The 87,497-nt window shown below is 44.7% G+C and carries 89 protein-coding genes and 1 other annotated feature (1 of these 90 cut by a window edge); of the genes, 12 read left to right on the top strand and 77 right to left on the bottom strand.

Features of this window, described 5'->3' with window-relative positions; translation table 11 throughout:
* Positions 1–270 precede the first annotated feature (270 nt).
* From M3636_RS24690 to M3636_RS24605, 18 genes are all read right to left on the bottom strand, one after another.
* Complete coding sequence (locus tag M3636_RS24690) at positions 271–717, bottom strand: maleylpyruvate isomerase N-terminal domain-containing protein (RefSeq protein WP_251384330.1); 447 nt, start codon at positions 715–717, stop codon at positions 271–273.
* Between the two features lie 203 nt (positions 718–920).
* The gene (locus M3636_RS24685) at positions 921–1,478 is read right to left on the bottom strand and encodes an SMI1/KNR4 family protein (protein WP_251384329.1); all 558 of its coding nucleotides are present in this window, start codon (positions 1,476–1,478) and stop codon (positions 921–923) included.
* Positions 1,479–1,674: 196 nt separating this feature from the next.
* Positions 1,675–2,058, bottom strand: coding sequence for a group-specific protein (locus M3636_RS24680; RefSeq protein ID WP_128101512.1), 384 nt, complete (start codon positions 2,056–2,058; stop codon positions 1,675–1,677).
* An 89-nt stretch (positions 2,059–2,147) separates the two neighbouring features.
* The gene (locus M3636_RS24675) at positions 2,148–2,531 is read right to left on the bottom strand and encodes a hypothetical protein (RefSeq protein WP_251384328.1); all 384 of its coding nucleotides are present in this window, start codon (positions 2,529–2,531) and stop codon (positions 2,148–2,150) included.
* A 294-nt stretch (positions 2,532–2,825) separates the two neighbouring features.
* Positions 2,826–3,404: an ATP-binding protein gene (locus M3636_RS24670; RefSeq protein WP_251384327.1), complete on the bottom strand. Its 579-nt coding sequence runs from the start codon at positions 3,402–3,404 to the stop codon at positions 2,826–2,828.
* A 185-nt stretch (positions 3,405–3,589) separates the two neighbouring features.
* The gene (locus M3636_RS24665) at positions 3,590–4,006 is read right to left on the bottom strand and encodes a DUF7674 family protein (protein ID WP_251384326.1); all 417 of its coding nucleotides are present in this window, start codon (positions 4,004–4,006) and stop codon (positions 3,590–3,592) included.
* Between the two features lie 176 nt (positions 4,007–4,182).
* Positions 4,183–4,689, bottom strand: a complete 507-nt coding sequence (locus tag M3636_RS24660) for a hypothetical protein (protein ID WP_251384325.1) — start codon at positions 4,687–4,689, stop codon at positions 4,183–4,185.
* Between the two features lie 321 nt (positions 4,690–5,010).
* Positions 5,011–5,271 carry a type II toxin-antitoxin system death-on-curing family toxin gene (locus tag M3636_RS24655; RefSeq protein WP_251384324.1) on the bottom strand — a complete coding sequence of 87 codons (261 nt, stop codon included), beginning with the start codon at positions 5,269–5,271 and terminating at the stop codon, positions 5,011–5,013.
* A complete protein-coding gene (locus M3636_RS24650; RefSeq protein ID WP_251384323.1) occupies positions 5,268–5,441 on the bottom strand; it encodes a DUF2281 domain-containing protein in 174 nt (57 codons plus the stop codon). Before M3636_RS24650 ends, M3636_RS24655 begins: the two co-directional genes overlap by 4 nt.
* 228 nt (positions 5,442–5,669) lie before the next feature.
* Positions 5,670–6,503, bottom strand: coding sequence for a metallophosphoesterase family protein (locus M3636_RS24645; protein WP_251384322.1), 834 nt, complete (start codon positions 6,501–6,503; stop codon positions 5,670–5,672).
* A 129-nt stretch (positions 6,504–6,632) separates the two neighbouring features.
* Positions 6,633–7,163: a hypothetical protein gene (locus M3636_RS24640; RefSeq protein WP_251384321.1), complete on the bottom strand. Its 531-nt coding sequence runs from the start codon at positions 7,161–7,163 to the stop codon at positions 6,633–6,635.
* Between the two features lie 198 nt (positions 7,164–7,361).
* Positions 7,362–7,994, bottom strand: coding sequence for a DUF4407 domain-containing protein (locus tag M3636_RS24635; protein ID WP_251384320.1), 633 nt, complete (start codon positions 7,992–7,994; stop codon positions 7,362–7,364).
* 228 nt (positions 7,995–8,222) lie between these two features.
* Positions 8,223–9,305, bottom strand: a complete 1,083-nt coding sequence (locus M3636_RS24630; protein WP_285859220.1) for a Gfo/Idh/MocA family protein — start codon at positions 9,303–9,305, stop codon at positions 8,223–8,225.
* A gap of 72 nt (positions 9,306–9,377) precedes the next feature.
* A complete protein-coding gene (locus tag M3636_RS24625; protein ID WP_251384318.1) occupies positions 9,378–10,550 on the bottom strand; it encodes a Gfo/Idh/MocA family protein in 1,173 nt (390 codons plus the stop codon).
* Entirely contained in the window at positions 10,547–11,461 is a 915-nt protein-coding gene (locus M3636_RS24620) for a sugar phosphate isomerase/epimerase family protein (RefSeq protein WP_251384316.1), read from the bottom strand. The genes M3636_RS24625 and M3636_RS24620 overlap by 4 nt, the downstream gene beginning before the upstream one ends.
* A gap of 303 nt (positions 11,462–11,764) precedes the next feature.
* Positions 11,765–12,262: a metallophosphoesterase family protein gene (locus M3636_RS24615; protein ID WP_251384315.1), complete on the bottom strand. Its 498-nt coding sequence runs from the start codon at positions 12,260–12,262 to the stop codon at positions 11,765–11,767.
* 46 nt (positions 12,263–12,308) lie between these two features.
* Entirely contained in the window at positions 12,309–12,743 is a 435-nt protein-coding gene (locus M3636_RS24610; protein WP_145408769.1) for an Rrf2 family transcriptional regulator, read from the bottom strand.
* A 314-nt stretch (positions 12,744–13,057) separates the two neighbouring features.
* The gene (locus tag M3636_RS24605; protein WP_251384314.1) at positions 13,058–13,435 is read right to left on the bottom strand and encodes a DivIVA domain-containing protein; all 378 of its coding nucleotides are present in this window, start codon (positions 13,433–13,435) and stop codon (positions 13,058–13,060) included.
* 206 nt (positions 13,436–13,641) lie between these two features.
* Between M3636_RS24605 and M3636_RS24600 the strand changes: the two genes are divergently transcribed.
* Entirely contained in the window at positions 13,642–14,208 is a 567-nt protein-coding gene (locus M3636_RS24600) for a TraR/DksA C4-type zinc finger protein (protein ID WP_251384313.1), read from the top strand.
* A 227-nt stretch (positions 14,209–14,435) separates the two neighbouring features.
* Here the strand turns inward: M3636_RS24600 and M3636_RS24595 are convergent, their stop codons facing one another.
* From M3636_RS24595 to M3636_RS24575, 5 genes are all read right to left on the bottom strand, one after another.
* Positions 14,436–15,062 (bottom strand): ArsR/SmtB family transcription factor, encoded by a 627-nt coding sequence (locus M3636_RS24595; protein WP_251384312.1) that lies wholly within the window; start codon positions 15,060–15,062, stop codon positions 14,436–14,438.
* Between the two features lie 162 nt (positions 15,063–15,224).
* A complete protein-coding gene (locus tag M3636_RS24590; protein WP_251384311.1) occupies positions 15,225–16,517 on the bottom strand; it encodes an MFS transporter in 1,293 nt (430 codons plus the stop codon).
* Positions 16,518–16,798: 281 nt separating this feature from the next.
* Positions 16,799–17,809 (bottom strand): Gfo/Idh/MocA family protein, encoded by a 1,011-nt coding sequence (locus M3636_RS24585; RefSeq protein ID WP_145408773.1) that lies wholly within the window; start codon positions 17,807–17,809, stop codon positions 16,799–16,801.
* A gap of 2 nt (positions 17,810–17,811) precedes the next feature.
* A complete protein-coding gene (locus tag M3636_RS24580; protein ID WP_128101493.1) occupies positions 17,812–18,186 on the bottom strand; it encodes a replication termination protein in 375 nt (124 codons plus the stop codon).
* Between the two features lie 306 nt (positions 18,187–18,492).
* A complete protein-coding gene (locus M3636_RS24575) occupies positions 18,493–19,668 on the bottom strand; it encodes an acyltransferase (protein WP_251384310.1) in 1,176 nt (391 codons plus the stop codon).
* An 83-nt stretch (positions 19,669–19,751) separates the two neighbouring features.
* On the opposite strand from M3636_RS24575, the gene M3636_RS29840 reads away from it, so the two are divergent.
* A complete protein-coding gene (locus M3636_RS29840; RefSeq protein ID WP_483311542.1) occupies positions 19,752–20,132 on the top strand; it encodes a YidH family protein in 381 nt (126 codons plus the stop codon).
* A 44-nt stretch (positions 20,133–20,176) separates the two neighbouring features.
* On the opposite strand, the gene M3636_RS24570 is transcribed toward M3636_RS29840, so the two are convergent.
* From M3636_RS24570 to M3636_RS24520, 11 genes are all read right to left on the bottom strand, one after another.
* Positions 20,177–20,779, bottom strand: a complete 603-nt coding sequence (locus M3636_RS24570) for a general stress protein (protein WP_251384309.1) — start codon at positions 20,777–20,779, stop codon at positions 20,177–20,179.
* A gap of 145 nt (positions 20,780–20,924) precedes the next feature.
* Positions 20,925–23,444, bottom strand: a complete 2,520-nt coding sequence (gene hrpB, locus M3636_RS24565) for an ATP-dependent helicase HrpB (protein WP_251384308.1) — start codon at positions 23,442–23,444, stop codon at positions 20,925–20,927.
* 285 nt (positions 23,445–23,729) lie between these two features.
* The gene (locus tag M3636_RS24560) at positions 23,730–24,536 is read right to left on the bottom strand and encodes an SDR family oxidoreductase (RefSeq protein WP_251384306.1); all 807 of its coding nucleotides are present in this window, start codon (positions 24,534–24,536) and stop codon (positions 23,730–23,732) included.
* Positions 24,537–24,729: 193 nt separating this feature from the next.
* A complete protein-coding gene (locus M3636_RS24555) occupies positions 24,730–25,563 on the bottom strand; it encodes a protein phosphatase 2C domain-containing protein (protein WP_251384336.1) in 834 nt (277 codons plus the stop codon).
* Positions 25,564–25,585: 22 nt separating this feature from the next.
* The gene (locus M3636_RS24550; protein WP_056700796.1) at positions 25,586–26,338 is read right to left on the bottom strand and encodes a vWA domain-containing protein; all 753 of its coding nucleotides are present in this window, start codon (positions 26,336–26,338) and stop codon (positions 25,586–25,588) included.
* A gap of 39 nt (positions 26,339–26,377) precedes the next feature.
* The gene (locus M3636_RS24545) at positions 26,378–28,459 is read right to left on the bottom strand and encodes a protein kinase family protein (protein ID WP_251384305.1); all 2,082 of its coding nucleotides are present in this window, start codon (positions 28,457–28,459) and stop codon (positions 26,378–26,380) included.
* Positions 28,460–28,614: 155 nt separating this feature from the next.
* Complete coding sequence (locus tag M3636_RS24540) at positions 28,615–28,890, bottom strand: WXG100 family type VII secretion target (RefSeq protein WP_056700792.1); 276 nt, start codon at positions 28,888–28,890, stop codon at positions 28,615–28,617.
* A 197-nt stretch (positions 28,891–29,087) separates the two neighbouring features.
* Positions 29,088–29,636, bottom strand: coding sequence for a WXG100 family type VII secretion target (locus M3636_RS24535; RefSeq protein WP_251384304.1), 549 nt, complete (start codon positions 29,634–29,636; stop codon positions 29,088–29,090).
* 6 nt (positions 29,637–29,642) lie between these two features.
* Positions 29,643–30,473 carry a hypothetical protein gene (locus M3636_RS24530; protein WP_128101487.1) on the bottom strand — a complete coding sequence of 277 codons (831 nt, stop codon included), beginning with the start codon at positions 30,471–30,473 and terminating at the stop codon, positions 29,643–29,645.
* Between the two features lie 16 nt (positions 30,474–30,489).
* Positions 30,490–34,491, bottom strand: coding sequence for a type VII secretion protein EssC (essC, locus tag M3636_RS24525; protein ID WP_251384303.1), 4,002 nt, complete (start codon positions 34,489–34,491; stop codon positions 30,490–30,492).
* A 100-nt stretch (positions 34,492–34,591) separates the two neighbouring features.
* Complete coding sequence (locus M3636_RS24520) at positions 34,592–34,912, bottom strand: hypothetical protein (protein WP_128101485.1); 321 nt, start codon at positions 34,910–34,912, stop codon at positions 34,592–34,594.
* Positions 34,913–35,332: 420 nt separating this feature from the next.
* On the opposite strand from M3636_RS24520, the gene M3636_RS24515 reads away from it, so the two are divergent.
* Positions 35,333–35,572 (top strand): hypothetical protein, encoded by a 240-nt coding sequence (locus M3636_RS24515; RefSeq protein WP_128101484.1) that lies wholly within the window; start codon positions 35,333–35,335, stop codon positions 35,570–35,572.
* 131 nt (positions 35,573–35,703) lie between these two features.
* Here M3636_RS24515 and M3636_RS24510 read toward each other — a convergent pair whose 3' ends face one another.
* From M3636_RS24510 to M3636_RS24485, 6 genes are all read right to left on the bottom strand, one after another.
* Positions 35,704–35,856 carry a hypothetical protein gene (locus tag M3636_RS24510; protein ID WP_164848677.1) on the bottom strand — a complete coding sequence of 51 codons (153 nt, stop codon included), beginning with the start codon at positions 35,854–35,856 and terminating at the stop codon, positions 35,704–35,706.
* 234 nt (positions 35,857–36,090) lie between these two features.
* Positions 36,091–37,572: an aldehyde dehydrogenase family protein gene (locus tag M3636_RS24505; RefSeq protein WP_251384302.1), complete on the bottom strand. Its 1,482-nt coding sequence runs from the start codon at positions 37,570–37,572 to the stop codon at positions 36,091–36,093.
* A 164-nt stretch (positions 37,573–37,736) separates the two neighbouring features.
* Positions 37,737–38,129: a GNAT family N-acetyltransferase gene (locus tag M3636_RS24500; RefSeq protein WP_251384301.1), complete on the bottom strand. Its 393-nt coding sequence runs from the start codon at positions 38,127–38,129 to the stop codon at positions 37,737–37,739.
* Positions 38,130–38,425: 296 nt separating this feature from the next.
* Positions 38,426–38,764: a L,D-transpeptidase gene (locus M3636_RS24495; protein WP_128101481.1), complete on the bottom strand. Its 339-nt coding sequence runs from the start codon at positions 38,762–38,764 to the stop codon at positions 38,426–38,428.
* Between the two features lie 57 nt (positions 38,765–38,821).
* Positions 38,822–39,913, bottom strand: a complete 1,092-nt coding sequence (gene rsgA, locus M3636_RS24490) for a ribosome small subunit-dependent GTPase A (protein WP_251384300.1) — start codon at positions 39,911–39,913, stop codon at positions 38,822–38,824.
* 492 nt (positions 39,914–40,405) lie between these two features.
* The gene (locus tag M3636_RS24485) at positions 40,406–40,999 is read right to left on the bottom strand and encodes a DUF2087 domain-containing protein (RefSeq protein WP_251384299.1); all 594 of its coding nucleotides are present in this window, start codon (positions 40,997–40,999) and stop codon (positions 40,406–40,408) included.
* Between the two features lie 187 nt (positions 41,000–41,186).
* Here M3636_RS24485 and M3636_RS24480 point away from each other — a divergent pair, with 187 nt between their 5' ends.
* The 3 genes from M3636_RS24480 to M3636_RS24470 all read left to right on the top strand — a co-directional run bounded on the left by M3636_RS24480 (position 41,187) and on the right by M3636_RS24470 (position 43,301).
* Complete coding sequence (locus M3636_RS24480; RefSeq protein WP_128101479.1) at positions 41,187–42,185, top strand: YpdA family putative bacillithiol disulfide reductase; 999 nt, start codon at positions 41,187–41,189, stop codon at positions 42,183–42,185.
* A gap of 5 nt (positions 42,186–42,190) precedes the next feature.
* Positions 42,191–42,634: a DUF441 domain-containing protein gene (locus M3636_RS24475; RefSeq protein WP_128101478.1), complete on the top strand. Its 444-nt coding sequence runs from the start codon at positions 42,191–42,193 to the stop codon at positions 42,632–42,634.
* Between the two features lie 175 nt (positions 42,635–42,809).
* Positions 42,810–43,301 (top strand): ADP-heptose synthase, encoded by a 492-nt coding sequence (locus M3636_RS24470; protein WP_251384298.1) that lies wholly within the window; start codon positions 42,810–42,812, stop codon positions 43,299–43,301.
* Between the two features lie 126 nt (positions 43,302–43,427).
* Here M3636_RS24470 and M3636_RS24465 read toward each other — a convergent pair whose 3' ends face one another.
* Together M3636_RS24465 and M3636_RS24460 are read right to left on the bottom strand one after the other, a co-directional pair.
* The gene (locus tag M3636_RS24465) at positions 43,428–43,880 is read right to left on the bottom strand and encodes an NUDIX domain-containing protein (protein WP_164848676.1); all 453 of its coding nucleotides are present in this window, start codon (positions 43,878–43,880) and stop codon (positions 43,428–43,430) included.
* Between the two features lie 118 nt (positions 43,881–43,998).
* On the bottom strand, positions 43,999–44,295 hold the full coding sequence (locus M3636_RS24460; RefSeq protein ID WP_128101475.1) for a HesB/YadR/YfhF family protein: 297 nt from the start codon (positions 44,293–44,295) through the stop codon (positions 43,999–44,001).
* 827 nt (positions 44,296–45,122) lie between these two features.
* On the opposite strand from M3636_RS24460, the gene M3636_RS24455 reads away from it, so the two are divergent.
* The 5 genes from M3636_RS24455 (at position 45,123) to M3636_RS24435 (ending at position 50,840) form a co-directional block, all read left to right on the top strand.
* A complete protein-coding gene (locus M3636_RS24455) occupies positions 45,123–46,868 on the top strand; it encodes an ABC transporter ATP-binding protein (protein WP_251384297.1) in 1,746 nt (581 codons plus the stop codon).
* Positions 46,869–46,880: 12 nt separating this feature from the next.
* Positions 46,881–48,959 (top strand): ABC transporter ATP-binding protein, encoded by a 2,079-nt coding sequence (locus M3636_RS24450; RefSeq protein WP_251384296.1) that lies wholly within the window; start codon positions 46,881–46,883, stop codon positions 48,957–48,959.
* A 207-nt stretch (positions 48,960–49,166) separates the two neighbouring features.
* A complete protein-coding gene (locus tag M3636_RS24445) occupies positions 49,167–49,868 on the top strand; it encodes a TetR/AcrR family transcriptional regulator (RefSeq protein WP_128101472.1) in 702 nt (233 codons plus the stop codon).
* Positions 49,858–50,652, top strand: a complete 795-nt coding sequence (locus tag M3636_RS24440; protein ID WP_251384295.1) for a DUF4097 family beta strand repeat-containing protein — start codon at positions 49,858–49,860, stop codon at positions 50,650–50,652. Before M3636_RS24445 ends, M3636_RS24440 begins: the two co-directional genes overlap by 11 nt.
* Positions 50,653–50,666: 14 nt before the next feature.
* Positions 50,667–50,840, top strand: coding sequence for a hypothetical protein (locus M3636_RS24435; RefSeq protein ID WP_164848674.1), 174 nt, complete (start codon positions 50,667–50,669; stop codon positions 50,838–50,840).
* 68 nt (positions 50,841–50,908) lie between these two features.
* Here the strand turns inward: M3636_RS24435 and M3636_RS24430 are convergent, their stop codons facing one another.
* The 7 genes from M3636_RS24430 to M3636_RS24400 all read right to left on the bottom strand — a co-directional run bounded on the left by M3636_RS24430 (position 50,909) and on the right by M3636_RS24400 (position 57,718).
* On the bottom strand, positions 50,909–51,508 hold the full coding sequence (locus M3636_RS24430) for a YdcF family protein (protein WP_251384335.1): 600 nt from the start codon (positions 51,506–51,508) through the stop codon (positions 50,909–50,911).
* Between the two features lie 41 nt (positions 51,509–51,549).
* Entirely contained in the window at positions 51,550–52,101 is a 552-nt protein-coding gene (locus M3636_RS24425) for a hypothetical protein (protein ID WP_128101469.1), read from the bottom strand.
* Positions 52,102–52,202: 101 nt separating this feature from the next.
* A complete protein-coding gene (locus M3636_RS24420) occupies positions 52,203–52,913 on the bottom strand; it encodes a hypothetical protein (protein WP_251384294.1) in 711 nt (236 codons plus the stop codon).
* Positions 52,910–53,998 (bottom strand): ATP-binding cassette domain-containing protein, encoded by a 1,089-nt coding sequence (locus M3636_RS24415; protein ID WP_164848672.1) that lies wholly within the window; start codon positions 53,996–53,998, stop codon positions 52,910–52,912. The genes M3636_RS24420 and M3636_RS24415 overlap by 4 nt, the downstream gene beginning before the upstream one ends.
* Before the next feature lie 7 nt (positions 53,999–54,005).
* Positions 54,006–55,733: an arginine--tRNA ligase gene (gene argS / locus M3636_RS24410; RefSeq protein WP_251384293.1), complete on the bottom strand. Its 1,728-nt coding sequence runs from the start codon at positions 55,731–55,733 to the stop codon at positions 54,006–54,008.
* Between the two features lie 67 nt (positions 55,734–55,800).
* Positions 55,801–56,085 (bottom strand) — a binding site (T-box leader).
* A gap of 66 nt (positions 56,086–56,151) precedes the next feature.
* Positions 56,152–56,490, bottom strand: coding sequence for a four-helix bundle copper-binding protein (locus tag M3636_RS24405; protein ID WP_251384292.1), 339 nt, complete (start codon positions 56,488–56,490; stop codon positions 56,152–56,154).
* A gap of 67 nt (positions 56,491–56,557) precedes the next feature.
* Complete coding sequence (locus M3636_RS24400) at positions 56,558–57,718, bottom strand: CobW family GTP-binding protein (RefSeq protein WP_251384291.1); 1,161 nt, start codon at positions 57,716–57,718, stop codon at positions 56,558–56,560.
* 228 nt (positions 57,719–57,946) lie between these two features.
* Between M3636_RS24400 and M3636_RS24395 the strand changes: the two genes are divergently transcribed.
* Entirely contained in the window at positions 57,947–58,465 is a 519-nt protein-coding gene (locus tag M3636_RS24395) for a MogA/MoaB family molybdenum cofactor biosynthesis protein (RefSeq protein WP_251384290.1), read from the top strand.
* 87 nt (positions 58,466–58,552) lie between these two features.
* On the opposite strand, the gene M3636_RS24390 is transcribed toward M3636_RS24395, so the two are convergent.
* The 28 genes from M3636_RS24390 to M3636_RS24255 all read right to left on the bottom strand — a co-directional run.
* The gene (locus tag M3636_RS24390) at positions 58,553–59,107 is read right to left on the bottom strand and encodes a hypothetical protein (RefSeq protein ID WP_145408792.1); all 555 of its coding nucleotides are present in this window, start codon (positions 59,105–59,107) and stop codon (positions 58,553–58,555) included.
* An 82-nt stretch (positions 59,108–59,189) separates the two neighbouring features.
* Positions 59,190–60,203, bottom strand: coding sequence for an acrylyl-CoA reductase family protein (locus M3636_RS24385; protein ID WP_251384289.1), 1,014 nt, complete (start codon positions 60,201–60,203; stop codon positions 59,190–59,192).
* 144 nt (positions 60,204–60,347) lie between these two features.
* Positions 60,348–61,010 carry a hypothetical protein gene (locus tag M3636_RS24380; protein ID WP_251384288.1) on the bottom strand — a complete coding sequence of 221 codons (663 nt, stop codon included), beginning with the start codon at positions 61,008–61,010 and terminating at the stop codon, positions 60,348–60,350.
* Positions 61,011–61,398: 388 nt separating this feature from the next.
* Complete coding sequence (locus tag M3636_RS24375; protein ID WP_128101459.1) at positions 61,399–62,856, bottom strand: nicotinate phosphoribosyltransferase; 1,458 nt, start codon at positions 62,854–62,856, stop codon at positions 61,399–61,401.
* Positions 62,857–63,055: 199 nt separating this feature from the next.
* On the bottom strand, positions 63,056–63,613 hold the full coding sequence (locus tag M3636_RS24370) for a cysteine hydrolase family protein (RefSeq protein WP_251384287.1): 558 nt from the start codon (positions 63,611–63,613) through the stop codon (positions 63,056–63,058).
* A gap of 66 nt (positions 63,614–63,679) precedes the next feature.
* A complete protein-coding gene (locus M3636_RS24365) occupies positions 63,680–64,483 on the bottom strand; it encodes an NUDIX hydrolase (protein WP_128101457.1) in 804 nt (267 codons plus the stop codon).
* Between the two features lie 58 nt (positions 64,484–64,541).
* A complete protein-coding gene (locus M3636_RS24360; protein ID WP_128101456.1) occupies positions 64,542–64,967 on the bottom strand; it encodes a PaaI family thioesterase in 426 nt (141 codons plus the stop codon).
* Positions 64,968–65,202: 235 nt separating this feature from the next.
* Positions 65,203–65,616, bottom strand: a complete 414-nt coding sequence (locus M3636_RS24355; protein WP_285859217.1) for a YlbF/YmcA family competence regulator — start codon at positions 65,614–65,616, stop codon at positions 65,203–65,205.
* A 315-nt stretch (positions 65,617–65,931) separates the two neighbouring features.
* Positions 65,932–67,488, bottom strand: coding sequence for a tRNA (N6-isopentenyl adenosine(37)-C2)-methylthiotransferase MiaB (gene miaB, locus M3636_RS24350; protein WP_251384286.1), 1,557 nt, complete (start codon positions 67,486–67,488; stop codon positions 65,932–65,934).
* Positions 67,489–67,795: 307 nt separating this feature from the next.
* Complete coding sequence (pduL, locus tag M3636_RS24345; protein ID WP_017689107.1) at positions 67,796–68,368, bottom strand: phosphate propanoyltransferase; 573 nt, start codon at positions 68,366–68,368, stop codon at positions 67,796–67,798.
* Positions 68,369–68,649: 281 nt separating this feature from the next.
* Complete coding sequence (locus tag M3636_RS24340; RefSeq protein ID WP_251384285.1) at positions 68,650–69,627, bottom strand: dipeptidase; 978 nt, start codon at positions 69,625–69,627, stop codon at positions 68,650–68,652.
* Between the two features lie 90 nt (positions 69,628–69,717).
* Positions 69,718–69,978, bottom strand: coding sequence for a stage V sporulation protein S (locus M3636_RS24335; RefSeq protein WP_019005392.1), 261 nt, complete (start codon positions 69,976–69,978; stop codon positions 69,718–69,720).
* 117 nt (positions 69,979–70,095) lie between these two features.
* Positions 70,096–70,890, bottom strand: coding sequence for a TIGR00282 family metallophosphoesterase (locus tag M3636_RS24330; RefSeq protein WP_251384284.1), 795 nt, complete (start codon positions 70,888–70,890; stop codon positions 70,096–70,098).
* A gap of 108 nt (positions 70,891–70,998) precedes the next feature.
* The gene (rny, locus tag M3636_RS24325; RefSeq protein WP_056700714.1) at positions 70,999–72,540 is read right to left on the bottom strand and encodes a ribonuclease Y; all 1,542 of its coding nucleotides are present in this window, start codon (positions 72,538–72,540) and stop codon (positions 70,999–71,001) included.
* Between the two features lie 307 nt (positions 72,541–72,847).
* On the bottom strand, positions 72,848–73,588 hold the full coding sequence (locus M3636_RS24320; protein ID WP_251384283.1) for a regulatory protein RecX: 741 nt from the start codon (positions 73,586–73,588) through the stop codon (positions 72,848–72,850).
* Positions 73,589–73,840: 252 nt separating this feature from the next.
* Entirely contained in the window at positions 73,841–74,905 is a 1,065-nt protein-coding gene (recA, locus tag M3636_RS24315; RefSeq protein WP_145046399.1) for a recombinase RecA, read from the bottom strand.
* A 240-nt stretch (positions 74,906–75,145) separates the two neighbouring features.
* On the bottom strand, positions 75,146–76,402 hold the full coding sequence (locus M3636_RS24310) for a competence/damage-inducible protein A (protein ID WP_128101450.1): 1,257 nt from the start codon (positions 76,400–76,402) through the stop codon (positions 75,146–75,148).
* Positions 76,403–76,508: 106 nt separating this feature from the next.
* Positions 76,509–77,096 carry a CDP-diacylglycerol--glycerol-3-phosphate 3-phosphatidyltransferase gene (pgsA, locus tag M3636_RS24305; protein ID WP_128101449.1) on the bottom strand — a complete coding sequence of 196 codons (588 nt, stop codon included), beginning with the start codon at positions 77,094–77,096 and terminating at the stop codon, positions 76,509–76,511.
* A gap of 320 nt (positions 77,097–77,416) precedes the next feature.
* Positions 77,417–77,908: a YajQ family cyclic di-GMP-binding protein gene (locus M3636_RS24300; protein ID WP_251384282.1), complete on the bottom strand. Its 492-nt coding sequence runs from the start codon at positions 77,906–77,908 to the stop codon at positions 77,417–77,419.
* Between the two features lie 159 nt (positions 77,909–78,067).
* Positions 78,068–78,232: a hypothetical protein gene (locus M3636_RS24295; protein WP_164848671.1), complete on the bottom strand. Its 165-nt coding sequence runs from the start codon at positions 78,230–78,232 to the stop codon at positions 78,068–78,070.
* A gap of 74 nt (positions 78,233–78,306) precedes the next feature.
* A complete protein-coding gene (locus M3636_RS24290) occupies positions 78,307–79,341 on the bottom strand; it encodes a helix-turn-helix domain-containing protein (protein ID WP_251384281.1) in 1,035 nt (344 codons plus the stop codon).
* Between the two features lie 194 nt (positions 79,342–79,535).
* On the bottom strand, positions 79,536–80,303 hold the full coding sequence (locus M3636_RS24285; RefSeq protein ID WP_056700702.1) for a DUF3388 domain-containing protein: 768 nt from the start codon (positions 80,301–80,303) through the stop codon (positions 79,536–79,538).
* A 198-nt stretch (positions 80,304–80,501) separates the two neighbouring features.
* Positions 80,502–80,765 (bottom strand): DUF3243 domain-containing protein, encoded by a 264-nt coding sequence (locus M3636_RS24280; RefSeq protein ID WP_145046389.1) that lies wholly within the window; start codon positions 80,763–80,765, stop codon positions 80,502–80,504.
* Positions 80,766–80,885: 120 nt separating this feature from the next.
* Positions 80,886–81,659 carry an elongation factor P 5-aminopentanone reductase gene (gene ymfI / locus M3636_RS24275; protein WP_128101445.1) on the bottom strand — a complete coding sequence of 258 codons (774 nt, stop codon included), beginning with the start codon at positions 81,657–81,659 and terminating at the stop codon, positions 80,886–80,888.
* 1 nt (position 81,660) lies between these two features.
* Positions 81,661–82,941 carry an EF-P 5-aminopentanol modification-associated protein YfmH gene (gene yfmH, locus M3636_RS24270; RefSeq protein ID WP_251384280.1) on the bottom strand — a complete coding sequence of 427 codons (1,281 nt, stop codon included), beginning with the start codon at positions 82,939–82,941 and terminating at the stop codon, positions 81,661–81,663.
* Between the two features lie 3 nt (positions 82,942–82,944).
* Positions 82,945–84,225: an EF-P 5-aminopentanol modification-associated protein YfmF gene (gene yfmF / locus M3636_RS24265; RefSeq protein WP_251384279.1), complete on the bottom strand. Its 1,281-nt coding sequence runs from the start codon at positions 84,223–84,225 to the stop codon at positions 82,945–82,947.
* Between the two features lie 188 nt (positions 84,226–84,413).
* Positions 84,414–85,241 (bottom strand): spore cortex-lytic enzyme, encoded by an 828-nt coding sequence (gene sleB / locus M3636_RS24260; protein WP_145408805.1) that lies wholly within the window; start codon positions 85,239–85,241, stop codon positions 84,414–84,416.
* Between the two features lie 192 nt (positions 85,242–85,433).
* A protein-coding gene (locus M3636_RS24255) for an FtsK/SpoIIIE family DNA translocase (protein ID WP_251384278.1) crosses the window boundary here: on the bottom strand, positions 85,434–87,497 show its 3' portion. The gene runs 663 nt beyond the window's last position; the window shows 2,064 of its 2,727 coding nt (coding positions 664–2,727); its start codon lies off the right edge, out of view — the gene reads right to left on this strand; it ends in the stop codon at positions 85,434–85,436.

Below are 87,497 nucleotides of genomic sequence, written 5' to 3'. Positions count from 1 at the left end.
ACATTGAGTTCTATTACAACCGCAAGCGAATGCATGGTGCGCTAGGTTATCTTTCCCCTGCTCGTTTTGCGAAGAAATTTACGGACAAATCCGTCGCGTAAGTGTCTACTTTCTTGACATAGGTCCACTAAAGCTTTAGTGGACTTAATATCCATTTCCATAAGGGGCTGTCTGCTAAAATTCCGCTCCGAAATCCTTCCCGCAGACCAAGACTCCGTTAGGATTCGCAACTTGAGTACTATGTTATAGGATATCCATGACATCTATTAATCACCCTAGTACGCTTTCTATTTGTTTCTTATGGTGTTCATCATGATTTATGAATATTTTTAGGTATCTTTGATATGTATAAGGTCGTTTATCATCTCCTATAAAAAATCGAATTTCTGAATGATCTACCTTACGGAATTGGTTTACTAAATGAGTTCGAGTTTCAATAAAGGTTTTAATCATACTTTCTCTGTCTGTAAATTCCTTAGCCTTCTCTATTGCTTTTAAATTATGAGTATCATGATCGACGAACTCTGGCAGCATCGCTTGATCTTTTATGTGTGGGAGCATCGTATTTAAAGTAAATGTATCCCAATTCCAAAGGTGAGCCACGACTTCCTTCACCGTCCACTTTCCAGGGGCGATCGGCTTTTGCCAACTCCGATCATCAATTACTTTTACAAATTCATTAAAATTTTCAAATTGGTCTAATAGTTTCTTGTTCATTTTCTTTAACCCCTCCTAAATTAACTTCACATGATTTCCTGTAACGTTTGGAATTCGAAACCGAGAGGCTTAAGATTCGCTAGGATCGGTTGGATTCACAGGCTTGTTCGCTGAATCAACTTCTTTGCTTACCGCTTCTTGCAAACCAAGAGCGAATCCCGCTACGTAGATACTTTGTTAAACGATGTGCTCTCTTATTCGAATCATGTCACTATTTCAGACCAGAACGTTATATATTTGATCTTTTCATAATTCATTTTGTTATATGATTTATCTTTAAACTCTACCTTGAAATATTCCTCTATGTTCTCACCATAATATATTATGTCTGTTTGGTGCACTGAGAAGATTGGATTTCCGCATTCAAGTGGATTAGCTGGAACATATCTGTGTGAGTAAATCGGTATGAGTGTTGGAACTTCAAGGTATTTAAATTTACATAATTCTTTTGCTTCATTTAAATCGATGGGTCTAACACCCCAGCCATCATACCAGAATGAATTATGTTCTATATCAAACAGCATACCTTCCAATGGCCAATTTAATCTATCGAATATTGAATTAACATTTCCCTCTGTGCTATCTCTCCAATTAATGAACCCTTTACTTATAGGAAGAACACTTCGAAGCAGTTCACTCAGATCTGGTGGAAATTGTATATTGAACGTGTTTTCGATCTTTGCAATTTCGTATTGAGATAATCCGGAATCGAGTAATATATTATGTTTTTTAAGTCTTTCAACTATATTTTTAATATTCATTTTTATCTCCTTAAAGCATTTCATCTAACGTTCCTGTATTCATGAACCCCAACGGGGTTGTCTGCTGAAATTCCTCTTTGAAATGCATCCAGCAGACCAAGGCTCCATAGAAGCCGCTGCTTGAATATTATGTTATGGGTTTTAGCGCCTTCTCGAATTACTTATAAATCCCCTTAATTTCTTTAATATTCAGTATTTATTCTAAATTTATTGTTTTAATGAGTTCATCCATTGTTCCAATAATCCTTTTTACTTCGTCCAGCTGATAAAAGGTACTTGTAGTCTCAATTTCATTCATCTCGTTGGTTTCAGAATATAAATAAATCTCTTTCATTGCCCCAAGTGCTATCCCGAGTTCAATATGGGCACCTTTACCAGCTGGCAACATTATAATAAAAATGTCTGAATTCAAAATTGCATTCTTCTCTAGGTAACCAATCTCTCGTAGATCTTTTAGTGAATTAACATTTTGGTTTTCTATCCAGTCATAGGTTTGGATAAATCCATTTAATTTCAATTGATTTGCAACAGTTCGGACAGCTGTAGTATTACTAAAACTTGAAGCTATATAAAATTTCATATTCGCCTCCACATTGTTCTCTAAATTTCAATTATCATTTTTATTTATTTGTTTGCGGTTTTTATGTGATGTACCCTTCCTTAATAAAATTACTTCAGTTCTCTTACTTGAATTTCTTTGATTTTGTTTCCTTCAATTTCAATTCCTGCCCCTAAATCAAACAAAAAGTATTTAATCTCATCATATTTGCGGCTCTTTCTCATCGTTCTAAAATCAAAAATAAGCCTTTTATCTATGTATTGAAATTCGAGCAGTTCAAAGGCTTTTATTCGACGATCTTCCCCCCATGTCCATGACTGTCCAAACGATTTCAAAATAGACAATTCTGGCTCTTCAATGTTCTCTGCAATTAATACATCTATTCTAAAAGTAGTGCCTTTCTTATTTGGAAATTCTGAACCGAGGTATAGGTTCAAAACCCCAGTCCATTCAAAATCTTTATCTGTGTAGTATTCAAAATCATCCGAGGTCATCGGTTTTTTATCCCTCAATTTATGTTTCTGAATTTAGGTATTTCACATAACGTTCCTGTATTCACGACCCGACACATGTCGGGTGTCCGTCGAATGCCGAACAAAGGACGAATGTCCACTGCGTGAATATATTGTTATAGGATGTCAACGACTTCTTTGTAACTGCTACATGCTCTAAGATTTCATTTCATTTATTATGCTTTGAAGACCTGAACGATGTCCTCTACCTAGTGTTGAATAATTTACATGTCTTTGTGACGCTTCTATAATTGATTGATTCACCTACAGATTCATTCAAGTGGTAGTATAACTATAAAAATCATCTTCTCTCACATCAATTTTATTAGTTCTTGATGGCACATGCTTTTCCAACACTTTCAATATTTCTTGAAATGTAGTTTCTACATCACTACTTGAATTTATTATTCGATATTCATTCGGGAGTTTGTTCCTTCCCCTAATGAGGGAGTTCATTTTTATAGAAGTTTCCCAATCAGTGTAACTATTCCCGTTATCTCTATTTAGAATTCTATATTTAATCACTTCATCTTGATCACTACAAAGTGTCAAAATAGTATAGTTATACCCTTCAAATTCTTTAGGAATATCCAACATTCTAATATCATTAAGATCTGTAATAATAATATGCTTAAACCCATGACGATTATAGTTTTTTACGACCAACATCAAATTTTCAAATGCTAATTGTTCTTCTTCTTTTTGAGTGATCTGAACTGAAGGTGCTAGAGCGCGAAATTCTGGAATCCAACCAAATTCAAAATATGGAGTCCTAAAGTATTCATGTAATCTCTGGGACAATGTTGTCTTTCCATTCCCAGGCGAACCGTGGAGAATAATAAAATCAATGTTCAAAGTCTTCACCTGCTTACTAAAGAATTTTCGTCTTTATGCTCTAACGCTGATTTCCTATAACGTTTCTGTATTCACAACTCGACGCATGTCGAGTATCCGGCGAATGCAGAACCAGGACGTATACCCGCAGCGTGAATATTATGTTAGATGATGACACCGACTTCTTGAATTACATTCAAAATTCTTTATTGTTCTTTAATGGGACCTCCAACGTATTCTGTCTTCCCGTTCCAAAAATCAATTAAATTATTCCACCAGATTTTAGATTCAGATCTTAAATACTTTTCAAATTCACCATACTCTACATTCTTATGTTCTAATTTGTTCTGAAGAGTTTCTAATCCCCCAATTGTTGCTAACTCTTTAACAAACGAATTCCCATTGATATGCAATTCTTCTATGGCCTCAAATACTTTATCAAATTCATTGGTCTGTTTATTCTGATAGCATTCAATTACATGTTCGAGAAAGTCACTTATGTCTAAATAGATAAGTTTATCTTCATCTGTTGTATAGTTTTCTTTTACATATTTTTCATATCTCTTATTATAAGATGGACATGCGTTTAATAGCATGTCCATGACTTGTTCTTTATCAATCATTTTGAGATTTATCTTTCATTTGTAGAGTCTTGAATCCTGTTCACGGTGATTTCATCTAACGTTCCCGTTTTCACGACCCAGCATATGCTGGGTGTCCGCCGAATGCCTGACCTAGGGCGTATGCCCGCAGCGTCAATATTATGTTATACGTAGTTACCGCTCTTCCTGAATTACTTTCATTGTTGTTCTATGTAAGGTTCCCATCCCATATGGTTATAATATTTTTTTAGAGCCTCATTGTAATTTATCGCATGGATCTCCCAAAGTTTTTTATACGAGTTACCCACCAGCTCTCCTTTAATCAATTCATTAATTGTTCGTTCAGAAGCAAAAAAACGGTTTTGTCCTTTTTCTTGTACTTTTATATACATGTATCGTTCTAATTTATTTTTTCTAGCAGGTTTTAATGGTGGTAGTTTATATCGTTTTCTTTCTTCACCTTGTTTCCACCAAAAATTACTATGACCCCAGTAATAAGTCTTAGCCCATACTTCAGGTACGTCATGATAATAAATTTCGTCCTCAGCAAATCTTTCACGGAAGTATCCGTTATGTACGATTGTTTGTACAGATTCACTTACCGAAATGGTAAATCGAGAAGTCATTTCTAGAACGATTTCAAGAAAACATCTATATTGTTTCTTTGATGATTGTGTTTTTAAACGTTCTTTTAAGATCCTCATGACTTGCTCCTTTTACAGTAATTACGTATAACGTTCCTGTATTCATGAACCCCGAAGGGGTTGCCTGCTGAAGTGCCTCTTCGAAATCCTTCCCGCAGACCAGGGCTCCGGAAGGAACCGTTGCTTGAATATAATGTTAGATGGTGTAGACGTCTACTTTGAAATACCTTCAGTTGTTCTTACAAAAAAAGAACATCAAGCCAATTTACACTTGATGCACTTCTATCCACTTTTGTATGTTCTCTTCTATGAATTCACCTTCTGCGGTCTTGAATCCCAATTCAACTAATTCTTCTTGCTCGTACTTTACAGAAATCTCATTTAAACGTATAAAAGCAGCATAGTTGCTACCCCTATACGTTTGTTCCCGTCAATAAATCCATGATCCTTTATTGGAGCAAATGTAGTAACAGATATTTTCTTTATATTTCCTTCGTAAAGTTCCTGTCCATCAAAAGTTGCTTCCGCTTTCTTAAGAGCACTTTCAATTAGCCCAAGATCTCTAACTCCATCGGAGCCGCCTGTTGACTTAATAATCTTAGTATGGAATTGAAGAATCTGTTCCAGACTAAGATACTTCATTTCGATAATTCCCTAAGTGCCTCAATATTCTCGTTTATAATATCGTCCATGAGCGAATCCATTTGCTTATTATTACGATTCTTTAGAAATTCAACAAAATCAATCACTTCAATTTTCTTGTCACCAGGCAATGTCAAAAAGTCTTGAATAAGTTTCTCTTCAATACTCACTCTGCATACCTCCTACACTTCTTTGTTTTTATTATACACTAAAGTTTGAGTGGACTTAACATCCATTTCCAATGTTTGTTTGGTTTTGCGGCTATCTCATCTAACGTTCCTGTATTCACGAACCCCAAGGGGGGTGTCTGCTGAAATGCCTTTTCGAAATCCTTCCAGCAGACCCAGGCTCCAAAGGAGTCGCAGCTTGAATATTATGTTAGGTGATTGTATTACTCTTCAATGAGTTACCTTCATAATCTTCTTCGGTATACCATCATTCTCATCCGGATACCCCAAAGAGGCATTTATGAGTCTACATCCTTCATTTATGTAATCTTCTCTTCTATGAATATGACCAAAACACCAGATCTTTCTATTTAGATTATATAATAACTCCCTACCGTTAAAATAATAAAAGCTGTTGCTAATATCATTTATTTTATCTAATGGAACCTTAGTCCAATCGGGTGAGATATGAGTAACCACCACATCTGAAGTATCAAGTATCTTCTTGAGTTTTGTTAACTCTTGCACATACATTGCTTCCACCAATCGCGGTAATCCCTCTATTAAAACAGAATCATTTGATATCGACTTCCAACTGTCATAGATTTTATTTACTTCTATGTTTAGTTGATATATTCCATATTGAAAGTCATACCACATTCCAGCACCACCAAAATTAGTTCCACCAATTTCAATTGTATTTCCATCTAAAAATAATACTCCAGGTATGTTTTCTGCCATTATTTTCATTTCTTCAAATCTATGTATTGAGTTACGTTTGTATTTATTTTTTATTGATTTAGTAACTAAATAGTAGTCGTGATTACCTGCTACCAGCAGAATATACTTATAATGTTTCCTGAGTTTTTCGAGAAATATGAAATTTTGTTTGTTATAGTGACCTAGATCACCAGCTATTGCCAAAACTTCTGCAGGCTCTTCAGGAAGAATTATTTGCACAAACTTATCTAATCTTTGATTTTGCTTTTTATGATTGCTTGAATATTCCACCCAAAAATCTAAATGAATATCAGATATGAGATCAAATTGAATTATTGTCTTCACCTCGTTCTAGTCATATTTCACCTAACGTTCCTGTATTCACGAACCAGCCCATGCTGGGTGTCCGGCGAATGCCGGACCAAGGACGTATGTCCGCAGCGTGAATATATTGTTAAGTGATGTTCCTCTGAATTACCTATCAAATACGTCTTGAAAATATTTATCCATTAATCCTTTATTCTTAAATCTGTCTTTAATATGTTCTTTTGCTCTTAAACAAGCATTTTTATAACCTTCACTTTTCATACTATCCGCAAGAAAAACCATTTCAATTATTGGATCACTTGGTTCCAACTCGTATGCTTTTGACAGCATGTTTTTCCCTATGCTTTCCCAATGCTCATAGTCTCCAAAATGTTGAGGAAACAACGTAATCATATAACCGAAAATCAATAAAAACTGCGTTTCTGTAGAGAAATTATGTATCCCTTTCTCTGTAACTTCGTTTAATGTCACTTCAATCATCTCATAATCGTTTTCATTAAGCCCCTCAGTAACAAACGTATTGCCAGATTCGACACTCAAATACCAGGATAAAAAACCTAAATTCAAGCATATACTCAAATTACGCTTCCCTTTGTCCCACTCTCTTCTCATCGACAGAAAGGCTTCTTGATAATTTTTTGCAGTCTCAAATTCATTGAACTGATCTCCATCAAACATCACTTACCTTCCTTTCAATTTCGCCTCGGAATTTCACCTAACGTTCTTGTATCTACGAACCCGAGAGGCTTAAGGCGCAACGCGCCGGGTCCAACGGACTTAGCCTCGCAGGGTTGTGAGCTGATTCAACCACTCCGCTTATCACTTCTTGCGAACCAAGGGCAAAGCCCGCTGCGTAGATACATTGTTAGTTGAAGGTCAGGCCTTCTTCGATATATCCTGCAACTTTAATTTATCTCTAATGATCAATTCAATAACTTCTATCTCTACTTCTTCCGTATATTGAATTAATGGATCTTGTATAGATATAAATTTCTTAAAGACGATGAGTAATACTATGGGAAGAAAAGAAATCAATAAGCTTATTGAAAAAACGAGAGTACCTCGGAAAAGAGCTACAAATAGATTATCGTTAACACTACTAATCAATAAACCAAATTTGCTTATGTTATTAACAAAGAGCCCGGTAAGTATACCAGTTGCAACAGCAATACCTACATTAGCTAGATAATTGCTCTGGTTTTTAATTTCCTTTCGTCTTAATAAAAGTTGCTCTAAATAGTTCAAATTCATGTTTCGGATTAAATCTTCAGCATTTTCAAAATAAAACTGTCTAATTTTATTAAGGTAAACCTCATGTTCGAAAACAAATACATCATTTTGCTTAACATAAGATTCCTTTCTAAATTGTTTAATATTTGTACCTATAACTGTCGAAGATTTTGCATACATCCGTTCATGTAGACCTATAAAAGATTCAATAGCTTTATTGCTAAATTTTTTAATTTTTCTCGTTATTTTTTCTTTTAGATTTTCTAGAAAATTCTTCATTGTACTCTCCCAATATAATTATCATTACCTGACTTTCATCTAACTTCAAATTTACGAACTTCGTACATACTACAAATTTCTGAACTATTTCCGACTAAATCTAGTTTAAACCATATTGTTCCATTTGCAAGTTACAATCACATATCAAAGAGCAGCCTTTACATCCGGCTGCCCCTCGATTTTGCCAACATATTAATCTAACTATCTTATTCAAACGAACAATAGCTTCTATTTCGCTCCACCGCTCCAGATGACTCGTTCACTCATCGCTTTGTGCTGGGCAATCAGGCAGATCTCAGCTGCCTTAAAGGCATGCTCTTGGGTCATCGCATTCTCTGTCCGAGCCAAGCAATCGCGAATCAGATCGCCGAAGAAGGGATACCCCACCTGCCCTTTCACACTATAATGGTACTCACCTTCGTGATTGACTAGATAAACTTGATCCCCTTGAGATTCACGACCTACATCAATATATTTCCGCAATTCAATGTAACCATCTGTCCCGAGGATTACGGTACGACCATCGCCCCAGGTGCTGAGTCCATCTGGTGTAAACCAGTCTACGCGGAAGTAGCCTGACGCTCCATTGTTACCAATCAGAGACGCTTCTCCGAAATCCTCCAACTCAGGGTATTGCGGATGGTTGAAATTATGCACCCGGCTGAATGCCACTTCTGCATCTGTACAGGAGGCAAACGTCAGGAATTGTTCGATCTGATGGCTACCGATGTCGCAGAGGATACCACCATACTGTTCATGACGGAAGAACCAGTCTGGCCGAGCTGGCGCATTTAATCGATGTGGCCCGGTGCCCATGACCTGAACCACTTTTCCAATCGCACCTTCATCAATTAATTGACCAGCATAGATCGCACTCTCCACATGCAGACGCTCACTATAATAGACCATGTATTTCTTCCCGGTACGCTTGACCTCTTCACGCGCACGAGCCAGTTGATCCAATGTTGTAAATGGTGCCTTATCCGTAAAATAATCTTTGCCTGACGCCAAAACTCTCATACCGAGTGGTGCACGTTCGGAAGTAATTGCCGCACTAGCTACCAGCTTGACTTCATCATCAGCGAACACTTGCTCTTCAGATTGCGCTATCTGAGCCTGGGGAAACTGTTTACGAAATGCCTCAACCTTGAGCGGATCCGGGTCATATACCCATTTAAGAGTCGCTCCCGCCTCAACTAATCCACCAACCATACCGTAGATATGTCCATGATCCAACGCTACAGCAGCAATGGTGAACTCGCCTTCGCCACATACGACCTCTTTTTTTACACTTTTGGGTGCATAGAACATTCCGTCTTTTGCCACGTGATTCCCTTCTTTCCGCTTTTATTTTGAATATAGTTAATTAGCTTCTATCCCATTTCACTTAAACGTTTGTGTCAGGTCTGCTGGTTGATTCTTGCTATAACCCGGATCCTTCTTCATGACGGATTGTGAGATCCGCTCTTGTAAATGTTCGTAGAACAGCTCTTCATCCATCGGCAAATCAACCCAGTGATCCGTCCATGTCGAGAGTAGCATCGCATTAGACAGTGTAAGTCCGTGAATGCCCTCTTCACCTGGAGCGATGAGAGGTACACCTGTCCGGATTGCATCGACCCAGTTCCGAATTAATCCTGGGTGACCTGATTCGACCCCGGTAATCGGAACATCACATTTCCAACATTCCGGCTGTCCAAAACCACCGGTGAAACGTTGATTAAACTCAGGCTCGGATTCACGCAGACGCCAGAACGTTAATTTTCCATCCTCAATTACGATTTTCCCACGATCACCATTCACTTCGAATCGATTCGTACCCGGTGCTTCGCCTGTTGTAGTTACAAAAACCCCAGTTGCGCCGTTAGCATATTCCACATATGCGGTCACATCATCTTCGACTTCAATATTCCGGTATTTCCCAAAAGAACAGAACGCCCGCATACGAACAGGCATCATCCCGATCGTCCATTGCCACAGATCCAATTGGTGAGGGTCTTGATTAATCAGAACCCCCCCACCTTCGCCCGCCCAAGTCGCACGCCAGCCACCAGAGTCGTAGTAGCTCTGAGATCGATACCAATTCGTAATGATCCAGTTCGTCCGTCTGATCTCGCCCAGTTCGCCTGAAGCGATGAGATCTCTAAGCTTGATATATAACGGATTGGTCCGTTGGTTGTACATAATGGAGAAGCATTTTCCGCTGGCACTGGCTGCCTCATTCATCTCCCGTACCTGCTTCGTATACACACCTGCTGGCTTCTCAATCATGACATGTAAGCCATGACGAAATGCCTGGATGGCCTGCTCCGGATGGTCGTAGTGAGGTGTTGCGATAATTACTGCATCAATGGTGCCTGAACCCATCATCTGCTCTGCATCCTGCCAATACACAACGGATGCAGGAAAGTTATCCGATACCCACTTGGCCATCTCCTGTCTCACATCACACACCGCTACAAGTTCTGCACCGGGCACCTCTCCAGCGATTAACGTTCTGGCATGTGCTGCTCCCATGTTTCCGATTCCAATGACTGCTACCCGAACTACACTCATACGCTGACCTCCTCCTCAAGTTGTTCCTTAATAGCCTGAAAAACATCTGTAAAATGCTGTAACATCTTAGCGGAGCTAAAAGCACCACTGAAATCCTCAATACCGTAATAACCATCGTATCCAACCGCTCGTAAATCCCTTACAACCTGTACCCAATCCACCACACCTTCTGTCAAAGAAAGCCATGGACAATTCCATTTCGTTGTTAATGAGGATCTCTGATCTTCACCCCGTCGTTCAGACGAAAACGTCGCAACAGCCTCCTCCTGAAACCATCCTGCATTTTTAACATGCACATGTGCGAGATAAGGACCTAGTAACTCTAGACCCATCCGATGATTTTCGTACCCCTCATGCACCAGGTTGCCCGGATCATATAACACACCCACATGCTCTGCATCCAATGATTGAACCAGTCGATAGGCCAAAGAAGCACTTGGTGCAATCGTCTGATGGTGTGTCTCTACTAAGGCCTTCACCTTGTATTGCTTAGCCATCTCCTGAACTTCACTCAGATAACGCACGGCCTCCCGATATAACTCAGGATAACTTGTGGTGCGATTATATCCCGGCACACCGACACGCATCATGGATGCACCGAGCGAATGAGCAGCCTGAAATGCCTGTTCGGTTGCTGGCAAGTCACCACAGCTCAGATAAGGTACAAGCGCAATGGATTTTCTTCCATGCTTGTGTGCTGCTTCACGGAATATCGGAGTTTGTTCCTCCCATGAGGCGGGATCTATGGAGCACCGATTGTTCCGCCAATAGGACGGCTCTTCCTGCATAGCATCTTCCGGTATTCCGCGAAATCTCCATTCAATCCCATTTATTCCGGCTGAAGCTACTGCTGCTGCTAACTCTTCCGCATTGAGATCAGGAGTTGCCACCGTAAATACTGACCATTTCAAAACCATCAGCTCCTTATGTAAACGTATTCATTTTATGGTTGTAAGCGCATTGTATCACTCCCGGAACTGAGTCAACAGGGCTTTTCGTTAACAGATGAATGAGAGATAACAGTTAGACCATTTTCCCCATTCAGAGATAACACTTTGTCATCAAGAAAGAAGTAAGCGTGGGTTTCTCATGTAAGATCACATTATAAAAAACAAAAAAAGTGCCAATACTCTCTGCTCAAGAGAATATCGGCACTTGGTCTAATCACAAAATGAATAGCATTAGAATATAAACTAGCTAATCTCACAGCCCTCTTACTTCCGATCAAAAAACACATGCTCTGCCTGTAGCTTGCCAAGATGTGTTTTCATGATGCCGAACGAATACTGTTTCTGAAAACGTCGATCCGTCGGAGAGCCGGGATTGAATACTAACACGTCATCAACCGTATGCATAACCGGAATATGTGAGTGTCCGTATACAATGGCGTCTACTTGCTGTCCCGCAAAGGTCTGAATGGCATTTTGTTCTGTCGATTTCGAGCCCTGATGACCGTGCACCAGCCCAATCCGAAGTCCATCTGCTTCGACAATACGAGAAAAACCCAGCTTATCCGCAATTTCTGCCGGGTCCGTATTGCCTGTCACGCCAGCTACTGGCGCATAGGTGCTCAGCAGCTTGTACACATTCCAGTCAGACCAATCACCTGCATGCAAAATAAGATCAGCATCGGACAGCTCTTGTACAAGCGGCTCAGGCAATTCACGTGCTTTTCGGGGTAAATGCGTATCCGAGATCACGATAATTTTCATGTTACAGCACACCTTCCTATCTCTGTACCTCGAATGGGTTCTTCCATCACTGCGCGGGCGTCGACACCTCGTCCATGTCTAAACAAGAGCGTTCCATATCTTCTAGAGTAATCGATGCAAAAAACTGATGCACCTTCTCTTCTGCTACCTTATATAGATTGTTAAGCAAACCGTCGATCCGTACACCCACATTACAATCTGGGTTGCAATTGCCGTGAATCGGAAACAGAGGCCCTTCATCCTTCGCAGCGTCGTAGATCATGGCTAGCGTAATTTCGCTGGAAGGTTTCGCTAGATAGAATCCTCTGGTACCTGGGGAAGAATCAACAAGACCTGCCTTTTTCAGCCCACCTAGAATCCGTCTAACAACGACAGGGTTCGTATTAATACTACCTGCAATCTCTGCAGAAGTGATTCGTTCAGGGGCATCCAGGGACAATAGTAACAAGCAATGCACACTGACCGAAAAATGAGTACTCATGATTAACCACCTTTTAGAGGTTGTTCAAAAAAAACGCTTTTGATTACGAAGGATGCCTGTTGGCATCTCAGCGTCAAATATGGAACTCAGCCGAACTAAGTTGGATGCTTACGAAGCTTGTTTCTGTAGGAAACATGTAGTTGCTCACGTAGTTTATCCTACGCTCCGCTACTCCATTTCTAGCTTCATCCCATCTTCTTGGTACTGAAAACCGTCCTTTTTGAACACGCACTTTTATTATTAACATTTCCACACATTTAGTTTCAGATGCTCATTCAATTCACAACAATTTAGAAGTTCAGCTTGCTGTTTAGTTATTCGGGAAAAAGGTTCTGTTCAGGACGTGCCCTGATTTTGAGTTGCCGAACACTATATTCAAGTTGCTTCACGATATCATCCAGTTGTTTACGGTCAATCTTGGTAGGATCATCTATGGGCTTGGCTGTCGACTTCAGATCCCGGATGACAATCTGCTGCTCCTGCCATTTATCCATCAAATCCGCTATGTTGGCATAAAACCGCTCATAATCCTTAATAACCAAGTCAAGGTAAGCATCTACCTCGTCAGGGTCATATCCGCGAAGTTTATAGTTAAATTGTTTCTCATGAATTGACAATGCATCGAGCTGCACGCCAAGTTGCTTGAACAATTGTCTTTGTTTATCCAATCTTCGTTTCATATGTTCATCCATAATGACAACCTCCATTATATCAAATGCGCAGCAACTTCCATATTATTTTTATGGGTCTGCGGCATTTCTCTCTCTATTTTTTATAACACATTATCGTTCAGATATGAAACCAGCGCATCCTCTATTTCAAGCGAAACATGATTGCTTCTCGTTAAAATCGGGTAAGGACTGACTACACACCCATTACGGGAAAGGAGCAAGTCGATATGAGTACACTAACGAAAGATCAACTTCACCAATTAAAAGATGCTCTTATAGAGCAACGTGAAAATTTACAGCGTCATTTCGAATCCAGCATGGAAGATGGAGCTCCAGCAGAATCTCTCAAAGATTCAACCGGTGAGCTGTCATCATACGATAATCATCCAGCAGATGCAGGTACAGAAACGTTTGAGCGTAGCCGGGATCTCGCCGTAGACGACACCTTGAAGGATGAATTCGATCAGGTGAGCGAGGCGTTGGAACGAATGGAAGATGGTTCTTACGGAACCTGTATCACCTGTGGTAAGGATATTCCGTTTGAACGACTGGAGGCCATCCCATACACCGCTTATTGTATTGACGATACCCCGCAGCGTGATCTACGCAACGACCGCCCTGTCGAGGAAGAAGTGATGACCATGCCTCCAACTGGCGCTGGTGAGGTCAGACAGCGCAACGCAGGTAAATTCGATCATGCGGACGCTTGGGAAGCGGTCAGCGAGTATGGTACGTCCAACTCCCCGGCAACAGCAGCCAAACGCGAAGTGAGAGATTATGACGAGAACATGTAGTTCTCAACTCCAATGAACGAGATAAATTGATTAACCGGTCTGTTGATCAGCAATCAATTCCTAACGTTCAGTGTCGTTCTGAACACGCATGAAAAAGCCGCCAATGGCGGCTTTTTTCTACGTTCACATCACTTGTGTCAATATATCCCCCGCTTATCTTAAAATAACGTTAGAATAAGTTAGTCGGTAGGCTTAGATCATTCCGCTCCCTCTAAGGCTGAACCAAATCATCGCTTCGGTTTAGAATTAGAATTGGACTTCTTTCTCTTAGGTGATTTCACTTCAGTCTCTGAATCCAGCTTATCCTCCATTTGTTTCGACAGGCTAGAGAATAAACGAAATTCTTCTTGACCAACTTGTTTCTTGTTATCTGTAAAATAAGGCTCGCATAACTTCGTAATCTCCTTAAAGAGCTGCTCTGCTTCTTCATTCGTTGCATATAAGGTCATATCAGAGATAAACATCCGATCCCCTTGACTGGCCTGTTTCATGAACCTCTCACGACTCTGCTCATACATTTCATTTAATAATTTCAGCGTTTCCGATTGAAAAACCTGCTTGAGTGGTGAATCCTCCTCACCTTCATGACGAAGATGAATCTCGCCTTCAAAAGGGTCGTAGTATTTAGCAATGATGCCATTAATTTCGCGTGTGGAGACGAGGGTAAGCAATCCGATCTTCTCCAGCTTCTTCACATGATAGTGTACCTTGGCAGGTACTTCTCCCATCAAATCAGCTATTTCTTTTACGGTAGAGGGTCTCCCCTGTTTACGAAATGTGTTCATGATCTGTATACGATACGGATCGGAATATACTTTAATCTCTTCAATTGTTGATAGTACGATGTGCTGCATCCCTTATATCCTCATTTCCGGGCTTATCTCTACATTATACCGTTCCAACAGGACTTTGGTCAAAATGCTCCGGAATATAAAAGGATCGAACATTCATTAGTATTGCTAAGTAGACGAATACGAACTTTCACAACATAGACTTTGGGAATCGATGTCGTTCTTTCACGTCATCTGCCGAAAACTTTTGCTGAATAGGATCATAATAACGGACATCGCGAGCAGCAACCCAAATACGATAAACAGCACAGGCAATGCAATCCACTCTGCCAACGCGCCTGCAGCCAAACTGCCAAGTGGAACTACACTGAGACATAACATACTTTGAAGAGCAGATACTCTGCCGAGCATCTCAGAAGGGGTAACCTCCATCAGATAAGAGGCAAGGGGCGTAGTCGCGAGTGGAATCCCGAATCCCATCAGTAAACAGCAAGCGGCGGCGGCGGGCAGTTGAAAGTCCGACATGTAGGCAGGAATTGCAGTTAATGCATAACTGAGACCCAGCATGACAATGCCACTAACGACCAGCATACTTTTACGATAATTCGCTCCTGCATGTGACATCCACACTCCACTAAGCACCATTCCCGCTACCATCAGTCCACTAAGCAGACTCAATCCACCCGCTCCTGCCTGAAGTGTCTCCATGACATACGGCGTTCGTAGAACATTGAAGGGCATAAGACAGAAATTTACGAAGGCAAACAAAATGGAGACGATGAGTAGAAGAACATGTTTACGAACAAAATGAAAGGCTTCCATCATTTCAGCAAATATACTTGTGGCCTTAACAGATGGATTCACCGAATCATCATGTATAGCTATATTATCTTGGGTAGATGATGTATTGCTGGTTGGATACACAACACGGCTCATACATATTGCGCTTAAGGCGAACAATACCGCATCGATAAAAATAGTCCATGCAATTCCTGCTGTTGCAATGAGCGCCCCGGCCACCGCAAGTCCTGCAAGCTCCGCTACCCTTGATGCTGAAGAAGACATCGCATTACCAGATAGCAACATGGATTGGGGTAATAGTCTTGGTACACTGGATACCTCTGCAGGCGAAGTGAAGCACTCTAGAAGTGAGATCAGAATTGTCACAACGAATAGATGCCATACTTGCAATTGTCCCAAACCGAATAACAACGCTGTAATACCAACGAGTAATCCCCGCCCCACATTGGTAAGTACAATCACTTTTTTGGGCGACATTCGGTCAACCAGCGCTCCAGCAAACAGCCCCAGCACAATATTAGGTAAGAAATTAACCGCGAGCAGTGTGCCCATGAGTAGCTTCGAACCCGTTAACATATACACCATCCAACTATAAGCGATTGAATCAATCGAATCACCAAACCTTGCAATCACCTTGCCCAGCATGAACTGCACATACGGCCTAATACGTAACAATTCTCCTATTCCCTGCTTGCGTATCAATGTACCTTCACTCATTGTAAGTCCGCCCCTCAACGTTAAAATATTTTTAATGTTAATATTATTTTAACGAATCTTTAACGAAAAACAACCCCTTCGTGAAAATATTTTTATCGTTGCTTTTTAGAATGTTTGTTTACACGCTTTCCCCAAAAACACTACCTCCTTACCACCTCTCTGTAACTAGACGTTAATACACATTAAAAAAGACCCTCATCCGAAGGATGGAGTCTTTATAGAGCTATATGGTGATGGTAGCGCCAAGATCATGTGCGCAAAGGTAGCATGTGATATGGGATCTAAGCTTTGTTGATCTGCACCCGCTGACGTGTTCTTGCCGATTCCAGACAGGCATCGATGACGCGCATATTGTTCACTGTATTCTCAGGTTCAAAAGGTAATGGCGTACCTTCAAGCACAGCCGAAGCAAATGTCTCTGCTTGCAGAACAAACGAATTAGAGACGGATACACGTTCTTCACGACTTACGGAATCGGTATGCACAATGATCTGTGGTGGAATATCACTGTTCTCCCAGCCAAACACCTTCGGTAATTCAATCCGTCCTTCTGTACCGAGAATCTCCATCTCAGCTCGTCCAGAAGCCCACATTCCACAATCAAAGGTTAAGGCTACACCTCCAGGAAACTCAATCAAGCCTGAGGCCATCATATCCACACCATCATGTTTATCGGAAAATAGAGCATGTACCGTAACCGCTTCTGGTTCCTGCCCAAGATACATACGAGCTGCAGAGATGGGGTACACACCTAGATCAAACAATGATCCGCCGCCCATCTCACGTTTAAATCTCACATTTTCCTTATCATCTGCGGTATTGCACGTAAAGTTCCCATGAATGGCTCGAACCGTTCCAATCTCGCCACTGGCGATGATCTCCTCTACACGTCTGTGCTTCGGATGATAACGATACATAATCGCTTCAGCGAAGACAACACCATACTCTTTGCATACTTGTATCATTTCGGAGCTTTCATCTGCATTTAATGCTGCAGGCTTCTCACATAGTACATGCTTTCCAGCCTTGGCTGCTCGGATTGTCCATTCCTTATGCATATGGTTCGGCAGTGGAATGTACACCGCTTCAATCTCAGGATCCGCGATAAGCTCTTCGTAACTACCGTAGGATCTAGGAATGTCCAGTTCTTCCGCAATAGCCTCAGCCTTCTCCCTACTACGACTAGCAATGGCAAGCACTTCGCCACGTTCAGACTGCTGGATTGCCGGTATAACCGCATTTCTTGCAATCGTCGAGGTTCCCAGTATGCCCCACTGTAATAGCCTGCTCATGCTCATCTTCCTTTCGTACCGTAGTTATCCTGCTCTGCCTTATGAAGCATGCCGAGACAGCGATCTAAGTCTGTTTTGACCTGCTTTTTGTACAAATCAGCCTTCTCAGCACCGTCATCTGTAAAGTGATATAACACAATTTCCTGAAAATCAACTTTGGGGTCGTTACCCTTCAGCTTTTTCGTTCGATAAAAAATTCCCTGCTGTACCAGCTCATGTAGTGCTCGATAAACCTCGCTCTGAGGCGGTACATAACCGTAATCCTTGAATTCTTGCTTCATCGCCTCTAACATTTCATACCCATATCCTCTATGCTGCTCTACCATCGTTATTAAATAAAGTTTGATAAATGCTCGTTGTGCAATCATAAACGCCACGTTGGTTCCTCCTCCTATCCATTAACCTTTCTGTGTGTATTATAAAACTTATGTTCGGTTTCTGCCATCTCTCTCCGTTAGTCCATATGTCGTTCGGAAGAAAGAATAATGAAGAAATAGAGAGGCACCGGGTAAGAAGGAACGGTTTACTGTTATGAATTTTTCAGGTGTTGAATTTTTGAAATTTTAATCTTAATATCCCTGGCTTCCCTAAATGGATGGTGGAAAATCCAAAATTGCAAAAGTTCGAACGTTATGCAGAGAGCTCATTTGAATTTCCCACGATGTAGCCATAATTAAACTTTATCATGAATTTTTCATATGTTGTTTTATTCGGATATTATTCTTACCACCTGGCACGGTACCAACGATCCATTTTCCCCAACTGATTCGTGAAATAAGCCATGTGAGCACACAGGATAGAGCCAGCGCAAGGATCCAAGTGAGTACCATACGAATGGTTGGGTTAATCCCCCAAGCTGCATACAGTCGTTCATCCGGAATGTAGCTGTATCGTAGCATGAGCATGTGCATCAGATACCCGCCGTAGGATACACCACCAATCCACCCAAGCCACCGCACGGCAAATGGGTTCTGCAGCTTGCCCGCTAGTTGGTACATCACCATAATCGAAGCAATAAGGAATATCGCCATATCAGGTCTGATTAGACTCACGGTGTAAAAGGTGATACGAATGCCCTCCGGTTTTTGATATTCGAGCATTAGTAGATATGTAAACCGCAATCCGAGTATGATAAACACAATCCAGTACACCCAGCGTAACCGTGATATCCACATATTCCAGTGTTGTACAGAGAGCCCAGCCACCGCACCTAGCACAAAATAAAAAAAGAAATATAAGAAATTTCGGTCTGCATAGGTCGTAAACGCTTCGGTCAATACAGGAATGTGCAGTCGCTCCATGAAGGCAGCGATGTTGCCAAGTTGATCAGTAAGGATAAGATATACCACGCCAGTAAGAAGTAGCGCTATCCCCCGTCCTCTCGATCCAAATCGATTGTATACGTAACGAATGGCGCGCAGGAATAGTGGAAACAGCACATAGAATTGAATCAGCATGATAATGTACCAGAAATGAGAGGTTGTTTTTCCTGTTAGTATTTTTAGCCCCAGCTCCGGGAGCTCCTGCAACCCGATACCTCTAATTCCATTTGGCGTAAGGACAAAATAAATCAGTGTCCAGACAACGTAGGGGATGATCACATCCGTCAATCGTTTATTCATAAAACGACCGTAGTTCAGCTGATCTCCTGTGTTATAGAAGAGCACCATGCCTGTAATAAAAATAAATAAAGGTACTGCGAACTTCGTGAGCATTAATAGGATTGCTAATAATACGCCATCCTCTAGCCTGGTTTCTGGGACAATTGAAAAGTGTGCAATCGAATGTTGTAAAACGACGGCCGCAAAAGCCATCCCCCGAAGGGATTCAATTTCCACAATTCGTTCTTTTCTAGGCATAACGTTCAGCCGCCTTTCTTGGTTTTGCAATTGATTCGAAATATGTACAGCATCTAGCGAATGAACGGACTTTTCTAGCTTGGGTGCGAACTGGGATTGCCTTGGTCGGTATAGATTTTCTTGCTGCTGGATTCAGCCCATCCCTTTATGATCAGGTCGCTCATATTGCCGTAATCATTAAAGGAGTGACGTCTCTGATGAGCGGTATTCTCATTATTCACACTTCAGCAAGCTCCTATCATCGCAAACGCAAACAAATAAATCAACAAACGTTCCAAGCTACTACGCATTTACTTCAATTCTTAACCATTCCATACTCGTCATCAGACTCGCCTTGGCCGTTCTATTATATGTATTGTTATCCCCTAATGAATAGCGTTCACAGCCTCAATTGCAGACACTGCATTCCCTATACAGGTTCAAAAGCCGGCTTCCGTGGAGGAAACCGGCTGATGCCTATCTAATGAATCTTAGAAGCCATAGCAAATGATAGATTCACTACAACCTCTTACAGGAATGTATTATTGCCAAAGCGTGCTGCCTTAGTCTGAGCTTCAAGTCTACGCTCTTCCATATCCAGGTCTGCTCGTTCAGCAGGCACATCCGTGCGATCCGCATAGTACCGATCACGGTTCAACTGGCTGTGGTTATTGAATACGTCATAGACATGCTCATCTCGATCCGATGAGTCAACGAGAAGCAGGATTTTGCCACCTTGCACATATTCCTCGTATTGCTTGGCGTCTTCTTCCGGAATACCCAGCCCTACAAGTCCACCTACAAGACCGCCGGCTCCTGCTCCAACAGCCGCACCCGTAAATGCCGCCGCGATTGGTCCAGCTGCCAGAATAGGGCCAATCCCTGGTATAGCGAGCGCTCCAATACCTGCAAGCAATCCGGCAACACCACCGAGTACACCACCTGTTGCAGCTCCTGCGGCTACACCTTCCGGTGCTTTGGTGCCTGTCTCTTCGCGAATGGCTTTCAGATCATCCCGGTCCTGTGTAACGACGGAAATCTCATCTGAACTGAATCCTTGAGCTTTCAGACTCTCAATAGCCTGCGATGCCTCACGTTCTGTATCAAAAACACCTACGATTTTTTTCTGCATAGTGAATCCCTCCTCATTGGTTTGAGTGGTTCGCTATGTTATTACCCGCCTTCATTTCTTTCAAACGTTTCCGTCCAAAATAATATGTGTTCATATGATAAAAAAACAGGTTCATCCACTGCTCTTCCAGTGAGATGCTGAACGTTTAAGTACCCCGAGGTTTTGCTCGATTAGTAGCCATCGCTTCTAGCGGGTTGTCTGGCCAATAATGCTTCGGATAACGACCTTTGAGATCCTTTTTTACTTCGAAATAGGTCTCACGCCAGAAATTCGCCAGATCCCGTGTCACTTGTACAGGTCGCTGCGCTGGTGACAGTAAATGCACAGTAACAGGTACACGTCCACCACCGATACGTGGCGTCTCCTGTTGTCCAAACATCTCCTGTAGTCTAACCGACAGGGTAGGGTCATCAGGACGACTATAATCAATTGGAATTCGGGAACCACTTGGAACCTGAATATGCGTGGGAGCCTCTTGATCCAATTGCTGACGCTGCTCCCAACTCAGTTCACTCAGCAATACATCTTGGAGCGACAACTTTTTGAGATCAGCAACAGATCGCATTCCACTCAAAAAGGGGCGTAGCCGTGCTTCAAAATCAGGGGTTAGTTCGTCAGCAGACAGGTAAGGCCAAACGGGTAAGTGGGTATGCAAAAAGCGTAATCGATCTGCCAACTGCCGAGACGATTTATTCCAAGGCAGACAAGCTAACCCTTCCAAACGAATCCCACTAATCATCGCTTCCATGACCTGGTCTTCCGCAGGATGAGCAATTCCCCCCTCCTTTACAACAATTGCCCCAATACGGAGGGAGCGGTGTGCTCTTACACTCCGTGTGCTGCGATCCCACACGATTCGGTCTTGCTCATGCAGCAAATGTGTGGCATGATCCAGCAAGAGCTGCTCCTGCACTGGCGCAGCTAACAGGATGCGTGCATCCGCACCCTGGTCGTCTGCCTCGGCTGCGACCAGCCAAGCTGAACGGCTCAGCGATTCTGTCGCTGCAAGCCGTACACCCCGGCCGCTGCTCAGCAGATAGCGGCCATCCTCCCGGCGCTGCCCGATCCGATCCGGGTAGGCGAAGGACAGTAGCAATCCGCAACTGTCCTCATCCGCCCGGAGCGCATGCTGCGCCGGTTCGAGCGCCGAGCGTAGCTGGCGGCTCTCTTGGAGCATGCGCCGCACGGCAGCCGCGTCTGCCACAGACGCTGCCGCCTGCGGCATGCCGCTGCTGTCAGCCGTCAGCAGCGCTTCTACGCGCGGGCGCAGATCTGTGCCCGCGCTTGCACTGCCGCTGCTGCGCAGGCCCGCGGGCTCCTGCAGCAGCGCCGCCAGCATGCTGGCGTAGCTGGCCAGCCCAAGCTCCGCCGCGCGGAGCAGCATGCTGGCCAGTCGTGGATGAACACCCAGCGTGTTCATCCGCCGCCCAAAGGGCGTGATGCGGCCTGCGTCATCCAGGCCGCCCAGCTGGCGCAGCAGCGCCTGTGCCTGGCCGAAGGCCGCGGCAGGCGGGATGTCCAGCCACTGCAGCTCTGCAGGGGACTGGACTCCCCAAGCGGCAAGCTCCAGCGCCAGCGGCGCGAGATCCGCGGAGGTAATCTCTGGGCGCGCTGCCTCAGGCAGCGCCCCATGAGCCTCCTCGCTCCATAGCCGGTAACACACCCCTGGGGCAGTTCGCCCTGCACGCCCCCGGCGTTGATCTGCCGATGCCTTAGATACTGGCATCGTCACAAGCCGGCTCATTCCCGTGCGTGCGGAGAATACGGATGCCCGGCTAAGCCCGGCATCCACAACCACTTTAATGCCTGCTATCGTAAGACTTGATTCGGCTATGGAAGTGGACAACACGACCTTACGCATGCCTTGCGCTGCTGGCCGTATCGCTTCATCCTGTCGTTCTAATGGCATGCTGCCGTATAACGAATAAACGAACACGTTGGCAGGAAGCTTCATGCTTTCAAGCACTCGTTCAGTCCGATGAATTTCTCTCGCACCTGGCAGAAAGACCAGAATATCGCCTTCCTGTTCAGCTACAGCATTACCTATTGCACCCGCAACGAACTCCTCAAGCTGTGCAGAAGCTGGCCTATGGACGTATCGTGTCTCCACTGGAAAAGTTCGCCCAGGACAATCCAACCAGCTCGTCCCTTCACCTAGCAATGTGCAGACAGGACCCGGGTCAAGCGTAGCCGACATCACAAGTAACTTCAAATCAGGACGCAGCAGCGCCCTAGATTCCAGTGCCAGTGCAAGACCCAAATCCCCATGCAAATGGCGCTCATGGAACTCATCGAAAATAATCATCGCTGTATCCTCTAGACCTTGATCTTGTTGTAACATACGTGTTAATACGCCTTCTGTCACAACCTCGATCCGTGTAGCCTGGCTGACTCGTGTATCCATCCGTACCCGATAACCAACGGTCTCCCCCAAGTTTTCTCCAATAGAAGCCGCCATCCGTGCTGCGGCAGATCGGGCTGCCAAACGACGAGGCTCCAGCATCAGAATCTTCCGACCCTTAACCCATGGTTCACCCAATAGTTCGAGCGGAACAACGGTCGTTTTACCTGCTCCCGGCTCTGCGATCAGAACAGCTGTATCCTGTTCCCGCATTCGCTGTTTCAATTCGGGAATAATCTGTTGTATCGGTAATTCTATCTTCATATCATCGCTCCCACTTGATGTAACAACCAATCCCTCATGAAAATCCCTTCAAACTATGTCTCACCTAGACATACATAGTCGCATTATAACAAAAAAAGCCGTTCCCAAGGAACGACCCTAATACAAACCGTCTTTAACTTTGACAATTGATCACATAACTAACGTACCCAAAAATGATTTTAAACTAGTCATGCTTCAGCTAGACAGAAGCAACTGGATCTAATCATTTTTGGATTGCTTCAATTCGCTTGAGACTGAATTAGCTAAATCTACCGTGAAATGCATTTAGCTGAGCAGTGATTCCGCGCCATCGATCACAATCTCTGCACCTGTAATATGCTTCGATTCCGACGAAGCTAGAAAGGCAACCAGATCGGCAACATGTTCCGGCTGACCCGGCCCATCTGCAAGTGGCTGTTGTCCTTCTGGGAACTCAATTGGAATGACAATTTGCTGCAAATCATCTGTTTTGACTGTACTTTGATCAATATTGGTCGCAATTGCACCCGGGCAAATCACATTTACACGAATTTTAAATTTAGCGAGCTCCAATGCAGCCATCTTGGCAAAAGCCACTTGTCCCGCCTTGGACGTGCTATAAGCCGACATGCCAAAGCTTGAGAAACGTTGATTTCCGTTAATGGAACTCGTAATAATAATGCTGCCTCCACTGCGTTTTTTCAAATGTGGCAATGCATATTTGATCGTGAAGAAAGTACCGTCCAGATTCGTTGTAATGATCTGTTGCCAATCCTCAACCTGAATTTCTTCAATGGGTGCAGACACACCGTTAATGCCAGCGTTAGCAAATACGATATCCAGACCTCCAAATAATTCAACAGTCTCCAGTACAGCCTTTTCCACACGGGATGCGTCAGAAATGTCGACATCGAAAGCTCTCGCCGCTCCTTTATAGACTGAATTAATCGCATCTTCTGTCTTCGAGATGCGATCATTGACCAGATCAAACAAAGCAACGTGAGCCCCTTCGCTAGCCAGCTTAAGCGCCGTAGCTTTTCCAATGCCTGAGCCTGCTCCCGTAATAATAGCCACCTTGCCAGCAAAGCGTGATTTACCGTTATGTTGAGTCATGATCTATTCCACTCCTTTTTCTCAGCAATTATGTAAGAATGTACGTGTTGCTTCACAACGTTCATGAAGCATATTCTTCACAAGATTACCCAAAAAGAGTGTCTTTTAAATCAAGCATGACCTATTTTTTTACATATCAGCATGCAGTGGAAAATCACGGTACAGATCGTTCTCGCTGAACCCTATACTCTCGTTACCATTCCAGTTCAATGAAAGCGGCATCATCTTCAAGCCCTCCGGTATGACTAGAATCAAGCAACACTTGAATATGCTCGTCCGGAATGTAGGCTTGTATTGCATCAAGATCGTTTAAACCGTCCGTATAGAGCTGTAGGCGAACATTTTCATTCCCAGACATCTTGGCCTCGAAAATATGCGGTTTGCCACCAACTGTCCCTTCACGTGTAGACCACCGTTCATTGGTACGGCAGTATTTCTGAAAAGTAGTCGATTGCTCTTGTCCGTTTCGCCACAGACGAATACGCGAATCCCCTTGCCAGGCAATCCAGACACGACTCCTTCTGGAAGCACCAGACAATATGATTCGACCGCACACATACATGGCCTGACTACCCCTACTTCGTTTCTCCATTAACACTTCACGTAGAAGCAGTGGCGAATTATCTAGGGGCTGCAATTTCTCTAGCTGCTCCGATGCAGGAATCGTAAGATCTTGAAGAAGCTTCTCGATCCCCTCTGCACTCGGCACAGATGTGGTTTCCAACCAATCGAGCAGTGAATTACCTAGAAACCTTGCAGCGAAATCACCTAGGTAACTCATACCCACTCCATCGCATAAAACAAAGTTACATACATTGCCGTCCATACGAACAGCAGCAAAATCTTGACCTGTATCTCCTTGATTCACGGTTTCAGCCGCTCTCCCATATCCATAACGGCATTGAAGAACACCTTGATATCGGGTTAACGGCTGTTCTCCCGTCTGAACACTCACATAACGAAAGTCGCCGCGCCTCTGCTTCGCTTGCACTCTCTGATCTCCTTCGGGCAGTGTTGCCAAACGCATCGTCCTCAAATGAAACCCCCTCCTATCTAACAGGCGTAGCAGCGGACATCTGAAAGCCGATGGATACCAGCTCTGCACACGTACCTGGAAGCATCATCAACGCACCAGGGGCAAGCAGGTAATCGGCTTCAACTAGCATCTCACGGTAACTCTCTGGCAACACGGAAGACATATTCCGTAGCTTCTCCCCATGTTCATCCTGCAGCACCGTTTCTGAAGAGATCCCTTTCCAACGTCTTGGCTCCGAGATCGGAGTTTCCAGCAAATGATCGGAAATGAAGATATTCTCCACCAGGACATTGCCATCTGGAACACTCATGCCCATGATTCGTTTAGCGATCGGCTCAGGATCTTCACCTGTTGCCACGCCATCTGTCATATGGCAAACGAGTGGCGCTGGACAGTCCTGCATATTAGGAATCTCAGCCTGAAGAATCTTCTCCGCTTGTAGAAAAGCTTTGGCCGAATCCGAGAAGCGCTTAGGTGTAAGATCAGGCAACGAACCAACGGCAGCGATCTCGTCGATCCCTTTAATGCCGTTAAGCAAGTCATACACATCATCACTGTACGCAAGAATGGCAATACGGTAACGAGGTGTCAATCGATTGCCTTTGGTGGAACGAAAGACCATTTGGCGGATGGCTAGAGCCAATGCATCATAGACCACATCAATCCGTCTACGATTTTCCAGAACCATGTTCATGGAGGCGCTAATATCAATTAAATAGATAATCAATGCAGGTGTGCGCTGGGATGCTTGAATTGTATAGTTCATCTGGGATGAGGTCACCTCCGTCGTTGTTCACATTTATAATTACAGGTTCGGTAGCTTATAATCGCTGTTGCTGAGGAACTTGTTAATAGCGCTCATTCGCGCTGCCACTTTACCTACCCCTTTGAAGTAGGCAGCATCGGTATTATACAAATTTTTGAAATCCCGAGCATACGATAGAGCATTATCCGTCTTTTTACCAATTTGTGCGTTATACGCTTTGTTGTAGTGTGCAATTAGTGTGACTACGTTCTGAGCACGTTTTTTCTTAAGCGCAGCTTTTTGGGCAGCCTCTTGTTTGCGCTGAGCTTCAGCTGCGGCTTTACGAGCAGCTTCTTGCTTTGCAGCGAGAGCATCCTGCTCTTTTTTCCAAACTAGATAAGCTTCATACTTTGCTTGTTTATCATATTTCTCCTGCTGTGCCTTACGCTCAGCTTCTTTTTTCTGCTGCTCCTGCTTCGCAAGATACGCTTCGTACTTGGCCTGTTTATCATACTTGGCTTGGAGCGCCTTACGTTCTTCTTCCTTCTTCTTGGCCTCAGCAAGTTGTTTCTCTGCTTCCTCCTGCTTTTTCTTCTCATCAGCCGCTAGTTTTGCTGCAGCAGCTTCTTGTTGTTTTTTCTCTTCTTCCTGCTGTTTGAGAGCTGCAGCCTTTGCTGCCTCGGCATCTTCTGCCGCCTTAATCTCTGCCAGTCTAGCTGCCTCCTGTTGCTCCTTCTGTTTCACCTCAGCCTGATCAGCCAATATTTTAACGGTTGGCACAGAGCCTGCCAGCAATACAATGAGAACTGCTGAAGCAATCATGAATTTTTTGGATCTATAGAAAGGTAGCCGAACGGGCTGTCCTTCGTCATCCTTAGGATTCAAACGTTCATCCAACTCTTTGATTGCTGCTGCAACCTCGATCTGCATTGCACTGTTGTTCGGTATAAAGTGGTGCAATGAACGATACACCTCAAGTGCAGCCGCAGGTTTACCCTCTTCTTCCAATGCTCGTGCCTGAAGAAATAAACGTTGAACCACTGCTTCTTGACCAGGTGGCGGAGTCGATGCTTCTGAATTTTGGTCAGAGCCTCCGTCAGATGCCAATGTGCCACTTATGCCACCTGCCACGGTTGTCTCTTGATCATTTGGCACATGAGACTGAACAGCAGCATCTTCCTCCGCAACGGTAGCTATAGCAGGTACTTGGTTTGCGTCTAGTGCAGCTAGTGCAACATACCATTCTCCGAACGTGGGACAACTACTAAGATCATGACTTTCCCATGCTCTGACGAACAGATCCGCCATTTTGGAACCCCAGCGCTTATTCAGTGAGTCTCGCATAGCATAATAACGCTCACTGACTGTCTGCATCTCATGTTGATCAAAATAACTTTCGCCCCAGGCCTTCTGCACGATTATCGGGTCAGACCAGCTGAGCATCTCCGCAATAATAACAGCCCCAGCAAAACGATCCGCATAAGAGCTCCACAATCCGCTATGCACTGTCCGATGTGCTGCATAACCAGGTGAACCTGCTAAGAGCGCATCCGGACGATCCATCTTGGAGCTGTACATCTGCTCTACGTCTACAAGTTCAACGGCTGATCCTCCCAAGTTCTCCACTTCGGAAAAAAACGGAATCATCACATTGGGTGCGGATAAATCGCAATGAGCAAGCCCACGCTGCTCCATGGCTGAACCTGTTCCTGCTAGTGCTCTCGCTAACTTCAGACTTTCCTCTGCCGTTAGCTGTTTCTGATCACTGATCACATCAAACCAGGTCAGACCTTGCACCCACGGCATTAATACCGCATACAACAAATCAGGGTGCTCTCCAATGAGCGCTCCGTTTCTTTCCGGAGTGAGCACATCACGCTTGCATACTTGCAAACCTGGCAGTTCACTATAAGGCTCCATATGCTCAGACTGATAGACCATAGCTGGAATACGGAATTTAGGAAAAAACACTTTTAGTGCTTTGGCACCATGAATGGCACCATTTCGGGGAATCAATTGGTAGACAATCCCTTGCCTTCCGGCTTGCGCATAAGCCAGACCTGGCGCAGCAGGATGCTGCCCAATCGTATAGGCTATATCATTGATTACAACTTCATCCCCGGGATTCGGTTGAAAAGACATACTCATCCCTCTCTCTGTCAGTTCTGTCATAGTGCAACAAAAACCGGGTGTCGTAAAACGCCCGGTTTTTGTTGCAGTTTCACATCTTCAACTTGCTGCCTGCATATATTCAGGGCGAACTCAGACAACGTTTCGGCCTGATTATGTAAAGCAGATTAGCGAGTTTGGTCAGCCGTACGGAATTTGTTAGCAATAGCTGTCAGTTCCGCACTAATGCTATTCAGCGTTTGAACGAAAGATTGCATTTGTTTGCTTGCTTCTTGGAATTCTTGGAAGAAGCGTTGCTTCGTCATACCTTCCCATTGTCCTTCCATGCTAGTGATGGATTGAGTCAATGTAGATACGATTTGCTGACTTTGCTCACCGCTTTGTTTAAATTGGTTGGAAACCTGATCAAGCTGTTCTGGGGTAACTAAAATACGTCCTGCCATGTGTAAATTCCTCCTTGGTTTGTGCAATTAAATTTTTGCTTGTTCAAATTGTACTATACCAGGATCGATCGGACAAAAGCCGAAGGACCTACTCCTATTTACCCCATTTTTAGGCAATGAAACTTCCCCTAACAGACTATTTACATAAACAATTCACTTTCTACTGTGCTGTTCTCGGGACTCTCTATCCTGCGAGCTTAAGAAACAACAGGTTCGGTTCCTCTCCTTCCTCGAAAGGAAGGATCTGTGAATCTCCATGCTACAGGTTCAGGCTGCATAGCCTGAATTAATGTCGCTGGGGAACCAGCTGGTGGAGCGGCATCCTGTACACGATACACTGCCGCCACCGCGGAAAGGGGATCGGATACAATAGCAGTAGTTGCGGAATGATCGGGTAAGATCTCTCCTGCATGATTGTTCTCAAGCACATGGAGCATATTAACCGCATTGTTGTAAGTTGTGTTCATATGACCCAGCACCGTGCGATACTCCATATCAACCTGTTGGAATACAACGGCCTTGCGTCCCAATTGCATGCTCATGTCCATGAAACGACGCACTGCATCTTCGCCGACCCGCTTACTGTAGTTCCATTCACTCATCACAGCAGCACGAGATTCAACTTCCCAGTCTAACGAATGAATTGCCTGATCCAATACTGTCATCTTTTGCTGTATTTGCTCCGCCGCATACTGAATCTGCCTGCTCAGTGCCCGAAGCACATCCGGTTCCACACGAATGCGCATTTACCATCACCTTTCCTCTTCCCCTGCAGGCTGTTTAAGCCAGTCCAGCAGCATCTCGTGAAACTGTTCTCTAGTCGTCAGTGCTGCAACAAGCCAATCATCTGAAGCGGCTGTGCTCATACGGAATAACCAATTCGAAATCGAGCTAACGGTAAACGCCGCTGACTGTGAATTCCATTCTTCTCCGTTCCACACAAGCAAACGCAGCTCTCCATCTGATTCCTTGTTTACCAAACAGCGTGCCAGGGCAAGTGATCCATCCGAATCATTCGTCTCCTGCGCTAGCTCATCTGCCACTGCTTGAACTTCCTTGCCATTTAACTCATTCAAGACTTCATAGAATTTTTTCTTAGAGCACATAAGAGCTGGCTTCTCATCAGGAGAATGGCCACTCCACTTCATTCTTTCGATCAGACAATCAATGGCTTCACGAACATTCCCCAGATCCGATAACCGGAATGAATCCGGTTCGTCTACAACGCGAGACACTTCGACGACGCGCTCGTCCGTGCAATGAATATAACTTTCACAGGACTTGCCACTCGACGTGTAGCGAATCCAACAAGCTCTGTCAGACAATCCGGCAATGGCCACTCTGGAGAATACGGTCGGTGTCATGATCAGTTCATTGCTGTTCTGATCCTGAATTAGATATCCTTTGTCGAGCAAGGAGGTTTTGACGCGCTCCCACTCCAAAGCAATGTCTTCCGCCATATACCCGCGGAAAGGATCTTCAACGCCAAGCAATCGGTCTGAGCCTAGAATACCAGCCAGAAAAAAAAGTTCTTTTATTTGCAAAGTGACTACCTTTTGCTTGGAATCATGAACCGTCAACATTATGAGCCACCTCCCCTCAAACTACAACATGCCATCGGTCACGAATTTCAAAAATCCAATCATTCATTTTCCAGTTGTCATCACATGGAACTGCACCTTTAACCCTGGAATATTTACGTTTTACATAATAACCTTGACCTGGTGGCAGTACCTTCAGCCCAGCAGAACTGCCTCCAGACTCGGAATAAGGAATACGAAAGAACGAGAGATCGTTAGGGTCTAAAGTCCCGAACAACAATCCGCTTTGGGAAGCTTTTACATCGCTTACCCAATCAGATCCAAAGGTCGGGAAGTCAGCAGGAACACCTGATAAGATAACATGAATCCCCCGATCCCTACCTTGACGAACAATTACACCTAATTGATCCTTTACGTTGAAATCATTTAATTGTTTGGATAATGTCTCTGCATCATCAATGGTGAGCACGATTTCCGGACCACCGGCAATCTCGCCTCGCTTCAGTACTTCATCGTACAACTGTTGGATCACTGGCGCAAGCTGATCTTCCCGTGAGACATGTCCTCGGACATGGGGCAAACTGCTGATCTCACCCAGTCCGCCAGAACCATAGCGCATATCCACGGTGTATATTTGTACTACTTCTGGAGAAGCATGATACGCCAATGATAACATCCAAGTCAACAAAAATGTTGTTTTTCCACCTTCCATCGGACTCGTTACCATAAAGTGTGGTCCCTCACGCAGGTTCAAAAGGAATGGCTCCAAATCATCTGTGAGCAACCCTACAGGAACCGTTACAGAGGACTCATTCACTTGCCCATACGTACCTGTTCGAATAAGAACATCTTTCAGTTTCACTTCTTCCGGAAGTGGAGCAATCTGAGGCGCTTGCTCTCCTGTCCAAGCTTCTCTAATCTCAGCAATCGTGAGGCGTAACTCAGATGAACGTTTCCCTTCATCTGCACCTGACGACGGTAAGGCTGCCTGGAACATCAGTGGTGGAACTTGTCCCTTCACAAGCCCTCTTCCTGGCGGAAGCTGACTTGGCGCTTTAGAAGGTCTTCCGACTGCATAATAATAGTCACTTGGATCCGATAATTCAAAAGATACTGCATTCGGAATGTTACTTCTAAATTTCTCAAAAATATCAGTGACACGATTCGCCGTCAGCACAAAAGTAATGCCTAGACTTCCACCTTCACGGAGAATCGTCTCTAACAATTCATTTTCCTCAGGATAAGCATTTCGGAAAGAAAGATATCCGTCAATCACAACGATGACCTGAGGCACAGCTTCGTGAGCTGTCCGACGGTAAGCCGAGATCGTTTTGACACCAGCTTCTGAGATCATGTCTTTACGCTGTGCAGACAATTTCAATATATATCGGAACAATCGTTTGATCCGATCCTCCTCTTCGGCCATCATCACAGCACCGATCTGTGGAAGACCAGCAAAGTCCTTCATCATGCGCCCCATATCAATAATGTATCCATGCCATGATTCTGTACGTTCAGATCTAGCAAGTGACATGAGCATGGTTTGCACAAAAGTCGTTTTGCCCAGTCCAGGCATACCGTACACGACGAGATGGCCTTGATCAACTGGAAGCGCAAGAGGCTCCTGGCGTTGATTCGGTAGATCATCGAGTAAGCCGACTAGTGGTTTCAACCCGCTAGCACCACCATCAAGCAGCACTTCCCTATTCTTTTCTTCCTGCCAGTCGGTAAGGCTATCCCATTCCAATGTTTCAGGCAAAGGTGGCAACCAAGGCCCTGGCAGACGATCAATTCCCGCTTCTTCCGCGGCTTGAGCAACATAATCGATAAAGACCTGAAGCTGTTTAGGGACATCGTCTCCTTTGAGCACAGCTCTGCGTTCACCAGTCAGCAGAGGCTCCCGCTTCCCGTTCAAACGTACTTCCATGACGGGCAATACGGAGGTTTTATCTTCCTGCTGATTATAAGGTGCGCCGCTCCAAGCAAACTGCATCTCTTCGAATACTTCATCACTGCCGACTTGGAAATACCCTCGGCCCGGCTTCGTAATCCATGCCGCATTTGGAATCTTAATCATATCTCGGCTGTCTCCTTCGCTTTGAACCCGAAGACAGATGCGGAAACGGGAGTTACTCCAGATTTTATCATCGACAACACCAGCCGGCTTCTGAGTTGCCAAGATCAGATGCACTCCGAGCGTCCGGCCAATAGCTGCAATACTAATCAATTCATCCATGAATTCTGGCTGATCCCGTTTCAACTGAGCAAATTCATCGATGATAATAACGAGATGGGGCAATGGCTGTTCATGCCTTGAACGTAGAATTTTGTAATATTCATCGATATGCTGCAGATTGCCTGCATCATTTAATATCTTCTGTCTTCTAACCAGCTCGGCTCGAAGTGAAATATTCGCACGTTCAATCAGATTTCCATCTAGATTGGTAATTGTGCCTACGACGTGTGGTAAGCCAACAAACGTATTGGACATCCCACCGCCCTTGTAGTCAATTAACATAAAAGCAAGGTCGTGCGGGTGAAATTCAGCCGCAAGCGATGCAACAATGGACTGAATGACTTCACTTTTCCCTGATCCGGTGGTTCCTGCAATTAGACCATGCGGCCCATGACCCTGACGTTCAATTTTGTCATGCAGGTTAATGGCTATTTTCTTGCCACCAGCACGCACACCCATCGGTACAGGCAAGGTATCAGGATATCGAGTCTGGCTCCAGCGTGATACAACATCCAGTTCCTCCACGCGTGATGTGCTTAACATATCGAACAATGGAAGCACCTGTGGAATATCCGAAGCGGATGAACGCTTCAAACGGATCGGAGACATGTAACGTGACAACGCCTCTGCTGATTCTCTAGAGATTACGTCTGGTGTGTACGTTTGCTGTACAACATCGGCATCCTCAGTTTTCTTAATATATACGCCTTTGCCTTTGGAAGCTTCCATAATAAGCTGGCAGTGCATCGGAAGAGATTCCTTCCGATTAGCTAATATAATCGTGCACACATCGATCTCTTGAGCCGATTCCAATAGAAGCGGCAATAATGGCTCTTCTTCAATTAATTGTGTTTCCGACAAAATGACCACATAACACGGCGTTTGTACCGATTTTTTGTAACGATCCTCCTTGTTATTCCGACGCCGGTTTAACACGGAAAACAAGCTGTCCGCCAATTGATGCGCACCGCTGTGCCTGTCGGCCATATACCGCTGTCCCTGATCTTCATCCCAAATATGGGGAAGCCAGCGCAACCATTCCCATTCCTTGCTTTCTTTTTCTTCATAAAAAGCAGCAATTTTGAGCTCATCTGGAGAATGGCGCACGGTAAGCTGTGAAACGATCACACGCAGTGAAGCCAGCACTTCCTCACGATTCCCCACCAACCCCATGACCTTCGATTGGAATAACGGTAGAGTGATTGATGCATCGGGTACAGTCTCAAACTCAGAAGCAAGCTCGTGAGCAGCCTCAATTAATTCATCCTTTTCATATCCGTCTGGACGTGGCACCTGAAGCTTAATCCGAAAAGGAATTTCCCCTGTACCAATCCGCACCTGCATAAAGTCATCATCTTCTGGCGAACGTTCCCACAAGGAACTATTTCTGTTTTTTACAACTTGTAGACAAACACCCGGATCGCCGTGAATTTCATACAAACTCTTCACTTGTTCCGCTTGAGCTTCCTTCAGCTCTTCACGATGCTTGTTCAACTGAGCACGGTACATCGCCTTACGTTCTTCAATCTTTTTGCGATAATTCTTCTTGTTACTTAAATATACAAAGAATGGAATCGTATACGATGTTAACATCATCATAACGGTCATCATCTGAAACATCATAAAGCTAGGGTTATTAAATTTACCTGTTAGATTAATATATACATAGAAGCCGATGCTAACCATCGTCATCATAATGGGAATAACGATGGATATGATTGAGAATGTAGGTTTGCTAGGTTCAGCGGGAGGCCTCAAAATTTCGAGCTTATCTTCCTTAAGAACCGGCGTCATTCTTGGAGAACGCTGATATAACACATTCACGAAGAGAAGACCTCCTTAATAGTACGTGTTCAAAATCAAAAGCGAACCTTTTGAACAACCTTGTTAATTGTTGATAATATGATATATACGTTCTGAATCGTCATTCGTTGCTGTCCTGTTGGAACAGTGAGCGTCTTCCGTATACCGGCGCTTCTTCTAACGTCGTTGAGAACGCACGTTGAACTCGCACACAGCTCCCCTGTCTCAGCCCCGTTTCCATTAGTTGCTGACTATTGTGCGGTGAGAACCACAGTCCCTCTGGAAACTTAGCTTCAAGGATATATTGAATGCCATCCCCAGGTGCCTGTCCAAATATACGGACTCCCAGCAATGTTTTTAAATGTTCAATCGTACATTCATCCGGGACTTCAATGTCAAACCATTCGCCTTCCTCCCGGCCGGAATACACGGTAAGAATCATCAAATCCCTCCCATAGTCTCATATGTAAATTGTCCTAATGTCAGATTAAATCAAAAAAAAGCGGATGAAACACGGTTTCAACCCTTATTTTCTTACATAACCCCTTTGTTTGCAATGTACTTTCTGTAATTTTGTTACATATGACCCACGTTTATATTAAAATATCGTCCCATGGTCTCAGAACTTTGGAGGCAGACTTACGTTTTAATTTTGCGAGGATGCGAAAAAGGTTCAATTTATTCCATTTAAATGGGAATAACACTTCAGTACCTATCCGTTTATTCCTTAGCCCACAATTGAATTGTGAACACTTTTCAAACATTCTCCACCTTTATGTTTTCATAAGCTGATTTTAAGGTAATTTTAAGCATTGGTATTTAATATTACCTGTATGAAATAACTCCCGTGAGGTGATTTCAAGTGAGAACACTAATAACTTTTCAAAACAAATCAATCCCTGTATATTTCAATCAAGAAAACAAACAACCTGTGCAAAAAACATTAAGATTGCTTAGCAGTGCTCTTGAGCACAAAATTAGCAACGGTAAACGAGCTTTACAAAAATGTTTGCACTCTTTGATTAGTATTGAAATTATTAATGGAGAAGCCATTCTCCACAGTCGCAGTGAAAATGACTCTCTGGCCTTGTCTTTGTATTAAGTCGAGACCACATTAATTCATCTATAATGAACTTGCTGCGTACTCGTTCTATACGAACGATAAGAAAAAGGAAGCTGCCACTAAGGACAAGCTTCCTTTTTTTATGTTGAAGCACCATCTTGATCTATTTTTTAATTCACTCGGCTCACGCTGTAGCCGCTCTCACTACCTTCTGCAATCTCCGCTTTGTGAATTCGGATGACAAACAACCGAACCAGATTAGCTCGTGTATGTTCTTCCTGACAAGAATTCAACTTCCTTAGAATAAAACGGTCAATGGACATGAAATTCAAGCCCCTTTACCTTGGATTTTACGGATCTGTTCTTCCGTGTATCCATAAATAACCATATCCTGACTTCACCAAACCCTTTTTCACCGGTTTTTTTCACATGCATTCTAGGGTATGTAAAAACGTGCAAAAGCCCGTCCTTAAAGGCAGAAACGGGCTTTTGCTTATTATTGTCGATCACACACGAACAAGCTCTCATCATGCACCTGATTCATCCCCTACAGGCGGTCAGTCGACATCGCTCACACCAGGATATGTCCGATATTGATGCTGTAAGCTAATCCAGCGGGTGCGCGTGAATTTGTCTATCGCCCAGTCACCGCCGAATCGGCCAATGCCTGAAGATTTCTCTCCACCAAACATAACATGTGCCTCGTCGTTTACAGACTGGTCATTAACATGGATCATGCCTGATTCGATGCGCTTAGCAACTTGATAACCTCGCTCGAGATTCGTCGTAAATACCGAACCACTCAAGCCGTATGGCGTATCGTTGGCTAAACGAACAGCTTCAGCCTCATCCTTTGCACGCAATAAGACAGCAACCGGTCCAAACAACTCTTGTTGCACTATCTCCTGCTCAGGTTTCACGTCAGCCAGCACTGTTGGCTGCAACACACTGCCTTTGCTTGATCCACCAAGCAACAACCGAGCTCCCGCATCTTCTGCGCTTTTCACAAGCTCAAGCAGGCGCTCTACTTCTTTTTCGCGGATAAGTGGCCCTACAAGGGTATTGGAATCTGCTGGATCTCCCGCTTGGATTTGCTTCGTTTTGGCAACAAATGCATCTACAAATGAATCATAGATATCGGTATGAATGATAATACGGTTCAGCGCCATACAAATCTGGCCTTGATGCAGAAACTTTCCAAATACCGCTGCCTCTGCCGCTCGTTCAATATCCGCATCTTCCAGCACAACCATCGCATTGTTACCACCTAATTCCAGCGCCGTTTCTTTCAGATGTTCACCAGCCAGTTTACCGATGCCTTGGCCGACTTCTGTTGATCCTGTAAATGAAATGACTTTTGGGATAGAATGAGCGACGAAGTAGTCTCCAATCTCGCTCCCGCTTCCTGCAACAACATGCAGTACACCTTTTGGCAATCCAGCTTGATCAAATAGATCTGCGATTAGCCAGCCTGCGGTAATGGGTGTATCAGAAGCAGGCTTAATCACAACCCCATTACCCAGGGCAATGGCTGGTGCCACCGAACGCAAGCATAAGTGCAGTGGAAAATTCCACGGCCCGATCACTCCTATGACCCCTTTGGGTTCACGTACAACGCGGTTCTCCTTGCCAGCTGTATTCGAGGGTAGAATCTCGCCTTTCATCCGATAAGGGAATGATGCTGATTCGTCTACAATGCGCTTGGCAGCAGCGAACTCCGCTTCAGCTTTGATCCGAGTACTTCCGGATTCAGTAATGAGTAACTGAATAATTTCATCTTTGCGCTCACCCATTATCATGGATACCTTGCGCAAAATTTCTTCTTTTTGACTAGGTAATGTCTGACTCCATTGCACTGATCCCTTCTCGGCAGCTTCATAAGCACGATCAATATCTTCTTTATTCGATGACCGCCATGTGGCGATAACTTCTCCTGTATACGGATTGATATTCTCCATGGTTTTCTCACCGGAGCCTTCGATCCATTCGCCATTAATATACTGTTTAGTCCAGGTTTGCTTTGTGTCCATTAAAGTCATCTGAATACGCCTCCTAATCAAGAATTCATGTCTACATATCATGCAGTGTAGTACATCATTAACCTTGTTAAGGATTACGCAAACGTTAGTTTAGACCTTTCGAACCTGTACCTGACAGTTCGTACAAATGTTGACCCATGCCATAAAACCTCGTTATTATCCGTTCATTCCTGGCTTGTAGACCTCTCTCCAAAAAGCTGCAAGTCTTCCCACCCATAGGCAACTTCAAGCTGATCCTTCCCACCGATGGATAGCGCCTGGCTATGAATCACGGTTCCACCCATCTGCTCATAGAAACGACAAGCCGAATTCTTCTCGAGCGCCCAGATCAAAAGACTTCGCAGCTTTAGCTTATGAAGATGCTGGACAACTTGACTGGCAAGCATAGTTCCAATCCGCTGTCCCTGTGAGGCTTGCAGTAAATAGATCGCATAAATCTCCCCATCATAAGGCAACTTGCCTTCCCGCTCTCTCCCCCCACAGGCAAATCCGACAATTTCCCCATCCGCTTGTTCCGCAACCAACAGAATCTGCTCCTTTTCGCCAGAACGAATCATCTGCTCCCACTGAGGGATTCTGGCTTCAGTAGTCAAATGATCCAAAAATTCATCGGATATAATCCCCGGTATGTGGTCTTCCAACTCTCGGTATGTACATAAGCAATAGCCCTTGCATCCCCTTCACGGGCTTGTCTGATCTGCATGATTAGTCCTCCTTCTCATAGGATTCGTTGTAGAAGTTCAACATTTATACAGATTGTACATGTATTCCCTTTCTAATCCAAAATTCTATTTCAACTAAACATATGAGCAGGCAGTTAACGTGGAGATTAATGTTATAAAAAAATCCGACCCTAGGGCCGGATCTTTACCTTCGTGCCCACAGATACTTTGGAAGACAGATCCAACACATCTGAGTTATACATACGGATACAACCATGCGAAACAGACTTTCCTATAGATGAAGGGTCATTGGTTCCATGTATCCCATAATGAGGTGCTGATAACCCCATCCACAGTGCACCAAATGGCCCCCCAGGATTCACTTGTTTGTTGATGATCGTGAACTCTCCGTTCGGAGTCTGGGTGAGCATCTTTCCTGTTGCTACAGGATACCCTTTAACCACTTGGTTGCCATCCAGTAGATATAACATATGGTCTGATAGGTCAACAATGATGTTGTAATCCGGCATACTAACATCCCTCCTGACCTATCTTATGCCAATTTCATGAGAGATGCCTTCCTGATCTCAAACTTCATCCCACTCTCTGATACTTCGGACATGCTTAGGTTTGCGGTTGTTCACTGGCTTGCTCGTCGCTGTTCGACGTTTCGAAGCCTGAAGCTCCTTACGCTGCTGAAATTGCAACTCTTTCTGCATTTTCAGGTAATTATCAAGTCTTTTTCCCTCTAGTGTGCCGTTCTGTATAGCCTCTTTTACAGCACAGCCCAACTCGCGAGTATGACTACAGTTATGAAACTTGCACGAGATAGCCAACCCCTCAATTTCACCAAACGCTAGTGCTAAGCCCTGATCGCCTTCCTCCCACAAGTTAAGCTCCCGCATTCCCGGTGTATCAATCAATACTGCCCCTTGAGGTAATACAAACATCTCACGATGTGTCGTTGTATGTCTGCCTCGACTGTCTGCCTCCCTGACGGATTGGGTAAGCTGTACATTCTCGCCGAGTAGCCAATTGACCAAGGTCGACTTACCACTCCCTGAAGAACCTGTCAATGCAACCGTCATCCCAGACTGCAGATAACGTTCTAACTGTTCTTTTCCCTGATCCTGCACTGCAGACAATGCGACGACTTCAACACCTGGGGCAATGCCTTCCACTAAAGCCATCTGTTCTTCCACATTGGAGCATAGATCACTTTTGCTCAGTACGATAACAGGTTGAACGCCTCCATTCCAAGCCATGATCATATAACGTTCCAGTCTTCTGAGATTAAAATCATTATTAAGTGCGGCTACAATTAGCAATGTATCCACATTAGCCGCAATCAGTTGTTCTTTCGTTTCGTTCCCCGCAGCTTGTCTGGACACTTTGCTTCTTCTAGGCAACACACTGTGAATCACGGCTTCATCGCCCGTCGGGTCCGAAACCTCAATCCAATCCCCTACCGTAAAACCTGTACCCGTCTCTTCATGCTCGCGGCGTAATCGCCCTGTTGCTCTTCCCCAACCCTCACCATCCGCAGTAATTATTCGTTGTAAATGTCCATGATCTGCGATGATTCTAGCTGGTTTCCTCTCGGAATGATTCATGTCTAGCGTTGTACATTGCTCTTGCCAATGTGTAGACCATCCGTACTGTTCCAAGTGTTTATTCAAATTCGTATTTCCTCCCAATAGTTATAATGTGATTCGGACATAACGACAGATTGACTTGTGTACTCCGGTTCGGTATCCAAAATAAAAAACCACGAGTCGCATGAACCCGTGGCAAATCATTGTTAAATGAATTAGTGAATGACCTTTATTGCAAATAGGTCAGAGGATAATATGTTAGTGCTCCCCTGCCCGCAAATAAAAGAACATTCCTAATAGCAACAAAAAAAGCCACAGGTACGTCACCCGTGGCTTCCTTGATGCATGCAATAATACATACCCTCATAACAGACATAGCTGCCCTGTGGTTGTATAATTATATGCTCTGATCCGTTCCGGAGACGCTGTTCATATTCAAATTAACGTATAGTGCCATTAAGTTTGTCATATTACATCGCCTCCCTTGTAGATGTTGTTCAAAAAGTCGCTTTTGAACATTATCTTGTAGATTTATCCAACATATTACACACCTTACTGAATTGTTGTCAAGGCCAATTATTTAACTTGATCCCAACGCGTCCACATTTCTTTTGGATTCAGTTCGTATACTCCGTCTTCACGATACATGAACTGGTGCATGATAAACTCACGACGGATCGTTGCGAAATCCTCATGATAATTTTGAATGAAAGCATTGATTTCCTTTTCCGTGTACTTGCGACCGAATTCAAGTTGCCGGGCCAAGTGACCAAGAACAATCAGTTTTTTCTTATACTGCGCTGGTATTTGTCGAATTCGTCCATCCTTGGAGAAAAAATTCCGCATCACGGACGCCTTCAAGGTTTCGTTCACCTCACTCACATCAGTAACCTCCTCACTTTTAAAAATAAAGTCTACGGAAGCTTGTGCATGCTCGCGAATGAAAGAAGGATTTAATGAGAAAAATACAATGTTCTTCTCTCTTCTTTCTTTAATGAGCGCAGCTTCTCGTAGTTTCGATGCATGATGTGTCACCGTTGGCTGGGACAAGTTCAACCGCTCCGCGAGCGCCTGACCGTTCAATTCTCCCTGGGATAACAGCAATAACATGCGAAGTCGGGTTGGATCAGCCAATGCTTTGTGATAAGCCACTATTTTCTCCAACTGCATGAATGATTCAGCCCCATTTCAACCTCAATATATTAGATGATTATCTAATTAGATGTTAATCTTTTGTCCAATTAAAGTCAAATCTTTTATTTTGGTGTGGTAGTTCAGCCTATATCTCACCGTACGCTGGCATTAGAGTGTTATTTACGGTAGGATTATATTGCTGAATTTAAGGAGGAGTAAGAACATGGAAGATGTCATTATTATCGGTGGAGGACCCTGTGGTCTATCTGCTGCCATTGAATGTGAACGGTTGGGATTATCTGCTGTAATCATAGAAAAGTACAACATTGTACAATCTATCTATTTGTATCCAACCCATATGCAATTTTTTAGCACGGCTGAGTTGCTTGAGATCGGAAATGTTCCGTTTAGCACGCCTAACGATAAGCCGTTTCGTTATGAGGCTCTTGCCTATTATCGCAAGGTCGCTGAACATTTTAACCTTCGTGTTCATAACTATGAGGAAGCTCACACAATCAAGTGTAAGGACGATGGAACGTTCGAAGTACATACGATGAACCGACGTGGGCAGACTGTTATTCATGAAGGACGTAACATCGTTGTAGCTACAGGTTATTTCGATCATCCTAACTACCTCGGTATTCCGGGAGAAGACAAAGACAAAGTTACGCACTATTTCCGTGAAGCCCACCCTTACGCTCAGACACGTGTTGCCATTATCGGAGGAAGTAATTCTGCCGTGGATGCCGCGATGGAACTCGTTCGTGTAGGTGCTCATATTGATATGGTGTACCGTGGAAGCGGATTGTCCGAACATATTAAATCTTGGGTACGTCCACTATTTGAGAGCATGGTTCAAAAAGGACGAATTACCTTACATCTCAATGCAAGAGTCAATGAAATTTTGGATGATTCTGTTCGCCTCTTGCATCATGATGGAACAACCAGCGAATTGGAAAATGATTTTGTCTTAGCCATGACTGGGTTCCGTCCTGACCGTAAGCTGCTCACTTCTGTAGGAGTGGAAATGTCCGAAGATATGGATAAACCGAAGTACGACCCCCAAACGATGGAGAGTAGTGTACCTGGCATTTATGTCGGTGGTGTCATTGCATCAGGTCGTAATGCCAATGAAGTATTTATCGAATCCGGGCGCTGGCATGGTAAATATATTGCAGAACATATTGTGAGCAAGAATCGTAAACTTTCCGAAGGGAAATGAAATCAATGGATATAACTTCGCTGCTGTTACTCGGATTCGCCGCGCTTGGCATCATCAGCAGTAATACTCCAGTGGCCGTAGCTATGGTATTCCTATTATTGCTGCGCGTATTGAATCTGAATCAGGCTTTTCCTTGGCTTGAGAAATATGGGCTGACCATTGGCATTATCATCCTGACCATTGGGGTAATGGCTCCGCTTGCCAGCGGGAAAATAAGCTTGCAGACCATCGGAGAATCCTTCCTGCACTGGAAGTCACTGCTTGCCATTGGTGTCGGGTTGCTGGTTGCTTACCTTGGTGGCCGAGGTGCTACATTAATGAGCACGCAGCCCACTGTCGTCGCTGGACTTCTCATCGGTACCGTATTAGGCGTTGCTCTGTTCAAAGGTGTGCCCGTAGGACCACTTATTGCAGCGGGCATTTTATCCTTGCTTTTGGGCAAATCCTGAGTGAATTGGGACTTGACTCCATTCTGTCAACTGGCTGTAATTCCCACCGTTGTATGATATACTTCTATTCATATCACGAGTCCATAGCGGAGACATCAATTTGATTTTTGTTCGTCTAACATTCAACATTGATTCACCTCGCAACTATTAATGGCCGCAGGAGGATTCAGGAACCATGTCACGTCAGTTTGTTACAGAAGCCGTGATGGTGGCTATTTATGGTCAATTGCTGGCGCCACCCGCGTCTGTTGAATATATCGTGCCATACACCACCATCCTTGAATTATACGAGTTTCAAGCCAGCAGCGATCCTCTAATGGGCAACCCTGCGGATGATCAGCATGTGAAGACCAAAATTAATGAGATGATTTCTTACTTTGAGGAACCGTTAAATAAGAAAAAAATAGAGCGTGCGCTACTTACTCCATGGGTCAAAAGCCCATCGATTCTGTTTGGTGATCAAGTCTCCATTGCCATTATCAACGCTGTTGATACGGCTCAGTATGGCGAGTATTTTGACCCAATCGAAACGGAATTAATACTCACTTCACAACGTTTGAGCATTCCTATTCTTACGGATCAAGTCGAATTGATTGCTCGTATTATTGAATCCTCAGCTCCGGTTCAAGTTTATGATATTGACGACTTTGACTTTGCAATGGATTGAATATTCAACACAAAAGCCTCCCAGTCGGGAGGCTTTTATCATATTCACGTTTGCACTTCATTTGTACTCAGTACGCACTTGGTTTGTACTTCATTGCGCTCGGTTTGTGGTTAGTTTACGCTTAGATCATTCATTCCAGTTGGAGCGTGCTAACAACATTCGGGTAAACTCATTAAGGACAGGGAGAGATTCGGTGTCAAAAAACTTCAGACCGGCTTCACTATTCACACGGGACTCCACGAGGTCATCTTGGATGATTCGAGTTCGAAACAGGGCGATCACATAATAGTCTTCATCCCCGCTCGTGTGAAGCAGTCTCAGCTCTGGCCCTGAATGCAGTCCTTCTAACACCATATGATCTGTGGTCCAGCCGGTCTCCTCCCATAGCTCCCGATGAGCGGTCTCTTCAATCGATTCTCCCGGACGCATCTGACCTGCTGGAATTCGCCAGTGGCTGTGGTCTGCATGCTGGATCAACAATACTTCACCACGTTCGTTCTCTGCCCATATGGCAGCTTTTACGATGATAAACGCTCGGTTAGCAATATACTGAGCCAAATCTCGGGCTGGCGGATTCAATATTTATCCCCTCCTGTTCCAAGCCGAAGAGACGGCTTAGATCTATAGTCAGATCAGTGCAACATAGTTCTCTCCAACCCACGGAACGTTCTAAAAGCTTGTATCTATAAGTAAGGGATTATACTTCCGTATATCGGTATTCAATATCTTGACCTTCATCAACAACATCCACATGAAGCTCATGGCCTTTTAGATACCAATAATCGTGATCCTCCATAAAAAAGCGAATACCGGATGCTTCTGTTTGCTCGGCAGGATGTCTTGGTTCCTCAACAGCGATACCTAATGAAAATCCGGGATGAAGACCTCCGCCTGAGCTATAACGGGCAAAAAATCGAATGCTATCACCATCGTTCAAATTTAGCTCTTCCTTATACCAGCGCGCAGCGCGGTCGGTTACATGTATGGTACTCATGTGGTGTCAGCTCCTTCTCTGTATATATGAGGTAGTTCAAAAAGTCCGCTTTTGATTACGAAGGATGCGCGAGCGGCATCTCAGCTTCGAATATGGGATGAAGATAGAAATGTCCGTTGCTCACGTAGTTTTGCCCTACGCTCCGCTACTCCATTTCTATCTTCATCCCATCTTCTCGGTACTGAAAACCGACCTTTTTGAACACGCACTATATGTTACATCATATCGCTAGAATGGTCGGAATACAAACTATACACCAGACCAAATCACCCAATAACGTACATGATTTAGGAAATAATTTTACTTCATGGAACATAAAATGAAAAGGTGAAACCGTATCCACTTTTTGCAGTATAGGACAACAGTCATATAAATCCATAATACTCCACTACTCGTTGCTCTATTATTGGGTTCGCTAAACCAAGCATTGCTCATTTGTGAAAAAAGTTTGACAGATTGTAAAATGCGGTGTTAAGATGCAAACATACGAGATTCACATTCAATTTATTCCCAAAAAAAGAAAGGGTGATTACGGTGTTTAATAGAGATATGTTTGTTCTAACTAACTTACAACTGAATACCGGAGCAGCCCCGAAATCGTTATTTCGTTCATAATTTCTGCATCATAGCAATCTGTTGATCAGATATACTATGTTGTGAACTCACAATATAATTATGTACGGTGGTGGCTCTGCTCTCGGAGCCATGCTGCCGTATGAATGATACCTAAGACATACCGCCTGCGTGCGGTGTGTCTTTTTTTGTGGTCACAAGTAGGCACATGAACGATAATGTATTTCACAGATATGGAAAGGAAGGGATAGCACTTGTTCTCAGTACTTAAAAACCTAGCCTGGTTTTTCCGGCTAGAACGCAAAAGATACCTGATTGGTGTCATTTTGCTCATTCTTGTAGGTGTAGCAGAACTCCTGCCCCCTCGTCTTCTCGGTAATGCGATTGACGAGATTGTACGTGGGTCGATTACAGGAGCTTCACTTACCAGCTACATTTTACTTATTTTAGGAACCGTCGTTATTATCTATCTGATCACGTACATATGGATGCACAAATTATTTGGCGGAGCTAACTTGGTAGAACGCCTATTGCGTTCACGTTTCATGGATCATCTGTTACGGATGACACCGCCTTTTTTTGAAAAGAACAGAACTGGCGACCTCATGGCTCGTGCTACCAACGATTTGCGTTCCATAGCAACCACGGCAGGCTTCGGCATGCTTACGTTAACGGATTCCACTGCTTTCCTGGCAACTGTGTTGTTAGCCATGGGTTTTCTAGTTAGCTGGAAGCTGACTCTGGCAGCCATCTTGCCTTTGCCTTTTATCGCCATCGCTATGATGATCTATGGCAAAGCTGTACATCAGCGCTATACACTCGCTCAAGATGCCTTCGGTGATATGAACGACCAAGTTCTGGAATCCATTGCGGGAATTCGGGTCGTGCGTGCGTATGTTCAAGAACGTCTGGATGAGAAACGATTTGCCGATGTTACCGAAGACGTGTACCGCAAAAATCTAGCCGTCGCTCGGATGGATGCGTTATTCGAACCTACGATCCGACTTTGCGTTGGACTAAGTTATGTCATTGCGCTTGCTTACGGTATTTATCTTGTGTTCCACAATGAAATCACTCTGGGGGATCTCGTATCATTCAATATGTACCTGGGGATGATGATCTGGCCGATGTTCGCCATTGGTGAGTTAATTAATCTGATGCAGCGCGGTAGCGCTTCTCTTGATCGGGTAAACGAGACGTTATCGGTAGAACCTGCTGTTAAGGATGTTGAACAACCCGCTCACATTTCCAATCCCGATGAGATCGTAATGCAGGATGTTACATTCCGCTATCCTAGTTCTACTGTAGACAATCTTAGTCATATTAACTTTTCACTGCGCCGCGGTCAGACGCTGGGTATTGTCGGTCGCACAGGTAGTGGTAAGTCCACGCTGCTGAAGCAGTTGCTCCACGAATACCCTGCTGGATCAGGTAAGCTAAGCATTTCGGGTCACCCGATTCAGGAAATTGCCAAAGACGACTTGCATAGCTGGATTGGATATGTGCCGCAGGAGCAAGTGTTATTCTCCAAGTCGGTTCGTCAGAACATTCAGTTTGGTAAACCTGGTGCAAATGATGACGTAATTATGGAAGCGATTCGCACAGCTGCTTTTGACGGAGATCTCGGTACATTGTCTGACGGACTGGACACACTCGTTGGTGAAAAGGGAATTGCTCTATCTGGTGGACAAAAACAGCGGGTATCCCTCGCGCGTGCGTTCATCTCAGATCCGGATATTCTCATTCTGGACGATGCCCTCTCCGCAGTTGATGCAAGAACCGAAGCCAAAATCATTGAAAATATACGTAGCAAACGCTCGGGTAAAACAACGCTGATCTCGACTCATCGCCTGTCCGCTATTGAACATGCTGACCGAATCATTGTACTTGAGCACGGGAAAATTACGGAAGAAGGAACCCATCAGGAATTACTTGCCATGAACGGTTGGTATCGTGAACAATATGAACGGCAACAGGTGGAGTCCAATCTGTCCACGTAGGAGGTCAACGTTTTGAAATCGAATACAGGCAAACGGCTATTACAGTACGCCTTAAAAGCCAAAGGTACATTTATAGCCGCATTAATTATGCTTACGATCGGTGTTGCGGCAGAGCTCGCCGGCCCATTTATCGCCAAAAATATGATCGACAATCATTTATTAGCTATTGAACAGCCCTTCTACGAGACATCTGCTTCAGAAGATGCGGCGGTGTATAAGGGAAAGAATTATAAACGCGAAGGATTATTCGAACCAACGGAAAGTAAAGGTGCTGAAGTACGCATACTGCAAGCTGGACGTAGCTTTTACTTTGTAAATGAACCCGTAAGCACATCAGACGGTGATCGTTCCTATGCCGATGGCACTCTGACGGTAACTCGTGCAGGTGAAGTAACGGGGCAATATGCGGCAGTACCTCTATCGGCTGGAGAACTGTTTGCTTTTTACAAACCGGAGATGCCAAGCATTTATCAATTAATCGTGTACTACATGATTTTTCTTGTGATCTCGGTCATTATGGAGTTTGGTAAAACCTACTGGCTGCAATCGTCCGCCAACAAGGTCATTCAACGACTTCGTAATGATGTGTATGCTCACATTCAGCGCCTGCCCGTCAATTTCTTTGACAATCTGCCTGCAGGTAAGGTCGTTTCAAGGGTGACCAACGATACAGAGGCCGTTAAAGATCTGTTCGTTGCGGTACTGTCAAACTTCTTCTCGGGAATCATTACGATCACTGGGGTGTATGTTGCCCTCTTCCTGCTCGATGTTCGACTTGGACTTATCTCCTTATTCGTCGTTCCTATGCTTATTGCCTGGATTGTGCTATATCGTAAGTTCGCTACTCGCTACAACACGATCATTCGTTCACGACTCAGTGAGATTAACGCGATCATTAATGAGTCCATTCAAGGGATGTCCATCATCCGCGTATTCCGCCACCAGAAACAAACCAAGCAGGAATTTGAAGATCTGAATGATGACTATATGAAACATCAGAACAAGATGCTTAACCTGAACGCCTTTACCTCACACAATCTCGTTAACGTATTGCGGAATATCGCATTTGCGGTCGTTCTGTGGTATTTCGGATCAAGTGTGCTGGATGGCACCAGTATCATCTCGCTAGGTGTGTTGTATGCATTCGTGGATGTACTCGGTCGTCTGTTCCAGCCAATTACTGGCATGGTAAACCAGCTGGCGAACCTTGACTCCTCTCTTGTATCTGCTGGACGTGTATTCGAACTGATGGATGAAAAGGGAGAAGCGGTTACCGATGGTTCAATGCCACGATATAAAGGAAATGTGGTCTTTGATGACGTATCCTTTGCCTACAACAAAGATTTTGTGTTAAACAATATTTCGTTCCAGGCCTTACAGGGTCAAACGGTCGCGTTGGTCGGTCATACCGGTTCAGGCAAAAGCTCCATTATCAATTTGTTATTCCGATTCTACGACCCGCAAAAAGGTAAGATTACTATCGATGGTCAGAACGTGAAGGATCTGCCCAAACAGTGGATTCGTGAACATATGGGGATTGTATTGCAAGACCCTTATCTATTCACCGGAACGATTGCCTCAAACGTCAGCCTCGGGGATCAGAAGATTACCCGTCAACAGGTTGAACAGGCACTTCGTGACGTAGGCGCAGAACGTATTCTGGCTCATTTACCACAAGGTTTCGATGAACCGGTTATTGAAAAGGGAAGCACGCTGTCTGCTGGACAACGTCAACTGATCTCTTTCGCCCGTGCGCTGGCATTTGATCCAGCGATTCTAATTTTGGATGAAGCTACAGCCAACATTGATACCGAAACGGAAGCCTTGATTCAAAATGCGCTTGAAGTGCTCAAAAAAGGACGAACAACTTTCATCATCGCCCATCGTCTCTCCACAATTCGCTCAGCAGATCAGATTCTGGTACTACATCGTGGACGAATTGTTGAACAAGGAGCACATGATGAGTTAATGGCACTCCAAGGTCGATACTATCAGATGTATCAACTGCAACAAGGTGCTCAGGCTGTTCAAGCTCCAGACACAGCCCATGAAGCAATACGCACCTCTTCCTTTGCTGGAGGCAACGCCTAGAGTAAAGCATTATGGTGTTTTACATCTAAGCTAAAATGAATTTTCCGTGTGTACGAAATTAAACCGATGTGTATCGCAGACACCCCATCTGTTGATATGCACCGGTTTTTTTAAACTTTTTACACTGTCGCGATTTCCTCTTATTGACATTCTGACCATCCTCTCGTATTATACATACCAACGGTCGGTATCATTAAGGAGGTAGCTATGGCAAGAAACAAATTCCCTGAACAGACGTTAGAACACATCCTTACCGTATCAGCCCAATTATTCACCGCGAAAGGCTACGAGAAGACGAGTATTCAGGACATTATTGATCATTTAGGCATGTCGAAAGGCGCGGTGTATCATCATTTCAAATCCAAAGAAGAGATTCTTGATGCTGTAATGGAGCGACAATTTGCTTTTGCAGCTCAAATGCTGGATCAACTTGTGGAGAAGGCTACCGCAATCTCAGCGAAGGACAAATTGGTGTATATTCTTGAACACATCGTCTCTAATCAACAGGTACACTCCTTAGATCGAGTGCTATTAACCCAGATCAAAAATCCTTTATTTATCGTCAAAGGCATTCAACAAACGGTTCAAATTGATGCCCCGATCATAGCTGCAATCATGCGTGAAGGCGTTACAGACGGCTCGATCACTACGGGAAATCCTGAAGCCTGTGCGGAAATTTTCTTAATGCTGATCAATATTTGGATTAATCCAGCCTTATTCAGCCGTACACCTGAGGAAACGAAGACCCGTCTGCACTTCTTGCAACACATGATGAGCACCATCGGTGTTCCGATCGTTACTGACACGTTAATTGATCAGATTATCCACCAGCATAACGAGATGGGGGCTTATACCTATCCCGTTCAGGACACTCATCAACATACAAGAGATGTTCCCCATGAAAATTAACACACATATGATTCGCAAAGAGTGGCTTATTCAAGAACCTGTCCTCTCCCTCTCACTCGAATGGATGCAAGGTGAAGTACACATATATCGCAGTAGGGATCAGCATGTACGAATAATTCAGCGAGCATCTGTGCATTTTCCAAATAAACGATGCTTCACAACCCGTTATCACCAAGGTTCGCTTCATATTGGAGACGGACGTTCGAAGTCCTTTCCGATCGGTATTCACTTTCAGCGCACATCGTTGGCTATCGGACTCCCTCCTTCTACATTGGAACAATTGTACCTTCGGGGCGTAGGTACTCGGTTTATCGTAGAAGATGCTCAAATAAGCCACTGTGAGTGCAGTTGTACTTCAGGGCAATTACATATCTCCGGTGATACGCAGCAGCTCCGCCTACACATGGTCGGCAGTCGTGTACAATCACAGCATTTAACTGCAGAGCACATGAACATAAAAGGTACATCCTCACGCTTTCAGCTTACAGGTCAGTTCTCTCATATTCAGGCTAATACGACAGGCAGAACACTCTCCATTCATTCAGCCACCATGCCACAATCGGTAAATAGCACTGCTACCGGGTGCAATGTGAATTTAAGAATTCCTAACCCGAATGAAGGGTTCCGATTGCGTTATAAACACGTCGGAGGCACACTTCAGAGTGAGTTCCCCCTGCAATCGAATCGTGACGAGCACATTTATGGGAATGCATCTGCCTCTTTTCACGCCCAAGTTCGAGGTGGACGATTCACTCTAGGCACGTATTCACCCCATTCGTTATAGAGGAGGAACGCGTTATGAGCATCGGTTGGATTGTAGGTACTTCCTTAGCTATCATCGTATTGTTATCTGGACTCGTAGGTTTAAACCAAGCTGTACGTAGACAACATAAGGCTCGTTGGCCATGGTGGCTCATTGGGTTTAGCGTAGCAGCCCTGATCAGTGCGGCGATTAATTATCCCGGAACCTGAATACCAAGTGGATTTATCCAATAGTGATGCTTATATTCGAAAATAAAAAAAAACAATCCGCTAAAGCCTTATGGCTGCTGCGGATTGTCTATCCAACCTTTGCATACATATCCCATGTAAAGAACCGTCTCTCGCACTAGAAAAGGAAGCTTGCTGCGCCATGTCTGATAAGCTGTCGTACGTGTTGGAGAAGGTACAACATCCATGCCTAAACCGCTGGCCAGCATCATCGATCGCTTCATATGTAATGGATCACTTACAATCGTATATGTTTGGAATCCTGCTTGCTCTCCGACACCAATCGAATATGTAAAGTTCTCCTCTGTAATGTGCGACTCTGTCTCAAGCTGAATATCTGCTGGATCCACGCCGTGTGCTATGGCATAATCACGTCCAACCTCAGCTTCCGTACGCTGCTCCACACTGCCAGCACCACCAGTGAACAGCAAATGACTTACTGCGCCCTGATGATACAACAATATGGCGTGCTCAATACGTTCGCGAAATACAGGTGAAGGTTCGTTTCCTACCACTGCTGCGCCGAGTATGATAGCCGCATCCGATATACGTGTTGATGCTTGCTCGCTATACGTCATTATAAGCCAAGCTGTGATAAAAGCCCACACGAATCCACCACCAACGATGGATGCCAAGAAGATTAGTATCATTCGCTTCAACTTCGGCTTCCTCTTGTCTGACATGCCTGTCCTCACAATGCCTCATCCTCTTCGGTTGAACGACAGCACATGCTCTCCTCATGCATACGTTCAAGTCGTTGCAATGCTGCGGCAGACTCGGCATCCAGACCAAGCTGGTCAATCCATGCAGCCGTATAGATCTGCAGGGTCATTTCCAACTCTTGTGCACGGTTCTTAAAATCCTCTAATTCGCTTATCATCCTTGATCGCCCTTCAGGACTAAACGTCTCATGGATTCGTTCCTTGAAGTAGTGATGTACGATGCTGTTGCGTTGTTGCCATAGTTCATTTAATTGCCGGGTCTCGTCGTCCGAGAACGTAAAATGATGGCGAACTTCATGGATAAGCTGACCCAATGAACTGCTCATTTTCCGCTCGTATAGATCCTCCAGATCCTCATCTGTCATCACTTTGCCCTGGGACAATTTCATTAATAAAATCAGATTGACCAGCTGCTGTTCAAGGGACTGTCCGTAATAAACCGCTAATCCGTAATAAGCAAACAATTCTCTGGAGTGTTCGCTGTCCAGCATGTCACCATTCTTCATGCCTGTGTTGTGCATAAGCGAGCGCCCCCTCATCTCCGTAAATGTTACTCCATCTTCATGTCCCTCTATCGTAACCAAACCGGGACTAACATTCAAGTTAACGATGAGGACGGCTTCTAACCCCGTAAATCCCTTCTACCAGATAGCCAAATATGAATGCTCAATAACAATATTGCATACACAGCAGACCATGTGCAGACCAGAATAATCTGACCTAAACCGCCACCATCATATAACATCATCTTCTGAACAAGGTAGAAAGCGGGTGGTAGTATGTACGACATCCATTGAAGGGATTCGGGCAATCTCTCCGATAAAGACACTTGTACGAATGATGACAGTAACACAACGATGAAGATGGGTAAGCTTCGGCTGAGCCGGGATATGTATGCGTTCTGAAAGAATACACTGACGCTAAGGCCGAGTAATGCTAATACAAGATGTCCGCACCAAGCAACGATCCATTCATTGGCGCTCGGTTGCCTCTCAAACATTCTAGTAACGATAGGATAAACAATCGTAATCAAGGCCATGGCCAACTGCATAACTACTGCACTGATCAATTGCCCAATGGCTACTTTTCGTCTACTTCCTGCATGAAGCACCAATAATTGAATCTGCCCCGGGGGTTCGGCATTCATTACGGTTAATCCTAACCAGGCCGATCCAAAAAAGAGCAGCATGGCCGTTACCCCATAACTATCCGCTACTGGGTTAGGTTTATATGAATACATTAGTAACATAACGATTGTATAAAATACGACAGGCGCGAGGTATTTCTGTGAACGAATGTTCTGTTGTAACAAGTACTTGATTAAATACTTCATTGAGCGTCCTCCTTAGCAACACATGCAGCGGATAGAGCATCAAGAGAAGAAGTATTCTTTTCGTCCACTATCGCTTGGATCGGCGATTTTCCCTCTAACAAACGTTCCATCTGAATTAAACTTTTATCCTGCTGAACAGATACAATTGAACCGCCGGAAGCAATAATCTGTCCAATGATCCGGTCTGCAGAGCTGCGACTCACTCTCCAATCCCACAACCACTCGTAATGTGCTATAACCCCATGTTGTTCTATATGAGAGCTGTGAACAGATCGAACACCTGGTTGTCCAGTAACGTTCGTTATCTGATCCTCTTGTCCTAGTTCTACCGCCTGTTGCATTAAACTCTGGATTCGCATATCAGGTTCACCGATACACTCCAGATCAGACTGTCTCCAATGGCGCAGGATTTCTCCTTGTTGCAGAACGATGACATGATCCGCCATACGTTCAATAATTAAGGGCTCATGACAGGCCGTTATAATCGTGGTCCCTTGCTCTTTCCATTGTTGTAACAGCGACACGATGGCTTCCTGTGCCGCATGATCCAGACCGGACAATGGTTCATCTAACAGGATAAGTCCACCTGGACCTGGAAGCAAGGATTGAATCAGGTTCACCTTCTGAAGTGTACCTTTGGACAACAAGGGGAGCTGCTGATCAATCGCTGCACCAAGGAATAATCGTTCGCTCCATTGCTTAATATGTTGCTCCAGCACAGCGGAGCGAAGACCATGTATCCTTCCCATCGTCATGAGGTACTCTTTAGCCGTAAAAGGTAGCTTAGGTAGCCCATCAATCGCGAGCATTGTTCGACCCTTAAACGAAGATTGCATGCTTCCCGAATTCGGCAGGATCATTCCTGCTAACATTCGCAGGAGCGTGCTTTTACCTGAGCCATTTCTACCAACTAACACAGCACACTCCCCTACAGCGATATGAAAACTAATCTCTTTCAACACCTGCACTGAGCCCAGACGTTTACTTACCTGTTGCAGCAACACCCCTTCGGCTCCTGAATGATATGTCTGCTCTTCCTCTACGTTGGTTGTTTTCTTAGAACGTGTATTTGTCCTCCAACCCACCAATTGATCACATCCGTTCCGGTGCTTTTACACCTAGCAAATTCAAACTGTGTGCCAGACGTTCTGCTGTACGTTCCGTTAGTGCTAACCGGAAAGCTCTTTCTTCCAGTGGTGCGTCCGCAATCCGTTCTGCATGATAGAACCGGTTAAATGCCTGTGCAACATCAATTGCATATTTGGCTATGACGGAAGGCTCATTGCGGTGTACAGCTTTTCTCAAATATTCCGGGTAATTAGCCAGCAATTTTAACAACGTCCATGTTGGTTCACTCGTGGTCACTTTCTGCTTCATGCTGTTGTTCGCGTGATCAAGTGCTGTTAGCTCCTTTTCAAGGCCTTTCTCCGTTTCGGCAACTTCTCTAGCCTTAGCCAGCACACTGTTAATCCGAGCATACGCATACTGCACATAGGGACCCGTCTCCCCTTCAAAGCTCACCGCATCTTCCAACGAAAAATCGATATCATTCAGACGATTGTTGCTCAGATCTCCAAATACAATTGCCCCTACACCTACTGCCTCCGCAACCTCCTGCGGATTAGGCAGATTAGGGTTCTTCTCCTGAATAATCTGCATTGCACGGGAGACCGCTTCGTCCAATACTTCTTGTAAAAAGACGACCTTACCACGGCGAGTAGACATTTTCCTTCCTTCGAAACGCATCAGACCAAACGGAATATGCTCACAATTCGCAGACCAGTCATGACCCATCCGGGATAACACTGCAAAAACCTGATTGAAGTGCAGCTTCTGCTCACCTCCAACCACATATAACATCTTGTCTGTCTTCATGATATCATGCCGATATATCGCTGTAGCTAAATCCCTGGTTGGATAGATCGTTGTTCCGTCCTTTTTGATGATTAAGCAAGGGGGCATATTCTCTTCTTCCAGGCGCACCACAAGTGCCCCATCACTCTCTTCCAGCAATCCTTTCGCCCGGAGTTCATCTACGACTGCACCCATCTTATCATTGTAAAAGCTCTCACCTAGCGTATAATCAAACTTCACGTTTAAACGCTCATACATCCGATCGAATTCCTTCATGCTTACTTCAACGAAAAAAGCCCATAACCGCTTAGCTTCTTCATCCCCCTGCTCTAGCTTGCGAAACCAATCTCTTGCCTCTGTCTCCAAAGACGGATCATGCTCAGCTTCATCGTGAAAGCGGACATACAGTTCAAGCGAAGTGCGGATCGGTTCTGCCTGTAATGCTGCATCGTTCCCCCACCGCTTGTATGCTGCAATCTGTTTGCCAAATTGGGTGCCCCAATCTCCCAAATGGTTCACACTCACCGCGGTATAACCCGCTTCATTATACAAACGATATAACGCGGCACCAATGACGGTTGAACGCAAATGTCCGACGCCGAACGGTTTGGCAATATTGGGGGAGGACATATCAATCACAACACGAGCACCAATACCTTCTTCGAGTTTGCCAAATCCAGGCTGTCCCAGCTCCTGCAGCAGCTGTGTTGCCAGCTGCTCACGTTTAAATCGGATGTTAACATATGGCCCTGCTGGAGCAGCCTCTAGAATATCCGATTGCAATGCACTCGCAATCTCCGTTGCGATCGCTACGGGAGCCTTTTTCAACGACTTAGCTAACACAAAACACGGAAACGCAATATCGCCCATCTCCTGTTGTGGCGGTACCTCCAGTAGGTTCAATACTTCTGATTCTTCAAGCCCGGTTAAGGGGGCAATATGTGCAGCAGCCTGCTTTTTCAACATCTAAAACACTCCTTGATTTATTAATAAATACGTAATTAGAAAATAAAAAAAGCCCTCGTCTCCTGTAAAAAGAGACGAGAGCTGTTATTTACAGTCCCCGCGGTACCACTCTAAGTGAACAGTGTCTAGGTACACGAATAATTCGTCCTATTACTGTTCCGCTCGGTGCGATTAACGGCCGCATGCCGGATTACCCTCACACTGATGAGTTACAATACTGCAGACATGTAAACATCACTTCGGACAACCATCTCACAGGTGCGTTTCACACAGATCATTTCATACCGGCTTCCACCCGCTCCGGCTCGCTGTCATGTATGGGTCTGGTTACTCTCCTGATCACAGATATTGGTAAGTTTCAATTCATTGCCATCATTATACAGACTGAGTTCTACTTTGGCAAATGGCTTATGAATGATTATGCCACGACTAACGCCATCATGCGGCACGACTCTGCACATTTACGGCAAGCTTCCGCACAGGCTTGGCAATGATCATGTCTATGCTTCTCACATTCCGCCGCGCAGGCTTCACATGCTTTTATACATAAGTCACAAATTTCGGCGATAAAATCACTTCCACGTGTCATCGCTTGTGCAGCAAAACCACAGATCTCTGCACATTCCCGACTCAAACGAATGCAATCACGCAGCATGGCTAAATCATATTCTTTCAAACTTGATATGTAACATACGTTGCAAGCATTCATGGACTCCAGGCAAGCATCAATACATTGTTGAATTTGTTGTTGTGTCATTTAAAGTTACCTCCCAGGCAAAGTTTCCTATGCATCTTAATACCCAGCCGGGAGGTCCCTTGAATCATTACACTGTTTTTACCGCTTCTAGTGCGAGTAACTGGTTTCGGATAACCGTTTGATCAAAATGCTCACCGATGAACACCGCAACATTAGGTACATCGCCCTGAGGGGTGATTTTCATGTAGTCTGACTCACGATAAGCGTACTGGAACCAAAACCGGCTGGCTGTATCGCTAAAAGTCAAAATTCCCTTTGCACGATACACATCCCGGGGCAATTGTGACACAAACGATTCAAATGCCTCACTATTCACCGGGGCACTGAAATAATGGGTATACACCATCACATGTTCATGCGACGCGTGCGGATGAGGCTGATGATTACCGTCATGGTTGTGCTGGTTTTTATGATCATGGGAATGGTCACCGTGAGAGCCTTCGAAATGCTCATGGACGTGACGGTGTCCTACCGGATTATCCAGCGATGACTCATGCTGTCCATGGGTACATCCATGAGCTGCACAAGCTTCCGTATGAATATGGTGTTCTTCACTGTGGTGCTGCTCTGATTTATTAGGCGATGCCTTGCCGTGGACAGCAGATCCGCTGCGAAGAAGCATATCTAGGTCAACCTCACATTTAACTGTAGGCATGACCGGGGCATAGGCATTCCATTTTGCGAGTAATTTCTTCAAGCTGTCTAGTTCTTGTTCGTTCACACGATCTATTTTGTTCAATAACAATACGGAAGCGCAGCGAATCTGCTCCTGCATCAGCTTGTATGTCTGACCCTTCTGTTCCAGATACAATCCAGACAAATGCGCAGCATCTACTACGGTAATCAAACTCTTCAGCTCTATACGCATGTATAGTGACGTTTCTGTCACCGCATCGAGAATTTCCATCGGATTGGCTGCTCCCGTTGCCTCGATAATGATAACATCAGGAGATTCCGTCTGCACAAGTTCAGCAAGCTGTAGTCCTAAGTCTCCGCGCACCGTGCAACATATACATCCACCTAGCATTTCGGTCATTGGAACCGAGGAATCTACAACTTGTCCATCTAAATTCACTTCACCTAACTCATTCATGACAACAGCAGGGCGTAATCCTTGTTGCTTCCAATGTTCAATCAATTGAACGAGCAGGGTTGTCTTACCGCTTCCCAAAAAGCCTGACAATATATATACAGGGATGGATTGATCTTTTACAACAGTTTCATTCATCGTTATACACCTCTTTAGCCTGACCATCAAATCTGATCGATTTCTATCTTAGGGCATGTCTGAAAATGCGTTGAAGTGAGTCCCTCGGAGTTTTCAGACACTTCTTTGCGAGTGTACACCAAGTAGGATTCGCTTTGCAATATGCACGCAGCCCTGTGCTCTTTGCATTGCCTGATTTCGCTGGATGGTCTATGCTATGGAGACATGAAATGAGGAGGATCGTTTAAGATGATTAATTCAGTGGAACAACATCGTCAGGAAGCCCCTAACACGGTTTCATGTATGATTGTCACCGTTTCGGATACTCGGACGAAGGATACAGACACAAGCGGTCAGCTGATGCATCAGCTCTTATCTGAAGCAGGCTACCAAGTTATCGACTACATTATCACACCTGATGAAGCCGATCGGATTCAAGCGATCCTGCAGGATGCAGCTGTTCGCGATGATATTGAAGCAGTGCTGCTTAGCGGAGGAACTGGCATTGCACCTAGAGATACAACATACGAGGCTGTGTCCTCACTGTTAGATAAAGAGTTGCCAGGATTCGGTGAAATCTTCCGCTTCCTTAGCTATACAGAGGATATTGGCTCTGCAGCTATTCTCAGCCGGGCTGTGGCAGGAACGATTGGGCGTACAGCCGTGTTCTCTATGCCTGGTTCCAGAGGAGCGGTCAAGCTAGCTATGGAAAAGCTCATTTTGCCTGAGTTACGACATGTGATGCGAGAAATATACAAACCCGTCTGAGAGCTCAGACGGGTTTGTATATTTTGCTGTAATCGTTTTGTTGTAATTGTTTTTTTATTACACAGGAACGAAGAAGACAGTAATGCTTTAGTCCAATTTATTTAACATATGATCGAACACCTGCAATACTTCATCCTCATAGACATCCTTTTGCCCACCTGAAGCAGTGTAGACCATAGCTACATAACCTTTACTACGAATCGTTGTTTTGCCCAACACATTCTGCACTACAGCCTGATCCTCCGCGTTACCATACATCTCTTGCATGCGAAGTGTCCGCGTATGATCGTCGGCAAAAATATGAACTTTTACAACATGTCTTCCACTTCCGTTCAGCAGATACATGTACGTAATTCCACCCTCACCATCATCAGCAGACATGTTGTTCATCAGCTTTATACCTTTTTCGTTGAATGCTCGATCCAACTCTTGTATAAAAGCTCCGTTCAGACCATGCCCCTGCGACTTCGCACGAATATTCCCTTCGTTTGTAGCTTGCCCGGAATAGATTTTAACTTCCTGTGAAGTGGAGGATGATGAACAACCTGCGAGCAGCGAAATGCTTAATCCTAACATGAGGCTTGTTCGTGTTATTGCGCATTGCTTCACTTTAGGTGATCGACCTTGAGTTGTAGTATCCACGCTACCTCTTCCCTTCCGTCACAGTGTCGTGACATCCTATGGTAGAGTTAGCATGTCTAATAGAATCGAATCTTATTCGATATTAACCTGATGTTTCCGTTGTATTTACAACCGTGCGCCCAACCGCTTCTCCTTGCAGAATTGCTCCCAATGTCTGAGGCAACTGTTCCCATGTAATCTCTTGAATGCCTAATTCAAGTGCACGATCCGGTTTCCACTCATCGCCAAGCAGCTTCCATAACCGTTCCCGACGTTCCATAGGGCAATACACTGAATCAATACCGATGAGCTGAATGCCTCGCAAAATAAATGGAAGCACCGTCGACTCAAATGCTGTCCCCCCAGTTAGTCCCGATACGGCAACCACTCCCCCATACTGGATCTGTTTTAACCGTTCAGCCAGCGCTGCGCCTCCAACAGGATCAACTACGCCTGCCCACAATTGCTTGCCTAGTGCTCCTTTGGCTGGCATGTCTGCTTCTTCTCGTGAAATGACGTGTGAAGCTCCTAAATCCCGGAGCAGCTGCTCTTGCTGCTCTTTTTTGCCCGTGCTGGCAGTCACCTCGTATCCTAGCTTAGCAAGGATGGCTACTGCCATACTCCCAACACCACCCGTTGCACCTGTCACCAAAATTTTGCCCATCTCAGGGGTTACGCCCGCTTGAACCATAGCATCGACTGAAAGCGCTGCAGTAAAACCTGCTGTTCCAATCGCCATCGCTTCCTTTTCGCTTAGACCTGGTGGCAGTGGAACCAGCCATTCACTACGGAGACGTGCATACCGACTATATCCACCAAAGTGAGATACCCCTGGCTCAAAACCGGTACTGATTACACGGTCACCTGGGGCAAATCGTCCACTCACCGATTCCTCCACAGTTCCCGCAAGGTCTATACCAGGCACTATTGGATATTCACGCACAACGCCTCCTTTTTCAATCGTCGCAAGTCCATCCTTGTAATTGACACTGGAATATTGAACCTGTAGTGTAACGTCTCCGTTGGGCAGGTCCTCTTTTCTGAGCTGTTCTATTGCAGCCTTGACCGCGCCATCTTGTTCTTTCCTTACTACGTATGCTGGAAAAGTGTTCTCCATCGTTATCCTCTCCTAATGGTTTTCTTATTTTTTTGAAGCAACTCATTTCAAAAGCAGCTAAGTAGAATGAAATTCAATTCATGTAGTTAAATATTCATCACAAGAATTCATAAGTTTCGTTTTCCCGGTTACCGATAATCCATATCACCTTACTGCTTCACTCGATCTGCTACTTGTTAAAAGGTACACTAACGGCCCGACCAGCGGAACAACGCCAATCCACGCCCAAGCCTGTGAACGTCTGCTATTAACAGCATCTCTATAGATGGCAAACACAGATAGCAAGGACAATACAACAAAATCAATAGTCATAATGTGTACAAATGAAGATTGGCTGAACGCTTCCCAATATGCTGTGGCATTGCCCTGTTTCAGTCCATAAAAGAACGTCCCCAGGGTCAATAACAGCAAAATTCCATGCGTTAAGTTATTTCCTGCCAATCGACGAATACCTGACCTACGATCACTGCTAAAGGATAAGCTTGTGTATGCTGGAGTTAACTTGTGTGCTGAGACCCACGCAAAATAAGGCAATAGCGCAAATGCTCCCAACCCAAACGATAGTATTACAAACGGCCATGCTGGAAAGCGACTACCTCGCTCTTGAGGGGATGTCCGTAATAATAAGCAAGCGTAGATCGCGGGGAATATCCCCAGCCACGAAAATACGACAAGTAGCCACGGTTCCCTGCTCTGCATCGTAATCAGTTCTCCAAATATAGGGTCATCTCCTGGCGGCTGTCCTGGTGCCCATAACCACGCATAGATGATAAAAGCTACCCATACCAATCCCAAAACCCATCTCATATGTACACCTCCTCTATCTTTCATCCCCCACGAATGTTTGCTTGAAACAGCAATCCAGCGGCTGAGCGATGAGGTTATTTGGTAAAGAGAGGTACGATATGTCGAAACAAGAACTATGCCTATTGCAAGATTTGGCGTCTCCTGCGCTTTCCCGAGAAATAATCCATTCATTTCCGCCTACTATTACACTTATCATGAGCTTCCGTTACACGTAGTATATCGCAATGCTCCGCCTTCTTGTCCATGATGAATCACACAACTTCGATAGGAACGAAACCTCTTAGGTTCACCATCCCTAGTTCACCAATGGACCCAGAATGAACATACCGATGAAAAAAAGGCATAAGCCGAGTAACTCTCCGGTTATGCCTTACTCTATGTTTTGGTGCTATTCCTCTGTGGATTGAACATGCTCTGCAATCAGCTTCTGTTTCATATTCCAAGCTGCCGGGCTGATGTTTACGCGATAAATCTCTGGATTAAGCTTCCGTTGATATTCTGGCCAGAAAAGGTTCATCTGTTCCCGGTGGTAGCTACGGATCTCATCCAAAGTTGGTAACTCGTATACTTTACGTCCATTTACGAAGATAGGCTCCAACATGTTAATCGCTTCGTAGCGGGTCACCGTCTTCTTCAGATAAGGGTGTAGCGGGTTGAACAACTTGAGCGGCCCACCCTGCAATGGCTGCTCTTCACCCGGATAACAGATATAATCTGCGATTGCTTTGCCATGTTTCGGATCAATGATCCGGAATACTTCCTTTTTACCTGGCGTGGACACTTTTTCGGGATTGGCTGATATTTTAAGCGTAGGTAGCATCTCACCACCATCAACTTCACGTTCTACCAACTTATAGACGCCGCCCAGAGAAGGCTGGTCAGAAGCCGTAATCAGCTGTGTACCGACGCCCCAAGTATCAATACGTGCGCCTTGAGCCTTCAGGTTGAAGATGGTATTCTCATCGAGATCGTTAGAAGCTACAATTTTCACATAATCGAGCCCTGCTTCATCCAGCATTTGACGTGCTTGAATGGACAGATACGCCAAGTCACCACTATCGAGACGAATTGCATTCATTCTCTTGCCTTGACTCTCCAGCATTTTAGCTGTTTTGATTGCATGAGGCACACCGCTGTTCAGGGTATCAAACGTATCTACCAGCAAGGTCACCTGATCTGGTAACACTTTGGCATACACGTCAAAGGCCTCCTGCTCGCTCATGAAGCTCTGTACCCAAGAATGAGCATGTGTTCCCGCCGTTGGGATGCCGAACCGCTCTCCTGCCAGCATATTGGATGTAGCATGGAAGCCAGCAACGTAAGACGCACGTGCTCCCCAGATCGCCGCATCCGCTTCCTGTGCACGTCTTGTTCCGAATTCGAGTAAGGTATCTTGGCTTGCTACTTGCTTGATCCGCGAAGCCTTCGTAGCAATCAATGTTTGATAATTCATGAAGTTAAGTATCGCCGTCTCCACAAGTTGCGTCTCCATAATAGAGCCTTCTACCCGAATAAGCGGTTCATCAGGGAATACGATTGCTCCTTCCTTCATCGAATGAATTGTGCCCTGAAATGAAAACTGGAGCAATTCTTCCAGAAAGACAGGATCGTAATTTTCCTCTTGTTTGGATAAATACTTGATGTCGTCCATGTTAAAACGAAGCTGGCTGATGTAATTCACAATGCGTTCCAATCCGGCAAAAACAGCATATCCGTTTCCAAACGGAAGCTTGCGGAAATACGCTTCAAATACCGCTTTTCGCTTGTGAGTTCCATTCACCCAGTGGGCATACATCATATTGATCTGATATTTATCTGTATGTAAAGCCAGGCTAGTCGTCTGCATTTGTCTCATCCTCTCTGACTTCCGCTCATGTTCATAGGCATTACCTCTGAACACAGGTTAACATGTGGAGACTCTCTTCACGACTTACAGTGACATTAACCAAGTTCGTTGTTAATCTCAAAAAGTCTCCAGTTTATTTTCATTCACCATATTTAACGCTAATCTAACACAAATACAGCTAACAGGATTCATTAAGCTATCATGTAAGAATAGTCTCGCTTGCTTTCACAACTTGAGCCCCCAGACTAGAACGGAAATGTTCTAGTGCCCACTCATGTCCAGCAGCGTTAAAGCTGGCTACAGCATCTTCATACACCGTGATGTGAAAGCCTTTGTTGTAGGCATCCACCGCTGTATGTAATACACATATATCCGTGCACACTCCTATGAGTGCAATATCTGTAATTCCGCGTTCCCTGAGCCTAAGCTCCAGATCTGTTCCACAGAAGGCGCTATATCTCGTCTTATCCATCCAACGAATATGCTCTTTCCGATCCTCCATCACTTGGGCTAAGCGTCCATATAGTAGCCTTCCCTCTGTATCCCTAATGTTATGAGGCGGGAAAAGTGTCGTCTCCGGATGATATGGATCATTCTGCTCGTGCAAATCTACAGCCATAACGACTTCATGCTTATGATCACAGTAATTCTCAGTAATTGCAGCCACAGTCTCTTCGATCTCAACTGCCGGCCCACCAACAGGCAAAGCGCCTGTCACAAAATCTCGGGTAAAATCGATGACAATCAATGCTTTCATCGTCTGCACTCCCTTTATTTTGAGAATAGTCTGAGCCTGATTCAATCCTAAGGTTAACTTGACCAGTTACGTATAAATAGATAAGCGAGGCACAAGTTCTGTGAAACGGTAGAGCTGCGCCGGACGCTGTGAATATTGATTGGAACTGAGGAGGTTGCCCTCTTCATCTCTTACTTCTTCTACGATCCCTTTACGACTACGCGTTGAGGTAATCTTACGGATGAAATTTGGTTCTTCAAAATCAGGGACAACACTCTGAATGACCTGGTATAATTCACTTAACGTGAAATCACGTGGAAGAAACTGACGTGCAATCGTCGTTTCCAGCATCTGTTGCTGAATCCGGCGATACGCATCCTCTATAATGGTTCGATGATCAAACGCGAGCTCAAGCTCCCCGAGCGCTTCTTGGATCGTAAATAGTCCAACATCTTCTGCATCATCTGCTGCCTGACGGTGTTCCAGCATCCATTCCTCCACAAGTGCAAAGAACGCGTGCGAGATAATCCAACCCCGTGGATCACGCCCCGGCTGACTATATACATTCAGATATTCTAAATGACCACCATCGACACCGGTTTCCTCCATCAATTCTCGCTTCGCAGCATCGTAGATCGATTCGTTCTCTTGACAAAATCCACCTGGCAGAGCCCATCTTCCCGCAAATGGCCATCCTTTGCGTTTAATTAACATAACCTTGAGTTCCCGAATAGGGAGAGTCTTCGTGACCGTCTTCCGCTCTCGTTTGGTCAAGGTGAACATGACGATATCCGCAGGCACACCATCGGGAGTACGATATTTCTTGGAACTATAAGCACGAGCCGCTTGTTCATCGCTATCAGCATTTAAGTGTTCGTAGTTTTCGCTCATGGGCACCACCGACTATTTTCAATTTGATAATTTCATTATGACATAATAAATTCTTTTGTCAACCTTTGGATTCTGTCGTTTGTTTCCTAACCCCTGCAATACGGAATGTCGCTGTTGCCATGCAACCGAGTGTACCGGTAGCATCTCGAACCTCAGATTGCGTTGTAACGCTGCGTCCTGCTTGATGCAGTACCGTTGAGGCTACAATTAATTCCCCTTGTTTCATCGGAGCTAGGAAATGTACATTCAGATTCGTCGTTACACAACTGTCCACGTCCATTGCAACGGTTGCTACCATTCCCATCGCCTGATCCATCAGAGATGTCAGTACACCCCCATGGATAATGCCCATGGAATTGGTATGGTGCTCACCTGCGGTGAGTCCAATCTGTACTTCTTTTTCATCACCTTTAATATAACGACAGCCTAGGAAGCCCCAGAATCGCCCTTCGCCCTCTTCAACCATTTTGTCCAAAATACTCATTATTGATTTCCCCTTTATTCTCTTTGGTGTATTTCACTCTTGATGTCCTGTGTTTGGATGAAGCTTCTACAGCATGATCTCACACAAAATAACCCCACGAAGTGGAGCCTCTCAATATAATATCTAATTACATTCGAGTCTGTTCCCTGCTTCGTCCTATAAGAGACTGTTCCGAAAATAAACACACGTATTATACATCAAAAAGGCGCGGACTGCGTCCGCACCCTTCTACAACTTAACCGCAGCTCGTCGGAGGTGAATCCGTGCCAGCTTCTACATTTACTTTCTCTGAGACTGTATCCCGAATAACAGAAATTACAAGCTGAAGCAGATAGTTAATATCACTCTGGCTTTGCTGAAATTCAGTTACCAATGGGATGCTGTCCAGTTCATCCTGCAAATCAGTAATTTCCTGTTCAATCTTGTTTACCATATCAGCATTTTTGAAACTTTCGAAGGCAACAATCTCTTTTTGCTTTTTCTTAATTGTTGCAATCAACTGCTGAATGCGCTCATGGTCGCGAATTTTGGATTCTGCTTGTTGGAACTGCTTCACTTCCTCGCTGGTTCCGAGCATATCCGCCAATTCTTTGGCTTTTCCCATAATATCGTCGCGTATGACCAGATTGCGCGTATCGTAGGTCGGCATACCATAATGGTTGTACTGCACTTGCTCCTGCGCCACTGAAATCGCTCCATTCTATGAGATAATATAAGATGGAATACACGTTCTGCACCGAGCCACTATGACTGCTTATGTGACCGCTGCATGCTCGGATCGTTCTTTCGATCGCTGTTGTCCCTGTATTTTTTGATTAGATATTCAATGGGTAAAATACAGGGACAAAGGCGAGCGCTTCGCTTCTACAGAATCGATTCCGATCCTTTCGCTACATCCGCCGTATTAGCTCCGTGCACATCGCATCATTCCATCTTATTGGTTGTGGGTACTGATATTGATATATTACTGGTTCGCAGCTACTGGCTCGTTGAGCAGATTACCGCGAATATAGAACGTCATCGGATCTGTGATCTCTACATGTACGAAAGTACCGATCAAATCCTTGGATCCTTCAAAATGAACCAATTTATTGCTACGTGTCCGTCCTGCCAGAACATTTGAATTCCGTTTGCTTTCCCCTTCAACGAGAACTTCTACCACTTTGCCACGCTGTTTCTCATTACTGCTCTGGCTATACTCGTTGATCGTTTCATTCAACCGTTTCAGACGTTCCTTTTTCACTTCCATCGGTACATTATCCTCCATCACCGCTGCTGGCGTACCCTCACGCGGAGAGTAGATAAAGGTATATGCGAAGTCATAACCGACTTCTTGAACGAGTGACAATGTATCTTCAAACTGCTCATCCGTTTCTCCAGGGAAACCAACGATAATGTCGGTAGTCAACACGACATCCGGAATGGCTGTTTTAATTTTGTTTGCAAGCTGCAGATAGTGTTCCCGATTATACTTACGACTCATACGTTTGAGCACTTCTGTACTTCCTGATTGCACTGGAAGATGAATATGCTCAACCAAGTTACCACCTTTGGCTAATACCTCGATCAGGCGATCATCAAAGTCACGTGGATGACTGGTCGTGAAACGTACCCGTGGAATATCAATCTTGCGAATGTCATCCATCAAGTCACCGAAGCTGTATTTCAGATCAGTGAAGTCTTTACCGTAAGCATTTACGTTCTGACCTAGTAATGTAATCTCTTTGAATCCCTGTCTTGCCAGCTCTCGAACCTCAGCGATCACATCTTCTGGTCGTCTACTGCGCTCTTTGCCTCGCGTAAATGGAACGATACAATATGTACAGAACTTGTCGCAGCCGTACATAATGTTCACCCACCCGCGCATACCTTCGCGTTTTTTCGGCAGGTTTTCAATGATATCGCCCTCTTTGGACCATACTTCAACGACCATCTCTTTGCTGAACAGAGCTTCCTGAATCAGATGTGGCAATCGGTGTACATTATGCGTACCAAAGATCATATCGACAAATCCATGTTTCTGCATAATCCGGTTAACGACGCCTTCTTCCTGAGACATACAGCCGCACACACCAAGCAGTAGTCCTGGACGTTCGAGTTTGAGCGTTTTCAGATGTCCCAGCTCGCCGAATACTTTATCTTCCGCATTTTCTCGAATCGCACATGTATTCAGCAGAATAATGTCTGCCTCTTTGCGATCTTCTGTGGACTGGTATCCCATGGATTCCAATAATCCTTTGATCGTTTCGGAATCATGCTCGTTCATCTGACAGCCGTACGTATATACGATATAGTGTTTGCCTTTTCCTATGTTTTTCAGTTCATCTGGAATGGCGTTGTCGTATAGTACCTGTACGTCTTCCTTGCCCCGCTGTTTCTCCTGACGATGATTCGGCTCCGATTTGATATTAATATCCCGACCCCGAATTCGAATCTTTTTGCTGAATTCATCTTGCGAAATTACTTTGGCATCGGAGAAATCAAAATATTGGGAGTAGTCCTTTTTTGAGTCTTTAGCCATTTCCTTCGGTCACTCCTTACAGCCTCTATTCATAAAAATTCGTTAGTCCATCTCTAGTTCGCATATAAGCTTTATATTCCATGATTCAAAAGAGCATTACAGTAAATTATAACATGTATTGGGCTCTAGTTCCACCTGCAAAGCGCACACGCCCTCTCCTCTAACAGATGACGAATGAGTCTCCTGTCTGTACTTCAAATGCAACAAAAAACCCGAGCCCCGCTGGAATATCCAGCTATAAGGTATGCTCGGGTTGTTGTATTAATAGAGTGCCAAGGCCACTCCACAATTGACACATTACAAATGACTAGTCGATGATTTCAGCAGTATCACCATTACGTGCGCCAGCTGCATTTGCTTCATCAGTGTCAATATGCATGTCCAATGCAAAGGAATCAGATACACGAGCCAGTACATTTTCCAGTACCAGACCACGATCTCCGCCCAGACGAACTTTCAGCATTTGTTTGTCCTCAATGCCCCATTTAGCAGCATCAGACGTATGGAAGTGAATGTGACGAGCGGCAACAATAACACCTTTATCGATCGTTACTTCGCCAGCTGGTCCTTTAATTGTAATGCCTGGTGTACCTTCAATGCTTCCAGACTCGCGTACAGGTGCTTTAACACCAATAGCGAAGGAATCTGTCATCGAAATTTCCAGCTGTGTTTCAGGACGAACTGGACCGAGGATACGCACTTTATCGAACTGTCCTTTGGAACCAATTACAGCTACTGTTTCGTTAGCAGCGTATTGTCCAGGTTGGGACAGAGGTTTAAACTCAGTCAATTCATAACCTTTACCGAACAAAATTTCAACGTGCTCTTGGGATACGTGAATGTGGCGGGCTGATACGCCCACAGGTACTGTTTTACTCATTGTGAATTTCACTCCTTGTTTATCTATGGCCTCATTAGGCTCTTAACAATCCAATGGTATTATACTCCTTTTTGCAGTGAAATGAAAACGAACTGATGAAAATTCATGAAATACACTTATTTTACCTGAATTCAAACCTGTTTTTGGAAAATCTGCGGTTTAATGAACCTTACACTTTTCCATTAAATAGTTATGAGCTTATAACATGAGATAACATGTACTTTCCTTTCAGATGCACATTTCACTTAGATCATCATGTCCCTTAGGACTTTATTTAAACTTTACCGTTTTCCTACGGGTTCGATCTCAGGTAAGTTTTTGCTCAAATAGCTCACACCGTTACCCCAGATCCAGCCGCGAACTAAGGATTCATCGTAGTGCTTGCATAGCGTATTGATTAATTTCGGATAGTGTCCTGCGTGTTCAAGCTGTTCGATATATGTAGAAATTCCGTCAAAATCAGACCCAAGCATCAAATGATGCTGACCACCTAGAGAGCAGATCTGTTCAATATGTGGCAATAAATGCTCGATCTGAACATCACCTTCCTGCTTCACAAACCAAGGGACAAACGTGAGTCCTATTCGGCCATCCCGTGTAATAATCGCACGAATCTGATCATCCTTCAGATTACGTACATTCGGACATACCGTATAGCTGTTGGAGTGTGATGCTATGAAAGGACGTTCACTAAGATCGGCGAGCTCCCAAAAGCCCTTTTCACTCAAGTGTGACACGTCTAGCAACATCCCTATCTGATTACAACGTTGAACCAACTGCCTGCCTTTCTCCGTCAGACCCGCTCCTCGCTGTTCCATAATTCCGTCTGCCGCCCAATTGGCATAATTCCACGTTATACCCACAATGCGAACACCCATCCGATAACATATCTCCAGATAAAAAAGATTTCCCTCTAGCCCATCTACACCTTCCAACGTAAGCAAGCCCCATGGATGTGGCTGCCCTGCCTTCTGAGTAAGCTGTTCACGCCATAACAACGTCTGTGTACCTTCGGGTCGTGCGTTACTACGTTCCACCTGGGTACGGTATATTTCTAACTGGCTCATGACATGTTCAAACTTACCTCTGCCCAACACTTCGGGTAAATACACAGCAAATGCTTGCAGTCCAATGTTGCCATCCTTCATTCGCTGCCAGTTCACATCAAGCTCTGGAGCATCTTGAAAGGAAATTCCCGGCTGTGTCAACATTTTACTAAGTACATCACAATGATAGTCAGCGATGAGCCATTCCTTCATACCAATTCCCCCTCTTCCACGCTAATGTAGCGAATAGAACGCAAAAAACCTGTCTACTTCGTAAACAGGTTCATGCTAAGAATGCATGTATTATCTGGGCTCCACAATCAGCTTAATGGCCGTTCGATCCTCACCGTCAATCACAATGTCTGTAAAAGCTGGAATACAAATCAAGTCAACTCCGCTTGGTGCTACAAATCCCCGGGCTATCGCTACCGCTTTAATGGCTTGGTTCAGTGCTCCCGCTCCAATGGCCTGCAGTTCAGCATTTCCACGTTCACGAAGAACTCCTGCAAGTGCGCCGGCTACGGAATTGGGATTGGACTTTGCTGAAACTTTTAATACTTCCATGGTAAGTACCTCCCTGGGAATGTTGAATGTTTGTTTCCACTTACTAGATGTTATTCGCGGGAGGCAAAAAAATTCCTTCTTTTTAGACGGGTTTCCTTGCAAAATGGGACATTGCCCCTATTCCATGCGCCACTCGTCTTCTGTCAGGCGGATTTTTTCAATTCGTGTTGCTGCACCTGTAGATTCATCAATCTCAACCATCACGCCGTGAAAATGCCATTTGCCGTCGTCTACGACAAAGCGCACAGGCAGTTGTGTATAGAACTTACGGAGAACCGCTTCACGCTCCATACCAAGAATTCCGTCACGTGGTCCAACCATACCGGCATCTGTCAGATAAGCAGTTCCACCTGGCAAAATACGATCATCATTACTCTGTACATGAGTATGTGTACCTACGACAAGAGACGCACGTCCATCAAGGTGCCATCCCATCGCGATTTTCTCCGAAGTGGCTTCAGCATGCATATCCACGAGAATACATTTATAATCCTGACGTAGCTCATCTACAATTTCATCAGCTACACGGAATGGGCAGTCCAGTGCAGGTAGGAAAGTCCGACCTTGCAAGTTAACGATGGCAAGTTCCTTACCCTCGCCTTTGACCACCGTATACCCTCTTCCTGGTGTGCCCGGAGGGAAGTTCGCTGGGCGAATCATACGTGGTTCATCATCTATAAAATCAAAAATGTCCTTGTTATCCCATGTATGGTTACCGAGGGTGATTCCATGCACGCCCCAATTGAAAAATTCGTTAGCAATTGCACCAGTAATTCCTCGACCTGCGGCTGCATTTTCACCATTCACAATAATGACATGTGGTTTATATTTATTTTTTAGGTACGGAAGATTTTCCTTCAATGCTTTCCGCCCAACGTTACCTACAATATCACCAATAAACAGAACTTTCATGGTACTGCCTCCTTCATTCCCTACAAAACTTCAGATTCTGACACTTGCAATACTTGGTTATCAACAGGAAAAGTGGCCCATCACTGCGGCCACTTTTCCCAAAATACTCTATTTTGCGTATTCAACCGCACGGGTTTCCCGAATAACGGTGACTTTGATGTGACCTGGATAATCGAGTTCATTCTCGATCATCTTCGTAATGTCACGTGCGAGACGGAATGCCTCAGCATCGTCGATCTTCTCAGGCTGTACCATAACACGAACTTCGCGTCCAGCTTGGATAGCGTACGATTTCTCGACACCTTCGAACGATTCTGAAATCTCTTCCAGTTTCTCCAGTCGTTTGATATACGTTTCCAGTGTTTCGCGGCGTGCACCCGGTCTTGCTGCGGAGAGCGCATCTGCTGCGCCAACCAACATCGCAATAACCGAAGTCGCTTCGCAATCCCCATGATGGGAAGCGATACTGTTGATTACTACAGGATGTTCTTTGTATTTCTTCGCCAGTTCCACGCCAATTTCGACGTGTGATCCTTCCACTTCGTGATCCAGCGCTTTACCGATGTCATGCAATAGACCTGCACGTCTTGCCAGCGTTACGTCTTCTCCGAGTTCGCCAGCCATCAGCCCAGTCAAGTAAGCCACTTCCATGGAATGTTTCAAGACATTCTGACCATAACTTGTACGGAACTTCAGTCGTCCCAAAATTTTGATCAAGTCTGGGTGCAATCCATGTACGCCAACTTCAAAGGTTGCCTGCTCACCGTATTCACGGATACGCTCGTCCACTTCTTTACGAGATTTCTCAACCATCTCTTCAATACGTGCCGGGTGGATTCGTCCATCTGCCACCAATTTCTCAAGGGCAGTACGAGCAATCTCACGACGGATCGGGTCAAAGCCCGACAGAATAACTGCTTCTGGCGTATCATCGATAATGAGGTCAATTCCCGTAAGGGTTTCAAGCGCACGGATGTTACGTCCTTCACGACCGATAATCCGGCCTTTCATTTCTTCATTCGGCAATGTCACAACAGATACTGTTGTTTCCGCAACGTGATCAGCCGCACAACGTTGGATAGCAAGCGTAATAATCTCGCGAGATTTCTTGTCCGCCTCTTCTTTCGCCTGCTGTTCGATGTCCTTGATCATTTGAGCCGTCTCGTGACGAACTTCCTGTTCTACGTTGGACAGTATGATACTGCGTGCATCTTCCATGGTGAGATTGGATATACGCTCCAATTCAGTCACCTGGTTTTTGTAGATCATTTCAATTTGCTGCTGTGTCTCATCAATACGTTTCTCTTTGTTAGCCACTTGCTCTTCTTTACGTTCGAGTGATTCCATCTTTTTATCCAGCGACTCTTCTTTTTGCAACAATCGTCTTTCTTGTCGTTGAATTTCATTCCGACGTTCACGAGTGTCTTTTTCAGCCTCGGCGCGAATGCGATGAATTTCATCCTTCGCTTCAAGCACCGTTTCTTTCTTCAGTGCCTCTGCCTCTTTTTTCGCGTTCTCCACGATTTGTACGGCAGCTTGTTCCGCACTAGAGATTTTAGCCTCTGCAAGAGATTTGCGAATAAAATATCCTACTCCGAACCCAATGAATAGCGCGGCTACAACGAGAGCGATCATGATTGCAGTGTACATACTGTTCACCTCCTCGTTGATTCCTCCAAGGCATTCCTTGGGTCAATTTTCAGTTTTCAAGCCTTACATATGTTTGGGAATAAAGATTACCTACGGCGATCCCCCGCCGATTTTCATTTCAAGTGTACATGTTCACCACGTACTATCCGCTCTCAAGCGAACCCATAATCATGAATGATTGAAATCTTAAGAACCGAAACCGCTTTTTTGGAAGGAAAAAGGGTTTCCATTTCAATAAGACTCATGTCCATTTTAGTATTTGACGAAAGAAATTGTCAAGAGAATGCGACATAGAGTGTCCTGTCTCCTAATCCCACAGTAAAGCGTCGTCATCATCAGGGTCTTTAGCCTCAGTTTCTTCAATTAAACAATTAACGACACGACGCACCATATCCATCGGAAAACCACGCCGCATCAGAAAAGGAAGTGTTTTGCGTTTTTTCTCAGAAATGTCGCCTTTGACTTGGTTCCACTTCTTCCGCCCTGCGGTCAAAGCAGTCTCAAATTCTGTATCCCCACTCACAGTTTCCAAAGCTTCAGCAATTAGATCATTGGCAATACCCTTCTGACGAAGTTCTTGCCTTATCCACAGTTTTCCCTTCCGCTGACCCTCCATACGCTGACGTGTCCATTCCTTCGCAAATGCTTCATCATCAATCAATTTTTCCTGCTCCAGCCGATCTAGCACCTCTTCAATTAGCGGAGGTGCAAACTGCTTCTGGCGCAAGCGCTGGCTTAGTTCATGACGTGTACGTGGCTTGAATTCGAGATATCGCAAAGACTGAACATACGTCTGCTGACGCTCATCAGCCACAACAATTTCCTCAAGATCCTTTTTTACAAATGTGTTACCTCGGGTCAACCGATACTTAATCATTACATCTTCCAGAACAGTCATTGAGTACATCCCGAACTCGATCCGATATCGCGCGACTCGCCCTTTCAGCAACCGCTCAACCCGGGTAATGGTCAGCTCCTCATGATCCGGAAATTGAGATAACCCCGTTAACTCTGCTTCTTCAAATAAATCCTCATCATATTTGTCCATTCTTAATCTCCTTTCATCGTTGATATATAGGTTCAACTAAAGAAGTTTAGTTGAACTTATATAGCTCTGCTCTCTACAGGAGATCAGATATTATGATAAAAGGCCGGGAATTCAGCCCGACCTTATCTTATAGAGTTAGCGTGCCAACAGCCTCTGTCCCATGGGACAGAGGCTGTTGGACAATGCGAGCCACAAACCTATTTCCTGAGCACAGTCAAGTCACAATCAGACAAGCCTCAGGAGTTCAGTAAATTACTCGTTAATTTCAAACAATTCTTGTTCTTCTGCTTCTTCTTTTTGCTGATCCTCAGTTGTTGGAGCAGGAACTAGCGTCGTTAAATTGCTTGCTTCACGAATTTTTTGTTCAATTACTTGAGCAATTTCTTTGTGCTCTTTCATGAATTGCTTCGCATTTTCACGACCTTGTCCCAGACGCTCGCCCTCATAGGAATACCATGCACCACTTTTGTTAACGATATCTAGTTCTGTACCGATATCAATGATACTACCTTCTCTAGAGATACCCTCACCGTACATGATATCCACTTCAGCTTGTTTAAACGGTGGTGCTACTTTATTCTTAACAACTTTTACACGTGTACGGTTACCGATAATGTCATTGCCTGATTTGATACTTTCAATCCGACGAACATCCAATCGAACTGTGGAGTAGAATTTCAAGGCACGACCACCAGGTGTTGTTTCAGGGTTACCAAACATAACCCCAACTTTTTCACGAAGCTGGTTAATGAAGATTGCGATTGTTTTGGATTTGCTGATCGCACCCGACAATTTACGCAACGCCTGTGACATCAGACGTGCCTGCAAACCAACGTGAGAATCTCCCATTTCGCCTTCAATTTCAGCTTTTGGTACCAATGCAGCAACGGAGTCAATAACGATAATGTCCACAGCTCCACTGCGAACGAGTGCTTCTGCAATTTCAAGCCCTTGCTCACCCGTGTCTGGCTGAGACAGAAGCAATTCATCAATGTTAACACCAAGTTTACTTGCATATTGAGGATCAAGAGCATGCTCGGCATCGATGAATGCAGCTTGTCCTCCTACTTTTTGCACTTCAGCAATCGCATGGAGTGCTACAGTTGTTTTACCAGAAGATTCAGGTCCATATATTTCAACAATCCGGCCTTTAGGCAAGCCGCCTGTTCCTAATGCAATATCCAGAGCCAAGGAACCACTGGGGATAATTTCCACTTGCATGTGAGTCGACTCACCCAGTTTCATGATGGATCCTTTACCAAATTGCTTCTCTATTTGACGGAGCGCCATATCAAGCGCGGCACGACGGTCTGACAATATGCTCACACCCTTTACTGTTTATAAGATAATGATACCTTGTTTTAACACGTTTGCCAAGCTTTTTTTCGAACATACATTCGTTTTTTTTATCAAGGCCGAGGCGCCTCTTCCTCAAGCAAACCTGGAATTAAACAGAAAAAAGAACCGTAAACAAGGCTACTACGCCTGATTCTACGGTTCTTCCGTCTGTTAAAAGTATACTTGTTTTGCACTGTAAAAGCAAACCAAGCGGAAGAACTAATCTAGTTCAACCAGCTTGCGCCACAATCGATACAAGATAGACTTGGTTGAACGGATGCGAACCGTTTCCCGATTACCGTTAATACGCAGTTCATGAATTTCCGTCTCTTTGCCGCGTTCGGCTAGAGCAATGAAGACGAGCCCTGGGGGCTTACGCTCAGAATACCCAGGCCCTGCGACACCTGTAACAGCTAGTCCGAAATTAGCATCACCAATCATGCGCACCTGCTCTGCCAATACTTTAGCAACTTCAGGACTTACCGCTCCGGGTGCATCTTCCCCCTCCAGATAATCATGAGGAACGTTCAGCAGTTTTTCTTTCATCTCATTGGAGTAACATACAATTCCGCCTTTGAGAATTGCAGCACTGCCAGGAATTGATGTCAGGCTCTGCATGACAAGCCCACCTGTACAGCTCTCAGCAGCACTAAGAGTCAGCCCCATATCAGCCATCATCGTAACAATCGTATACTCAATAGGCACATCGTCACTAGCGTACAGATGCTCTGGCAAACGCTCACGAATCTGAACTTCCATCGCATCCAGCTTCACCTTCGCTTCTCCCTCATTAGGTGCTTTGGTAGAGACACGCACGGTAACCTCCCCTTCGCTTGCGTACGGTGCAATTGTAGGATCCGTCTGTCCGTCGATCAGATCAAGCAGACGATCCTCCAACGCCGACTCCCCTATACCTGCAAACTTCAGCATTCTGGAATAGATCGGCATCTCTTCTGTCAGAACATGCTGGAAGAGCCATGGCTTAACCTCCTGCTCAAACATCGGAATCAGCTCTTTAGGCGGTCCAGGCATAACAACATAATGTTTTCCATTGTCCGAGATGGCATTTCCCGCTGCAAGCCCCGTCTCGTTAGCTAGAGGCGTTCCCCCTTCGATAACAATAGCCTGACGACGATTATTCTCGGTCATAGTAACATTGCGATCCCTGAAAAAGCCTTCTATTTTGTCCATCGCTAGTCGATCTATATGCAGCTTACGACCTAATACTTCAGCCAAAGCATCCTTCGTAAGATCATCCTGTGTTGGCCCAATGCCACCGGAAAATAAAATTACATCTGCACGACCCTGAGCAATGCGGATCGCTTCACTAAGGCGACTTAGATTGTCTCCAACAACTGTTTGGAAATATACATCAATTCCGATCGCGGCTAATTCGCGAGACAAATATCTGGCATTGGTATTCACAATCTGTCCAAGCAATAGCTCTGTGCCAACCGCAATGATTTCTGCCTTCATTCTGTATCCTCCTGTACACGCTGTGAGTATTCAAAGGGCAATAGGATGTTTTCCTATTGCCCTTAGTACTAATTGTTCCTTCTAAATTACCCGTTTTCCGGAACGATTACGCTTTTGATAAATTAAGCAAATTTTTGTTTTTAATGAAATAATCAATTCCTGACCAGATCGTTATAATCGCTGCAGCCCACACTGCGATAACATCCACGTGAATCCCCGTGTAAGAGAACGGGAAATTATTCAGCAGAAGTAATACAATAGCTACAATTTGCACAACGGTTTTTAGCTTGCCCCAATTGCTTGCCGCTACAACAGATCCATCGAGCAATGCAATCTGGCGAAGACCTGTTACTGCAAATTCACGGCTAATGATTACGACAGCGATCCAGGAATCTAACTTGCCCATTTCCACGAGCGAAATGAGTACAGCAGTCACTAACAGCTTGTCCGCCAAAGGATCAAGCAACTTGCCTAGATTAGTGACCATATTGTTCTTGCGCGCCAAGTAACCATCGATTCCGTCTGTACTTGCTGCAATGACAAAAATGACAGCCGCAATCAATTGATTATAAGGAAGCGAGAAGCTTCCAAGCTGCAACGGCTCTGGATAAAATGGAAAATCCACGAGCAGAAACACCATCAAAAAAGGGATTAAGCAAATTCGTGCAAGCGTAATCCGGTTGGGTAAATTCACAAGACGCCCTCCCTCTTATCCTCCAATAACTCCAAACACTCATCTTTATCCCAGGACATCATCGAAACCTGTAATTCGTACAGTCACTTCAGCAAAATGCCTCACTATGTAAAAACGCAAAAATAAAGTCCACCGTTCAAACGTAAATGCGTTTTAAACGTTCCGGTGACTTCCAGAAAATGTACTGCTTATCACAAAGTCAGCAAACGATGATGACTGGGCTAATATGATTGATTGCCAGCAATGCACACTTAGTATAATATACGCCCATTATAGTGTCAAAAAACGCCTGTGAATTTCAAGCGTCCTGAACGCCTGGCTTATTTAAAGTTGGTATACTGCAGATCTAATGGTAGATTGGCACCATTCAACATTTGCATTACCGCTTGCAAATCATTCTTACTTTTTCCAGTTACCCGTAGTTGATCACCCTGAATCTGGCTCTTCACTTTCATCTTGGAATCACGGATCAAAATATTGATTTTCTTAGCAATATCCTGGTCAATGCCTTGTTTAAAGCTCAGACGTTGACGAACAGTCCCTGAGGAAGCTGGTTCCACTTTGCCATAATCAATGTTCTTCAGGGGAAGTCCTCGTTTAGCCATCTTCGATTGCAACACATCAATGACAGACTTAAGCTTCGTCTCGTCATCCGACACGATGGTTAACGCATCCTTGTCCAATTTCAAGCTACTCTTGCTGCCCTTGAAATCATAACGTGTGCCTATTTCCTTTTCCGTTTGTGTTACGGCATTAGTCAGTTCCTGCAAGTCCATCTTGGACACGATATCAAATGAATTTTCTGAACTCAAACCGGTCACCCTTTCAGTTATCATAATGTTCTGTGTAACATTATAGAGGATACCCTAATGAAAAGTCTAATTTTAGAGCTGATATGGAATAGAAAAAGCATTCTTGATCCTCCATAGTTGGCTGATCAAAAATGCTTTTCCGTGCTGTTGCCTAATAGCCTAATACCTGCTGCGGTTCGGTTGTCTGAACATATCAAGCACACCCAAAATCACATGCGCAAGTCCAAACCCCAAAATTCCGTAACCCCAAGCGCTCGGGGTTAAATAATACCCCAGGAGGCTGACAATAATCCCTAAACCTGTTACGATCCAGCTGACTGTCATAGCCTTCCACCTCGCTTCACCGAAGATTAAACTGCAAGTTAAGACAACGTTAGTGTCCCCCGCAGTGACTTCGGTTATTCGCCAGTGGCTGTACCTTCGCTTTCATCCGTTGATGTAGCGCCTACGCTATCCGTCGTTGTGGTTGCAGCACTGTCATCCCCAAGCTGCAAACGGATCCGATTCGTGGCTTTACCGTCAGTTACCACCTGTCCGCCTACCTCAATCGTCGTCGCAGAGGCACGACCAGATTTAATGTAAAGACCTGTGCCATCCAAATTAAACGTAAATGAATTACCATCCGCAGTCATACCGAACTGCAATTTTTCGCCACTGGAATTTTCACCTTTATATACCTCAAGCCAGCTCTCGCCTGTAGCATTAATCGTTACAGTCACAGGCTGTCCTGCACTTCCACTTACTTTGAAGTTCGTAATATTGCCTGATTTGCCATCCTCAGTCACAGCTACCCCTGTAGGTGGAGTAGTAGGCTCCTCCTCCGTGTCGCCTGGCGTTTGGCCTTCAGAATTATCGGTTTGTTCACCTGTCTCCCCGGCACCTTCCTGACCTCCACCGTTACCACCAGCAGCACCTTCATCCCCACCTGTTTCCGTAGATGGCGGATTAGCCGCCTGTCCGTTATCCGCAGGCTGATCTGGCTTATCATCAGGTTGTTGCTGACTATCCGTAATCTTTGTATCATCCAGACTTGGAGTTTCATCCCCACCCTTGTTCGAAGACCAAAAGGCATAGAGCAATACAACGATTAATAACGGGAATGTCCACATAAGAGCAACTGACATCCAACGATTGTTCCGCTCGACCGGACGACTGGAACGCTTCTGAATAACAGGCTCCATTGTCGCTTCAGTTTCCTCTGCCGGTACATCCTTTTTGTGACCCTCTAACAGCTCATCAGGGTTCAGTCCAACCGTTTCCGCATAGGTTTTAATGAACGCACGCACATAGAAGCTACCAGGAAGCACCTTATAATCCCCTGCTTCTATTGCCTCCAAGTACCTTTTGCGAATTTTAGTCATTTCCTGTACGTCGTCAAGACTCATCCCTTTTTGCAGCCGGGCCTCTCTCAACTGCTGACCCAGTTCAGACATGCCATCTCCTCCTTCAGTTTTTCTTTTTCTCTGTAGTCAGCATTTTGCATCATTCGATCCCACATGCTCAAGGGTACAAGATCTAGACGGGAAACGGAGTCCCGCCTAAATCCCATTGGTTTGATAGTTGATCTTTCGGATTGTGCAAAATGCTCTAGTTGGTGCTAATCTATTTCATGATCTTTCACGCAGCCTTACAGTTCATCGGTGTAGCTGGCCGTAAACGTATCATAAATAATTTCTTCGCCTGGATTGTTCCGAAGCTCGATGATAATGTCAAAATCATTATAATCATACTCGGATTCCTGTACAAAAATATCTGGATGCTCAATAACCTTGGTGCTTGGCATCGTCATGATATCCTGTAACAAGTTATAGTGTCGTTCACTCGAACGAATCGTACTAACAATGCCATCGATGATAAATACATTGTTTGGGTTCATTTCATCCTCGGATAGTTGACTCCTTATGGTCTGACGAAGAAGGGTCGACGAAACAAACGTCCATCGTTTCATCGCACACACACTACCCGCAATAATGGATTCCGTTTTACCTACACGCGGCATACCGCGTAACCCGATAACCTGATTACCTTCCCTCTTAAATACTTCACCCAAAAAGTCCACCAGTAACCCAAGTTCATCGCGAGTAAAACGAAATGTTTTGCGATCATCCGAATCACGGTCGATATATCGACCATGACGAACAGCCAGTATATCAACTAGCTTCGGTTGGCGCAAAGCTGACACGGTAATGCTGTTAACTTTAGCGAGCATCTCGCCTAATAGACGAATCTTCTCATCATCATCCGATTCAAGAAGCATACCACGAGTTTTGCCCTCAACACCATTAATGGTCAATATATTCACTTCAAGCATCCCCAGCATGGAGGCAATATCCCCCAACAGGCCGGGTCTGTTCTTATGTATTTTATATTCCATATACCATTGTTTAGATTCCATTTGAACACCCCGTAATGCATTATTCCACATTATTCGACAGCAACAGAACGCGTCCTTAAGACAGCAATCTGAGTCATCTTCTAAAAATGGGTCACGTTAATGATATATAAAATGAAAATGAATTACAAGAACAGGTCTGTAATCAGTCTGTAATCATTAGAGAAAAGCCCCCTTGCGGGAGCTCTCCATCTGTGAAACTTATGCGTTTTGTTTGGCCAGTTTGACCATCAGGCACGCGATCGTACGACGCTCATCTGCATCGCCGACATCCCATAGTTCCTTCAATGCCCGGTTGGAATGGTTCGCCGGGTCGACTTTCTCATCCAGAAAGTCACCGATCTCGTAGGCAAGTTTGTTAATGGTGTCTTCACTCATCCCCATCTTCTCTGCTTGCAGTACGCGATCACCCAAAAACTTCTTCCAAGTGTCAAAGTTAGAGACCACTGTTTTTTCTGTTGACATGATAAATCCTCCTTAGCTGACGCATGAGATTTAAAATCAACAGTTGTAATATGTGCTTCCCGAACATTTTATATACAGGGTAAATCCTCCAAGCAATACTTGAGCTCTAATCCGAGCAGATTACGTAAGCCAACCTCCGTTAGGACTAATAATCTGACCGTTAATATATCCTGACTCAGGTAAGGCAAGGAAATAAACCAGAGACGAAATCTCATCAGGCTGAGCAAGTCTGCCAGCAGGAATTTCCTCTTCCAGCATTTTCAACTCACTTTGATCTAGATGGTCCAACATCGATGTCTGAACTGCCCCTGGAGCTACTGCATTTACAGTCACTCCTGAAGGTGCAAGCTCTTTCGCTAACGCCTTGGTAAAGGCGTTTAAGCCTCCTTTAGTCGTGGAATACAACACCTCACAGGATGCGCCTGACAATCCCCATATAGATGACACGTTAATGATTCGTCCATACCGTTGCGAGATCATATGTGGCATCAATTCCTGCGTACACATAAACGTACCTTTCAGATTGATTGCCATCACTTCATCCCATATTTCTTCCGTAACATCTGCAAGCATTCCATAGTGGGATATCCCCGCATTGTTAACCAAAATATCAGGCATTAGCCCATGACTTTCAAGCTTCTCCCGCATACGTCCAATCTGTTCCCGGCTACGAAGATCTGCAGATACTGTCATTACCTTGCCACTGCCTTGCTCCATACATCTTCTGGCCGCTTCATTGGCTGCTTCATGTGATTTCATATAGTGAATCACCACGTTCATACCTACACGTGCAAAGCGCTCGGCAATGGCTGCTCCAATACCTCCACTTGCACCAGTAACCAGCACCGTCATTTCTCCAATCGGCTTCAACATTTGTCCTGTTCCCCTCTCCATGTTAAGGACTCACGACAAGCGATATCGCTAGTTGATCCCAACGAATATGTTCTTTTAATCTGCCATTTACCTCTTCCAAGGTAAGGGATTCATACATCGGTAACATGTTGAAAAAGTCCCCTCCACGGAATTGTTGACGCGTAAACTCATGTGCAATGTTCTCTGGGGAATTCAGCATCCGCAGATATCCACCTATTTTCTTTTTGCGAGCCCGTTCAAAATCAGATTGCTCAAACCCCTTTGCCACGATGGCATCAACCTCTTGACGGATTCGAGCGAGCAGCAGATCTGGATCTCTGGTGTCACCACCAATGGCCGAGAAAGCATACTGTGGCGAGCTGTTGTATTCAAATCCAAAACTATCCGAGATCAAATCCTCATCATATAGCTTCTGGAACAGTGGCGTACTGGAGCCAAAGAGTAGATCCATCATTAATTTGGTAGTCATGTCTCGACGCAGCAGCTCTTCACCAGTGAATCCAACCTCTGTTTCCTTGAAACCGAAGAGACATTTAGGCAAGGATACAGCAAGCTTAGCTTCTCGTCTGGCCTCCCCTACTTGCTCTGGTTCATCGTCGAACAAGCGCTCAATCTGTCCCTGGGACTCAAAGTTTTTCTCCGCTTGGTTCGTACGAACTAGTTCCATCACTTCTTCGGGGTCTACTCCACCAACGACGAACAAAAGCATATTACTCGGATGGTAGAAAGAATGGTAACAGTTGTATAACGTTTCCTTCGTGATTCCGCTTATGGATTCAACGGTACCTGCAATGTCGATATGCACAGGATGTTTTTGATACATAGCTTCAATCAAGCCAAAGTAAACACGCCAATCGGGATTATCGGAATACATATTAATTTCTTGGCCGATAATTCCTTTTTCCTTATCTACATTTTGATCTGTAAAATAAGGATTTTGCACAAAATTGATTAATGTTTGTATATTTTCGTTAATATGCTCTGTGGCAGAAAACAAATAAACCGTCTGATCGAAGCTCGTAAATGCGTTTGCCGAAGCACCATTAGACGCAAATGTGGCGAAGATATCCCCCGTCGGTTCTTCAAACATTTTGTGTTCCAAAAAGTGTGCAATGCCATCAGGCACCTTCACCTCTTCTTGTCCCTCAACCCGGAAATGGTTATCGACCGATCCATATTTCGTAGCAAACGTAGCATACGTTTTCTGGAATCCCGGCTTAGGCAGTATATAGACATGCAGTCCATTTTCCATGACTTCGTAATACAGCGTTTCCTGCAAATATTCATATCTTATGCTTTCCACCGGTTATTCCTCCTTCTCATCACGCAAGAAATAAATCGTATCCAGACGGAACTTCTCTGCTGCTTGTTGAACATCAACTTTGCTAATGGACTCCACCTGGCTCAGTAGCTCTTCAACTGTACGATCCTTGCCAGACAATTGGCGATTAAAATCATAGGCGATCATCTCGTATGCAGAATCCTGCATTTCTTTCAAAAGATTGCGAATCATCGCTTTAGTCTGCGACATTTCCAGATCCGTGATCGTTCCACTTCTCATCTCTTCTAACTGCTGTTTAATAATGGTCACAGCCTTCTCGTAATTGGGAATTTCAATCCCTGATTGAATGGTCGCGATCCCCTTATGACCGTCATAACGAGAAGAAGCGTAATAAGCTAAACTTTCTTTTTCACGAACATTAACGAACAATTTTGAATGGGGATACCCGCCCAAAATACCGTTGTACAGCAATGCAGATGCATATTCAGGGTCTCTGTACGTAATCGATGTCCGTAGTCCCATATTCAGTTTACCTTGACTGACGCTCATGCGTTCTACTACTGTGTTGACTTCATTATCTCCTAGAGTAGCCTCTTGTGCATGATAGTCAGCAGACGTTGCTCGTTCCACATTAAAGTGTCGCTCAACCAGGTTCTCCACTTCTTCCAGCGTTGTATCTCCGACCACATATAGATCCATACTTGCATCCTGCAACCACGCTTGATATGAATTTGTCAGACCCTGAGGTTCAATAGTAGAAAGGTCTTTACGTTCACCTAGTGGATGCAGACGGTAAGGCTCATGTTTACACATCTCCTCAATGCTCCGCTCTGCGGCATAACGCATTTTATCATTCACGATGGATTCCAGCTTTTTGCGCACTGTTTCACGCTCAGCTTGTACATATGACGACCTGAAATGCCCATTCTCCTGAGCCGGGCGAGTGAGCACTTCCCCTAGAAAAGCAAAAGAACGATCCAGAAGCTGCTCATCTCCACCTACAAATGAGTCATTAATGGTATCCATTCGAAATTGTACAATCTGATAGTCTCCGCGTTTATATACGTCAAACCCAAATCCAGCACCATACAAATGCTCCAGCTGTTCACGAAACTGCGTTGTTTCAGGATATGATTCTGTTCCCCTACGAAGGACAAAGGGGGTCAAAGCGACCTTTGTGACCGTCTCTTCTTGTAAAGGAACCCCGGCGTAAAGCGATATCGCGAATGTCTTGAAACGTTTCGTAGGCAGTACATGTATACGGAATTGTTTCTGACTTCCTCGTTCAAAGCCTGATGTATTCAACTGTCAAAACCCCTTTACGGCGTCATTTGTTATGCACGATTGAGTTGTGATGCTGAGTGTAGCAAACCATAAGCGTATCAACCATTTTAACCCATTCAAAAGCCAAGAAGCAACCAAAGACACGCCTTCTGGTTGCTTCTTGAGATCGTTCAAAACGTCCATAATTATGGACGTTCTTTCTAAGATCATCACATACAGAAGATGTGCTGACCGATTGTTTTCACCTGAGGGCGAGTCCAGATCCACTTCGATGTAGCTGTCTTCGGATTAAAATAGTACAGACATCCACCCGATGGGTCCCAACCATTCATCGCTTGTTCAACAGCCTTACGCGCTTGCGCATTAGGCTCCAAATAAATCTGACCATCCGCTACCGCGGTAAACGCACCAGGTTGGAAGATAACCCCTGACGGTGTACTAGGAAAGCTCGGGGAGTTCACGCGATTCAAAATAACTGCTGCTACAGCCACTTGACCTTCAAATGGTTCACCCCGCGCTTCTCCATATACGGCATTCGCCATAATTTTAAGCTCATTCTCGGAAAGTCCCATCGTGTTGGCTGAACCCATATCATTCTGTTCTTGATTAGCTGAATCCGTATTGCCTTGATTATTTCCAGCGGGTTGCTTATGCAAAGGAGGCTCGGTTGGTGACCACTTCTTCGTTGCATTGTACAGTTTCAATTTGGTCTTAGCACCAACGACCCCATCTGCCTTCATGCCGAACTCGGACTGAAACCACTTCACGGATTTTAGCGTGCTACTTCCAAAGTTACTGTCAATTTTACCGTTGTAGAATCCTAGATACTTCAACCTGCCTTGTAACTCATATACATCCTGACCATAGCTCCCATACTTGACAGCATTGGTACTAAAGGTGGGCATAGCCGCCTCTTCAGTCTGGGGCTTACTTGGGCTAGTACTTTCAGTTGCAGCATTGTGAGGGAGCAAATAACGAATTCCCAATGCGGACATCAGCAAAATAGCAGTGAAAAGCCATATGTTCATTTTTCGCATCGATTGTGCTCTACCTTTCTCTTGTGGGATTAACAGAATCGCTAAGCTTATTATGACAAGCCTGCCTGTTTCCTATGCACCAATTCTCCCGAGGATTGGACAAGATGCCAACGCATCAAACAAATGAACATATAAAAACCCTCAATCATACCGATTAAGGGTTTCGTCTATCGCCTGTTATAGCCTATAACGCTACGAGCTTATTTTATTTTGCTGGTACTGCTCCAGTGAAATTAATACTTCCCTTGGCTTACTGCCTTCATAAGGGCCGATTACACCTCGGGCTTCCATGGAATCAATCAAACGTGCAGCTCGGGTATATCCAACCCGCATTCGGCGTTGCAATAGAGAGACCGAGGCCTGTTTAGCCTCCAATATAATCTGTACAGCCTGCTCATACAGCTCGTCCTGTACTTCGTCCGCTGCCTGAACCGAGTCATCCACCTCAGGCACGAGCGATTCATCATATTGAGCTTCGCCTTGGCCACGTACATAATTTACAATGTTCTCAACTTCCTCGTCGCTCATAAACGCACCTTGTACCCGTACTGGCTTGGAAGCTCCCATAGGCATGAACAACATATCTCCACGTCCTAACAGCTTCTCCGCACCACCCATATCCAGGATTGTTCGTGAATCGACTTGAGAAGACACGCCGAAGGCAATACGTGACGGAATGTTTGCTTTGATTACCCCTGTAATTACGTCAACGGAAGGACGCTGGGTTGCGATGATCAAATGAATACCCGCAGCACGTGCCATCTGAGCCAATCGAGCAATCGCATCCTCTACATCACCCGCTGCGACCATCATAAGGTCTGCAAGCTCATCTACGATAACGACGATGTAAGGTAAAAATGCTGCTGGATTATCCTTCATCAAGTTGTTATAACCTTCTACATTACGAGTACCCGATTTAGAGAACAGTTCATATCGCTTCTCCATCTCAACTACAATTTTTTTCAAAGCAAGCGACGCCCGTTTGGGATCTGTTACAACAGGAGCCATGAGATGCGGAATACCGTTGTATACGTTCAGCTCGACCATTTTGGGATCGACCATCAGAAACTTCACTTCATCTGGCTTGGCTTTGTACAGAATGCTCGTGATAATGCCGTTAATACATACCGATTTACCCGAACCTGTAGCACCAGCAACAAGCAAATGGGGCATCCGAGCCAAATTACCTATAATGGTCTGACCAGAGATATCGCGTCCAAAAGCAATTGTCACTTTCGATTCAGCATCCTGGAAGGTTGCCGTCTCCATAACTTCTCTCATGGTCACCATAGAAACTTCTCCATTAGGCACTTCAATACCAATAGCAGATTTACCCGGAATCGGTGCTTCCATACGAATGTCCTTAGCTGCCAGAGCTAGTGCAATATCGTCTGTCAAACTCACAATTCTACTGACCTTCACACCGATATCAGGTTGAATCTCATACCTCGTCACCGCAGGTCCCCGGACGACTTCAAGAACCTTAGCCCGAACTCCGAAGCTTTCCAAAGTTGCCTCCAGCTTACGTGCTGTCTGCATATAATCCTTCTGATCCCCACCCTTGCCGTTATTGCTTGGCTTAGAGAGAAGACGGAACGAAGGTAATTTATAAGGCTTCGGTGGCGGTGGTGGTGGCTGAGTAGGCTGTACTTCTTCGTTTCCAATACCTGATGTGGGATCAAGCGGTGTAGAGTCGTTCTCCGCAGCTCCAGCAGCTAGATCGTTATCACCAGCATGAGCCTGCCCAGCACCTCCCTCAGGTACAGACCATTCTTCATCAGAACCAAGTGATTCATCCCTGATCTTAATGGCATGATCACCTTCAATACCAGGATCACTGATATCCGCTGGGAATGGATATGCATCATCCAGATCATCATCCTTGCTTGTATCCTCTGAACGGACATGTTCGAAGAAATCACGGATGATGGGAGCAGAACTAGCTCTAGATGGTACTGCTCCCGCTGGTGTAGGTGTTGACTCCGACGTAGAGCCGGATGCTTCACGCCATGTTTCTTCTACATCCTCTTGAGGCGCTCGATACAAAACCTGTTCTGAAGCAGATACACCATCATGATGCTTGCTCGGTTCAGCATCCGTCTGTTCACGATCTGCCCCCCATTTCCCGAACAATTGGAGGAATATTGGCGTCTTGCGTTTAGGAAGCTGTGTATCTTCTAGATCGTCATCTTCATCATCTTCATAAGTATCTGCCGGGACAGGTACTACTTTACGTTTGTTTCCCGATTTTTTACC

The organism is Paenibacillus sp. MER 99-2 (assembly GCF_023714095.1).
In the GTDB taxonomy this organism is placed as follows: domain Bacteria; phylum Bacillota; class Bacilli; order Paenibacillales; family Paenibacillaceae; genus Paenibacillus.
This window is presented reverse-complemented; position numbering and strand designations above follow the sequence as displayed.

Bases quoted from the DNA above. Each gene is read 5' to 3' on its own strand.
- argS (WP_251384293.1), bottom strand. From the start codon at position 55,733: ATGTTGAAAAAGCAGGCTGCTGCACATATTGCCCCCTTAACCGGGCTT.
- M3636_RS24540 (WP_056700792.1), bottom strand. From the start codon at position 28,890: ATGGCAGGACGTATTTTAGTTACCCCAGAACAGCTTGATCAGGTTTCC.
- M3636_RS24675 (WP_251384328.1), bottom strand. From the start codon at position 2,531: ATGACCTCGGATGATTTTGAATACTACACAGATAAAGATTTTGAATGG.
- M3636_RS24380 (WP_251384288.1), bottom strand. From the start codon at position 61,010: ATGAGATGGGTTTTGGGATTGGTATGGGTAGCTTTTATCATCTATGCG.
- M3636_RS24615 (WP_251384315.1), bottom strand. From the start codon at position 12,262: ATGAAAATTATCGTGATCTCGGATACGCATTTACCCCGAAAAGCACGT.
- M3636_RS24545 (WP_251384305.1), bottom strand. From the start codon at position 28,459: ATGTCTTTTCAACCGAATCCCGGGGATGAAGTTGTAATCAATGATATA.
- M3636_RS24595 (WP_251384312.1), bottom strand. From the start codon at position 15,062: ATGCAGCACATCGTACTATCAACAATTGAAGAGATTAAAGTATATTCC.
- M3636_RS24660 (WP_251384325.1), bottom strand. From the start codon at position 4,689: ATGAGGATCTTAAAAGAACGTTTAAAAACACAATCATCAAAGAAACAA.
- M3636_RS24340 (WP_251384285.1), bottom strand. From the start codon at position 69,627: ATGAAGGAATGGCTCATCGCTGACTATCATTGTGATGTACTTAGTAAA.
- M3636_RS24685 (WP_251384329.1), bottom strand. From the start codon at position 1,478: ATGAATATTAAAAATATAGTTGAAAGACTTAAAAAACATAATATATTA.
- M3636_RS24585 (WP_145408773.1), bottom strand. From the start codon at position 17,809: ATGAGCAGGCTATTACAGTGGGGCATACTGGGAACCTCGACGATTGCA.
- M3636_RS24320 (WP_251384283.1), bottom strand. From the start codon at position 73,588: ATGGACAAATATGATGAGGATTTATTTGAAGAAGCAGAGTTAACGGGG.
- M3636_RS24560 (WP_251384306.1), bottom strand. From the start codon at position 24,536: ATGACTCAACATAACGGTAAATCACGCTTTGCTGGCAAGGTGGCTATT.
- M3636_RS24575 (WP_251384310.1), bottom strand. From the start codon at position 19,668: ATGCCTAGAAAAGAACGAATTGTGGAAATTGAATCCCTTCGGGGGATG.
- M3636_RS24485 (WP_251384299.1), bottom strand. From the start codon at position 40,999: ATGCAGTTGGAGAAAATAGTGGCTTATCACAAAGCATTGGCTGATCCA.
- M3636_RS24630 (WP_285859220.1), bottom strand. From the start codon at position 9,305: ATGTTCTATGCACCCAAAAGTGTAAAAAAAGAGGTCGTATGTGGCGAA.
- M3636_RS24530 (WP_128101487.1), bottom strand. From the start codon at position 30,473: ATGTTGACGGTTCATGATTCCAAGCAAAAGGTAGTCACTTTGCAAATA.
- hrpB (WP_251384308.1), bottom strand. From the start codon at position 23,444: ATGAAGATAGAATTACCGATACAACAGATTATTCCCGAATTGAAACAG.
- M3636_RS24520 (WP_128101485.1), bottom strand. From the start codon at position 34,912: ATGATTCTTACCGTGTATTCCGGCCGGGAGGAAGGCGAATGGTTTGAC.
- M3636_RS24445 (WP_128101472.1), top strand. From the start codon at position 49,167: ATGGCAAGAAACAAATTCCCTGAACAGACGTTAGAACACATCCTTACC.
- M3636_RS24430 (WP_251384335.1), bottom strand. From the start codon at position 51,508: ATGATACTAATCTTCTTGGCATCCATCGTTGGTGGTGGATTCGTGTGG.
- M3636_RS24655 (WP_251384324.1), bottom strand. From the start codon at position 5,271: ATGAAGTATCTTAGTCTGGAACAGATTCTTCAATTCCATACTAAGATT.
- M3636_RS24625 (WP_251384318.1), bottom strand. From the start codon at position 10,550: ATGAGTGTAGTTCGGGTAGCAGTCATTGGAATCGGAAACATGGGAGCA.
- M3636_RS24640 (WP_251384321.1), bottom strand. From the start codon at position 7,163: ATGTTTGATGGAGATCAGTTCAATGAATTTGAGACTGCAAAAAATTAT.
- M3636_RS24500 (WP_251384301.1), bottom strand. From the start codon at position 38,129: ATGATTCGTTCTGGCGAAAAGGAGCAGATTCTGTTGGTTGCGGAACAA.
- M3636_RS24600 (WP_251384313.1), top strand. From the start codon at position 13,642: ATGAGTACACTAACGAAAGATCAACTTCACCAATTAAAAGATGCTCTT.
- M3636_RS24400 (WP_251384291.1), bottom strand. From the start codon at position 57,718: ATGAATGAAACTGTTGTAAAAGATCAATCCATCCCTGTATATATATTG.
- M3636_RS24505 (WP_251384302.1), bottom strand. From the start codon at position 37,572: ATGACTTTAATGGACACAAAGCAAACCTGGACTAAACAGTATATTAAT.
- M3636_RS24385 (WP_251384289.1), bottom strand. From the start codon at position 60,203: ATGGAGAACACTTTTCCAGCATACGTAGTAAGGAAAGAACAAGATGGC.
- M3636_RS24510 (WP_164848677.1), bottom strand. From the start codon at position 35,856: ATGTCCATTGACCGTTTTATTCTAAGGAAGTTGAATTCTTGTCAGGAA.
- M3636_RS24605 (WP_251384314.1), bottom strand. From the start codon at position 13,435: ATGGATGAACATATGAAACGAAGATTGGATAAACAAAGACAATTGTTC.
- M3636_RS24610 (WP_145408769.1), bottom strand. From the start codon at position 12,743: ATGAGTACTCATTTTTCGGTCAGTGTGCATTGCTTGTTACTATTGTCC.
- M3636_RS24555 (WP_251384336.1), bottom strand. From the start codon at position 25,563: ATGCGTTTGGCAACACTGCCCGAAGGAGATCAGAGAGTGCAAGCGAAG.
- M3636_RS24550 (WP_056700796.1), bottom strand. From the start codon at position 26,338: ATGAACTATACAATTCAAGCATCCCAGCGCACACCTGCATTGATTATC.
- M3636_RS24355 (WP_285859217.1), bottom strand. From the start codon at position 65,616: ATGCCGACCTACGATACGCGCAATCTGGTCATACGCGACGATATTATG.
- pduL (WP_017689107.1), bottom strand. From the start codon at position 68,368: ATGAGTAAAACAGTACCTGTGGGCGTATCAGCCCGCCACATTCACGTA.
- M3636_RS24665 (WP_251384326.1), bottom strand. From the start codon at position 4,006: ATGATTGATAAAGAACAAGTCATGGACATGCTATTAAACGCATGTCCA.
- M3636_RS24480 (WP_128101479.1), top strand. From the start codon at position 41,187: ATGGAAGATGTCATTATTATCGGTGGAGGACCCTGTGGTCTATCTGCT.
- M3636_RS24440 (WP_251384295.1), top strand. From the start codon at position 49,858: ATGAAAATTAACACACATATGATTCGCAAAGAGTGGCTTATTCAAGAA.
- M3636_RS24690 (WP_251384330.1), bottom strand. From the start codon at position 717: ATGAACAAGAAACTATTAGACCAATTTGAAAATTTTAATGAATTTGTA.
- sleB (WP_145408805.1), bottom strand. From the start codon at position 85,241: ATGCGAAAAATGAACATATGGCTTTTCACTGCTATTTTGCTGATGTCC.
- miaB (WP_251384286.1), bottom strand. From the start codon at position 67,488: ATGGCTAAAGACTCAAAAAAGGACTACTCCCAATATTTTGATTTCTCC.
- M3636_RS24590 (WP_251384311.1), bottom strand. From the start codon at position 16,517: ATGAGTGAAGGTACATTGATACGCAAGCAGGGAATAGGAGAATTGTTA.
- M3636_RS24395 (WP_251384290.1), top strand. From the start codon at position 57,947: ATGATTAATTCAGTGGAACAACATCGTCAGGAAGCCCCTAACACGGTT.
- M3636_RS24290 (WP_251384281.1), bottom strand. From the start codon at position 79,341: ATGTCTGAACTGGGTCAGCAGTTGAGAGAGGCCCGGCTGCAAAAAGGG.
- M3636_RS24535 (WP_251384304.1), bottom strand. From the start codon at position 29,636: ATGCGCATTCGTGTGGAACCGGATGTGCTTCGGGCACTGAGCAGGCAG.
- M3636_RS24420 (WP_251384294.1), bottom strand. From the start codon at position 52,913: ATGAAGTATTTAATCAAGTACTTGTTACAACAGAACATTCGTTCACAG.
- ymfI (WP_128101445.1), bottom strand. From the start codon at position 81,659: ATGGAGAGGGGAACAGGACAAATGTTGAAGCCGATTGGAGAAATGACG.
- M3636_RS24680 (WP_128101512.1), bottom strand. From the start codon at position 2,058: ATGAAATTTTATATAGCTTCAAGTTTTAGTAATACTACAGCTGTCCGA.
- M3636_RS24360 (WP_128101456.1), bottom strand. From the start codon at position 64,967: ATGAGTATTTTGGACAAAATGGTTGAAGAGGGCGAAGGGCGATTCTGG.
- M3636_RS24425 (WP_128101469.1), bottom strand. From the start codon at position 52,101: ATGCACAACACAGGCATGAAGAATGGTGACATGCTGGACAGCGAACAC.
- M3636_RS24470 (WP_251384298.1), top strand. From the start codon at position 42,810: ATGTCACGTCAGTTTGTTACAGAAGCCGTGATGGTGGCTATTTATGGT.
- M3636_RS24460 (WP_128101475.1), bottom strand. From the start codon at position 44,295: ATGAGTACCATACATGTAACCGACCGCGCTGCGCGCTGGTATAAGGAA.
- M3636_RS24310 (WP_128101450.1), bottom strand. From the start codon at position 76,402: ATGAAGGCAGAAATCATTGCGGTTGGCACAGAGCTATTGCTTGGACAG.
- rny (WP_056700714.1), bottom strand. From the start codon at position 72,540: ATGTACACTGCAATCATGATCGCTCTCGTTGTAGCCGCGCTATTCATT.
- M3636_RS24495 (WP_128101481.1), bottom strand. From the start codon at position 38,764: ATGCCGGATTACAACATCATTGTTGACCTATCAGACCATATGTTATAT.
- M3636_RS24405 (WP_251384292.1), bottom strand. From the start codon at position 56,490: ATGACACAACAACAAATTCAACAATGTATTGATGCTTGCCTGGAGTCC.
- M3636_RS24475 (WP_128101478.1), top strand. From the start codon at position 42,191: ATGGATATAACTTCGCTGCTGTTACTCGGATTCGCCGCGCTTGGCATC.
- M3636_RS24375 (WP_128101459.1), bottom strand. From the start codon at position 62,856: ATGCAGACGACTAGCCTGGCTTTACATACAGATAAATATCAGATCAAT.
- M3636_RS24370 (WP_251384287.1), bottom strand. From the start codon at position 63,613: ATGAAAGCATTGATTGTCATCGATTTTACCCGAGATTTTGTGACAGGC.
- M3636_RS24295 (WP_164848671.1), bottom strand. From the start codon at position 78,232: ATGACAGTCAGCTGGATCGTAACAGGTTTAGGGATTATTGTCAGCCTC.
- M3636_RS24335 (WP_019005392.1), bottom strand. From the start codon at position 69,978: ATGGAAGTATTAAAAGTTTCAGCAAAGTCCAATCCCAATTCCGTAGCC.
- M3636_RS24570 (WP_251384309.1), bottom strand. From the start codon at position 20,779: ATGCAGAAAAAAATCGTAGGTGTTTTTGATACAGAACGTGAGGCATCG.
- M3636_RS24435 (WP_164848674.1), top strand. From the start codon at position 50,667: ATGAGCATCGGTTGGATTGTAGGTACTTCCTTAGCTATCATCGTATTG.
- M3636_RS24365 (WP_128101457.1), bottom strand. From the start codon at position 64,483: ATGAGCGAAAACTACGAACACTTAAATGCTGATAGCGATGAACAAGCG.
- M3636_RS24635 (WP_251384320.1), bottom strand. From the start codon at position 7,994: ATGAAGAATTTTCTAGAAAATCTAAAAGAAAAAATAACGAGAAAAATT.
- M3636_RS24280 (WP_145046389.1), bottom strand. From the start codon at position 80,765: ATGTCAACAGAAAAAACAGTGGTCTCTAACTTTGACACTTGGAAGAAG.
- M3636_RS24330 (WP_251384284.1), bottom strand. From the start codon at position 70,890: ATGAAAGTTCTGTTTATTGGTGATATTGTAGGTAACGTTGGGCGGAAA.
- M3636_RS24285 (WP_056700702.1), bottom strand. From the start codon at position 80,303: ATGGAATCTAAACAATGGTATATGGAATATAAAATACATAAGAACAGA.